100 protein-coding genes, 2 tRNA genes and 1 riboswitch (2 of these 103 running past the window's edge) are annotated in these 114,933 nt (G+C 64.2%); of the genes, 50 read left to right on the top strand and 52 right to left on the bottom strand.

Annotated features, from left to right (window positions below; genetic code table 11):
• The 4 genes from RQI43_RS10435 to RQI43_RS10420 all read left to right on the top strand — a co-directional run.
• A protein-coding gene (locus RQI43_RS10435) for a molybdopterin biosynthesis protein (RefSeq protein ID WP_311275098.1) crosses the window boundary here: on the top strand, positions 1-1,332 show its 3' portion. It extends 663 nt beyond the left edge of the window; the window shows 1,332 of its 1,995 coding nt (coding positions 664-1,995); the start codon falls outside the window, past its left edge; the stop codon is at positions 1,330-1,332.
• 11 nt (positions 1,333-1,343) lie between these two features.
• Positions 1,344-1,883 (top strand): molybdopterin-guanine dinucleotide biosynthesis protein B, encoded by a 540-nt coding sequence (mobB, locus tag RQI43_RS10430; protein ID WP_405030595.1) that lies wholly within the window; start codon positions 1,344-1,346, stop codon positions 1,881-1,883.
• On the top strand, positions 1,867-3,120 hold the full coding sequence (gene glp, locus RQI43_RS10425; protein ID WP_311275096.1) for a gephyrin-like molybdotransferase Glp: 1,254 nt from the start codon (positions 1,867-1,869) through the stop codon (positions 3,118-3,120). Before mobB ends, glp begins: the two co-directional genes overlap by 17 nt.
• Positions 3,121-3,283: 163 nt before the next feature.
• Positions 3,284-3,985, top strand: coding sequence for a TerC family protein (locus RQI43_RS10420; RefSeq protein WP_056431049.1), 702 nt, complete (start codon positions 3,284-3,286; stop codon positions 3,983-3,985).
• Between the two features lie 79 nt (positions 3,986-4,064).
• Here RQI43_RS10420 and RQI43_RS10415 read toward each other — a convergent pair whose 3' ends face one another.
• The 4 genes from RQI43_RS10415 to RQI43_RS10400 all read right to left on the bottom strand — a co-directional run bounded on the left by RQI43_RS10415 (position 4,065) and on the right by RQI43_RS10400 (position 6,985).
• Complete coding sequence (locus RQI43_RS10415; RefSeq protein WP_311275095.1) at positions 4,065-4,613, bottom strand: hypothetical protein; 549 nt, start codon at positions 4,611-4,613, stop codon at positions 4,065-4,067.
• 139 nt (positions 4,614-4,752) lie between these two features.
• Entirely contained in the window at positions 4,753-5,589 is an 837-nt protein-coding gene (locus tag RQI43_RS10410) for a substrate-binding domain-containing protein (RefSeq protein ID WP_311275094.1), read from the bottom strand.
• Positions 5,562-6,293: an ATP-binding cassette domain-containing protein gene (locus RQI43_RS10405; RefSeq protein WP_311275093.1), complete on the bottom strand. Its 732-nt coding sequence runs from the start codon at positions 6,291-6,293 to the stop codon at positions 5,562-5,564. Before RQI43_RS10405 ends, RQI43_RS10410 begins: the two co-directional genes overlap by 28 nt.
• A complete protein-coding gene (locus RQI43_RS10400) occupies positions 6,290-6,985 on the bottom strand; it encodes an ABC transporter permease (protein ID WP_207412775.1) in 696 nt (231 codons plus the stop codon). Before RQI43_RS10400 ends, RQI43_RS10405 begins: the two co-directional genes overlap by 4 nt.
• A gap of 74 nt (positions 6,986-7,059) precedes the next feature.
• Here RQI43_RS10400 and RQI43_RS10395 point away from each other — a divergent pair, with 74 nt between their 5' ends.
• The gene (locus RQI43_RS10395; RefSeq protein ID WP_311275092.1) at positions 7,060-8,040 is read left to right on the top strand and encodes a substrate-binding domain-containing protein; all 981 of its coding nucleotides are present in this window, start codon (positions 7,060-7,062) and stop codon (positions 8,038-8,040) included.
• Between the two features lie 65 nt (positions 8,041-8,105).
• Here the strand turns inward: RQI43_RS10395 and RQI43_RS10390 are convergent, their stop codons facing one another.
• The 11 genes from RQI43_RS10390 to RQI43_RS10340 all read right to left on the bottom strand — a co-directional run bounded on the left by RQI43_RS10390 (position 8,106) and on the right by RQI43_RS10340 (position 20,115).
• Positions 8,106-8,834 carry an amino acid ABC transporter ATP-binding protein gene (locus tag RQI43_RS10390; protein WP_196805484.1) on the bottom strand — a complete coding sequence of 243 codons (729 nt, stop codon included), beginning with the start codon at positions 8,832-8,834 and terminating at the stop codon, positions 8,106-8,108.
• Positions 8,835-8,887: 53 nt separating this feature from the next.
• A complete protein-coding gene (locus RQI43_RS10385) occupies positions 8,888-9,580 on the bottom strand; it encodes an amino acid ABC transporter permease (RefSeq protein WP_056431063.1) in 693 nt (230 codons plus the stop codon).
• A gap of 57 nt (positions 9,581-9,637) precedes the next feature.
• Entirely contained in the window at positions 9,638-10,360 is a 723-nt protein-coding gene (locus tag RQI43_RS10380; protein ID WP_056431064.1) for an amino acid ABC transporter permease, read from the bottom strand.
• Positions 10,361-10,388: 28 nt separating this feature from the next.
• Positions 10,389-11,267: an amino acid ABC transporter substrate-binding protein gene (locus tag RQI43_RS10375; RefSeq protein ID WP_311275136.1), complete on the bottom strand. Its 879-nt coding sequence runs from the start codon at positions 11,265-11,267 to the stop codon at positions 10,389-10,391.
• 403 nt (positions 11,268-11,670) lie between these two features.
• Entirely contained in the window at positions 11,671-13,272 is a 1,602-nt protein-coding gene (locus RQI43_RS10370; RefSeq protein WP_056431069.1) for a porin, read from the bottom strand.
• A 458-nt stretch (positions 13,273-13,730) separates the two neighbouring features.
• Positions 13,731-15,236: an aspartate ammonia-lyase gene (locus RQI43_RS10365; RefSeq protein WP_311275091.1), complete on the bottom strand. Its 1,506-nt coding sequence runs from the start codon at positions 15,234-15,236 to the stop codon at positions 13,731-13,733.
• A 563-nt stretch (positions 15,237-15,799) separates the two neighbouring features.
• Complete coding sequence (gene eda, locus RQI43_RS10360; RefSeq protein WP_311275090.1) at positions 15,800-16,417, bottom strand: bifunctional 4-hydroxy-2-oxoglutarate aldolase/2-dehydro-3-deoxy-phosphogluconate aldolase; 618 nt, start codon at positions 16,415-16,417, stop codon at positions 15,800-15,802.
• A 95-nt stretch (positions 16,418-16,512) separates the two neighbouring features.
• On the bottom strand, positions 16,513-18,336 hold the full coding sequence (edd, locus tag RQI43_RS10355; RefSeq protein ID WP_311275089.1) for a phosphogluconate dehydratase: 1,824 nt from the start codon (positions 18,334-18,336) through the stop codon (positions 16,513-16,515).
• 149 nt (positions 18,337-18,485) lie between these two features.
• Positions 18,486-18,572 (bottom strand) — tRNA-Leu (locus RQI43_RS10350).
• Positions 18,573-18,609: 37 nt separating this feature from the next.
• Positions 18,610-19,827, bottom strand: coding sequence for an FAD-dependent oxidoreductase (locus tag RQI43_RS10345; RefSeq protein ID WP_244483677.1), 1,218 nt, complete (start codon positions 19,825-19,827; stop codon positions 18,610-18,612).
• Positions 19,828-19,860: 33 nt separating this feature from the next.
• Complete coding sequence (locus tag RQI43_RS10340) at positions 19,861-20,115, bottom strand: zinc-finger domain-containing protein (RefSeq protein WP_056431078.1); 255 nt, start codon at positions 20,113-20,115, stop codon at positions 19,861-19,863.
• Between the two features lie 278 nt (positions 20,116-20,393).
• Between RQI43_RS10340 and map the strand changes: the two genes are divergently transcribed.
• The 6 genes from map (at position 20,394) to RQI43_RS10310 (ending at position 26,231) form a co-directional block, all read left to right on the top strand.
• Entirely contained in the window at positions 20,394-21,224 is an 831-nt protein-coding gene (gene map, locus RQI43_RS10335; RefSeq protein WP_311275088.1) for a type I methionyl aminopeptidase, read from the top strand.
• A gap of 25 nt (positions 21,225-21,249) precedes the next feature.
• Positions 21,250-21,969 carry a DNA repair protein RadC gene (radC, locus tag RQI43_RS10330; RefSeq protein ID WP_056431084.1) on the top strand — a complete coding sequence of 240 codons (720 nt, stop codon included), beginning with the start codon at positions 21,250-21,252 and terminating at the stop codon, positions 21,967-21,969.
• Positions 21,970-22,107: 138 nt separating this feature from the next.
• On the top strand, positions 22,108-23,547 hold the full coding sequence (locus RQI43_RS10325; RefSeq protein WP_311275087.1) for a circularly permuted type 2 ATP-grasp protein: 1,440 nt from the start codon (positions 22,108-22,110) through the stop codon (positions 23,545-23,547).
• A gap of 68 nt (positions 23,548-23,615) precedes the next feature.
• Positions 23,616-24,560, top strand: coding sequence for an alpha-E domain-containing protein (locus RQI43_RS10320; RefSeq protein ID WP_056431088.1), 945 nt, complete (start codon positions 23,616-23,618; stop codon positions 24,558-24,560).
• Between the two features lie 36 nt (positions 24,561-24,596).
• A complete protein-coding gene (locus RQI43_RS10315; protein ID WP_056431091.1) occupies positions 24,597-25,424 on the top strand; it encodes a transglutaminase family protein in 828 nt (275 codons plus the stop codon).
• 57 nt (positions 25,425-25,481) lie between these two features.
• On the top strand, positions 25,482-26,231 hold the full coding sequence (locus RQI43_RS10310; RefSeq protein WP_056431094.1) for a hypothetical protein: 750 nt from the start codon (positions 25,482-25,484) through the stop codon (positions 26,229-26,231).
• On the opposite strand, the gene RQI43_RS10305 is transcribed toward RQI43_RS10310, so the two are convergent.
• The 5 genes from RQI43_RS10305 to RQI43_RS10285 form a co-directional block, all read right to left on the bottom strand.
• Positions 26,228-26,860 (bottom strand): thiamine phosphate synthase, encoded by a 633-nt coding sequence (locus tag RQI43_RS10305; RefSeq protein WP_311275086.1) that lies wholly within the window; start codon positions 26,858-26,860, stop codon positions 26,228-26,230. The genes RQI43_RS10310 and RQI43_RS10305 overlap by 4 nt on opposite strands.
• Positions 26,857-27,651, bottom strand: a complete 795-nt coding sequence (locus RQI43_RS10300; RefSeq protein WP_056452111.1) for a thiazole synthase — start codon at positions 27,649-27,651, stop codon at positions 26,857-26,859. Before RQI43_RS10300 ends, RQI43_RS10305 begins: the two co-directional genes overlap by 4 nt.
• 16 nt (positions 27,652-27,667) lie before the next feature.
• Positions 27,668-27,880 (bottom strand): sulfur carrier protein ThiS, encoded by a 213-nt coding sequence (gene thiS, locus RQI43_RS10295; RefSeq protein WP_311275085.1) that lies wholly within the window; start codon positions 27,878-27,880, stop codon positions 27,668-27,670.
• Complete coding sequence (gene thiO / locus RQI43_RS10290) at positions 27,877-29,097, bottom strand: glycine oxidase ThiO (protein WP_405030592.1); 1,221 nt, start codon at positions 29,095-29,097, stop codon at positions 27,877-27,879. The genes thiS and thiO overlap by 4 nt, the downstream gene beginning before the upstream one ends.
• Before the next feature lie 74 nt (positions 29,098-29,171).
• A riboswitch (TPP riboswitch) is annotated at positions 29,172-29,302 on the bottom strand.
• Between the two features lie 65 nt (positions 29,303-29,367).
• Positions 29,368-30,618: an adenylate/guanylate cyclase domain-containing protein gene (locus RQI43_RS10285; RefSeq protein ID WP_311275134.1), complete on the bottom strand. Its 1,251-nt coding sequence runs from the start codon at positions 30,616-30,618 to the stop codon at positions 29,368-29,370.
• 162 nt (positions 30,619-30,780) lie between these two features.
• Here RQI43_RS10285 and RQI43_RS10280 point away from each other — a divergent pair, with 162 nt between their 5' ends.
• On the top strand, positions 30,781-31,170 hold the full coding sequence (locus tag RQI43_RS10280; protein ID WP_082469953.1) for a hypothetical protein: 390 nt from the start codon (positions 30,781-30,783) through the stop codon (positions 31,168-31,170).
• A 140-nt stretch (positions 31,171-31,310) separates the two neighbouring features.
• Here RQI43_RS10280 and rpoD read toward each other — a convergent pair whose 3' ends face one another.
• The 3 genes from rpoD to RQI43_RS10265 all read right to left on the bottom strand — a co-directional run bounded on the left by rpoD (position 31,311) and on the right by RQI43_RS10265 (position 35,988).
• On the bottom strand, positions 31,311-33,311 hold the full coding sequence (gene rpoD, locus RQI43_RS10275; protein ID WP_056431109.1) for an RNA polymerase sigma factor RpoD: 2,001 nt from the start codon (positions 33,309-33,311) through the stop codon (positions 31,311-31,313).
• Between the two features lie 197 nt (positions 33,312-33,508).
• The gene (dnaG, locus tag RQI43_RS10270) at positions 33,509-35,431 is read right to left on the bottom strand and encodes a DNA primase (protein ID WP_082469951.1); all 1,923 of its coding nucleotides are present in this window, start codon (positions 35,429-35,431) and stop codon (positions 33,509-33,511) included.
• Between the two features lie 95 nt (positions 35,432-35,526).
• The gene (locus RQI43_RS10265; protein ID WP_311275084.1) at positions 35,527-35,988 is read right to left on the bottom strand and encodes a GatB/YqeY domain-containing protein; all 462 of its coding nucleotides are present in this window, start codon (positions 35,986-35,988) and stop codon (positions 35,527-35,529) included.
• 205 nt (positions 35,989-36,193) lie between these two features.
• On the opposite strand from RQI43_RS10265, the gene carA reads away from it, so the two are divergent.
• A complete protein-coding gene (gene carA, locus RQI43_RS10260) occupies positions 36,194-37,432 on the top strand; it encodes a glutamine-hydrolyzing carbamoyl-phosphate synthase small subunit (protein ID WP_056431116.1) in 1,239 nt (412 codons plus the stop codon).
• A gap of 200 nt (positions 37,433-37,632) precedes the next feature.
• Positions 37,633-38,010, top strand: coding sequence for a hypothetical protein (locus RQI43_RS10255; RefSeq protein ID WP_056431120.1), 378 nt, complete (start codon positions 37,633-37,635; stop codon positions 38,008-38,010).
• 51 nt (positions 38,011-38,061) lie between these two features.
• Here RQI43_RS10255 and RQI43_RS10250 read toward each other — a convergent pair whose 3' ends face one another.
• Positions 38,062-38,502: a pseudoazurin gene (locus RQI43_RS10250; protein ID WP_207411616.1), complete on the bottom strand. Its 441-nt coding sequence runs from the start codon at positions 38,500-38,502 to the stop codon at positions 38,062-38,064.
• 317 nt (positions 38,503-38,819) lie between these two features.
• Here RQI43_RS10250 and carB point away from each other — a divergent pair, with 317 nt between their 5' ends.
• The 6 genes from carB to RQI43_RS10220 all read left to right on the top strand — a co-directional run bounded on the left by carB (position 38,820) and on the right by RQI43_RS10220 (position 46,627).
• A complete protein-coding gene (gene carB, locus RQI43_RS10245; protein ID WP_311275083.1) occupies positions 38,820-42,305 on the top strand; it encodes a carbamoyl-phosphate synthase large subunit in 3,486 nt (1,161 codons plus the stop codon).
• Positions 42,306-42,432: 127 nt separating this feature from the next.
• Entirely contained in the window at positions 42,433-42,909 is a 477-nt protein-coding gene (greA, locus tag RQI43_RS10240) for a transcription elongation factor GreA (RefSeq protein WP_187273304.1), read from the top strand.
• A gap of 18 nt (positions 42,910-42,927) precedes the next feature.
• On the top strand, positions 42,928-43,464 hold the full coding sequence (locus RQI43_RS10235; protein WP_200919173.1) for a hypothetical protein: 537 nt from the start codon (positions 42,928-42,930) through the stop codon (positions 43,462-43,464).
• A gap of 34 nt (positions 43,465-43,498) precedes the next feature.
• Positions 43,499-44,515, top strand: a complete 1,017-nt coding sequence (locus RQI43_RS10230) for a mitochondrial fission ELM1 family protein (protein WP_311275082.1) — start codon at positions 43,499-43,501, stop codon at positions 44,513-44,515.
• 14 nt (positions 44,516-44,529) lie between these two features.
• Positions 44,530-45,504 carry a thioredoxin-disulfide reductase gene (gene trxB / locus RQI43_RS10225; RefSeq protein ID WP_056431134.1) on the top strand — a complete coding sequence of 325 codons (975 nt, stop codon included), beginning with the start codon at positions 44,530-44,532 and terminating at the stop codon, positions 45,502-45,504.
• 232 nt (positions 45,505-45,736) lie between these two features.
• Complete coding sequence (locus RQI43_RS10220) at positions 45,737-46,627, top strand: LysR family transcriptional regulator (RefSeq protein ID WP_056431588.1); 891 nt, start codon at positions 45,737-45,739, stop codon at positions 46,625-46,627.
• 225 nt (positions 46,628-46,852) lie between these two features.
• Here RQI43_RS10220 and msrP read toward each other — a convergent pair whose 3' ends face one another.
• From msrP to RQI43_RS10200, 4 genes are all read right to left on the bottom strand, one after another.
• A complete protein-coding gene (msrP, locus tag RQI43_RS10215) occupies positions 46,853-47,809 on the bottom strand; it encodes a protein-methionine-sulfoxide reductase catalytic subunit MsrP (RefSeq protein WP_056431138.1) in 957 nt (318 codons plus the stop codon).
• Positions 47,810-47,948: 139 nt separating this feature from the next.
• A complete protein-coding gene (locus RQI43_RS10210) occupies positions 47,949-49,652 on the bottom strand; it encodes an AMP-binding protein (RefSeq protein ID WP_311275081.1) in 1,704 nt (567 codons plus the stop codon).
• Positions 49,653-49,756: 104 nt separating this feature from the next.
• Positions 49,757-50,533 (bottom strand): hypothetical protein, encoded by a 777-nt coding sequence (locus RQI43_RS10205; RefSeq protein WP_311275080.1) that lies wholly within the window; start codon positions 50,531-50,533, stop codon positions 49,757-49,759.
• Entirely contained in the window at positions 50,533-52,029 is a 1,497-nt protein-coding gene (locus RQI43_RS10200; protein WP_311275079.1) for a leucyl aminopeptidase, read from the bottom strand. The genes RQI43_RS10205 and RQI43_RS10200 overlap by 1 nt, the downstream gene beginning before the upstream one ends.
• Positions 52,030-52,268: 239 nt before the next feature.
• Between RQI43_RS10200 and lptF the strand changes: the two genes are divergently transcribed.
• The 5 genes from lptF to rsmA are packed head-to-tail and all read left to right on the top strand — an operon-like array spanning position 52,269 to position 59,134.
• On the top strand, positions 52,269-53,438 hold the full coding sequence (lptF, locus tag RQI43_RS10195) for an LPS export ABC transporter permease LptF (protein ID WP_056431151.1): 1,170 nt from the start codon (positions 52,269-52,271) through the stop codon (positions 53,436-53,438).
• 10 nt (positions 53,439-53,448) lie between these two features.
• Positions 53,449-54,537: an LPS export ABC transporter permease LptG gene (gene lptG / locus RQI43_RS10190; protein ID WP_311275078.1), complete on the top strand. Its 1,089-nt coding sequence runs from the start codon at positions 53,449-53,451 to the stop codon at positions 54,535-54,537.
• Positions 54,538-54,593: 56 nt separating this feature from the next.
• On the top strand, positions 54,594-57,233 hold the full coding sequence (locus RQI43_RS10185; RefSeq protein WP_311275077.1) for an LPS-assembly protein LptD: 2,640 nt from the start codon (positions 54,594-54,596) through the stop codon (positions 57,231-57,233).
• A gap of 48 nt (positions 57,234-57,281) precedes the next feature.
• Positions 57,282-58,301, top strand: a complete 1,020-nt coding sequence (gene pdxA / locus RQI43_RS10180; protein ID WP_056431160.1) for a 4-hydroxythreonine-4-phosphate dehydrogenase PdxA — start codon at positions 57,282-57,284, stop codon at positions 58,299-58,301.
• Positions 58,298-59,134, top strand: coding sequence for a 16S rRNA (adenine(1518)-N(6)/adenine(1519)-N(6))-dimethyltransferase RsmA (gene rsmA, locus RQI43_RS10175; protein WP_056431163.1), 837 nt, complete (start codon positions 58,298-58,300; stop codon positions 59,132-59,134). Before pdxA ends, rsmA begins: the two co-directional genes overlap by 4 nt.
• Positions 59,135-59,154: 20 nt before the next feature.
• Here the strand turns inward: rsmA and RQI43_RS10170 are convergent, their stop codons facing one another.
• Positions 59,155-59,607, bottom strand: coding sequence for a response regulator (locus RQI43_RS10170; protein ID WP_056431165.1), 453 nt, complete (start codon positions 59,605-59,607; stop codon positions 59,155-59,157).
• 55 nt (positions 59,608-59,662) lie between these two features.
• Positions 59,663-60,130, bottom strand: coding sequence for a BLUF domain-containing protein (locus tag RQI43_RS10165; protein WP_056431168.1), 468 nt, complete (start codon positions 60,128-60,130; stop codon positions 59,663-59,665).
• 242 nt (positions 60,131-60,372) lie between these two features.
• Between RQI43_RS10165 and RQI43_RS10160 the strand changes: the two genes are divergently transcribed.
• From RQI43_RS10160 to RQI43_RS10150, 3 genes are all read left to right on the top strand, one after another.
• Complete coding sequence (locus tag RQI43_RS10160; RefSeq protein WP_056431591.1) at positions 60,373-61,746, top strand: flagellar hook protein FlgE; 1,374 nt, start codon at positions 60,373-60,375, stop codon at positions 61,744-61,746.
• A gap of 37 nt (positions 61,747-61,783) precedes the next feature.
• On the top strand, positions 61,784-63,658 hold the full coding sequence (gene flgK, locus RQI43_RS10155; RefSeq protein ID WP_311275076.1) for a flagellar hook-associated protein FlgK: 1,875 nt from the start codon (positions 61,784-61,786) through the stop codon (positions 63,656-63,658).
• Positions 63,659-63,768: 110 nt separating this feature from the next.
• Positions 63,769-65,559, top strand: coding sequence for a hypothetical protein (locus RQI43_RS10150; protein ID WP_311275075.1), 1,791 nt, complete (start codon positions 63,769-63,771; stop codon positions 65,557-65,559).
• 1 nt (position 65,560) lies between these two features.
• Here the strand turns inward: RQI43_RS10150 and RQI43_RS10145 are convergent, their stop codons facing one another.
• A complete protein-coding gene (locus RQI43_RS10145; protein ID WP_311275074.1) occupies positions 65,561-67,630 on the bottom strand; it encodes a M3 family metallopeptidase in 2,070 nt (689 codons plus the stop codon).
• A 175-nt stretch (positions 67,631-67,805) separates the two neighbouring features.
• On the opposite strand from RQI43_RS10145, the gene fliP reads away from it, so the two are divergent.
• Positions 67,806-68,570, top strand: coding sequence for a flagellar type III secretion system pore protein FliP (gene fliP / locus RQI43_RS10140; protein ID WP_311275073.1), 765 nt, complete (start codon positions 67,806-67,808; stop codon positions 68,568-68,570).
• Positions 68,571-68,588: 18 nt separating this feature from the next.
• Here fliP and RQI43_RS10135 read toward each other — a convergent pair whose 3' ends face one another.
• The 4 genes from RQI43_RS10135 to RQI43_RS10120 all read right to left on the bottom strand — a co-directional run bounded on the left by RQI43_RS10135 (position 68,589) and on the right by RQI43_RS10120 (position 73,005).
• The gene (locus RQI43_RS10135; RefSeq protein WP_311275072.1) at positions 68,589-68,894 is read right to left on the bottom strand and encodes a hypothetical protein; all 306 of its coding nucleotides are present in this window, start codon (positions 68,892-68,894) and stop codon (positions 68,589-68,591) included.
• Positions 68,891-71,191 carry an FdhF/YdeP family oxidoreductase gene (locus RQI43_RS10130; protein ID WP_311275071.1) on the bottom strand — a complete coding sequence of 767 codons (2,301 nt, stop codon included), beginning with the start codon at positions 71,189-71,191 and terminating at the stop codon, positions 68,891-68,893. Before RQI43_RS10130 ends, RQI43_RS10135 begins: the two co-directional genes overlap by 4 nt.
• A 351-nt stretch (positions 71,192-71,542) precedes the next feature.
• Positions 71,543-72,631, bottom strand: coding sequence for a quinone-dependent dihydroorotate dehydrogenase (locus RQI43_RS10125; RefSeq protein WP_311275070.1), 1,089 nt, complete (start codon positions 72,629-72,631; stop codon positions 71,543-71,545).
• Positions 72,628-73,005, bottom strand: a complete 378-nt coding sequence (locus RQI43_RS10120) for a DUF952 domain-containing protein (RefSeq protein ID WP_056431194.1) — start codon at positions 73,003-73,005, stop codon at positions 72,628-72,630. The genes RQI43_RS10125 and RQI43_RS10120 overlap by 4 nt, the downstream gene beginning before the upstream one ends.
• 204 nt (positions 73,006-73,209) lie before the next feature.
• Between RQI43_RS10120 and RQI43_RS10115 the strand changes: the two genes are divergently transcribed.
• The 3 genes from RQI43_RS10115 (at position 73,210) to RQI43_RS10105 (ending at position 76,173) form a co-directional block, all read left to right on the top strand.
• Entirely contained in the window at positions 73,210-73,842 is a 633-nt protein-coding gene (locus tag RQI43_RS10115) for a helix-turn-helix transcriptional regulator (RefSeq protein ID WP_056431196.1), read from the top strand.
• Positions 73,843-73,933: 91 nt separating this feature from the next.
• Positions 73,934-75,046: an ATP-binding protein gene (locus tag RQI43_RS10110; RefSeq protein ID WP_311275069.1), complete on the top strand. Its 1,113-nt coding sequence runs from the start codon at positions 73,934-73,936 to the stop codon at positions 75,044-75,046.
• Positions 75,047-75,183: 137 nt separating this feature from the next.
• The gene (locus tag RQI43_RS10105; RefSeq protein WP_311275068.1) at positions 75,184-76,173 is read left to right on the top strand and encodes a TIM44-like domain-containing protein; all 990 of its coding nucleotides are present in this window, start codon (positions 75,184-75,186) and stop codon (positions 76,171-76,173) included.
• A gap of 85 nt (positions 76,174-76,258) precedes the next feature.
• Here RQI43_RS10105 and RQI43_RS10100 read toward each other — a convergent pair whose 3' ends face one another.
• Together RQI43_RS10100 and RQI43_RS10095 are read right to left on the bottom strand one after the other, a co-directional pair.
• A complete protein-coding gene (locus tag RQI43_RS10100; RefSeq protein WP_311275067.1) occupies positions 76,259-77,893 on the bottom strand; it encodes a peptide chain release factor 3 in 1,635 nt (544 codons plus the stop codon).
• A 105-nt stretch (positions 77,894-77,998) separates the two neighbouring features.
• A complete protein-coding gene (locus RQI43_RS10095) occupies positions 77,999-78,751 on the bottom strand; it encodes an SDR family oxidoreductase (protein WP_311275066.1) in 753 nt (250 codons plus the stop codon).
• Between the two features lie 89 nt (positions 78,752-78,840).
• On the opposite strand from RQI43_RS10095, the gene RQI43_RS10090 reads away from it, so the two are divergent.
• Positions 78,841-78,915: transfer RNA gene (locus RQI43_RS10090), tRNA-Gln, on the top strand.
• Positions 78,916-79,958: 1,043 nt separating this feature from the next.
• Here RQI43_RS10090 and RQI43_RS10085 read toward each other — a convergent pair.
• From RQI43_RS10085 to RQI43_RS10075, 3 genes are all read right to left on the bottom strand, one after another.
• Entirely contained in the window at positions 79,959-80,597 is a 639-nt protein-coding gene (locus RQI43_RS10085) for an HAD hydrolase-like protein (protein WP_311275065.1), read from the bottom strand.
• A gap of 134 nt (positions 80,598-80,731) precedes the next feature.
• On the bottom strand, positions 80,732-81,823 hold the full coding sequence (locus tag RQI43_RS10080) for an alkene reductase (RefSeq protein WP_311275064.1): 1,092 nt from the start codon (positions 81,821-81,823) through the stop codon (positions 80,732-80,734).
• A 223-nt stretch (positions 81,824-82,046) separates the two neighbouring features.
• Positions 82,047-84,194: a sodium-translocating pyrophosphatase gene (locus RQI43_RS10075; RefSeq protein WP_311275063.1), complete on the bottom strand. Its 2,148-nt coding sequence runs from the start codon at positions 84,192-84,194 to the stop codon at positions 82,047-82,049.
• Positions 84,195-84,533: 339 nt separating this feature from the next.
• Here RQI43_RS10075 and RQI43_RS10070 point away from each other — a divergent pair, with 339 nt between their 5' ends.
• The 4 genes from RQI43_RS10070 to RQI43_RS10055 are packed head-to-tail and all read left to right on the top strand — an operon-like array spanning position 84,534 to position 87,315.
• Positions 84,534-85,124, top strand: coding sequence for a DUF1285 domain-containing protein (locus RQI43_RS10070; RefSeq protein WP_311275062.1), 591 nt, complete (start codon positions 84,534-84,536; stop codon positions 85,122-85,124).
• Positions 85,121-85,759: a CoA pyrophosphatase gene (locus RQI43_RS10065; RefSeq protein ID WP_311275061.1), complete on the top strand. Its 639-nt coding sequence runs from the start codon at positions 85,121-85,123 to the stop codon at positions 85,757-85,759. The genes RQI43_RS10070 and RQI43_RS10065 overlap by 4 nt, the downstream gene beginning before the upstream one ends.
• A gap of 33 nt (positions 85,760-85,792) precedes the next feature.
• Entirely contained in the window at positions 85,793-86,050 is a 258-nt protein-coding gene (locus tag RQI43_RS10060) for a DUF6111 family protein (protein ID WP_056431227.1), read from the top strand.
• Positions 86,047-87,315, top strand: coding sequence for a CCA tRNA nucleotidyltransferase (locus RQI43_RS10055; protein WP_311275060.1), 1,269 nt, complete (start codon positions 86,047-86,049; stop codon positions 87,313-87,315). The genes RQI43_RS10060 and RQI43_RS10055 overlap by 4 nt, the downstream gene beginning before the upstream one ends.
• Before the next feature lie 15 nt (positions 87,316-87,330).
• Here RQI43_RS10055 and atpC read toward each other — a convergent pair whose 3' ends face one another.
• The 6 genes from atpC to RQI43_RS10025 form a co-directional block, all read right to left on the bottom strand.
• Positions 87,331-87,732: an ATP synthase F1 subunit epsilon gene (gene atpC / locus RQI43_RS10050; RefSeq protein ID WP_056431232.1), complete on the bottom strand. Its 402-nt coding sequence runs from the start codon at positions 87,730-87,732 to the stop codon at positions 87,331-87,333.
• Positions 87,733-87,855: 123 nt separating this feature from the next.
• Positions 87,856-89,316: a F0F1 ATP synthase subunit beta gene (gene atpD, locus RQI43_RS10045; protein WP_018044914.1), complete on the bottom strand. Its 1,461-nt coding sequence runs from the start codon at positions 89,314-89,316 to the stop codon at positions 87,856-87,858.
• Positions 89,317-89,362: 46 nt separating this feature from the next.
• A complete protein-coding gene (locus tag RQI43_RS10040) occupies positions 89,363-90,238 on the bottom strand; it encodes a F0F1 ATP synthase subunit gamma (protein WP_018044915.1) in 876 nt (291 codons plus the stop codon).
• 161 nt (positions 90,239-90,399) lie between these two features.
• Positions 90,400-91,929 (bottom strand): F0F1 ATP synthase subunit alpha, encoded by a 1,530-nt coding sequence (gene atpA / locus RQI43_RS10035; protein ID WP_056452095.1) that lies wholly within the window; start codon positions 91,927-91,929, stop codon positions 90,400-90,402.
• 72 nt (positions 91,930-92,001) lie between these two features.
• Positions 92,002-92,571 (bottom strand): F0F1 ATP synthase subunit delta, encoded by a 570-nt coding sequence (locus tag RQI43_RS10030; protein WP_056431239.1) that lies wholly within the window; start codon positions 92,569-92,571, stop codon positions 92,002-92,004.
• Between the two features lie 273 nt (positions 92,572-92,844).
• A complete protein-coding gene (locus RQI43_RS10025; RefSeq protein WP_311275059.1) occupies positions 92,845-93,540 on the bottom strand; it encodes a DsbA family protein in 696 nt (231 codons plus the stop codon).
• 495 nt (positions 93,541-94,035) lie between these two features.
• Between RQI43_RS10025 and RQI43_RS10020 the strand changes: the two genes are divergently transcribed.
• Complete coding sequence (locus RQI43_RS10020) at positions 94,036-95,514, top strand: PAS domain-containing methyl-accepting chemotaxis protein (RefSeq protein WP_311275058.1); 1,479 nt, start codon at positions 94,036-94,038, stop codon at positions 95,512-95,514.
• A 73-nt stretch (positions 95,515-95,587) separates the two neighbouring features.
• Here RQI43_RS10020 and RQI43_RS10015 read toward each other — a convergent pair whose 3' ends face one another.
• Positions 95,588-96,214, bottom strand: coding sequence for a 2-hydroxychromene-2-carboxylate isomerase (locus RQI43_RS10015; RefSeq protein WP_056431249.1), 627 nt, complete (start codon positions 96,212-96,214; stop codon positions 95,588-95,590).
• A gap of 205 nt (positions 96,215-96,419) precedes the next feature.
• Between RQI43_RS10015 and RQI43_RS10010 the strand changes: the two genes are divergently transcribed.
• Positions 96,420-97,661: an argininosuccinate synthase gene (locus tag RQI43_RS10010; RefSeq protein ID WP_207411586.1), complete on the top strand. Its 1,242-nt coding sequence runs from the start codon at positions 96,420-96,422 to the stop codon at positions 97,659-97,661.
• Positions 97,662-97,710: 49 nt separating this feature from the next.
• Here RQI43_RS10010 and RQI43_RS10005 read toward each other — a convergent pair whose 3' ends face one another.
• Together RQI43_RS10005 and mtgA are read right to left on the bottom strand one after the other, a co-directional pair.
• Positions 97,711-98,280: a hypothetical protein gene (locus RQI43_RS10005; RefSeq protein ID WP_056431255.1), complete on the bottom strand. Its 570-nt coding sequence runs from the start codon at positions 98,278-98,280 to the stop codon at positions 97,711-97,713.
• Positions 98,281-98,409: 129 nt separating this feature from the next.
• Positions 98,410-99,207: a monofunctional biosynthetic peptidoglycan transglycosylase gene (gene mtgA / locus RQI43_RS10000; RefSeq protein WP_082469949.1), complete on the bottom strand. Its 798-nt coding sequence runs from the start codon at positions 99,205-99,207 to the stop codon at positions 98,410-98,412.
• Between the two features lie 13 nt (positions 99,208-99,220).
• Here mtgA and RQI43_RS09995 point away from each other — a divergent pair, with 13 nt between their 5' ends.
• From RQI43_RS09995 to leuB, 3 genes are all read left to right on the top strand, one after another.
• On the top strand, positions 99,221-100,180 hold the full coding sequence (locus RQI43_RS09995) for a polyprenyl synthetase family protein (protein WP_056431596.1): 960 nt from the start codon (positions 99,221-99,223) through the stop codon (positions 100,178-100,180).
• Positions 100,181-100,409: 229 nt separating this feature from the next.
• A complete protein-coding gene (locus RQI43_RS09990; protein WP_311275057.1) occupies positions 100,410-101,894 on the top strand; it encodes a SulP family inorganic anion transporter in 1,485 nt (494 codons plus the stop codon).
• Between the two features lie 97 nt (positions 101,895-101,991).
• The gene (gene leuB / locus RQI43_RS09985) at positions 101,992-103,101 is read left to right on the top strand and encodes a 3-isopropylmalate dehydrogenase (RefSeq protein ID WP_311275056.1); all 1,110 of its coding nucleotides are present in this window, start codon (positions 101,992-101,994) and stop codon (positions 103,099-103,101) included.
• Positions 103,102-103,190: 89 nt separating this feature from the next.
• Here leuB and RQI43_RS09980 read toward each other — a convergent pair whose 3' ends face one another.
• Positions 103,191-103,595: a hypothetical protein gene (locus tag RQI43_RS09980; protein WP_207411581.1), complete on the bottom strand. Its 405-nt coding sequence runs from the start codon at positions 103,593-103,595 to the stop codon at positions 103,191-103,193.
• Between the two features lie 101 nt (positions 103,596-103,696).
• On the bottom strand, positions 103,697-104,590 hold the full coding sequence (locus tag RQI43_RS09975) for a hypothetical protein (protein WP_311275055.1): 894 nt from the start codon (positions 104,588-104,590) through the stop codon (positions 103,697-103,699).
• Positions 104,591-105,062: 472 nt separating this feature from the next.
• Between RQI43_RS09975 and RQI43_RS09970 the strand changes: the two genes are divergently transcribed.
• The 4 genes from RQI43_RS09970 (at position 105,063) to RQI43_RS09955 (ending at position 108,080) form a co-directional block, all read left to right on the top strand.
• Entirely contained in the window at positions 105,063-106,094 is a 1,032-nt protein-coding gene (locus RQI43_RS09970; protein WP_018044930.1) for an aspartate-semialdehyde dehydrogenase, read from the top strand.
• A gap of 178 nt (positions 106,095-106,272) precedes the next feature.
• On the top strand, positions 106,273-107,010 hold the full coding sequence (locus RQI43_RS09965; protein ID WP_311275054.1) for a hypothetical protein: 738 nt from the start codon (positions 106,273-106,275) through the stop codon (positions 107,008-107,010).
• A gap of 42 nt (positions 107,011-107,052) precedes the next feature.
• Complete coding sequence (locus tag RQI43_RS09960) at positions 107,053-107,376, top strand: hypothetical protein (protein WP_311275053.1); 324 nt, start codon at positions 107,053-107,055, stop codon at positions 107,374-107,376.
• On the top strand, positions 107,325-108,080 hold the full coding sequence (locus tag RQI43_RS09955; RefSeq protein ID WP_311275052.1) for a hypothetical protein: 756 nt from the start codon (positions 107,325-107,327) through the stop codon (positions 108,078-108,080). Before RQI43_RS09960 ends, RQI43_RS09955 begins: the two co-directional genes overlap by 52 nt.
• A 36-nt stretch (positions 108,081-108,116) precedes the next feature.
• On the opposite strand, the gene RQI43_RS09950 is transcribed toward RQI43_RS09955, so the two are convergent.
• Positions 108,117-108,764 carry a CatB-related O-acetyltransferase gene (locus RQI43_RS09950; protein WP_311275051.1) on the bottom strand — a complete coding sequence of 216 codons (648 nt, stop codon included), beginning with the start codon at positions 108,762-108,764 and terminating at the stop codon, positions 108,117-108,119.
• 237 nt (positions 108,765-109,001) lie between these two features.
• Here RQI43_RS09950 and rimP point away from each other — a divergent pair, with 237 nt between their 5' ends.
• The 4 genes from rimP to infB form a co-directional block, all read left to right on the top strand.
• Positions 109,002-109,775: a ribosome maturation factor RimP gene (gene rimP / locus RQI43_RS09945; protein WP_311275050.1), complete on the top strand. Its 774-nt coding sequence runs from the start codon at positions 109,002-109,004 to the stop codon at positions 109,773-109,775.
• 86 nt (positions 109,776-109,861) lie between these two features.
• Positions 109,862-111,463 (top strand): transcription termination factor NusA, encoded by a 1,602-nt coding sequence (nusA, locus tag RQI43_RS09940; RefSeq protein WP_056431281.1) that lies wholly within the window; start codon positions 109,862-109,864, stop codon positions 111,461-111,463.
• A 191-nt stretch (positions 111,464-111,654) separates the two neighbouring features.
• Complete coding sequence (locus tag RQI43_RS09935) at positions 111,655-112,473, top strand: RNA-binding protein (RefSeq protein ID WP_056431284.1); 819 nt, start codon at positions 111,655-111,657, stop codon at positions 112,471-112,473.
• Positions 112,474-114,933, top strand: partial view of a translation initiation factor IF-2 gene (gene infB / locus RQI43_RS09930; RefSeq protein ID WP_207411573.1) — the 5' portion only. 456 nt of this gene lie beyond the right edge of the window; the window shows 2,460 of its 2,916 coding nt (coding positions 1-2,460); it begins with the start codon at positions 112,474-112,476; the stop codon falls past the right edge of the window.

Below are 114,933 nucleotides of genomic sequence, written 5' to 3'. Positions count from 1 at the left end.
CTGTCGCCACCGGGCCAACCCCTGCCGGCAGCCGGCATTTACGATTCGAACGGCGCCATCGTCTCCGCTTCGGTCACCGAGAATGGTGGCGAACCCGTGCCCTTCGGCATCGTCGCGGACGATGAGGCCGCTCTCGAAAGCGTCATCCGCGCGGCGCTTTCGGAGTGCGACGTCGTCGTCCTTTCGGGAGGGACGTCGAAGGGGGCGGGCGACGTGTCCCACCGCATCCTCTCCCGCCTGGGCGAGCCGGGTATCCTCGTCCACGGCGTCGCGCTCAAGCCCGGCAAGCCCCTCTGCCTCGCCAAGGCACAGGGCAAGGCCATCGTCGTCCTGCCCGGCTTCCCGACCTCGGCGATATTCACCTTCCACGAATTCGTCGTGCCCCTGATCCGCTCGCTGGCCGGGCTTCCCCCGCGCGAGGAAGAGAGCGTCGAAGCTGTGCTGCCCCGGCGCATCCCCTCAGAACTCGGGCGCATGGAATTCGTGATGGCCTCCCTCGCTCATGGGCGGGACGCTCCGGTCGCCGTTCCGCTCTCCAAGGGTTCCGGCTCGGTGACGGCCTTCTCGCAGGCCGACGGCTTCTTCGCGATTCCCGCCGCGCGCGCCGGGCTGGACGCCGGCGAGCCGGTGCGCCTCTCGCGGATCGGCGCGGGCACCCGCGCCCCAGACCTCACCATCGTCGGCAGCCATTGCGTCGGGCTCGATGCCGTCGTCGGACGCCTGGCCGAGCGCGGCATCCGGGCCCGCACCATCTGGGTCGGGTCCTCAGGAGGGCTCGCCGCCCTGAAGCGGGGCGAGTGCGAGATCGCCTCGATGCATCTCTTCGATCCCAAGACCGGCCGCTACAATGCGCCCTTCCTGACCCCAGCCTTGCGCCTCGCCGAGGGCTGGACGCGGATGCAGGGATTGGTGTTCCGCCCCGGCGACAGCCGGTTCGCGGAACGCGACGCGGCGGTTGCCGTCGCGGCGCTCCTCCTCGACCCGGACGCCATCATGGTGAGCCGCAACACCGGCTCGGGGACGCGCCTCCTCATCGACGGGCTTCTGAACGGGGCGCGCCCTCCCGGCTACTGGAACCAGCCACGTTCGCACAACGCCGTGGCCGCCGCGGTCGCCCAAGGCCGGGCCGATTGGGGTGTCGCGATCGAGAGCGTCGCGAGTGCCTATGGCCTCGGCTTCCTGCCGCTGGTGAGCGAGCATTACGATTTTGCCTATTCCGAAGACCGAGGGCGGGAGTCGGCCTTGGCCGCCTTCCTCGCGCTGCTCGCCGAGCGGGAAACGGGGGCGCTTCTCGCCGAACTCGGATTTTCCTTGCCGGAGGCCCAGCCATGACGGACCGGACCATGCGGGTCATCGGCCTCGCCGGCTGGAGCGGGGCGGGCAAGACCACGCTTCTCGCCAAGCTCATTCCCGAACTGATCGCCCGCGGCTTCACGGTCTCGACGATCAAGCACGCGCACCACGCCTTCGACGTGGACCAACCGGGCAAGGATTCCCACCGGCACCGGCAGGCCGGCGCATCCGAAGTGCTGATCTCGTCGGCGGCCCGGTGGGTGCAGATGCACGAAGTGCGCGACGGCGCCGAGGCGAGCTTGGCCGACCTGCTGCGCCGCCTCAGCCCCTGCGACCTCGTGCTGGTGGAAGGATTCAAGCGCGAGGGGCATCTCAAGATCGAGATTCATCGGAACGCCAACGGCCGTCCGCCGCTTCACCCGCAAGACGAGAACATCGTCGCCGTTGCGACGGATGCGGAATTCCCCGACGCTCGGATTCCGGTGATAGACCTCGACAATGTCGGTGGAATCGCCGGTCTCGTGGCGGTCATGGCGGAGCCGATCGAGGTCGTCCTGAACAGGCTCGGAGGCCATGGCGCAGCTGACTGACGATTGCTTCGCCTTCGGCGGGCAGCTCATGAGCGTGGACGACGCCCTGGCGCTGATCGCCGAGAGGCTTCCGGTGGTCGCCGGGATCGAGACCGTACCGCTTAACGAGGCGGACGGACGCATCGCGGCGGAGGACGTCATCGCCGCTATCGACTTGCCGCCATTCGATAATTCCGCCGTTGACGGCTACGCGTTGCGCCACACTGACCTTGCTCCCAACGGCGAAACGCGGCTGCCCGTGGAAGGCCGGATCGCCGCCGGCCACGCCGGTCTGGAGATGGGAAGCGGGCCGAGCGCGGTCCGCATCTTCACTGGCGCCAGAATGCCGGACGGCGCCGACACGGTCTTCATGCAGGAGGACGTGACGGTCGAGGGCACCGAGGTGGTCCTACCCCCCGGTCTGAAGCGCGGATCGAACCGGCGGCTCGCCGGAGAGGATGTTGCCCAAGGCACCACAATCATCACGGCCGGCCGTCGACTCCGCCCGCAGGATATCGGACTCGCCGCCGCCATAGGCCGCCCGCATCTGACCGTCCGGAAAAGCCTGAAGGTGGCGGTGTTCTCTACCGGCGATGAACTGGCCGAGCCGGGGGGCGCCCTGCCGCCGGGGGCCATCCACGATTCCAACCGGGTGATGCTGGTCGCACTGCTGAAACGCTTCGGCGCCGAGGTGAGCGACCTCGGCATCCTGCGCGATGACCGAACTCTTCTCGCGGCACGCCTCACGGAGGCGGCGTCCGCCCATGATCTCCTTCTTACATCCGGCGGTGTCTCCACCGGTGAGGAGGATCACGTGAAACCGGCCGTGGAGACCGTCGGCAGCCTCGTTTTCTGGCGACTTGGGATCAAGCCGGGCAGGCCGGTGGCTATGGGCCTCGTGCAGGGGACACCCTTCGTGGGATTACCGGGCAATCCCGTCGCCGCCTACGTGACCCTGCTCTTCGTAGTACGTCGGCTCCTGGCGCGGCTCGGTGGAGAAGATTTCGTTCCGCCATTGGGCATTCCCGTCCGCTCCACCTTTGCCTATCGCAAGAAGGCTGGCCGCCTGGAATTCATACGGGTAAGCCTGCAGCGCGCCGCCGATGGACTGCTCGAAGCGGTAAAATTCCCCCGCGATGGGGCCGGTATCCTCTCGTCACTCACCGACAGTGATGCACTGGCTGGCCTCCCGGGCGAGATTACCCGAATCGAGCCTGGCGATACGATCGAGGTATATCCGCACAGGATGCTGTACTGACGCGGAATCGCCTGTCCTCATACCCGTAAGCGTGACTGAAGCTTGCATTGCACGGGCTTCGGTACGATGTGCCGGGTGCCCTTCGAGACCGCATGCTCCCCGCTTTCGAGCGGGGGGCCGCTCGTTCCGACTCCCTGCCCCTCCGACCTGATCGAAAGCGCCGATGGATTTCCTCGACTCGCACTTCCTCGTCTCGGTGCTGCAGATCGTCTGGATCGACCTGCTCCTTTCCGGCGACAATGCGGTCGTCATCGCCATGGCCTGCCGATCCCTTCCCCCGGAGCAGCGGCGCACCGGGATCCTTCTCGGGGCCGGTACGGCAGTTGGGCTTCGCATCCTCTTCGCCGTCATCATCACTCATCTTCTGGCGGTACCGTTCCTTCGGATCGGTGGCGGGCTGCTTCTCCTTTGGATCGCGGTGAAGCTCGCGCTCGGCGAGGATGACGAGGCACATGCCGTCGGCGACAGCAAAACCTTATGGAAAGCGGTACGGACCATCGCCATCGCCGATGCGGTGATGAGCCTGGACAACGTCGTCGCCATCGCAGCCGTTGCGAAGGGCGAGGTGTCGCTATTCGTCTTCGGTCTTCTGCTCTCGATCCCTCTCATCGTCGCGGGCGCATCGCTGATCACGACGTTGCTGAAGCGCTTCCCCTTGGTGATCTGGGCGGGCGCGGCGCTTCTCGGGTGGATCGCCGGGGAAATGATCGTCACCGATCCCTACATTGCCGAACACGTGGCCTCGGTGCCCCACGCCCATCAGATCGCGGCTGCGATCTGCGCCGTCATCGTCGTCGCCGCGGCCTTCATCTGGAAGCGCATCGCGGCACCGGCTCGGACAGTCGCCGGCCACGGCCATCTGTGAGATGCATCACGAACGAGAAGAGGCCCCTGTCAGGGGGCCTCTCATCTCGCAAAGCTCCTAAATTCTGTTTGGGGTGATCTCAGTTCGCTGTCTCGAGGATTTTGAGATCGAGGGCAGCGAGAGCCATTAGCGGGGGCGGCATGACGACCCCGTCGCGGCGAATCTGCCGAGCGACCCGCTGGCAACCGGCAATGTCATTGGCAGCCGCAGCGGTATTGCCCTGCTCGATGAACTCGGTGCTCGCAGCCTTGGGCGGTGGTGCGGCGGGGGCGGCAGCGGGCGCTGGGGCCGATGCGCCCGAAGGCGCAGCGGCATTCTGTGTCGCTCCCTGGGGGCCGGCCGCGCCGGGACCATTCGGGGCGGTCGGCCCGCTGAGGCCCGAATCCTTCTGTGTCTCACTGCCAGAAGGTTTCTGCGATCCGGAGCCGGGTGCGGTGACCGCTGTGCTAGTCTGGCCCGTAGCTTGACCGGATGCTGCCGCCCCAGCAGGCGCATGCAGGAAGGCTGTGAGTTCCTTGCAGATATTAGCGGGCTTGCCCGTCGGTTCAGCCAGGGCAACGACCGGCAGCAGAGACGCCATCGCCGTCCCCGCTGCGGTGGACAATGCTACGATACGGAAACTCATCATGTCACGGCCCTCCCAAGGCCAAGCCGTCGCATACGTGACGAAACACTTAGTAGGAGAAAGTGCGACGGCCGAGAGGGGTGTCAAGGGCGGGCAATGGCGGTTCGACCGATCGCACTGCGCATTTGATAGGAGCCAAGGCTCATCTGGCTCCCGCGTTAGGGAAGAAGAGTTGTTCCCCCCCGATCCGGTATGCAGCGATGGCGTTCTGCCCCGGGGTGGAAACGAGCCAGTCGATGAAGGCCTGTCCCGCCTTCGCCTTCACGTGTGGATGCTTCTCGGGGTTCACGAGCATCACGCCATATTGGTTGAAAAGACGCTTATCGCCTTCGACCAAGATCTTGAGATCACCACGATTCTTGAATGACAGCCAAGTGCCCCGGTCGGTGAGCAGATAGGCATTGGAGGCCGATGCGGTATTGAGCGCCGGCCCCATTCCCTGACCCACATCCTTGTACCAATCGCCGCGTACCGCGCCGAGATCGAGACCGGTTTCGTTCCAGTAGCGCAGCTCGGCGGTATGGGTGCCCGAGCGATCACCGCGAGAGACGAAGGGTGCCTTGGCGGCGGCGATCTTGCGCAGGGCCTCGACGACGCTGGCGCCGGCCGCGCCGGCCGGATCGTCCTTTGGGCCGACGAGGACGAAATCGTTGTACATCACGGGATAACGCTTCGTACTCCATCCCTCGCTGACGAATTTCTCCTCGGCGGTGGTGTCGTGGACGAGCGCGACGTCGGCATCACCGCGTCGGGCGGCATCGAGTGCCTGCCCGGTGCCGAGGGCGACGACCTTCACGGCAATCCCACTGGCCAGCGTGAACTTCGGCAGCAAATCCTTGAACAGGCCGGATTGCTCGGTGGACGTGGTGGACGCCACCGTGATCGTCTCCTGGGGGGTGGCCAGAACTGGGCCTGTCGCCAGACCAAGGACGGCAATGAGGAGCCCGAGGCTCAGGGCAGAGCGGCGAAGGCGGTCCATGGCATTTCTCCAGCGAGGTAAGCTCGCGCCTGCGGCGAGTGTGGGGATGAGAGAGTGCTGCGGACAGGCCCGTGCTCAACGGCGAGTCCAGCGGCAAGGACGACGACATCTTCGGCGAGACGCATGACCTGGCCGAGGTTGTGTGAAACGAGGACCACCTTCGTACCGGCTTCGGCCATCGACACGACGAGATGCTCGATGGCGTGAGAGGAGGCCGGATCGAGATTGGCGGTGGGCTCATCGAGAAGGAGGAGATCGGGCGCTGTCGCCCAAGCTCGCGCGAGGGCGAGCCGCTGCTGCTCGCCCCCCGACAACCGCGTAGCAGGTGCACCGGCCTTCTCCGCAAGTCCGACGTGATGCAGTGCCGCCCGCACACGGTCGTGTCGCTCGCGCCGGCTTAGCTTGAGTGGCGCTAGAGCCAGCGAAACGTTCGCGGCGGCGCTCGCCCTGATGAGACCGGGCCGCTGGAAGACGAATGCGGTACTTGGTCGAGGATGCGCAGATACGCCAATGCTGATCGTGCCGCTCGTGGGCGCAAGCAACCCATCAATGAGGCGCAAAAGCACGGTCTTTCCCGCACCGTTCGCGCCGATGATCGCCGTGATGCCGGGCGCTGTCACCGCCACATCGACACCGTTGAGGATCGGCATATTTCCGGCTCGGTAGCACAATCCTTCGATCACAAGAGGAAGTGCGGTGCTCATCCATAGGCCCGCATCGCGTAGGACCTGAGCAACGAGGCAACGGCACTGACGGCGATGACGACGGCGATGAGGACGACACCGAGCGCCAGCGCGAGGGGAAGGTCTCCCTTCTGCGTCTCGAGGGAGATCGCCGTGGTCATGGTACGGGTATGCCCGTCGATGTTCCCACCGACGACGAGGACGGCGCCAATTTCCGATATGGCACGGCCGAAAGCGGCAAGAAGCGCTGTCACCAGCGAGAAGCGCGTATCGAAGATCAGGATCGCGGCGCGCTGTGCTCCATTGAGGCCAAGAGAGCTGAGTTGCTCGCCAAGGTGATCTTGCGCATCCGCCACGATTTGGCGCGTGAGTGCAGCGATCAGTGGGACAACCAGGACGGTCTGTGCCGCGATCATCGCACTCGGCGTGAAGAGCAAACCGAGACCGCCGAATGGGCCGGAACGAGACAGGATGAGGTACAGGACAAGGCCGATAACTACCGGCGGTAGGCCCATGGCTGCGTTGAGCAGACCCACAACGAGCCTTCGCCCCGGGAATTGAGACACGGCGACAAGGGCACCGAGCGGCACTCCAAGCAACGTGCCAAGACCGACCGCCGAGAAGCTCACGCGGAGCGAAAGGCCGGCGATGGCGACTACGGCTGGATCAAGGGCTGCGAGCCGCGAGAGCGTCTCCTGGAGGGTTTGAAGCATGGCTCTGATGCTGTGGCGACCGAACCCCTCATGCTATCGCCGGGGAGTATAGTTCAATAGGAAACGACGTGCCTATGAAGGTCGAGTTGTTTGTCGATGGCATCATCTCGGTGGCGAAGGGGCGCATCGCGTTTGGCCCCACGCTGGCGCTCTTGGATGCGGTCGCCTCGGAAGGCTCGCTTCAAGGCGCAGCGACGCGACTGCACGTGTCCTATCGCTCCGCGTGGGGCCGTCTCACCCTCTTGGAGGATATCCTTGGGCAGCCAGTCATCAGCAAGACGAAGGGCCACGGGACCGTTCTGACATCTTTCGGCACTGTCTTTCTCGAGGCACTCGGTCGTGCGTCGCGAGCGAGCCAGGAGATCATCGGGGTGGAAGAGAGGCGATTAGAGATCGCCCTCGCCGTTCTGTCAGGCCTTGCGACCGCACCCCTGGCATTGGCAGTGAGCCACGATTCAGTGTTGTTGGATGCGCTTCACTCCATGGGCGACATAACGGTTTCGATTGCTGGGAGCACGGATGCCCTCGCACAATTGAAAAACGGTCAGGTCGATGGTGCGGGGTTTCATTTCGGCGCAGCGGTCCCAGAGCCGGGCACGATCTTCGCTGACGTTCTGGCTGATCCGAACCTGATCGCCCTTCCGGTTCTACGACGGGAACAGGGCCTCATGATGGAGGCGGGCAATCCCTTCGCAATCTCCGCGATCGTGGACCTGGCAGCGACCGGTCTCCGCTTTGTAAACAGACAGCGGGGCGCGGGCACACGGATATGGTTTGACAGATTATGCGTGGAAGCGGGCATCAATGGGCCGGACATCCAAGGCTACCAGACGGAAGAGTTCACGCATCAGGCCGTCGCGGCCTTGATCGCTTCAGGTGCAGCGGACGTTGCAATGGGCACCCGCGCCATCGCGAAACGCTTCAGTCTCGCATATCTGCCCCTCGGTGAGGAAACCTACTTCCTCGCCGTGAGGTCGTTCGTTGGCCTGCCACGCTTGGAGGCGATCAGAGCAGCAATAAGCCGTCGCGCTGCAATCACACCGGGTTATGCGTGAGCGAGATCATTCGAGTGCTCCTAGAGGGACGAGAGTCGATGTGGCCCTCGCCCTTCGTCTACAGGTCAGTGAGCCAGGATCTTCGAGAGGAAGGTCTGAGCCCGCTCCGAGCGAGGCTTGTCGAAGAAGTCGTCCTTCGTAGCGTCTTCGACGATCTCCCCACGATCCATGAAGACGACGCGGTTGGCGACTTTCCGAGCGAAGCCCATTTCGTGGGTGACGACCATCATCGTCATACCCTCGCGGGCGAGCTCGATCATCACATCCAGCACCTCTCCGACCATCTCGGGGTCGAGAGCCGAGGTCGGCTCATCGAACAGCATGACGATGGGGTTCATCGACAAGGCGCGGGCGATGGCGACGCGCTGTTGCTGACCACCGGAAAGCTGGCCCGGATATTTGTGCGAATGCGCCGAGAGACCAACACGACCGAGGAGCTTGAGGCCGCGATCGTGTGCATCGTCCTTCGACCGTCCGAGGACTTTGCACTGGCCGAGCATGAGGTTGTCGATGATCGACAGGTGTGGAAACAGCTCGAAATGCTGGAACACCATGCCGACGCGCGCACGAAGCTTGGGAAGGTTGGTTCCCTTCGCCTGAACACCGATACCATCGACGGTGATGGCCCCTTTCTGGATCGGCTCCAGGGCGTTGACGGTCTTGATCAGGGTGGATTTGCCGGAGCCTGAAGGACCGCAGACCACGACGACTTCGCCCTTGGTGACCTGGGTCGTGCACCCGTTTAGAACCTGAACCGGGCCGTACCATTTGCTGATGTTGTCGATGGCGATCATCGGCTTTGCCGAAGCCTGGGGATCGATGGCGGACATGGCGGATCCTCGAAAGCTTAGCGAATGATGGCGACACGGCGCTGCAGGCGCCGGACGAGAGTCGAGGCGGTGATGCAAATCACCAGATAGATCGCAGCCGCGAACAGATACATTTCCACGAGACGCCCATCGCGCTGAGCCACCTTGGATGCGGCACCGAGGAAATCGGTAAGCGAGATCACGTAGACGAGGGACGTATCCTGGAACAGCACGATGGTCTGGGTCAGCAGCAAGGGCAGCATGTTGCGGAAGGCTTGAGGCAGGATCACTGTCCGCATGGTCTGCCCGTAGGTGAGGCCGATGGCCTGGGCCGCGGATGTTTGCCCCTTCGGAATTGCCTGGATGCCGGCGCGCATGATCTCCGAAAAGAACGCCGCCTCGAACAAGGTGAACGTTACGAGCGCTGAGGTGAAAGCGCCGACCGAGATCGGACGCGAAGCACCCGTCATCCACTGTCCGATATAGGGAACGAGGAAGTAGAACCAGAAGATCACCAGCACGAGCGGCAGCGACCTCATGAAGTTCACGTAGATCTTGGCCGGGATCGCCAGAGCAGCGATCCCGGAAAGTCGCATCATCGCTATGACGGTGCCGAGAATGATGCCGCCCGAGGCGGCGAGTGCGGTGAGCGTCAGCGTGAACACCATTCCCGTACCGAACAGGTACGGCAAGGATGAGAGGACGACCCCGAAGTCGAAATCCGTAAACATCGGTCCTCTAGTCCCGTCTGGCGGTCGCGAAGGATGGGAAGGCGGATGGTGCGGGCATCAGCGCGATCCCGGGACAGCGATACGTGTCTCGAGCTTGCTCGACAGGGTCACCACGATCAGGCTGATGCCGAGATAGATAACCGTGGCTGCCGTAAAGGATTCGAAGACCTGAGAAGAGAATTCCTGCATCGAGCGCGCCCGCGCGGTCAGTTCGAGCAGACCGATGGTGAGCGCCACCGACGTATTCTTCAGGTTGTTCAAGAACTCCGATGTCAGCGGGGGTAGGATCACCCGGTAGGCATTGGGCAGCAGCACGTAGCGATAGGTCTGCCAAGTGGTGAGACCGATGGCGGTGCCGGCCATCCGCTGGCCACGGGGCAAGGTCTCGATGCCGGTTCGGACCTGCTCAGCGACTCGTGATGCGGTGAAGAAGCCGAGACAGATGACCGCCGTGTAGAACGATGCATTGGGCAGCTGTTTCAGCCAAGTCCCCCAGGAGCCGGGAAGGAGCTCCGGCACGACGTAGAACCAGAGGAACATCTGAACCAGCAGGGGAATGTTCCGGAAAAGCTCCACATACATGGTGCCGATCCGCTGAGCCCCCCGGCTCGGAAGGGTGCGCAGCACCCCAATGAGCGAGCCGAGGGAGAAGGCGATGATCCAGGAACAGAGCGCCGTGGCGATCGTCCAAGACAGGCCGGAGAGAAGCATGTCGGCATAAGTACCGGTGCCTTCCGGCGACGGGTCGAAGAAGACCCGCCAGTTCCAGTTGTAATTCATCGCCTGTCGTCTGCTCCCGTGCGGCGGCTTAGTAAGCGGCCGGGTCGGCGCTGTCGCTCGGCGACGCGAAGGCCTTGATCATCGGCTCGCTCATGGGCAGGTTCAAATTGATGCCGCGCGGCGGGATCGGCTTGGTGAACCAGGTCTCGTACAAGGCTTTGCCCTCGGGGCTCTTGTAGAGCTTGGACGTCGCCTCATCGACCACGGCCTTGAACGGCGCGTCATCCTTGCGGAGCATGATGCCGTAGGGCTCGGGCTTCGACAGGGCCTCGCTGGAGATGGCGTAGGCACCGGGCTCCTTGGAACTGGCGGCCAGCGAGGCAAGCAACACGTCGTCCATCACGAAGGCAGCGGCGCGGCCGGTCTCGACCATCAAGAATGCTTCAGCGTGATCCTTGGCTGGCAGAATCGTCAGGCCGAGGTTGCGCGCGGTATTGGCCTCGTTGATCTGACGGATATTGGTGGTGCCCGAGGTGGAGACGACGGTCTTACCCTTGAGATCCTCGATCGTGTCGAGTTTGGCCGACTTCTTCGCGACGTAGCGGGTCGCGGTGAGGAAGTGGGTGTTCGTAAAGGAGACCTGCTTCTGGCGATCGACGTTGTTCGTGGTCGAACCGCATTCGAGATCGACGGTGCCGTTGGCGATCAGCGGGATGCGTGTGGCGGAGGTGACGGGATTTAGCCTCACCTCGAGCTTCGTGAGCTTCAGGTTGGTCTTCACCGCTTCGGCGATCTTCTTACAGATCTCGAAGGCGTATCCGACCGGCTTCTGATCACCGTCGAGGTAAGAAAACGGAACGGAGGCGTCACGATAGCCGATCGTAATTTCACCGGTCTCTTTGATCTTTTTGAGGGTGCCGGTCAGTTCCTGGGCATTGGCGCCGGCTGCGCCGAGCGTGAAGCTCATTGCCGATGCAAGGACGACCGTCGCCTTCAGAGCGACGGACCTGTGATGACCAAAATGCATGTGAAGGCTAACTCCCGAAGGGGTTTCCGCCGACCGAATGATCGGCTCTCGAGGCTCAACGTAGCAGCGGTCGCGCCCATCGCAATCGGTGAATAAGGGACCACCGGAGATGTCAACCGCTCAGGAAGACTATAGCAATCAACGTGCCGTGCGAGCGGGCTAGATCGCTTTTCGCGAGACAATGCCCTGCGTTTGAAATCACCGGATCCAGAAGGAAGAGGCCGATTATCGATGTGCGGCAGTCATGAAAAAGGCCCGGCTTTTCAGCCGGGCCCATTTTGAACCGTTTCCTTGCATCTCCCAGGGTCGGCGCACGAAGCGCCAACCCCAAAATCGCAGAGGCTTAGAAGTCGCGCTGGACGCGCATACGCACCTGGTAGGTGTCGTCGGCGGTCACGGTGCGAACGGCGCCGGAGGCGATGTTCGCAGCGTTGACGGTGCCGCTCGACTGGGTGCGATCCACGACACGGCCGTTCTGAACGCCGACCTTGGTGTAGAAGCCCTCGACACCGATATCGAGGTCCTTCACTGGCGACCAGATCAGGCTTGCGCCGGCGACGATCTGGTAGGTGTCACGGAGAACCGGGCTCACGTCGAAGGAGACTGTGCCGGGAGTGCCAGTGAACTGAGTGGTGGCACCATTCGTCTGGAAAGCAGCGGCATTGGCGGCGCGAGCGCCACGGGCGAAGGAGAGCTCGCCGTAGCTGCCGAACACGGCCGAACGCCACTCAGGCGACCAGTAGTGCAGGAACGAGCCAACCACCGTGAAGCTGGTGGAGGTTTCGATCTTGCCGGTGAGAGGGTTCAGCGTGGCGTCGGACATGAAGGGATCGAAGGCAGCGCCGTTGATGGTGCTGGCAATCGCGGTGTAGCTGCCGTTGTAGGACGAGTAGCCCGTGTAGAGGGTCGAACCCTCACCGTAGGCTCCCTGCAGGTACAGCGTATCGCCCGGAGCGATGAACGGGGTGTTGATCTTCACGCCACCCTGGACAGCCCAGCCGTACTCGCTCGAGGGATGTCCGGTCACAGCAGTCCCACCAAGACCGGGAACCGAAGCCACAGCGAAGGTAGATCCAACGGGATTTTGGACGTTGATTTCCTTGACGGCAGCTGAGATCTGAGCCGAACCCCAGGCAGCATCGTAGCGCAGAACGCCGACGAAGTCGGGCATCCGGTTACGCTGCGACACGTCGAAGTTCTGGAACGTGTTCGTTGCGCCGAGTCCGACGAGAACCGGAGACGGAGCGCCGGTCACGCCAGTCGCCCCGAAGGTCTGCGAGTAGACGGTGTTGCGACGGAAGGTCGGGTCTTCGAGCGAGACCGTGGCGGAGAAGCCTTCGCCGAACTTAGCCGAATAGGCGAGCAGGTTGGTCGACTGAACGTCGGAGTTCAGGGTCGCGCCAGCAAACTCGAAGTCGTGAGCGTAGAAGTCGAAGAACGAGGAGGCGCGACCAGCGGTGAGGCCGGCGAACTGAATGAACGCCTTATCGGTGTTCACGAACTGCTGAGCGCGACCAGCCTGATCCTGACCGGTTGCAGCGAAGGCGGAGCCGATGCGCTCTTGGGTGCCGGAGCGGAGGCCGCCGGTGCCGCCGGTGCGCGAGGCGAACTGGATACGGGTGAAGGCGCGCAGGGTGCCGTAGGCCGTCTGGGTGCGGGCATCGACGTTGATGCGGGCGAGGCCGATATAGCCGGTCGTGTCACCATTGCCCGAGCCGGAACGGCTGTCCGTCGGCTGGTAGCCGATGTCGAGGCGGGCACGGCCCGAGAGACGGATGCAGGTGTCCGTTCCGGGGATGTAGAAGAAGCCGGCGCCGTAGGCGGAGCAGACGCGGACGTATTCGATCGGCACGGCCTTCTTCACAGGAAGATCGGCGGCATGCGCTCCAACGACCGACGCAAAACCTGCGGCGGTACCGAGGAGTGAGCTCTTCAAGAGCTTCATTGATATCTCCAAAAGCTTCGAGACCCGAGGGATAGGCAACTTCAACACGGCGTCGACCGATGTTCGTTTGCCTTTATTTGTTAGCCAGGGGAGCGTTTCATCGCCCCGTTCCGGCTGTGCCCCGGGGTTTCCCCAGTGCGTTTTCACTCTGTGCGAGCGGGTCCCGCCGGGCAACTCGGAATCGTGAATGCCACGGCGGTTGTGAACCGCTGTGGCGGCGTTGCAACGTTTGTCAGGCGGCAAACCATGTCATCGCTGAGGTCGCATGCTGTGCAGAGGTTGGCCCCGGAGAAGAAAAGCAATGCATCGCGCTGCGCTAATGGCATTACTTGTTCACGCCAGCGCACCCTTTGCTTAGTTTTTGTGCTCTGCACCGTCACTGAACCGTCATAAAGAGAGCCAGGACCCCGTTCCAGCGCCTGTACCGGAACGACGGGGCAGTCGGGACGCGTTAGCCGTCAGGCCCCCTGATTGGTCCGTCTCACACGCGAAGGACGTGTCATGGCTTCGAGCTCCAACAGATGCTCGAGCTGATTCTCCGTCAGCAATCCCTCCTCCAACACGATCTCGGCGACGGGGCGATTCTCTGCCAAGGCACGTTGGGCGACTCTGGAGCAAGCCTCGTACCCCAGGGTCGGCACAAGGGCGGTAACGAGGCCGATCGAACCATGGACGAGGGAGCGGCAGCGTTCGCGATCCGCCTCGATCCCTTCGATGCACCGTTTCGTGAGGGTATCGACCGCGGCGGTAAGCATGCGCAGGGAGCTGAGAACGCAATACCCGATCGTCGGCTCGAAGGCGTTGAGCTGAAGCTGGCCTCCCTCTGCGCAGAGGGTCACGGTGAGGTCGTGGCCAATCACCAGGAAGGCGACCTGGTTGACCACCTCAGGAATCACCGGGTTGACCTTACCCGGCATGATCGATGAACCGGCCTGGACGGCCGGCAGCCGGATCTCGCCGAACCCAGTGCGCGGGCCGCTGGAAAGCAGGCGCAGATCGTTGCAGATTTTAGAGAGCTTGACCGCCACGCGTTTCAGCACGCCGGAGAACAGAACGAACGCTCCGAGATCGGATGTCGCCTCGATCAGGTTCGATGCAAGGACCATGGGGTGCCCGGAAATGCGTGACAGCTCTTCCACCGCCAGGGATGCGTAACGAGGATCGGCATTGATTCCGGTGCCGATGGCTGTGGCACCGAGATTGACCTCGCGGAACAGCCCGACGATCTCATTCAGCCGGGCCACGTCCTCTTTCATGGTGGCGTGGAACCCATCGAATTCCTGGCCGAGGGTCATCGGTACCGCATCCATGAGTTGGGTGCGGCCCATCTTGAGGACATCGGCGAACTCAACGGCCTTGCCCTTGAAAGCGTAGGCGAGGTCGTCGAGCGCCTTAATGAGCGGCTGGGTGGCGAAAATGACCGCAAGTCTCAGCGCCGTCGGATAGGCGTCGTTGGTGGATTGCGCCATGTTGACGTCGTCATTGGGGTGGAGCGCCTCATAATGCCCTAGCGGGTGCCCCATCAGTTCCAGGGCGACATTGGCGATCACCTCGTTGGCATTCATGTTGGTCGACGTGCCAGCGCCGCCCTGAATCGCATCCACCACGAAGGATTCGGCAAAGCGCGGCTCAGTGGCGACGAGAATACAGGCGCGGTCGATGGCGTCGGCCTTGTCGGCGGCCAGGTAGCCAAGTCGCCGGTTGGCGCGCGCAGCGGCCTGCTTCACAAGAGCGAGGCTTCTTACGAATTCAGGAAAGTGCCCCACCGGAACACCCGTGATGGGGAAGTTCGCGACCGCGCGCTTGGTATGGATCCCCCAATAGGCGTCGGCGGGGACTTCGCCGTAACCGAGAAGGTCGTGCTCCGTGCGAGTCCGTGCGCCCTCCATCTCGACGGTTCGCACTGTTGCGACAGCGATGTTCTCGGTCGGTATCTCGGTGACCGTCTGCGTGTCCGTCGCCATCGATCTTCTCCCTCGCCCTGCGCTCGCAGCGGCTCTGCGGAAGGCCACACGCGGCGGCACGACCGTCAAGCGCTTTGGAGGTCCAATCCTGACATCGGCTCAGTCCTGAAGCCGCATGAATAGCCGCCGACCTCAGGTTATCGACTCATTCCGCGTCGCTGCAGACGCCGATGCAGCGATGATCGGATGAGGTGCGAGACGGCTACTCGGAGCGCGCAGAAACAATCGTCGAGCGACAAAAGCTTGTGCCGGTGGAAGGTGACGATGACCGCCGCTTCGTTGGTCGCAAGCACGGAAGAGAGCGGCGTCTTCGACCCCGTCGCCGCGTCCTCCAAGAAGACACGCTTTCACCACATCACGACGTCTTGGGGGTCAGTCCATGCTTTGCGGCGAGATATTCAAGTGAAGCTATCGAGCGCTTTAGCGCTGCTATGATTGCCTCAATCGTTGTGGCGCAGCGGTGAAGATCCTGTCCAATGACGCCTCCCGGATGCGGCGGCCTTAGCTGACCCCATGCCGCCACACCGCAGGACTGCGCATCCGAGAGTATTCCTCTTGGCGGGTCATTTCCTTCGTAGGCCTGACGCGACCCTTGCTGCCCTACGGATTGCTTCAGGCTGCGGCTCGCCGGCCGGCACGACCCAACTGCCGCCGACGCAGAGGACTTGGCCGACGGCCAACCAGTCCGGTGCCGTCGCTTCGGTGATTCCACCCGTCGGGCAAAAACAGACCTTTCCGAACGGGCCGGTGAGGGCCTTCAGCGCCTTTACGCCACCGGCGGCCTCGGCAGGGAAGAACTTGAACCGGTCGAGCCCGTGATCGAGGCCGCGCATGATGTCGGCGGCATTGGCAATCCCCGGCAGGAAGGGAATGCCGCGGTCTAGCGCGGCTTTCGTCAGCGGATCGGTGAGACCGGGGCTGACGATGAACTGCGCGCCGGCGCTCATTGCCGCATCGAGATCCCGCTCGTTGAGTACAGTGCCCGCGCCGACCACAGCACCCTCGACCTGCGCCATGATGCGGATCACCTCGAGGGCAGCGGGGGTCCGCAGGGTGACCTCCAGCGCCGTCAGGCCGCCATCGACGAGGGCCCTGGCGATCGGCTCAGCATGGGCAGCCTCTTCGATCACGAGGACGGGAATCACGGGAACGGAGCGCATCAGCGCGTCGATGGTCGTCATTGAGAACCGTCCTTGGCGAAGGGTGGAGTGTTCGGTCGGTCGTGGAAGCGTCATGCAGAGAGCCAATGCGCCCTCCCCGGACCGGACAGCGTTGGCTAGAGTCCGGCGGCGCTGAGCATCGCGGAGGCGCCCTGCTCGGCGCCATCCGCCCCATGGCGCATGAAGGCAAAAAGCTCCCGCCCGGTACCGAAAGCCGGCGGAGGCGCTGTCGCATTTCCCCGCGTCTCCCATTCGGACGGATCGACGAGCGCTTGAAGCGTACCATCCTCGGCGCTCAGGCGAACGATGTCGCCGTCGCGAAGCTTTCCCAGTGGGCCGCCTCCGAGGGCCTCCGGGCTCAGATGGATCGCGGCCGGCACCTTGCCAGACGCACCGGACATGCGCCCGTCGGTCACGAGGGCGACGCGGAAACCACGATCCTGAAGGACACCGAGTTGCGGCGTCAGCTTGTGGAGTTCGGGCATTCCGTTGGCTTTCGGTCCCTGGAACCGCACTACCACCACGACGTCCCGCTCCAGTTCACCCGCCTTGAAGGCGGCCATGACGTCGTCCTGATCGTCGAACACCCGAGCCGGAGCCTCCACCGTCCAGCGCGAAGGGTCGACGGCGCTGGTCTTGAAAGTGGCACGGCCGAGATTGCCCTTCACCAGCCGCATCCCGCCATCCGGCTGGAAGGCGTTGGCGGGGCCGCGCAGGATGCTCTCGTCATGCGAAGCCGCCGGCGCGTCCTCGAACACTAGCTCGTCCTCGATCAGCTTCGGGTCGCGGGCATGGTCGCGCAGGCGCCTGCCGGCCACGGTGAGGATGTCGTCGTGAAGCAGGCCCGCGTCGATGAGGCTGGCGATGACGTAGGACATGCCTCCAGCGGCGTGGAAGTGGTTCACGTCCCCGGAGCCGTTGGGATAGACCTTTGCCACCTGCGGAACGACGGCCGAGAGCCGGTCGAAATCCTCCCAGTCGACGATGATCCCGGCGGCCCTGGCGATTGCCGGCAGGTGGATAGCGTGGTTGGTGGAGCCGCCGGTGGCCAACAGGCCGATGATCGCGTTGACGATGGCTTTCTCGTCGACGCAGCGCCCGAGGGGCCGGTAATCGTTGCCGGAAGCACCGATCTCCGTGAGCCGGTGGACGGCTGCGCGGGTCACTGCCTGGCGCAGCTTCGTACCGGGATTGATGAAAGAGGCGCCGGGCATGTGCAGGCCCATCACGTCCATCATCATCTGGTTGGAATTGGCGGTGCCGTAGAAGGTGCAGGTTCCCGCCCCATGATAAGAGGCGGATTCCGATTCCAGAAGCTCGTCGCGGCCGACCTTGCCTTCGGCATAGAGCTGGCGGATGCGCTGCTTCTCCTTGTTGGCGAGGCCCGAGGGCATCGGCCCGGCCGGGATCAGGATCTGCGGCAGATGCCCGAAGCGCAGGGCGCCGATGAGCAGCCCCGGCACGATCTTGTCGCAGATGCCGAGCAGGGCTGCCCCGTCGAACATGCCGTGACTGAGGCCGACCGCCGTGGAAAGCGCGATGGTGTCGCGTGAGAACAGCGACAGTTCCATGCCGCGCTGCCCCTGGGTGACGCCGTCGCACATGGCGGGGACCCCGCCTGCAACTTGCGCCGTTGCCCCGACCTCGCGGGCGAACAACTTCATCTGCTCAGGGTAGCGGCCATAGGGCTGATGCGCAGAGAGCATGTCGTTATAGGCGGTGACGATGCCGATATTCATGCCCCGGCCGGCCTTGATCGCCGGCTTGTCCTCGCCGGAGGCCGCGAAGCCATGGGCGAGGTTGCCGCAATTGAGCATCGGCCGGTGCACGCCGCCGTCGCGTTCGCGGGCGATCAGGTCGAGATAGGCGCGCCGGCTCGCCTTGGAGCGCGTCACCACGCGCTCGGTGACGGCTGCGACTTCCGGGTGAAGCTCGGTCATGGCAGATCCTTCCCTCGCTGATGCGAAGCCACCTGCTGTCAGGAACGTAGAGGGCTCGTCTCGCAGGCGATAGATCGGTCGCCGCGCGGTACGATCAATGACCGGATCGGCTCAGCACGTTTCAGGCCATCGCGGTTCGAAGCGGGTGATGGTGCGGACGGCGGGACTCGAACCCGCACAGCCTTTCAGCCGCAAGATTTTAAGTCTCGTGCGTCTACCGGTTTCGCCACGTCCGCATTGCGAGATCAGCGGTAACGAGGCGAGGCTCCGAGATCAAGGCGCCCAGCCGTAGAGCCAGTCGTAGCGGCGGCCCATTCCGGTGGGACCGAGCCGGCGCATCACGGTATTGCGGGCAAAACCGAGGAGCGCCCCGGCATGATAGGTCCGGCCGTTGCCGCGTGCCGCCGCTTGCACGCGCTTGGTGCGAGGCACGCGTCGTTTCGCGTAAGCCACCATCGATCCCGCTACGTCATCGGCTCGCAGCGTCACGGCGAGGACGGCTGCGTCCTCAATGGCGAGCGCTGCGCCCTGAGCCAGGAACGGTAGGACGGGATGGGCCGCATCGCCTAGCAGGGCCACCCGCCCCCGCGCCATCGGTCGCGCAGTCGGCCGGTCGACGAGCGACCAGACCAGCCAGGAATCAGGTGCAGTCAGAAGCTCGGCAAGAACAGGGGTCGCGTCCGGAAACTGCGCTCGCAGGACCGCAGACTCGCCGAGCTGCCCCCAACCCTCGCTGCCGATGCGCTCGGGCACGACCGCCACGATGTTGATGCTCCGTCCACCCTGGATCGGGTAATGCACGACGTGCCGTCGACGCCCGAGCCAAAGACCGGTCTCGTCGCCCTGTAGTTCCGGCGGGGCGGAATCGATCGGTATCGTCGCCCGCCAGGCAGCCTCTCCGCAGGACCGCAAGGGCTTTCCGTCGAAATGGCCCCGCAGCGTGGATCGCACACCGTCGGCGCCAACCACGAGATCGACCGCCAGCGTGTCGGTTTTCGAACCTTGCCCGCTTTCCAGTGTCAGTTCGACGGAGGAGGCCGACTCGGCCAGCCCTCGCACATCCCGCCCCATAAGCAACCGGATTCCCGGCCGGCTACGGACGGCATCGAGAAGGAGCGTCTGCAGATCGGCCCGGTGGATGACATAATAGGGGGCGCCATGGCGACTGCGCAGATCGGCACCGAGTTCGACACCGCCGATCTCGCGGCCCGTCCCGAGGGCACGCACCACGACCCTTGGCGGTTCGCTCGCCGCCCTGCGAAGGGCCGCACCGAGGCCCAACCCAATGAGAACGCGGCTCGCATTCGGAGAGAGCTGCAGGCCGGCCCCGACCTCACTGAACCCCGTCCTCCGCTCGACGAGCGTCACTTCATGCCCGGCGGCATCGAGAGCGAGAGCGGCAGTCAGGCCTCCAATGCCCGCGCCGACGATAGCTACAGAAAGGCCAGTCCTGACTGAAGGGATTCGAACGCCATGAGAATCGTCGGACACCTGCGGGTCTCGTCGCTACGAAACGCTACGCGATCAGGCCGCCTTCGCCCCGTGGTCATCCCAGACGGCGGCGGCCGGATCGGCAGTCCCAGCTTTGAGGGTTGCGCGGTAGCGGTAAAGCGTCGAGCAGTACTGGCAGATGATCTCGTCATCGCTACCCATATCGAGGAACACGTGCGGATGATCGAAGGGCGGCTTGGCGCCGATGCACATGAACTCCTTCGAGCCCACTTCGATGAGGGCGACCCCGAGGTCGTTGTGGAAATGCGGCACCGCCTTGTCAGCCATCGCCCGATCCTGCCTCCGGCCCGCCGAGGTGACCCCCGACCGGGCAACATTGGTCCATCGCAGGCATTCTCTAGCCCCTCGGCGGCGTGAAGCCTAGCGCCGACGATTCCCCAGGCCCAGCAAAAAGCCGGCGGCGGATTGCCTTCACCGAACACGAAACCGGAAAAGCAGTCGCTGCCGGCAAAACCGTCTACCGTCTACCGTCTAGGGTTGGCCTCCAGCGCATGCCGCCGTAGATAGATGGTTCTCACCGCTGCTTTTACGAAACCACACTTGTCATGACCCAGAACGAACAGGCCGTTGTCGAAGGCGGACGCCGCGCGCCTCGGCCGCCGATTCACGGTCCCGAAGGGTTCGAGGGCATGCGCAAGGCCGGTCGCCTGACGGCAGAAGCCCTCGACGTGCTGATGGAAGCCACGGCGCCGGGTGTGACCACGGAAGCGCTCGACCGCCTCGCCTACGAATTCGCGATGGATAACGGCGCTTACCCGGCCTCGCTACTCTATCGAGGCTACCCGAAATCGATCTGCACATCGATCAACCACGTCGTCTGTCATGGGATCCCCAACGACAAACCCTTGCGCGAGGGCGATATCGTCAATCTCGACATCTGTTTGATCATCGACGGATGGCACGGGGATAGTAGCCGCATGGCCTATGTCGGCGAGGTGCCGCGTAAGGCGGCACGCCTGTGCGAGATCACCCACGAATGCCTCATGCGTGGCATTGCGGCGATCAAACCGGGAGGCTCGACTACGGATATCGGCCGCGCGATCCAGGCCTATGCCGAAGCGGAGCGCTGCTCGGTGGTGCGAGATTTCTGCGGGCACGGTCTGGGTCGCACCTATCACGATGCCCCGACGATCCTGCATTATGTCGAGCCGAGCTACGACGTGGCCTTCCAGCCCGGACAATTCTTCACGGTCGAACCCATGATCAATCTCGGTAGACCGGCGGTGAAGGTTCTCTCGGACGGCTGGACAGCCGTAACCCGAGATCGATCGCTCTCGGCTCAGTTCGAGCACACCGTAGCCGTGACGGAAACCGGCGTCGAAGTGTTCACCTTCTCGCCCAAAGGCCTGCATCAGCCAATCAATCCATCTGCCTGAAAGCGATCGATCCGGAGGCAACACGATGACGCGCCTCCCCGTCGCATCGGCGAGCGAGACCACAGGATCGCTGGAACCGCATTATCTCGGACATCGCGACCGGTTGAGGGCCCGATTCGCCCAAGCCGGCGCCGATGCACTGCCCGACTATGAGCTGCTCGAACTCGTTCTCTTTCGAGCGATCCCGCGCCGGGACGTAAAGCCCCTGGCAAAGGCTTTGATTCGGCGGTTCGGCAGTTTCGCGGAAGTCGTGAGCGCAGAACCGAACCGTCTCGCGGAGGTGGACGGCGTCAGCCAGGGCGTGATCGCCGATATCAAGCTGATCGAGGCGGCCGGCCATCGCCTCGCTCGGGGTGCCATCGCCGCGCGCCCCTTGCTGTCCTCCTGGGCTGCACTCCTCGAGTATTGCCGCGCGACCATGGCCTTTTCGCCGCGCGAGCAGTTCCGCGTGCTGTTCCTGGACAAACGCAACCACCTCATCGCCGACGAAGTTCAAGGTCGGGGCACCGTCGACCATACTCCAGTCTATCCACGTGAAGTCGCTCGCCGCGCCCTCGAACTCTCGGCCACCGCCATCATCCTCGCCCACAATCACCCATCCGGTGATCCGACACCGTCGGCGGCGGATATCAAGATGACGCGGGAGATTGTTGGAATCCTCGATCCATTGGGAATTATCGTCCACGACCATGTCATTCTCGGACGCGATGGACACGCGAGTCTGAAAGGGTTGAAGCTGATCTGAACGTGCTACTCTGACGTTGGGATTAGGCGGATCGTTTGGCGGACGGCGATCGGGAGACAACGTCGGCCTGATGTGACGTGCACATCGACCCGGTGGCGCGCCTCTTGCGACGATGCCGAGATAAAAGGGGAGGCGCGAATGGCGCTCGCTGCGTTCGACGAGATGAATGGGATACCCGGCGCCGTAATGGGCGATTCCGCGGTACGAGAAGCCTATGACAGTCTGAAATCCTGGCTCGACACGACTCCGCCCGAGCATTTCAATACGCGTCGTAGCCAAGCCGAAATGTTATTTCGGCGGATCGGCATCACCTTCGCCGTTTACGGTGCAAACGAATCCACTGAGCGGCTGATCCCTTTCGACATCATCCCACGGGTTATCACCAAGCCGGAATGGAGCTTCCTGGAGCGCGGGCTGAAACAGCGCGTCACCGCGATAAATGCCTTCCTCAGCGACATCTATGGCGCGCAGGAATGCATCAAAGCCGGGATCATTCCGGCTGATCTGGTCTATCGCAATCCGCACTACCGGATGGAGATGCGGGCCTTCAAAGTCCCGCACGATCTCTATGTGCACATCGCCGGTATCGATATCGTCCGTACCGGCGAGAGCGACTTCTTCGTGCTCGAGGACAATGCCCGCACGCCGTCCGGCGTCTCGTACATGCTGGAGAACCGGGAAGTGATGCTGCGGCTCTTCCCCGAATTGTTTTCGCGCCATCGCGTGGCGCCGGTGGAGAATTATCCGGATTCCCTGCTCGCGACCCTACGCAGCCTGGCCCCGCAGACTGCGACCCGAGATCCCTCCGTCGTATTGCTCACCCCCGGTCGCTACAATTCGGCTTTCTACGAACACTCCTTCCTGGCCGACAAGCTTGGCGTCGATCTGGTGGAGGCATCTGACCTCTTCACCAAGGACGACGTCGTCTACATGCGCACCACGGAAGGCCCGCGCCGAGTCGATGTCATCTACCGCCGCCTGGACGACGATTTCCTCGACCCCCTGGTGTTTCGCCCCGATTCGGTTCTCGGTGTGCCCGGCCTCATGAATGCCTATGAGCGCGGGACGGTAACCCTTGCCAACGCGGTCGGCACCGGTATCGCGGACGACAAGGCGGTCTACAGCTACATGCCGGAGATCGTGAAATTCTTCACCGGCGAGGAGCCCATCCTTCACAACGTGCCGACATACCGGTGCCGCGAAAAGGAGGCCTTCTCCTACGTGATGGATAATCTGGCCGATCTCGTCGTGAAGGAAGTCAACGGGTCGGGGGGCTACGGCATGCTGGTCGGTCCGCATGCCACGAAGCGGGAAATCGAAGATTTCGGGCGCAAGCTCCGCCACTCACCGGATGGGTTCATCGCCCAGCCGACCCTTGCTCTCTCAACGTGCCCAACATTCGTTGCATCCGGCGTCGCACCGCGCCACGTCGATCTGCGACCGTTCGTGTTATGCGGCTCCGACGAAATCAGGATCGTTCCCGGCGGTCTGACACGTGTTGCCCTCAAGGAAGGGTCGCTCGTCGTCAATTCGAGCCAGGGCGGTGGCACCAAAGACACTTGGGTACTCGACGCCTGACATCACGTTCGAACTCACCTCGCGCGAGAGGTGGATCGTTTTCTCGTCTATCGCCTTAACGGAAGCCCATGCTGTCCCGGACCGCCGACAATCTTTACTGGCTCTCGCGCTACGCCGAGCGGGCCGAATTCGTGGCTCGCATCCTCGATGCGGCTCACCGGCTCGCGGCCCTGCCGTCGAGCTACGGCGGTGGCGAGACCAACGAATGGGCGTCGGCACTGGCTTCGGCGGGAGACCCGGAAGTGTTCAAGACGCTTTATGACAGCGTCAACGAAGCGACCGTGTGCAACTTCCTGGCTTTCTCACCGCACAACCCTTCTTCGATCCGCTCCTGCATCGAGACGGCGCGAGAAAACGCGAGGTCCGTGCGTACTGCACTGACCACGGAAATGTGGGACGCGATCAACGGTGCCTGGCTCGAACTGCGCAACTACGAAGGTCGTGACCTCACTCGCGATGAGTTCAGCCGTTTCCTCGAATGGGTGAAAGGTGTGTCCCTCGCGTTCGACGGCTCAGCCTATCGTACGATGCTACGGAACGACGCCTATTGGTTCACAAGACTCGGCACCGCCATTGAGCGGGCGGATAATACCGCCCGTATCCTTGATGTGAAATACCGTATTCTTCTGCCGGCCACTGAGAAAGTCGGTGGAAGCCTTGATTATTTCCAATGGACTACGATCCTTCGTGAGGTTTCGGCTTTTAACGCTTATCATTGGGTTTACCGTGAAAGCGTCAAACCGCTTCTGGTCGCCGACCTGCTCATTCTGAACCGGCAGATGCCGCGCTCCCTGACAAATTGCTACGGCATGCTGGTGGAGCATCTCGATCTCATCGCCGACGCCTATGGCAGGCGTGGGGCTAGTCAGCGATTGGCCAGCAACACTCTCGCACGCCTTGAAAGCGAGAATATCGACCGGGTCTTCCGGTCGGGGCTACACGAGTTTGTCACCGCCTTTATCGTCGAGAACAATCGCCTCGGCGCGGCCGTCATCGAACAATATCTGGTGTAGGGTTCCGTCGAATCCTGAGCTCTGCAAGAGACGTCCATGCGCATCCGCGTTTTCCATGAGACCAACTACACTTACGAGCAGCCCGCTCGCGGCCTGATCCAACTCTTGCGTCTTCGTCCGCGTGACCATGACGGGCAATACGTCCGTCGCTGGCGGATCGAGCCGTCTGTGGATGGGCGGGTCAGCGAGCGCGAGGACGGCTTCGGTAATGTCACGCACTGGTTCACGGCGGACGAGCCTGCGGATGCCCTGACCATCCGGGTGACCGGCGAAGTCGACACCAACGAGATGCACGGGATCGTCCGCGGCACGGTGGAACGCCTTCCAGACGTTTTCTACCTGCGCGATTCCGATTTGGCGGTGGCCAATACCGAGCTTCAGGCGTTTGCCAAAAGCGTGGTCGACGAAGGGGATTCCTCAGTGCTCCCCTGCCTCCACCGTCTCCTTGCCGCTGTCTTCGACACGGTCGCGTTCGAGCCGGGTCCGGCCAGCGCCAGCACCACCGCTGCGCAATCCTTTGCCGCCGGAAAGGGCGTCTGCCAGGATCTCGCCCATATTTTCATCGCGGCCGCGCGACATCTCGAGATTCCTGCTCGCTACGTCTCGGGCTATTTCTTCCACGCCGAAGGCGGGGAGGACCAGGGAGCGGGGCATGCTTGGGCGGAAGCCCTGGTGCCCGGCCTTGGATGGGTAGGTTTCGACCCTGCAAATGGTATCGCTACGACCGAGGCGCATATCCGTGTCGCCATCGGGCTGGATTATTTGGGTGCGGCCCCGATCAGAGGCAGCCGGATGGGTGGCGGGACTGAAACGCTCGAAGTAAAGCTTCGCGTCGAACAGGTCCAAGCCGCCGTCCAGGTTTAATCTGTCGCATCGTGAGGCATGGCTCGAGATTCTCGGGCCATCGGGGGTATCGGTATCATGACCTATTGCGTCGGGCTCCTCGTCGAGGAAGGACTCGTGATGGTTGCCGATACCCGCACGAATGCGGGACTCGACGACATCTCGACCTATCGCAAGCTGCATCATTTCAACGTGCCGGGCGAACGGGTGATGATGCTGGCCTCGGCTGGCAATCTATCTGTGACGCAGTCGGTACTCAGCATGTTGGCCGAGGGCGTCTCTGGCGATGACGGCGAACCTACACTGAAGATCACCGAAACCACGACGATGTTTCAGGCGGCCCAGCTCATCGGCAAGGCGATCCGCCGTGTGCGTGCCATCGAGAAGGCCGGGTTCGAGGCAGCGAACCTGCGATTCTCCATCTCGCTGCTGTTCGGCGGTCAGATCGGCAATGAGCCGATGCGCCTGTTTCTCATCTACTCGGCCGGAAACTTCATCGAGTGCAGCACCGACGCACCGTTCCTTCAGATTGGTGAGCATAAATACGGCAAGCCCATCCTCGATCGGGCCGTGAAGTTCGAGACGGACCTCTATGACGCCCTGAAGGTGGGCCTCGTTTCCATGGATTCGACGATGCGTTCGAATCTGGGTGTGGGTTTGCCGATCGATATCGCCGTGTGCCGACGCGATGCCCTCGACCTTGAGGTGAGCCATCGGATCGAGGCAGGAGAGTCATATTTCCACGATTTACGGGAGCGGTGGTCGGCTGCTCTGCGCGCGGCGCACCGGGCTATCCCACGTCCTCCCTACGGGCCTGCCCCGCGCTAGCCCGGAGCCTCCCAGGCTTCGCGATAGGCACGTACCGCCCCCTCCGGATCCTTGGCCCTCATGACCCCGCCCATGATCGCAATTCCGGCAAAGCCGGCATTGCGGCAGGCGCGGGTATTCAGCGGGCTGATTCCCCCTAGGGCAAGGACCGGTATCTCACGCCTACGAGCAGATTGGAGCGCAGCCGGCCTCAGTGCGGGCCCGTATCCCGGCTTGCTTTGCGTCGCGAAAATTGGGCTAAGGGTCGCGTAGTCCACGCCCAGTTCAGCGGCCCTGTCGATCTCGGCTGGAGAATGGGCCGAGATGCCAACCAGGCATACGGATGGAAGTTGTTGCTTTGCCGAAAGGATATCCTCTCGCTTAGCGCCACCACCGAGATGGACACCGTCTGCTCCGATCGCACAGGCGAGCGCCACGTCTCCCCCCACAATGAAAGCGGCACCCATCCTACGCACCGGAATGATCAGGTCTCCGGCAAGGGATTGGCGAGAGGCCGCGTCGAGATCGCGGTCCCTGAACCAGATCCAGCGGACACCGCCGGTGAGGGCCGCCTCGACCCTTTCAACCAACGGGATGTCACTCCCCGTCCGGTCCGTTACGACGAGTAGACCGGATGGTTTCGGCGTCACGAGCCCACGAGACCGAGCTGCGGGCTCGACGGATCAGCGCGGCCTCGCTTAGGGATTCGCCCAGCAAGATGGGCAAGGCGACCGGCCTCGACCGCATGACGCATGGCGCGAGCCATGCGAACCGGATCGTCCGCTTTGGCCACAGCGGTATTGAGAAGACAGCCCGCCGCGCCGAGCTCCATGGCGACCACAGCATCGGAAGCGGTGCCGATTCCGGCATCGACAATGACCGGCACACTGGCCCGCCGACAGATCAACTCAAGATTAGCTGGGTTGGCGACCCCCATACCAGACCCGATCAGGGAGCCCATCGGCATCACCGCCGCGCAGCCGATATCAGCAAGCCGCTGACATACGACGGGGTCGTCATTGCAATAGGGCAGGACAACGAACCCATCATCGACGAGATGGCGACAAGCGGCCAGCAATTCGGACACGTCCGGGTAAAGCGTTTCCCGATCACCGATGACTTCGACCTTTATCCAGTTCGTATCGAGGGCTTCACGGGCGAGATCGGCGGTCATGATCGCATCGCGAGCAGTCTCGCAGCCAGCAGTATTGGGCAGGAAACGATAGCCCTTCAGGCGTCGCACGGTATCCGAACCATGGCCTTGCAGCGAGACGCGGCGAATCGAGGCGGTGACGACCTCTGCACCGGATGCTTCGACCGCATCGACCATGATGCTCTGCGTTGGATAACCAGCAGTGCCGATGAAAAGGCGGGAGCTCAAGGCCACGCCGGCGATGACCAATGCATCGTCCGCAGCAGTTTCGATCGTACGTCCGTTCATGATGATTGTCCTCCGGCTATCCGCCCTGCATGGCACGCACGATCTCGACCTTGTCGCCTTCCGTGATGTCGGTCGTCTCCCAATCCCGCCGGCGAACGACCGTGCCGTTCACCGCGATGGCAATGCCCTGCGGGCTCTCAATACCGGTCAGCTCCGCCTCGAGCCGGAAGAGCGCCGACACATCTCCGGCCTCGATCTCGCGAGGCTGTCCGTTGATGCTGATCTTCATGCGAAGGCCCTCCTCTCGCGCTGCTCAGATCGTTGGAATCGAGCGAGACCGAAACTGCTTGCGATATCGGGCAACGCGCCGGAGGTAACGAGCTCGGCCACGCAATCGGCCGTGGCTGGAGCGAGAAGATATCCGTTGCGGTGATGCCCGGTGGCGACCACGAGGCCAGGAGCCAGAGTATCGATGATCGGCGCATCGTCGTCGGAGGTTGGCCGAAAACCACTCCAGACCGCCTCGACCTCCATCTCCTCAATGCCGGGTAGAACCCGACGCGCTCCCTCTAACAACGCATAAAGACCACCGGCGGTGACGCCGGGGACGAAGCCGCAATCCTCGACCGTGGCGCCTATGATGAGATGGCCATCTGCCTTCGGGGCCATATGGACCTGCTCGGTCCAGACCATGTGCGAGAGATTGCCCGTCCGTGTTGTAGTCTTCAGCGCCAGAGATTGACCCCGCAACGGTCTCACCGGCAAAGCGAGTTCATCGGGAAGAAGGCTGGCGTCGCCGCTCCAGGCACCGGTTGCAAGGATCAGGGTCGCCGCCGAGATATGCCCGCGAGACGTGGCAGCACCGCAGACCCGGTCGCCTACCCAATCGAGCGCCCCCACTGCGCAGTGCTCGACGATTGTGACACCGGCAGCCTGATTGGCGCGGGTGAGCCCGGCCATCACGAGACGTGGATCGACCTGATGGTCGTCAGGGCAGAACAGACCAGCCGTCACGGAGGGGCGTAGGGTAGGCTCCAAAGCACGAACCTCCGACCCCGGCAACCAGCGGGCGGAAAGTCCGGACCGGATCTGCAGGTCGTGCCGAAATCGAAGGCGGTCGACCTCATCGCGACCGATGGCTACGACGAGAGTCCCCTCCTCCCGGTAGTCGATGCTGATACCCGAGGCGGCCTGGAGTTCGTCGCGAAAGCCCGGCCAGCGTGCCAGGCTCTCAAGCGCTAGAGGCAGTAGAGGATCCGAACCCGGCTCATGCTCCGCAGCCGGAGCCAGCATCCCCGTTGCGGCGAGGCTCGCGCCGACGCCGACGGTGTCGCGCTCGATGACCGTGACGCTCAGCCCGGCTTGAGCCAGACGCCACGCACAAGAGAGACCGATCAATCCGGCGCCCACAACGACGACATCGCTTCGGGTTGGCAACGCGTTGCTATCAATGACGATACCCGTCGCTCTCCGGGAACCAATGGTCGGGTTAGCTGAGACGTCCAAAAGGAACCTCCGCGATGCTTCGCAAAGATTGGTGTCCTTCAGCTCCGATCCGAAGCGTGCCGAGCTCCCTTCGAGAGAAACCCGCGGTCCAATCCCTACGCCGGTATGAGCCGGTTCAGGTTCAAAGGATTTCCGCGCCGCCCGGGCTCATGGCCCAAGCTCATCGGTTTCTCAGCCCCTTGACGGGGATCTCCCTGGAACGCCTATGATGTGGGTAACGATCGCGCCTCGGTCAATCCCCAGGGACGCCTTAGGATACAAGAACGTGTGTCAGACGAGCACAGGTGTTCTCCCGGGTCGATAGACGCCCATTGGTTCGGCGAATCCATCGAGGTCGTGTTCTCCGAGAGCTTCCGACTCGTCCCAGAGGAAATCGACGAACGGTTTCGACATGAGAAGCGGCTCTCCAAGCGTCTTGTTCAGGCGCGCGAGGCGGCTTGCAAGGTTCACATCGCGGCCGATGACGGTGAAGTCGAGCCGGGCGCCCGATCCGACATTCCCATAGGCCGCCTCACCATGGTGGAGGGCGATACCCGCAACGACGGGTTGAGCGAACCGACCAATGGCATTTGCTTCGTCGAGTGCGGCTAGGGCAGTTCGCGCTGCGATGAGTGCGCCTTTAGCGGCTCCGCCAAGGTCGTCGCCGCGTTCGCGGAAGATCGCCAGCAGCCCATCGCCGAGGTATTTCAACACTTCGCCACCCTCGCGCTCGACGGCCGGCACAAGGCAATCGAAGAAGATATTGAGGAGGTCCACAGCCTCTTCCGGTGTCATATTTGCCGAAATTTGGGTGTAGTCTCGCATATCTGCGAAAAAAATCGCAGATCGAATACGCTTTACTTGCCCCCGGCGGATATCACCGGAGAGAATCGCTCGGTGAGGCTCGTCACCGACATAAATTCGAAGAACCTGATCCAACGTCTTGTTGACGATCCGCATCTCCATCACTGCCGCCAGCGTGGGCATGACGAAACGGAGGATCGCGATGTCTTCGTCTCGAAAGCCGCCGACCGCGCGAGTTGCGAAGGTGATGCCGTTACGCGTGCCATTGGTAAAGAACAACGGCGCAACGATATAGTGAGTGTAACCTTCGGCCTTGAGTTCGGGAATGATCGAGTACCGTAGATCCTTCGTGTCATTCAGATCGACGATGAGCCATTCACCGGTCTCGTGGACGGTGAAGAACGGACTATCTCGATAGGCACGGTCGGATGCATCGCCGTGCGGGAACAAGCGGACCGTCGAGCCAGTCTCGCGCGTCCAAAAACGACCCACGCCTGAATACTCGGAGTGCAACGTGTCTATGGCGGTCGATGCGCGATCGACAGGGACACCGAGAGCGATCAACCGCTCAGACATCCCGGCCAGAAGATCATCCGCCTGCGGCAGACGAGCCCCCTCGCTCAAAAGCCAATCCCTGAGGGCGACACTCTCCTGCAGCGACCCGAACGGTACGTCATTCGCCTCCGACCCGTCTGCATCGGCAGTCGGCGGAGGATGGGGCGGACTAAGATCGAGCATGATGCCAAAGTGGGTCGGAGTGGGCGGGGCGACAACAGGTGCCGTCAAGTTCGTCACGAGTTCCCACGAAAATGTCGTCCTATTGGTGCCACGGTAATATGGAATTGGCCATCACCGGCCGATCGTGACGCCGATTTTCTATCTCTACCATCGGATCAGCCCATGCCTTTCGCACATCGCGTTGTCGCCCTCGTGATCGCCATGACGTGTACCGGGGTGGCAAAGGCCGAGCCTGTATCGCTTCCGGCCGCGAACACGCCATCCCGCGCGCAGGCTGCAGCAGGCGACGAGGCTCATGCTCGGACAACATCGAGCTTCTCCGAATCGAACGAAACCAGCAGCCGGCGCCAGGCAACCTTCAATGAACGGATCGCCCGGCGCGGTGAACGGGCTATCGCGTCCTTGTGCAATGGCTGTGGAACGGACGCATCTCGGCAAAAGCCCAGGGCCACCAATCCCGTAAATCCTATGGCGGGAGCCATCATGCCGGATGCAGAAAGTATCTATTCGCGCAAGCGCGGCTTCGACCCATCGCGTGCGGCAAGCTATTGACGCGTAGGTGGCCAAGGCCGACGAGCCGTCGCGTCCCTTATTTACGGGTCATAGGCCCTGAACGAGAATGGCGCACCGAGGGATGCGCCATTCTAGATTCTGAAAGATGATCGTCGCCTGAAACGCGGAACGATCCGACCTCAGTTGTCCAAGAAGCTTCGCAACTTCCTGGAGCGGCTCGGGTGCTTCAGCTTCCGCAGCGCCTTGGCTTCGATCTGACGGATACGCTCACGCGTGACAGAGAATTGCTGACCGACCTCTTCGAGGGTGTGGTCGGTATTCATACCGATGCCGAAGCGCATGCGCAGCACACGCTCCTCGCGCGGCGTCAGCGAGGCCAGCACGCGAGTGGTGGTCTCGCGCAGGTTCGACTGGATCGCCGCATCGATCGGCAGAACGACGTTCTTGTCCTCGATGAAATCGCCGAGATGCGAATCCTCCTCGTCGCCGATAGGCGTTTCGAGGGAGATCGGCTCCTTGGCGATCTTCAGGACTTTCCGGACTTTCTCCAAAGGCATGGCCAGCTTCTCGGCCAGCTCCTCGGGAGTCGGTTCGCGGCCAATCTCGTGCAGCATCTGGCGCGAGGTCCGGACGATCTTGTTGATCGTCTCGATCATGTGCACCGGAATGCGGATGGTGCGCGCTTGATCGGCGATCGAGCGAGTGATCGCCTGCCTGATCCACCACGTGGCATAGGTCGAGAACTTGTAGCCACGACGATACTCGAACTTATCGACAGCCTTCATCAAACCGATATTGCCTTCCTGGATCAGATCAAGGAACTGCAGGCCACGGTTCGTGTACTTCTTGGCGATCGAGATCACGAGGCGGAGGTTGGCCTCGATCATCTCCTTCTTGGCCTGACGGGCTTCGCGCTCGCCCTTCTGAACCATGTTGACGATCTTGCGGTATTCGCCGATCTCCAAGCCGGTCTCCGACGCGAGCGTAAGGATCTGCTCACGCAGATCGGCAACTTGCTTGGCGCCCTTCTCGACAAGGTTCTTCCAGCCCTTGCCACCGAGCTTGCCGACACGCTCCATCCAATTCGGATCGAGCTCCCAGCCCTGGTAGTGGCGCAGGAACTCGTCGCGGGCGACGCCGTGGCTCTCGGCATAGCGCATGAGGCGCCCCTCATGGCTGATGAGGCGCTTATTGATGTCGTAAAGCTGCTCGACCAGCGCTTCGATGCGGTTCGAGTTGAGTGACAGCGACTTCACGTCGGCGACGACGGTATCCTTGAGGTCGGACTGCTTTTGACTCTGAGCGGAGGTCTGCGTTCCGCCACCCGCCTTGAGATCGGCATGCTCGTTCTGGAGCTTGCGCAGCTTCTTATAGTTGTTGGCGATGTTGTCGAATGTCTCGAGAACGCGCGGCTTGATCTCAGCTTCCATCGCCGCGAGCGAAACGTTGTTCTCCATGTCGTCTTCGTCGTCGCCGCCCTCAGAGGGTATCGGCGCCTCGGCCTCGGCCTCGTCCGCATCCTCGCCCTCGGTGAGCTGAGGAGCGTTCTTCGCGTCCGGCCCGGCATAGGTCGCCTCCAGGTCGATGATGTCGCGCAGCAGCACGCGTCCGTCGACGAGCTCATCGCGCCAGATGATGATGGCCTGGAAGGTAAGCGGACTCTCGCAAAGGCCCGCGATCATCGCCTCGCGGCCGGCCTCGATGCGCTTTGCAATGGCGATTTCGCCCTCACGGGAGAGTAGCTCCACCGAGCCCATCTCGCGCAGGTACATGCGAACCGGATCGTCGGTACGATCGGTTGGTTCCTTCGCCGTCGTCTCGCGAACGGCGAGTGGCTTAGTCGGGGCGATCTCGGCGACTTCCGTGCCTTCGGCGGCGTCATCGTCGTCGGACGCTTCACCGTTGGCGGGCTTGTCGCCCCCAGCATCCTCGGTCTCTTCGGCCTCGACGACGTTGATGCCCATCTCGGACAGCTGCGACAGCACGTCCTCGAGTTGATCCGGATCGGACTGCCCCTCAGGCAGCACCTCGTTGATCTCCTCATAGGTGATGTAGCCGCGCTTCTTAGCGAGCTTCACCATCCGCTTTACCGAGGCATCGGTCAGATCGAGGAGCGGTCCGTCGGTCTGTTGCTCAGGAGCAGCATCCGCATCGTCCCGTTCCGTTGCCTTCGTCGCCATGTTCCGCCTATTGTTGCCCTGGTCGCGTTGAGCGGGAGCGTTCGGCTCACTCCGCGTCGTCCACGCCACCATTCTGTGATGTGCGGCGCGCACGAGGCGACCGCGTCGATATCTCATATTTCGGTGTACAAGCACGACGCTTGACCGATTGTTAACCATGCGCCGCAAGCGGCACCCTAAATCCTGTTTCGTCGTGGTTACGCGGCCGCCGTATCGTCTGATTCTGGCACGTCGGCGTCTGCCTCTGCCCCTGCGACTACGGCCATACGTTCCTTGACGTCGCAAAGCCAAGCGAAGTTGGCCTCGGATTCATCCTCGACCAGTGCGCGCTCGGCAGAGCGAAGCTCGCTATTTAGCGCGCCAGACTTCCGGTGCAAGATCACGGCCTGACGCAATGCGTCTTCCAGCCGCATCCGGTCTGCATGCGGATCGAGCGTCCAGCGGTCACCAGGCCGGACATGGGAGGCGAGCCGTATCGCTGCCTCGCCGAGCCCAGCCCTGCGCAAACGAGTTTCCAGCACCTCCACATCCGGCTGATCGGCGTCCGCGGCCTGGTCCAGCAGCAGGGACCGTAGCGCCTGTGCGTCGGGATCGTCGAGTTCCAGCGCTGCCAGATCCTCGGCTTCTATCCCCAATAATTCCGGGTGAGCCAGCAAGCTCGAGACGATCATAGCCTCACGATCGCGAAACATTGCCGTCCCGCCGGAATTAGTCGATCCAGCAAAGAGCGGGTTGAACTTCGTAGTGATTCGCGGTGATGGCGGCGGATCACCAGGTCGCGGTTTGCGCTGAAACGTCGATACACCACCGTTCCGGGGCTCATAACCGGTCCGACGCTGGCCACCGCTACTAGCGGGTGAGAGGCCACGAAGGCGCCCCTCTATCTCATCCTTATAGAACCGTCTCACTGTCTCGTCGCGGATCGAAGCGACCATCTCGCGAAGCCCTTTGGCGAGACCAGCCTTGCGTTCGGGCGTATCCGCTGGCGTGGATTCCGTAGCGCGCGACCATAGAACGTCGACAAGGGGGCGGGCGCCTTCGAGAACGCGATCGATGGCCGAAGCGCCGGCCGAGCGGAGCAGGTCATCGGGGTCCTGCCCCTCCGGCAGAAGCGCGAAGCGCAGCGACTTTCCAGGCGTCAATCCCGGCAGGGCCACATCGAGTGCCTTGAACGCCGCGCGCTGGCCGGCGCCGTCACCGTCGAAACACAGGATCGGCTCGTCGGCATGGCGCCAGAGCAGCGCCAGCTGTTCCTCCGTTAAGGCCGTGCCGAGGCCGGCGACAGCGTTCGGGTGTCCGGCCATGGTCATGGCGATAACGTCGACATAGCCTTCCACCGCGATGATCGTCCCGCGATCATGGGCCGCCTTGCGGGCGCCGTGCAGGTTGTAGAGCACCTGCCCCTTGTGGAAGAGCGGGGTCTCCGGCGAATTCATGTACTTCGCCTTGGCGTCGGCCTGCATCGCCCGGCCCCCGAAGGCGATGACCCGGCCCCGGCTGTCGGTGATGGGAAACATCACCCGGTCGCGGAACTTGTCGAAGGGGACGGCGATGTCGTCGCCGCTGACGAGCAGGCCCAGTTCGGCCATCAGCTCCTTGTCCACGTCCTTCGCGGCCAGATGATCGCGCAGGCCGTAGCGCTCCGACGTGGCGTAGCCGAGCCGGAAACGCGAGCGGATCTCGGGGCCGAGTTCGCGCCGGTCGAGATAGGCGCGGGCGCCGGTACCGAGGCGGCCCTTGAGCTGGTCCTCGTAATAGGCGGCCGCCAGTTCCATGACCTCGAAAGCGCCGGTGCGCTTGGTTTCCATCTCCCGCGTGTCGGCGCTGGGCGCGGGCAGGGTCACCCCCGCCTCCCCGGCCAGGCGCTCCACCGCCTCGGGAAAGCTGAGGCCCTCGGTCTCCATCAGGAACGTGAAGACGTCGCCGTGCTTACCGCTCGAAAAACAGTGGTAGAACTGCTTCTGGTCGTTCACATAGAAGGACGGTGTCTTCTCCGAGTTGAAGGGCGATAGGCCGCGCCACTCGCGGCCCGCCTTCTTCAGCCTAACCCGCCGCCCGACCACGTCGGAGGCGGGAAGCCGCGCTCTGATCTCTTCGAGGATGTGGGGCGGGTAACGCACTGGGGCACCGAACCTTTGCAGAGGTTCATTCTAGCCCAGTGCGTTTAAAGAGTCCCGAACGCTTCGACGCGCGCTCCCCCCAGAAACCCCATCAGTCAGGATTTGGCGTTCAGCACGTCCTTCACCAGACCGCTAGCCTTGCCGAAATCCATCCGGCCCGCGAAATTTCCTTTCAACACGGCAATGACCTTGCCCATGTCCTTAGGACGAGCCGCACCGGTTTCCGCGACAGCCGCCTCGATCGCAGCTCTCGTCTCGGCCTCATCCATCTGTTGGGGCAGATAACCCGCGATGATCGCAGCCTCGGCCCGCTCATTCTCGGCGAGTTCGGGGCGGCCACCCTGATCATAGACGCCAGCGGATTCGTTGCGCTGTTTGATCATTTTCTGCAGTAGCGCGAGAATTTCTTCCTCTGTGGCTGGCTCTTTGCCGAGACCGCGGGCCTCGATGTCTTTGTCCTTCAAAGCGGCTTGAATCATCCGCACAGTGGCGAGCTTGGCCTTGTCGCCGGCCTTCATGGCCTCTTTCATGTCGCTGGTAAGGCAGGCGCGCAGCATGGTTGTCTCCTGAAAGTAGTCCCGATAACGGGAATGGTGTGCGAATTGCGAAATTCTGCGAATCGAAGTGGTTGAGCCGGTCGAACGCCGAGGCCACATTGACCCCATCACGGCCCGCTCGTTATGAGCGCCGCACAATGCGCCACCCGCACGCGCCGTCGTACCGGCGTCGATGGGTCGGCCGGACATAAGCGAGATCGCGACGATGCTGCAAGACGAAGGCGCCCCAGCGCAATCATCCTCCACGCCCGCACCGTGGGCCGAGCCCGTCGCGACAGCCCTCCTCGTGCTGGCCGACGGCACCGTCCTCGAAGGATTCGGCATCGGTCAGACCGGGGCCGCCGATGGCGAGGTCTGTTTCAATACGGCGATGACCGGCTACCAGGAAATCCTCACCGACCCCTCTTATGCCGGCCAGATCGTCACCTTCACCTTTCCGCATATCGGCAATACCGGCACCAACGACGAAGACCTGGAGAGCCTCGACGCGGCCCCCGCGTCCGGCGTCCGCGGCGCGGTCATCGCCTCGGCCGTCACCAACCCGTCGAGCTGGCGCTCGTCGAGCCATCTCGACGCCTGGCTGAAGGCGCGCGGCATCGTCGGCATCACAGGGATCGACACGCGGGCGCTCACCGCCCTCATCCGCGACCACGGCATGCCCAACGCCGTCATCGCCAACGATCCGGAGGGCCGGTTTGACCGCGAGGCACTGAAGGCGCGCGCGGCCGCCCTCGCCCCGATGGAGGGTCTCGACCTCGTTCCGCCGGTCACGAGCCGCGAGACTTCCGATTGGTCGCAGACGACCTGGGCGGTGAAGAGCGGCTACGGCAGCCGCCAGATCGGCGAGGGCCTCAAGGTCGTGGCCATCGATTACGGGGTGAAGCGCAACATCCTGCGCCTGCTCGCCGAGGCCGGCTGCGATGTCACGGTCGTGCCTGCCACCACTTCCGCCGCCGCGATCATGGCGATGAAGCCCGACGGTGTCTTCCTCTCGAACGGTCCAGGCGATCCGGCCGCCACCGGCGAATACGCGGTCCCGGTGATCCGCGAGCTTCTGGACGAGAAGGTGCCGACCTTCGGCATCTGCCTGGGACACCAACTCATGGGCCTCGCGCTCGGCGGACGCACCGTGAAGATGGCTCAGGGCCATCACGGGGCCAACCACCCGGTGAAGGACAAGACCACGGGGAAGGTCGAGATCGTCTCCATGAACCACGGCTTCGCTGTCGATCCGGCCAGCCTGCCCGAGACGGCGGTGGAGACGCATATCTCGCTGTTCGACGGCTCGAATTGCGGACTCACCCTCACCGACCGCCCGGCCTTCTCGGTTCAGCACCACCCGGAAGCCTCGCCGGGCCCACGCGACAGCCACTACCTGTTCGAGCGGTTCGTGGCGCTAATGCGCAGCGGCAAGGCGGAGACGGCTCCCACCGGCGCCGCGTAGGGCCGTTTCGTTCGCCGCGTCAGGCGCGTTCGCGCCCGTCCCCTAAGCTCCGGCGGATCGCCGCCGGGGCATTCGCGAAATGGTTCCCTCCCTGTCACAAAAAACCCGGCTTTGACCGGCACTCCCCGAAGCCAATGACGATCGGCACGGTGACGCCGCCGCGACGATCGTCCTACTGCCTTGAGCACGGGGTTTTCCACATGACGTTCGACGACGCGCGCGATGATTTCTCGCGCCTGCATCGGGTCTTCACGTTCCATCTCGGCGTGGCCGTCGCTCTCGCCTGGATGACCGCCCTGTATTCGGCCTGCTACGCCCCCTGGGTCCGCAACATCCGCGCGCTCATCGACCCGGCCGGCGGCACCCAGACCATCGAGAGCACCTGGTCCTTCCTCTTCGTCCTGCCAGTCGTCCTCACGATCGCCTGGCTCAGCCTGTTCTTCGGCCGCGAGATCCTGCGCCGCTCGCAGACCCTGCCCAACGTCGCCCTCGAATTCGCCGCGGCCGCCGCCGTGGCCTTCGGCGTGTTCTATCTTTCCATCGATCGCGCGGTGGCCGCCCTCTATATTGGCCTTTGACGACGCCGCGCGGGAAGTTGGAGGCGGCTTGGCGCCGCCTCCTTCGTCACGTCACTGAACCTGGGCGAGCAGAGGCTCGAACCGCTTCGCGGCAAGCTTGTTGTGCGTCACCGCCTTCGCCGCTTCGAGGTTCTCCGGCTTGTCGCCGACCACCACCACGGCGATCATGCCCATGAGGTAATGCGGCGAGCACTTGATGCCGTAGACCCCGGGCTTGTCGAACTTGACGACCTCCTCCTTGCCCAGGACGGTCTTGAAGGTTTCTGCTCCCTCGGGCGCCATGCCCTTGATCAGTTCGGCATTGTGCCCCTTGTCCTGGGGGACGAACTTGATGCTGTCGCCCGGCGCCAACTTCACGAAGGCAGGGTCGAAGACCATCAGACCACCCGGCCCGCTGTTGAGGGTCTTCACGGCGATCTCGGCGGCGAAAGCGGCTGGGCCGGAGGCGATGCACAGGGCCAGCGTGCCCACGAGCGTTCCTAGCTTTATCATTCTTATCCTCGAATTAGTCTTGTTCGAGATCGACAATGCGTCGATCACCTCAATTACACAGCTCCGTCGAGGGCGCAATATTTTGCATCTTCTTAGATTTATAGTTATTATAGTTTAATTATTCTTGGCGGCGATCGAGCGGTCATTCGGGGCGGGCACAATCGCCGCCAAGCCTCTCGACGCTCTTCCAAAACCCTCCCGCCGCGTGTAGACGCGAACCCTAACGATCATTCACGCCGCTCGCGTCCATATCCGGCCCGCTCCAGATTGTGGCGCCGCGCTTGACGGATGCGCGCGTCCGCAAGCCAAGGCGCCCGATGCCGAAACGCACCGACCTCTCCACGATCCTCATCATCGGTGCCGGTCCGATCGTGATCGGGCAGGCCTGCGAGTTCGACTATTCCGGGACGCAGGCCTGCAAGGCCCTCCGCGAGGAGGGTTACCGGATCGTGCTGGTCAATTCGAACCCGGCGACCATCATGACCGACCCGGACATGGCGGATGCGACCTATGTCGAGCCGATCACGCCGGAGATCGTTGCCAAGATCATCGAGAAGGAGCGTCACGTCCTTCCCGGCGGCTTCGCCCTGCTGCCGACCATGGGCGGCCAGACGGCCTTGAACTGCGCCCTCTCGCTCAAGAAGCTGGGCATACTCGAAAAATTCGACGTCCAGATGATCGGCGCAACGGCCGAGGCCATCGACAAGGCCGAGGATCGGCAGTTGTTTCGCGACGCGATGACCAAGATCGGCCTGGAAACGCCGAAATCGGCCGTCGCCAACGCATCCGCCGCCAAGAAGGTGGATCGCGAAAAGTACCTCGCCGAGATCGCCCGGATCGAGACCTCCACCGGCGAGGCCACTCGCCCGGCCGCCCTCGCCGCATTCGAGAAGAAGTGGCACGCAGGCGAGTCCGACCGGCGCAAGCGCTACGGCGAGCATGCCATCGGACAGGCGCTGATCGCGCTGGCCGAAGTCGGCCTCCCGGCCATCATCCGCCCCTCCTTCACCATGGGCGGCACCGGCGGCGGCATCGCCTACAACCGGGAAGAATTCCTCGACATCGTGGAGCGCGGCATCGACGCTTCGCCGACAAACGAGGTCCTGATCGAGGAGAGCGTCCTCGGTTGGAAGGAATACGAGATGGAGGTCGTTCGTGATAAGAACGACAACTGCATCATCGTCTGCTCCATCGAGAACATCGATCCGATGGGCGTCCATACCGGCGATTCCATCACCGTGGCCCCGGCCCTGACGCTCACGGACAAAGAGTATCAGGTGATGCGCGATGCATCGCTCGCGGTGCTGCGTGAGATCGGCGTGGAGACCGGCGGCTCGAACGTGCAGTTCGCCATCGACCCGGCCACCGGACGGATGATCGTCATCGAGATGAACCCGCGCGTGTCGCGCTCGTCCGCGCTCGCCTCCAAGGCCACGGGCTTCCCCATCGCCAAGGTCGCGGCCAAGCTCGCGGTGGGATACACCCTCGACGAGATCGCCAACGACATCACCGGCGGCGCGACCCCGGCCTCGTTCGAGCCGACCATCGACTACGTCGTCACCAAGATCCCGCGCTTCGCCTTCGAGAAATTCCCGGGCGCCGAGCCGACGCTGACCACGGCGATGAAATCGGTGGGCGAGGCCATGGCCATCGGCCGTTGCTTTGCCGAATCGCTGCAGAAGGCGCTTCGCTCCCTGGAGACCGGCCTGACCGGCCTCGATGAGATCGAGATCGAGGGGCTCGGCAAGGGCGACGACCACAACGCCATCAAGGCGGCCCTGGGCACGCCGACCCCGGACCGTCTGCTGAAGGTGGGTCAGGCGCTCCGCCTCGGCGTCAGCCACGAGGAGGTCCACGCCTCGTGCAAGATCGATCCGTGGTTCCTAGAGCAACTCCAGGCGATCATCGACCTGGAGAACCGGGTCAAGGCCCACGGCATCCCCACCACACCCGGCGCGCTGCGCCAACTCAAGGCGGCGGGCTTCTCGGATGCCCGTCTCGCCGTGCTCGCCAAGACCGACGAGGACAGCGTCCGTGCCGCCCGCCGGGCGCTGGGCGTTCGCCCGGTCTTCAAGCGCATCGACACCTGCGCGGCCGAGTTCAAGGCGCCCACCGCCTACATGTACTCCACCTACGTGGCGCCCTTCGCCGGCACCGTGGTCGACGAGGCGCAGCCCACCGACGCCAAGAAGGTCATCATCCTCGGCGGCGGGCCCAACCGTATCGGCCAGGGCATCGAGTTCGACTATTGCTGTTGTCACGCCTGCTTCGCCCTCACCGAGGCCGGCTACGAGACCATCATGGTCAACTGCAACCCGGAGACGGTCTCCACCGACTACGACACCTCCGACCGGCTCTATTTCGAGCCGCTGACGCAGGAGGACGTGCTCGAGATCATCGAGACCGAGCGGCAGGCCGGCACACTGCACGGCGTCATCGTCCAGTTCGGCGGCCAGACCCCGCTGAAGCTCGCCCGCGCGCTCGAAGCGGCCGGCGTGCCGATCCTCGGCACCTCACCGGACGCTATCGACCTCGCCGAGGACCGCGACCAGTTCAAGCGCCTCCTCGACAAGCTCGGGATGAAGCAGCCGAAGAACGGCATCGCCTATTCCGTCGAGCAGAGCCGTCTCGTGGCCTCGGATCTCGGCCTGCCCTTCGTGGTGCGGCCGAGCTATGTGCTGGGCGGCCGCGCCATGGCGATCATTCGCGACGAGGTCCAGTTCGCCGACTATCTCCTCGACACTCTGCCGAGCCTGATCCCGTCGGACGTGAAATCGCGCTACCCCAACGACAAGACCGGCCAGATCAACACGGTGCTGGGTAAGAACCCGCTCCTGTTCGACCGCTATCTTTCGGATGCCACCGAGATCGATGTGGATGCCATCTGCGACGGCAAGGACGTCTATATCGCCGGCATCATGGAGCACATCGAGGAGGCTGGCATCCATTCGGGCGATTCCGCCTGCTCGCTGCCCTCGCGCTCGCTCTCGCCCGAGACCATCGCCGAACTGGAGCGCCAGACCAGAGCGATGGCGCTGGCCCTACAGGTCGGCGGCCTGATGAACGTGCAATACGCCATCAAGGACGGCGCGATCTACGTGCTGGAGGTGAACCCGCGGGCATCCCGCACGGTACCCTTCGTCGCCAAGGTTATCGGCGAGCCCATCGCCAAGATCGCGGCGCGTGTCATGGCCGGCGAGCCGCTCGCGAGTTTCGGGCTCAAGCCCAAGGTCCTCGACCACATCGCCGTCAAGGAAGCCGTGTTCCCCTTCGCCCGTTTCCCTGGCGTCGATGTCCTGCTCGGACCGGAGATGCGCTCCACCGGTGAGGTCATCGGCCTCGATTCGAGTTTCGGCGTCGCCTTCGCCAAGAGCCAGCTCGGCTCGGGCACCCTCGTGCCGAAAAGCGGCGCGGTGTTCGTTTCGGTCCGTGATGCCGACAAGGCCCGCATCCTGCCGGCCATCCGGGAGTTGTCGGAGGCAGGTTTCGTCATCGTCGCCACCAGCGGGACGCAGCGCTACCTCTTGGAGAACGGCGTCCCCACGGAGCGGGTGAACAAGGTGCTGGAGGGCCGGCCGCACGTGGTCGATTCGATCAAGAACGGCGACATCCAGCTGGTGTTCAACACGACGGAAGGCGCAGGCGCACTCTCGGACTCGCGCTCCCTGCGCAGGGCGGCCCTCTTGCATAAAGTCCCGTACTACACCACTCTAGCCGGAGCGATGGCAGCGGCCGAGGGGATCAAGGCCTATCTCGAAGGTGATCTCCAAGTCCGCGCTTTGCAGGAATACTTCGCGGCCTAACATTTGATGCTGCGTCCGACTTGATTGGACGTAGCAGGTGCCAAGGCTTCAAGACCATCTTACTCTGGCCCGGAGGGAGCATTCCGCTCCCGACCGGGCCTATTCATTGTGGCGCGAGACGATGACGATAGACAAGGTTCCGATGACGGTGCGCGGGTTCGCTGCGCTGGAAGCCGAGCTGAAGCATCGCCAGCAGGTGGAGCGTCAGCGCATCATCCAGGCCATCTCTGAAGCGCGCGCGCTCGGCGACCTCTCGGAAAATGCTGAGTATCATGCCGCCAAGGAAGCGCAGTCCCACAACGAGGGCCGCGTCATGGAGCTCGAGAGCATGATCGCCCGGGCCGAGGTGATTGACGTGACCAAGCTGTCCGGCACCAAGATCAAGTTCGGCGCCACCGTGAAACTGGTGGACGAGGATACCGAGGAAGAGAAGACCTACCAGCTCGTTGGTGAGCCCGAGGCAGATGTCCGTTCGGGTCTCGTCTCGATCACCTCCCCGATCGCTCGCGCTCTCATCGGTAAGGGCGTTGGCGACACCGTAGAGGTGACGACGCCGGGTGGCGGCAAGTCCTACGAAGTGGTCGCGGTCCAGTACGGCGTCTGACGTCGGAGAGATCTCATCATGAAGCCGGCGGCATGCCGCCTTTCAGTCAGGATCTTGCAGAGAGCGGCGATCGCTATCGCCGCTCTTCTCGCTATGGCCGCGCCGACCCTCGCCCAAGGGCTTTCGTCCTTCGGTAGTTCGAAACTGTCGGCCATCCGTGTGGATGTGGGGCCTTTGCTGGTTCAGGGCGGCGGTGCCCCCGCGGAGGCGCTTCGCGGGGATCTCCTGACTGCGTTGAATCAGGAATTTGCCGACAGGCTCGGCGGGACCGGACCGGTTCTGGTGGTGAGGATCAAGAGCCTTTCGCTACGTCCCTATACCGGCAGCGAAGGCGGCCGCAGCGGCTTTGGTGGCGGCTCGCAATCCGACTATCTCGATGGCGAAGCCCTGCTCGTCGGGCGTCGGGGCGAGGTGCTTGCCCGGCATCCGCAGCTTTCAGCCCTGCCATCGAGCTCGGGCGGGGCATGGTATGACATGGATTCGGAACGCCGCCGCGTAGCCGCGATAGCCCGGCACTATGCCGGCTGGTTGCGCCGAGCATTCCCGTCGAACTGACGCAGCCATGTCGATCTTGGGAGCAGCCGGTGTGATGCGACCTGCTGGTGAACTCGTGTCCGCAAAACTCGCTCATCTCGGCGCCTGGATCGTTACGGACGGCAAGGCCGGGGATGAGAACCAGTGCATCGGTCTGGCAGAAACGCTCGGTCTGGACTACGAGATCCGCCGCGTCTCGCCGCGCCCTCCCTTCGGCTGGCTCGCCCCGTGGGGACCGATCGACCCGCGCGACCGCCCGGGCCAGCGCGGCGGTGCCTTGGCCGGTCCCTTTCCCGAGATCGTGATCGCCTCGGGCCGCCGCGCCGTTCCCTACCTTCGCGCGATCCGAAAAGCGTCGAAAGGCCAGACCTTTACGGCCTTCCTGAAGGATCCGCGGACAGGCCACGACACTGCGAATTTCATCTGGGTACCGGATTACGACGATCTTCGCGGGCCGAACGTGCTCACCACGCTGACGGCGCCGCACCAGGTGACGGCGGCACGTTTGGCGGCTGCGCGCCGCTCATCCGACCCCCGTCTGACCCATCTTTCGAAGCCTCGCGTAGCGGTATTGATCGGGGGTGACAGCCGCCATCTGAGCTACCGTACGACCGACATGAAGCGGCTTCTCGCCCATCTGACGAAGCTGGCCGATGGCGGTGCGTCGCTCATGCTCACGGTGTCCCGCCGCACGCCGTCGCCCCTGCGTTCGGCCTTGCAGCGCCTCGTTGAAGAGAAACAGGGATTCTTCTGGGACGGTACGGGGGCGAACCCCTACGTGTCGCTGCTGGCGCTCGCCGACGCCATCGTGGTCACGTCGGATTCGGCCAATATGGTGGGGGAAGCGGTGAGCACCGGCGCGCCGGTGCTTCTCTTCGATCTCCCGAAAACCTACATCCGGCACAGGCGGCTCTTCGCCGGCCTGGCCATGGCGGGCGCGCTGAAGCCCTTCACCGGCCGTCTGGAAGAGTTGCATTACACCCCCCTCGACGCGACGCCGACCATCGCAGAAGCTATGGCCCGCGCCTATATCGAGCACCGCGCCGGGTTCGCACCTGCGTCGCGGCCGTAGGAGACGTCCGAACCATGGCCCCCCACCATTCCAAGCTCATCATCATCGGCTCAGGCCCGGCCGGCTACACCGCCGCCATCTATGCGGCCCGCGCCATGGTCGAGCCGCTCCTGATCTCCGGCTTCCAGCCGGGCGGCCAGCTGATGATCACGACCGATGTCGAGAATTATCCGGGCTTCGCCGATCCGATTCAGGGACCGTGGCTGATGGAGCAGATGAAGCTCCAGGCCGAGCATGTCGGCACGAAGATCGTGTCCGAGTACATCACCAAGGTCGATCTGCAGGCGCGGCCGTTCCATCTGGAAGCCGATTCCGGCGAAACCTACACCTGCGACGCGCTCATCATCGCCACAGGGGCGCAGGCGAAATGGCTCGGCCTGCCGTCCGAAGCGAAGTTCCAGGGCTTCGGCGTGTCGGCCTGCGCTACCTGCGACGGGTTCTTCTTTCGCGGCAAGGAGGTCGTGGTGGTCGGCGGCGGCAACACGGCCGTCGAGGAGGCGCTCTATCTCGCCAACCTCGCCTCGAAGGTCACGGTCGTCCATCGCCGGGGCGAGTTCCGTGCGGAGCGCATCCTGCAGGAGCGCCTGTTCAAGCATCCCAACGTCGAAGTGGTCTGGCATCACGCGATCGAGGAGATCTGCGGCAGCCAGTCACCGCCCTCGGTCACTCATCTGCGCCTGAAGGACGTGCGCTCGGGCGCGATCACCGAGCGGAAGGCCGACGGCGTCTTCGTCGCCATCGGGCATCAGCCGGCGACCGGGATCTTCGAGGGACAGCTCGCCATGCGCCATGGCGGCTACATCGAGACGAAGGCGGGCACGACCGAGACGGCGATCCCCGGTGTCTATGCCGCCGGCGACGTGACGGACGATGTCTACCGGCAGGCGATCACCGCGGCCGGCATGGGCTGCATGGCGGCGCTGGAGGCTGAAAAGTACCTCGCGGCCCTCGAACTGGGTGAAACCCCACAGCAGGCTGCCGCCGAATAGGGAAATTTTCGTTCGGCGCCTTGCGTCGGGCGTCAACCTAATCGCAAGATCGTTGTCCTAAAACCAGCACGAGCCGAGTTCCATCGGCTCGGCGTCCCGTGTTGTTTGGCCGAACCGTAGGAAACGGCGGCCGGGCACACCGAGACACGGCAAAGACCGATCCCAGACCGAACCGGGTCCGGCATCGGGAGTCCGGTCGTCGGAACGGGGCTGCGTGAGGGGGTTGGACGCCGTGGACTGGGACAAGATCCGGATCTTCCTCAACGTTGCCGAGGCTGGCAGCTTCACCCGCGCGGGCGACGATATCGGCCTGAGCCAGTCGGCGGTCAGTCGCCAGATCAGCGCCCTCGAACGCGAGTTGAAGGCTCCCCTCTTTCACCGCCACGCCCGGGGCCTCATCCTGACCGAGCAGGGCGACCTGCTGTTCCGGGCCGCGCGGGACATGAAGCTGCGACTGGAGAACACCCGGGCGCGCCTCGTTGAGACGAGCGAGCGTCCGAGCGGCGACCTCAAGGTGACGACCACGACGGGTCTCGGCACCTCCTGGCTCGCCCAGCGTGTCGCGGAATTCCTGGACCTCTATCCCGACGTCCGCGTCGAGCTCATCCTCACCAACGAGGAACTCGATCTGGCCATGCGCGAGGCCGACGTCGCGGTTCGGATGCGGCGACCCGCCCAACCGGACCTGATCCAGCGCAGGCTGTTCACGGTGCATTACCATGCCTTCGCCTCGGCCGATTACGTGAAGCGGTTCGGCGAGCCGAAATCCATCGCGGACCTAGACAATCACCGCCTCGTCTCATTCGGCGGCAACGAACCCTCCTACCTGCTGGCGACCCATTGGCTGTCCACCGTCGGCCGTGAAGGCCAGGAGCGGAGAACGATCCACTTCACCGTCAACAATATCGCCGCCCTGCAGAAGGCGATGGAAACCGGCGCCGGCATCGGTATCCTCCCGGATTACGCGGTCGAGGGGCAGACCGGCCTTATGCAGGTGCTGCGCGACGTCGAGATGCCGCATATGGAGAGCTACCTCGTCTATGCCGAGGAAATGCGCTCCGTGGCGCGCGTGCAGGCCTTCAGGGACTTCCTCGTGGCGAAGGCCCAGCGCTGGACCTACTGACCGGAAGAAGTCTCTCAAGGCCTGTTTGCGTTGTTAATCCAGGGCTTTACCTCATCCTGAGGTGTCGCGTAGCAGCCTCGAAGGAGGCTACCAGGGATAGCACGACAGCTGGAGCTCTCCTTCGAGGCCCTTTGCTCAAGCAAAGGGCTCCTCAGGATGAGGTGATCTGCTGGGATGATCGGCTTCGGCATAAGCTTCCACCGAAAAAGCCGATCAAACCGGGCCTCAAACGAACAGGCGCTCGTTTTCGAGACCCTTGTAGAGCCCGGCCACCTGCTCGCCGTAGCCGTTGTAGATCAGCGTCGGAACACGCTGGTCGGTGCCGAGTACGCGCTCCGATGCCTGGCTCCAGCGCGGATGCGACACTGCCGGGTTCACATTGGCCCAGAAACCGTATTCCGAGGCCTGGAGGCCTTCCCAGAACGTCTTCGGCCGCTCGGCGACGAAGGACAGCTTCACGATCGACTTCACCGATTTGAAGCCATACTTCCACGGCACCGCGAGGCGGATCGGCGCGCCGAACTGGTTGGCGAGCGGCTTGCCGTAGATGCCCGTGGCGATGAAGGCGAGGTCGTTGTTGGCCTCCTCCATCGTCAGACCCTCGACATAGGGCCACGGATAGAGGAACGAGCGCTGGCCCGGCGCCATGGCCTTGTCCATGAACGTCTCCATGCGAACGTATTTCGCACCGGATGCGGGCTTTGCCAGGGCGACGAGCTTGGAGAGCGGGAAACCCGTCCAGGGCACCGACATCGACCAAGCCTCGACACAGCGATGGCGGTACAGCCGCTCCTCGAGGGTCATCTTGCGGACCAGATCGTCGATCCCGATCTCGAACGGCTTTTCGACCAATCCGTCGATCTTGATGGTCCAGGGGCGGGTCTTTAGCGCATTAGCAGCCGGCAGCACGGTCTTCGACGTACCGAACTCGTAGAAGTTGTTGTAATCGGCCGAGAACTTCTCGGCCGTCAGCGGACGGTCGAGCGTATAGGCATCGTTACGCGCCGCCGGATAGAGACCGCTCGTCGGATCGGCGGCAGCGAATGCGTGCTCGACGCCGACGAGAGACGTCGCGGCGAGGCCCGCAGCCCCGCCCAGCAAGGCGCGGCGGTTGAGGAAGACGCTCTCGGGCGTCGCGAGGCGCTCAGGCATTTCCCAGCCGCGACTGCGCTTGATGTACATGTGCCGTCCTCGAAAATGGTGGGATCGCCGCTTGCGGCGGCTGTATCCCGCGAAGATCGTCCCCGCCGCGCATCAGTGCAAGCGAGGCCTATCGTCACCATTCGATGAGAGGCCGCCACCGGTTACGTCGACGCGCCGCTCAGGGGCGCGCCGCGTCGTCGCGCAGGGCCCGGCGAAGCACCTTGCCGACATTGGTCTTCGGCAGCGCGTCGTGGAAGACGATGCGCCTCGGCACCTTGTAGCCGGTCAGCTGCGAACGCGCGTAGCTCCGCAGCGCCTCGACATCGATGCTCTTATTCTTGAGCACCACATGCGCCACCACCATCTCGCCGGTCTCCTCGGATCGGGTGCCGACCACCGCGCATTCGAGCACGCCGGGATGGCCGACGAGAATTTCCTCCACCTCGTTCGGATAGACGTTGAAGCCCGAGACCAGGATCATGTCCTTCATCCGGTCGACGATGCGTACCTGTCCGTCTGCCTGAAGCACCGCCACGTCCCCGGTGCGGAAATAGCCATCGCTGGTCGTTGCCAGCGCAGTCTCGTCCGGCCGCTTCCAATAGCCCGCCATGACCTGTGGACCACGCACGCAGAGTTCGCCCGGCTCGCCGGGAAGGACGTCTCTCCCCTCGGCATCACGGATCGCCACATCGGTCGAGGGAACCGGAAAGCCGATCGTACCGGTCCAATCCGCCCTCGGGTCGTTCACGCAGACCACGGGGGAAGTTTCCGACAATCCGTAGCCCTCGACGATGGACTTGCCCGTGATCGCCTTCCACTTGGCCGCCACAGGAGCCTGCACGGCCATGCCACCGGCGATGACGAAGTGGATTGCGGAGAAATCCACCTCGGTGATCTTCGGGTGGTTGTTGAGCATGTTGAAGAGCGTGTTCACCCCGGAAATATGCGTGAAGCGATTGCCCTTCAGGGTCTTCACGAACCCGTCCACGTCGCGTGGATTGGGGATGAGCAGGCAGCATCCGCCGATGCTCATGAACAGGAAGAAGCAGCCGGTCAGGGCGAAGATGTGATAGAGCGGCAGAGCCGTGACCATCACCCGGTCGACCCCATCGGTCTCCGACACGCAGAACCAGACCCGGCACTGAGCCACGTTGGCGACGACGTTGGCATGGGTCAGCATCGCCGCCTTGGCCGCGCCCGTCGTACCCCCGGTATATTGCAGGAAGGCGAGATCCTGCGGTCCGACCGGGACGGACACTTTCGGCAGGCTTCGCCCGCGGCGCACGACCGCGTCGAAGCGCAACGTCTTCCCCGTGGGCAGTCGATAGGGAGGCACCGCCTTCTTGATATGGCGCGCGGCGAGATCGATGATCCGGCCCTTGAGGCCAAGCCCGTCACCCGGGCCGGCGACGACGATCCGATCGAGGTCGAGGTCGGCGCCCGCGCCGGCGACCGTATGGGCGAAATTCTCGAGGACGAAGAGTGCCTTCGCGCCTGAATCGTTGATCTGCACCGCTAGTTCACGGGGCGTGTAAAGCGGGTTCACGTTGACCACGACGCAGCCGGCCAGAAGGATTCCATAGATCGTCGCCGGATAGGCCGGCACGTTCGGCATCATGATGGCGATCCGGTCGCCCTTGCCGAACCCCTCGGCGACCAGCCAGGCCGCAATGGCATCGGCGGAGGCACCGAGTTCGGCATAGGTGACGGATGTGCCGAAACATCGGATGGCCGGACGAGCGGCGCATTGCGTCGTGCTGAGCCGCAGGATGTCGACGAGGGTGCGCGGGCTGGTGACGTCGATCTCGGCGGGTATGCCGGGCGGATACATGGAAAGCCATGGGCGCACGGAAACCGGCCCGGGGGCCGTGCCTTGGACCATCTCGATCCTCCCTCTGATGTGCGCGGCGGCTTGTTATCCGCGCAGCGGCTTGGTGCCGCCTTCGTTCATATGTAAACTATCTTTTCGACGTCCCTGTCATCGGATCAAACCGCAATCGACGGGGCGCCGGGTTTCTTCCGCCGCGATCTGTCACGAAGTGCCAGCCACACGAGTATGGCATGAGGCAGAAACGCGGCGAGAACGAGGGACGCTCCCAAACCCGCCTCGCCAGTCGATAGAGCGCGCCTGGGCCAGGGGCCGAAGCCCGCCATATGAGCCTGCCCGATCACTGCGAAAGCGAACCATAACGCGAGAAAGCCCGCGCCGCTGCGGAGAAGGCCGGTGGCGAGGCGTCGACCCCAGGATGCCGCCGAGGTTCGGCCGCCGATCAGGAGTGCGCCCACCGCCAGGGCCGAGCCGAACACGAAGGCCGACGAAGCGGAACCGAGGGCGAAGGCAACGCTCATCGGCTGATAGGTGAGGAAGGTCATGCCACCGGTGGCAAAGCCTGCGCGAAGCACGAAACCGCCGAAGGTCGGATAGAGGCTGAGGGCGAGAAGTAGCGTGGCCCCCAACAGGACACCGACGATGCGCCGGGGAAGGGACGCGGTGCTTGTCGCCGCCATCGCGACGAGCCTCGCCAAGCCATAGACGATGGCGAAGGTGAAGAGCGGGTATTGCTGCAGGAAGAAGCCGTAGAACCGCGCCGCCAGCTCGGGCGGAAGCGGCGAGGCTTGGCTCAGCCCGGTCACGGCCGTGGCGCACAGCGCGAGGAACGCGGCCATCAGCGGGAATGCCGCAGGCACGAGCGGTGAGATCGCGCCTACGGGAGAAGTGGCGGCGGCCGGGACGAGCACCGCCGACGCGCCGCCGGATGGCATCACGCTTCGTAATTGTCGCGGACGAGCCGGTCGAGGAGGCGCACGCCCCAGCCCGCACCCCAGCTCCGGTTGATCTCACTGGGGCTCGACGACATCGCCACGCCGGCGATGTCGAGATGGGCCCAGGGAACGTCGTTGACGTAGCGCTTGATGAACGAGGCGGCGGTGGCCGCGCCGCCATGGCGGCCGCCGGTGTTCTTCATGTCGGCGAACTTCGAATCGATGGCCTTGTCGTAGGCCGGGATCAGCGGCATCCGCCACACCGCCTCGCCGGTCGCCTCGCTGGCGGCGGCGATCTTGGCGGCGAGTCCGTCGTCGTTCGAGAACATGCCGGCGATGTCCTGGCCGAGGGCGACGATGATCGCGCCGGTGAGCGTCGCCAGATCGATCATGAATTTCGGCTTGTAGGCGCTCTGCACGTGCCAGATCACGTCGGCGAGGACGAGACGTCCCTCGGCGTCGGTGTTGATGATCTCGATGGTCTGGCCGGACATCGAGGTGACGATGTCGGCGGGGCGCATCGCGCCGCCATCCGGCATGTTCTCGACGATGCCGATCGCCCCGATGGCGTTGACCTTCGCCTTGCGCGAGGCGAGCGCGAACATCGTGCCGACGACGCAGGCGGCCCCGCCCATATCGCCCTTCATGTCTTCCATGCCACCGGCGGACTTGATGGAGATGCCGCCGGAATCGAAGCACACGCCCTTGCCGATGAAGGCGATGGGCGCCTCGGACGCATCGGCGCCGCCGTTCCACCGCATCACGACCACGCGCGCTTCGCGGGTGGAGCCCTGCGCGACGGCGAGGAGCGCGCCCATGCCGAGGGCTTCGAGCTTACCGGGGCCGAGAACCTCGACCTCGACGCCGAGCTTGGTCAACTCCTCCGCACGCCGGGCGAATTCCCCCGGGTAGAGCACGTTCGGCGGCTCGTTGATGAGTTCGCGGGCGAGCAGGACGCCGCCGGCCACGGCCTCGGACTGCTTGGCCGCCGCCTCGGCTCCCGAAGGATCGCCGACCATGAGCGTGAGCGCGGTGACGCGGCCTTCTTCGCCCTCGGGCTTCTTCTTCGTCTTGTAGCGGTCGAAACTGTAGACGCGCAGGCGCGCTCCGAGAGTGAAATCGGCGGCATTGGCCGGGCTCACCGACGCGCCGGGCCAATCGAGGGCGACATGGGCCTGGCGGCCGCTGAGCTTGCTCGCGGCATAACCGCCGAGCGCCGGCCAATCGATCTTGGCGCGATCCTTCTCCGAACCGAGGCCGATGACCAGCAACCGGTCGGCATCGAGCCCGGCGGGCGCGGGCAGCGCCAGGGAGGTGAGCGACTTGCCCTTGAACCGCTCGCTCGCGGCGGCGCGCGCCACCAGATCGGACGCGCCGCGGCCGACGGCCTGTGCGACAGCGGGGGAGAGAGCCAGATCATCGCCGACGAAGAGAACGATGTCGCCGTGGCCGACCGGGCCGAGCGGCCCGAATGCGATCGTGATACCGTCCGCCATAAGTCACGCTTTCCGAAGGTCAGGATTGGTGCGTGCGGCGGAACACGCGCCGCCGCGACACTCCCTGTGTACCCATTGATGCGGAGAACGCAACGCGATCCGCCCGCCGCGAAACCGCCCGAATTGAAGTGCCCCAGAGTGATCGACATCGGTGGACGGGCACGATGCCGGGGGGCATGAGGAAGGCCCGTGGGACGCGTCCCACGGACGCCATGCGCTAGGGCCCGCCGCGAGATCCGATGACGCAAATCGAGCGCTACATATTCAGGATCGCGGCCGGGGCCTTTCTCGCCTGCCTGATCGGCCTCACGAGCACGATCTGGGTGACGCAGGCCCTGCGTGAGCTCGACCTCATCACGGCCAAGGGCCAGACCCTCGTCATCTTCTTCCTGATCACCGGGCTTTCGGTGCCGACGCTGATCACCGTCATCGCGCCCGTGGCGCTGTTCATCGCCGTCGTCTACGCCCTGAACCGGCTGAACGGCGATTCCGAACTCATCGTCATGTCGGCCGCCGGCATGCAGCCGCGCCGGATCCTGCGTCCCTTCCTCACCCTGGGACTCATCGTGAGCGCGGGCGTCGCCTTTCTGACGATCCAGGTGATGCCGTCCTCGTTCCAGGAACTGCGCGACGTGTTGACCCGCGTGCGCGGCGACTTCATCGCCAATGTGGTGAAGGAGGGCCAGTTCACCGAGCTCGACAGCGGCATCACCTTCCATTTCCGCGAGCGCGGCCCCGGCGGCACGCTCCAAGGCATCTTCATCCAGGACAAGCGCGAGGCCGGGAAGACGGTGGTCTATCTCGCCGAGCAGGGACAGGCGGTGGATTACGAGGGGCAGAGCTATCTCGCCCTCGAGAAGGGCAGCATTCACCGGCAGCAGAAGGATTCACGGGATTCCTCGATCATCACCTTCGAGCGCTACACGGTGGATCTCGCGGCCTTCACGCCGCCGGACGGCGAGACCGTCTACAAGCCGCGCGAACGGTCGACCGCGCAACTCCTCTTCCCCGATACCAGCGAATCCTACTACCAGACGCAGAAGGGCCGTTTCCGCGCCGAAGTGCATGACCGGCTCTCGGCCTGGCTCTATCCTCTCGCCCTGACCCTCATCGCCTTCGCGGCTTTGGGCGATCCGCGCACGACGCGCCAGGGTCGCGGTCTGGCAATGGCGGGTGCGGTCATCGCCGTCATCGTGCTGCGCATCGCGGGCTTCGCCGCCAGCAGCGCGGCCGTGCGAAGCCAGGGCGCCGTCTTCGCCATCTACGCCGCCCCGATTCTGGCGTTGGCGATCTCCTGCCTCGTCGTGTTCAACGGGGCCGCCGTGCGGGACTGGAACGCGCGCGTCTCCATGACCCTGACGAATTTCGGCCGCGCCATCCTGCGCCGGCCGCGCCTCGGCGACAGGTGAGGCCGCCGCGATGATGATCGGCTTCACCCTCGGCCGCTACTTCGCCCTGCGCTTCCTGCGCACGGTGCTCGGCGTGTTCATCACCGTCTTCGCCCTGGTCTACACCCTGGATTTCGTCGAATTGCTGCGGCGCGCCGGCGACACCGAGGGCGCGTCCACAAGTTTGATGGCCCAGCTCTCGCTCTACCGGACCCCGGCCGTCGCCGAGGGCGTCCTGCCTTTCGCGATCCTGTTCGGCTCCATGGCGGCCCTGCTGCAGCTGTCGCGCAAGCTCGAACTCGTCGTCGCGCGCGCCGCCGGAATCTCCGCCTGGCAGTTCCTCCAGCCCGGCATCCTGGTGGCGCTGGCCATCGGGGCTTTCACGGTGGGGGTCTACAATCCCCTCTCGGCGGCGATGAAGCAGCGCTCGACCGAGATCGAGGCCAGGATCTTCGCGAAATCCACGAAGGCCAATTCCGGCAAGGATTTATGGATCCGCCAGAACAGTCTCGACGGACAGGCGATCCTCCGTGCCGGGACGGCGATCGAGGGTAGCACCACCCTGGCGGGGGTATCGGTCTACACGTTCGACGAGAACGGGGTGTTCCTGTCGCAGATCGAAGCCGCGCGTGCGACGCTGCACGACGGTTACTGGTCCCTTCAGGACGCGCGGCTCCTCACCAAGGGCCAGCCGCCCGAGGGCTACGACACCTATATCCTCGCCTCCAATCTCGATCCCGGTCAGGTGAAGCAGCGCTTCACGCCTCCGGAATCTGTGCCTTTCTGGCAACTGAACGAGACCATCGCACGGACGGAGCGGGCCGGGTTGGATGCGACGCGCTACCGACTCCAGTATGATGTCCTCATGGCGAGGCCCATTCTCTTCGTTGCCATGGTGCTCGTGGCAGCCAGCGTTTCCTTAAGGTTCTTCCGCTTTGGTGGAGTGGGCAAGCTTGTGCTTGGCGGCGTGGCGGCGGGGTTCATCCTTTACGTCGCGCGGCAGGTCATGGAAGGCCTCGGCGCATCAGGCATCGTGTCGCCCCCGGTGGCGGCATGGTTCCCGGCCGTGGTAGGGAGTCTTCTCGGTACGCTCACGCTTCTCTATCAGGAGGACGGCTGATGCCGTTGTCGGTGACGGGATGCGAAACGAGGCCGAGGCAGAGGTTGGGACACGGGTTGCGTAAAGTCTCCGACATCGCAAAGCTCGCCGGCTTGCTGGCGTTCGTCTCCGGCGCCGCGCTCACGCTCGGCACCGATGGAGCGAGCGCGCAGGCGACCGGTCGAAGCGACAAGGGCCAGGCCCGCAAGGCTACTCCGCCCAAGGCTGCCGCGCAGCCCGCGCCTGCCCCCACGGGTAAGCCGGCCGAGCGGCTTCTCGTCGAAGCCGCCGAGCTGATCTACGACAACGACAACAACACCGTCACGGCGCGCGGCAATGCCGAGCTTCATTACGGCCCGCGTACCCTTCAGGCCGACCGTGTCCGCTACGACCGGGCCAGCAGTCGCGTCTTCGCCGAAGGCAATGTCCGTCTCACCGACGAGACCGGTGCCGTCGTGACCGGCGATACGATGGAGCTGACGGACGATTTCCGGAACGGGTTCGTCGATGCCCTGCGCATCCAGCAGACCGTCGAAATGCGGGGCCAGCCGGTGCGGACGCGCTTCTCCGCGCCGCGCGGCGAGCGGGTGGACGGCGAGCAGACGACCTTCGAATCCGGCACCTACACGGCCTGCGAGCCGTGCAAGAACAACCCGGAGACGCCGCCGCTGTGGCAGGTGCGCGCCGCCAAGATCATCCACAACAACGAGACCCACATCATCGGGTTCGAGGAATCGACCCTCGAGATCGCCGGTATCCCCGTCGGTTACCTGCCTTATTTCGAGGCGCCGGACCCGACGGTGAAGCGCAAGACCGGCTTCCTCACGCCGCGTTTCATCAACTCCACCGCGCTCGGCACTGGCATCTCGACGCCGTTCTTCATCAACGTCGCGCCGAATTTCGATATCACCCTGTCGCCCTCCTTCCTGAGCGAGCAGGGGATTCTCGGCCAGGGCGAACTGCGTCACCGGCTCGAGACCGGTTCCTATACCATTCGCGCCACCGGCATCTTCCAGACGACGCCCAGCGCCTTCCTTCCGGGCCCGCTCGGCGCGGGGGACCGCGACTTCCGTGGTTCGATCGAGTCCAAGGGTAATTTCTACATCAACGACCGTTGGCGCACCGGCTGGGACGTCGTCGGCGTCACCGACAAATGGTTCCTCGACAATTACCGCGTTCGCAATTCGAGCATCACCACGGATTACTTCCGTGAAGCAGTGTCGACGGCCTACCTGATCGGTCAGGGTGACCGCTCGTGGTTCGAGGCGCGCGCATATTATTTCAAGGGCCTGTCGAGCTACGATTGGCAGAAGGAGCAGCCGATCGTCGCTCCGGTGATCGACTACGATAAGCGGATCAACGGTCCCGGCTTCCTCGGCGGCGAAGTGCGCTTCGAGGCAAACATCACGCATCTCGACCGCGAGGCCACGGATTTCCAGGCGATCCCGCGCACGGGCTCCTACTACTTCAACCCCACGGTCAACGGGACGACCTATTCGCTCTACGAGACCTGCACCACCTTCACGCGCAGCACCTGCATCATCCGCGGCCTGGCGGGCAGCAACACGCGCGCATCGGCGCAGTTGTCATGGCGCCGGACCTTCATCGACGATGCCGGCCAGGTGTTCACGCCCTTCGCCTATCTGCGCACCGACGCCTTCTTCGTCGACCCCCGTAATTCCGGCTATCAGAACGCCCTGGCGCAGACGATCAGCACCACGGATTCGGATTTCTCAGGGAGGGTCATGCCGGCGGTGGGCCTCGATTACCGCTATCCCTTCGTGAGCAATTTCGGCCCCCTCGGCGTTCATACGCTCGAACCCATCGCGCAGGTCGTGATCCGTCCGAGCGAGACCCATATCGGGCGCCTACCCAACGAGGACGCGCAGAGCCTCGTCTTCGACGACACGTCGCTGTTCGAATGGGACAAGTTCTCCGGCTACGACCGCGTCGAGGGCGGCGTCCGTACCAATCTCGGCGCGCAATACTCGGTGGTGACGCCGTCGGGCTGGTACGCGAACGTGATGTTCGGCGAATCCATCCAGGTCGCCGGGGTCAACTCGTTCCGTCGCGGCGACCTCGCCAATGTCGGCCTCGATTCCGGCCTCGAGCGTCGGGAATCCGATTATGTCGGACGGTTCCAGCTGTCGCCGAACCAGAATATCAGCTTCGTCAGCCGTGCGCGCTTCGAACAGCGGGACTTCTCCGTCAACCGCATGGAGACGGGCGTCATCGCGCGCCTCGCGCCTTTCGCGCCCATCGACCTGTCGATGTTCTACTCCTACTACGCTGCCCAGCCCCTGCTTGGTTTCAACAACCGCAGAGAGGGCCTGACCGCGTCGGCGACCTACCACATCACCCCGAACTGGTTCGTCACCGGCTCGGCCCTCGTCGATCTCACGCACTATCTCGACGTGCGCGATAATTTCGCCAACGCCTACACGTCCTATCTCGCCAATCCCGTCGGCGCGGCGCCCGTCTATACCAATCCCGGCCGCGCCAACCTCGCCGGATTGAGCATCGGCGGCGGTTATCAGGACGAGTGCACCACCTTCTCGCTCAACTACATCGTCTCTCCGACGGCTGCGGCCCTCGGCGTCACGGAGCGCAACCGCACCGTGCTGCTGCGCGTCGAGTTGAAGACCCTCGGCGAAGTCGACCTGCGCCAGAACGTCAACATCGCGAGCACGGCCGACGGCATCGCGGCGACCCGGTGAGATTGGGCGAGAGCCCGGTCTCGCCTTCATTCGGCGACGAAACAGGCCATGACGGTGCATAGACCCATTGCGCTCACGATGGGCGATCCGGCCGGTATCGGTCCGGAGATCGCTCTCATGGCCTGGCTGGCCCGGGACGAAGGGGCCGGGCTTCCGCCGTTCTTCCTCATCGGCGATCCCGATTTCATCGAGGGGCGGGCGAGCAGCCTCGGCTTTCAGGTTCCGGTGGCGGAGGTCGGACCCGATCTCGCAGTCGAGGTCTTTCCCCGCGCACTCCCGGTGATGCCCTTGCCGAGCGGCACCCGGGTCGGCGCCGTGGCCGGACGGCCGAGTGCGGCGGATGCCGGCGCGACCCTCGAATCGATCATGACGGCGGTCGGTCTGGTCCGGTCTGGCGAGGCGATCGCCCTCGTGACCAATCCGATCGCGAAATACGTCCTGACCAGCGTCGGCTTCGCCTATCCCGGTCATACGGAGTTCCTCGCGGCCCTCGCGGTGGAGCCCGGCAAAGCCGCGCCCCTTCCGGTGATGATGCTGTGGAGCGAAACGCTCGCCGTGGTCCCGGTGACGATTCACGTCGCCCTGCGCCGGGTGCCGGACCTGTTGACCCAGGACCTCGTGGTCCAGACGGCGCGGATCGTGGCGCGCGACCTCACCGATCGGTTCGGAATCGCCCATCCGCGCCTTGTCCTGTCGGGGCTGAACCCGCATGCGGGCGAGGCCGGCACGATGGGAACGGAGGACCGCGACGTGCTCGAACCCGCCGTGGCGCAACTCCAGAACGAGGGGATCGATATCAGGGGTCCGCTTCCGGCGGACACGCTGTTTCATCCCCGCGCCCGGGCGAACTACGACGTCGCGCTGACACCGACCCATGACCAGGCGCTGATCCCGATCAAGACCATCGCTTTCGACGACGGCGTGAACGTCACCCTCGGCCTGCCCTTCATTCGGACCTCCCCCGACCACGGCACGGCCTTCGATATCGCCGGCAAGGGCATCGCGCGGCCGGACAGTCTCATCGGCGCCCTGCGCCTTGCCGCCAGACTTGCAGGTCAGCACTCTTGAGCGACGACGGTCTCCCGCCCCTGCGCGATGTCGTGCTGAAACACGACCTCGCGCCGAAGAAGGCGCTCGGACAGAACTTCCTGTTCGACCTCAACCTTACCGGGCGGATCGCACGCGCGGCCGGCCCGCTCGAGGGCGTCACGGTGGTGGAGGTGGGACCCGGCCCCGGCGGCCTGACGCGGGCCCTCCTATCGGCGGGCGCCGCCCGCGTGGTGGCGATCGAGCGCGATCCGCGCGCCCTCCCCGCCCTCGCAGAGATCGCCGCGCATTACCCCGGTCGTCTCGATGTCGTCGATGCCGACGCGCTTCGGTTCGACCCGCGCCCCCTCGTCGGCGACGGGCCGGTGCGGATCGTCGCAAACCTTCCCTACAATGTCGGGACACCGCTGCTGACCGGGTGGCTGACCGAAGCGTCATGGCCACCCTGGTGGGAATCCCTGACGTTGATGTTCCAGCGCGAGGTGGCTGAACGGATCGTCGCGGACGAATCCGACCGTGCGAATTACGGACGCCTGGGCGTTCTCTGCGGCTGGCGCACCGAGGCGCATATCCTGTTCGACGTGGCGCCCTCGGCCTTCGTACCGCCACCGAAGGTGACATCGAGCGTGGTCCATTTGAGGCCAAGGCACACGCCCCTCCCCTGTTCGGTGACGGCGCTCGAACGAGTGACGCGCGCGGCGTTCGGTCAGCGTCGCAAGATGCTGCGCCAGAGTCTGAAGGCCGCCACACCCGATCCGGCGCGCCTGCTCGACGCGGCGGGAATTGTGGAGACGGCCAGAGCGGAAGAAGTACCGGTGGCGGGCTTCGTCGCGATGGCGCGCGCGCTGGACTGATCGCGCCGACGCTCGGCCGCTCAGAACTTTCCCAGCATCGGGAAATCGACGTTCAAGGCGGATTCGGCTGCAAGCGGCGCCTCGCGGCGGCGCGGCTTGCGGTTGATGACCTGCTTCAGCTTCGATTTCAGCACCGACATATCGAACGGCTTCAGGATGAAGGCGTCTGCGCCGGCCTGGTGAGCGAGGTTGATGTCCTCGAAATCGAAGGAGGCTTCGGTGAGGATGAAAGGCGTGTTCATCAGAGCATCGTCGCCGCGGATTTCGCGCAGCAATGTCAGCCCGTCCATCGGCTCCATGGCCAGATCCGAGATGACCAGGGCGTATTTGCGCTCGCGCAGCCGCTCCAACGCGTCGGGACCGCTGGTCACGCCATCGACGTCGGGGAAACCGATCCGCGTCATCAGAAGGATGACCAGCTTCAACAGTTTCTCCTGATCGTCGACAATCAGGATCGGTGGCGTCTCGCTCATGGGCTTTCGAAGCTCAGGGTCGGATATCCGACGTCAGGAAGGCTGAGATGGAATATCAGACGAAAAGATGGTCGATACCCTGTTTGGCCATGGATTCGGCCTGGAGTGCAACCGCGAGAGAATGGATGACCCCGGCTTTCGGCGTGCCGCGCTGAAACATCGGCAGCAAGCCGGCCTTCTGGAAGACCGCGTCGTTCGCTGGGTTGCGGATGACGGTCACGAACGAGTTGACGAATTCCCGCTTCACGATCTCGCGCCACTCGACGATCTGGACGTCGCGATGCCGGGTGTCGTTGCTGATCCGGCCGAACGTGTCGTTCACGGAGGTGCGCTCGCCCTCGATGATCTGGGCGGCGAAATTCTGTTCCACCAGCAGGAAACTGGTGATCACCGAAAACTCGTTCTTCTTCTGAGCCTGACGGGTGATCTCGCCGAGCTGACGCGTCCGGCCTGCCGCGTCCGCCGCGAGATTCAGGCGGGAGAAGTAGATGAGGTGGACAAGGGTCGTCCGCTTGCTCTTCATGATCCCCGCCCGTTGCGCTCACGGCTGGATGATAATCGGCACAGGCATAACGCTGGGTAAACGACGCGCCAAGCTTTTACGGAACCGGCAAAAGCTGCCGGGTGCCTCGGGAAAAGGCCATTCTTGCCGGCCCTCCGTAAATATTATCCTGTGATTTCAATGACTTAGATTTGGCATCCCGCTTGCGGATGATGGAATGAACCAGTTTCGGTCCACGTCATTTTCAACAAAGGTTGCCGGTCATGGATGTGTTTTCCGCGCTGCAGACGGCGGTCTCGGGCATGAAGGCTCAGGGCTTTTCCCTCGAGAACATCTCCGGCAACATCGCCAACTCGCAGACAACGGGCTTCAAGCGCGTCGATACCAGCTTCGTCGACCTCGTCGCCGAGCAGGCGCCCGATCGTCAGGTCTCCGGCAGCGTCAGGGCGAATTCCGTTCTGACCAACTCGATTCAAGGCAACATTATCGCCACCGAGATCCCGACCAACATCGCCTTGAACGGGCCGGGTTTCTTCGCCGTGCAGACGAAGACCAGCGACGTCAACGGTCAGACTTCGTTCTCGGCAGGAAACCTCTACACGCGCCGCGGCGATTTCACGAACGATGCTGAAGGCTTTCTTCGTAATGGCGGCGGTGCCTACCTGACCGGAACTAGTCTCGATCCAGCAACTGGTCTCGCTACGGGCGAAGGTCCGATCCAGATTTCAAGATTGCCGGTGCCTGCAAAGCCAACGACCAAGATTGAATACACAGCGAATCTTCCAGAAACTCCTTCTGTTTCTTTAGTTGGAAAGACTTTTACTCAATCCTCAACGAATCCAGTGGTTTTAAGTGGTACTAATCAAACAGGGATCGTTAGTGCGGCCGACGCTGGTGTCCTTATTGCCGGTAGCCTTCCTGGCCCTTTGTTGACGGCTTATTCCGACAGTGGAGCACCAGCCACCTTGAACATGCGATGGGCCAAAGTTCAGGATGCCTCGCCTGCGGCAGGCACTGTCCCTGCCAAGGAGGATGTGTGGAACCTGTTTTACGCCAACAGCAGCACGAATGGCGGAATTGACTCGACCTGGACGAATGTCGGCACCGCGTTTCAGTTTGATGGGGGCGGTAAACTCACAAATCCTGCTGGTGATTCCATCGCCCTCTCTGGCCTTACCATCGACAATGTTGCCCTTGGACCGGTGTCATTTGACTATGGCGCCAGTGGTTTGACTGCTCACAGTCAAGCGGGTCTCGTGACCACTGCTCTCCGGCAGGATGGTTTTAGCTCGGGTACGCTGAATAGCCTTTCAGTGAGCGAAACCGGAGATGTGGTCGGCAGCTATAGCAACGGGAATACGGTCTCATTGGCCAAAATAAAGGTTGTGCAATTCACGAATCCTGACGGGCTGCAGGCCGATTCGTCAGGCAACTATCGTCAGACCCTCGATTCTGGAGCCCCAGTCACGGGCCTCAACGGAACCACGATCGAAGGCCAGAACATCGAGCAGTCGAATACGGACATTGCGAGTGAATTCTCGAAGATGATCGTAACCCAACAGGCCTATTCTGCGAACACGAAGGTCATTTCGACCGCGCAGGATATGATGTCCGCGTTGATCAACATCATCCGCTGAGGTCCGATTTTTCCGGTGACGTAGAAGGAGGGCAAGCGTGTCGTTATCAGCCCTGAACACGGCCGCGGCCGGCCTGAAGACCACTCAGGCCGCCATCGGCATCGTCTCGCAGAACATCGCGAATGTCGGCACCACCGGTTATGTCAAGCGCTCGCTCGACACCGTCGCCCAGGGGCCCGGTAATTCCGGCGTCGCCCTCGGCACGATCAACCGGGTCTTCGACGAGAATTCGGTGAAGCAGCTGCGGCTCGAGACGTCTGGCGCGGCCTATACGGGCATGATGGCGGACGTCCAGACCCAGCTCGACAAGCTCTACGGCACGCCCGGCACGACGAGCGCCCTCGACGGGGTGATGAACAGCTTCACCCTGTCGCTGCAGACCCTCGGCGCGGACCCGTCTTCCGCGCCCGCCCGCTCCTCCGTCGTCGCAGCGGCCTCGAACCTCGCGACGAAGATCGGGAGCATCGCGGAGGGAGTCCAATCCCTGCGCACCGCGACCGAGAGCCAGCTCTCCAACGATACGTCGGCGGCGAGCGGCCTGCTGTCGTCCATCGCCCAACTCAACGTCAAGATCGCGGCCACCAGCGACGATGGGTCCAAGGTCGCCCTACTCGATCAGCGCGACCAGGCCCTCAATTCCCTCTCCGGCTATCTCGATGTGCAGGCCTCGGTGCAGCGCGACGGGACCGTCACGGTCATGACCAATTCAGGCATGACCCTGGTCGACCGGGCCAGCGCAGCGACTTTGAGCTTCGACGGCCGGGGCACGCTCGGCCCGGAGGACAGCTATTCCGCGGACCCGGCTCAGCGCGGCGTCGGAACCATCACGGCGACCACGCCGGGCGGCGGAACGATCGATCTGGTGGCCTCGAACGCGATCCGTTCGGGCTCGCTGGCGGCCGGAATCGAACTGCGCGATACGGTTCTGCCCCAGGCCCAGCGCCAGCTCGACGATCTCGCGGCCGGCCTGTCGCGGTCGCTGTCCGATAGCTCGGCGGTGGGCACGCCTGCGACGGCGACGGGCGGGGCGGGATTCGACATCGACCTGACCGGCCTGAGCGCCGGCAATGCCATCACGATCAGCCTCAAGGACGCCAACGGCGCCCAGCGCAACCTGATCCTGGTTCCGTCCAACCTGACTCCGCCCGCCGCCGTGAACCGGACCGATGTCACCGACCCGCTGGCGACCATCGTCCCGTTCACGGTGGGAAGCGACCCGGCGAAGTTTGGCACCGAGATCGCAGCCGCCCTCGGCTCGCCCTTCAGTGTCTCCTCCAACCCCACGGTCGGCAAAGGCGGCGTCAGGATCCTAGCCCCGGCGAACGGGACCACGATGATCCAAGGGATCAGCGCGAGCGTCACCCAGTCGAAAACAGTCGATGAGGTGACGAACGGCAAGCCGCAGATCCCGCTTTTCGTCGATGGCGGCGGCCAAGCCCGCCTCTTCACCGGCTCGTTCGATGGCGGCTCACAGTTGACGGGCTTTGCCCAACGGATCGCCGTGAACCCTGCGGTTGCGGCAAAGACCGAATCGCTGGTGAAGATCGCGTCCTCGACCACCGAATCGGACAAGACGCGGCCGCAGTTCCTTTACGACGCGCTCACGACCGCCAGCCGGACCTTCTCGGCGGCCAGCGGGATCGGAGGCATAAGCGCCCCCTTCACGACCTCGGTTCAGGACTTCACCCAGAAGATCATCGACGCCCAGGGCGCCGCTACCGCGACCGCGCAGTTTCTCGACGAAGGGCAGAGCATTGCCCTTGCCACAGCGCAGGGCCGGTTCGCGGGCACATCCGGCGTCAAGATCGACGAGGAGATGTCGAAGCTCGTCGGATTGCAGACGGCCTATACCGCCAATGCCCGCGTCCTCACGGCCGCGCGCGACATGTTGGACACGCTCCTCCGGATCTAGAGCCTCGTTCCGGCATCCGGTTCTTCCGAAACGTGGTTTCCACGGTTCGGGTCAATTCTCCGGCGTCTTTCATCGGTCAAACCCGTGAAGACCCTTTCGCCGAGGTCACGATGACGATCAGCGCCTTCACGGCAGGCACCTATTTCCAGGACCGCAACACGGCGAATCTGGTCAGCCAGAAGGCGCGACTCGAAACATTGACGGCCCAGCTCACAACCGGACGCAGTGCGGAGACGTATGGCGGCATCGGTGCTGCGCGAACTACCAGCCTCTCTGCCCACGCCTCGCTGAGCGCGCTCGATGGCTACGATGCCGCGATCAACGCGAACACGACGCGGGTGACCGTCGCCAGTTCGGCGGTGACACAGCTCTCCAACCTCAGCGGCATCGTCCAGAGTTCGTTGAATAGTGGGTCGATCGCGTCCGGTTCGAACGCCGTGCAGGTAGCCAAGACTAGCCTAGACGCTGCCGTGGACGCCTTGAACCAGGACGTCGCCGGCAATTACATTTTCGGCGGTCGCGATTCGGACGCTCCGCCCGTCGCTTCGTCGGATGCGATCCTCAACGGCGTGCCGAGCCGCAACCTCGACGGCCTCAAGACCGTGGTAAGCGACCAGATCACCGCCGATCTCGGCCCGAATGGCAATGGCCGCATCTCCACGAACGTGTCGGGCTCCACCGTGACGGTCAGCGAAGAAGGTACCGGCGCGGGAGGCACGGAAGCACGCGCGAATTTCGGCTTCAGCCTCGTCTCCGCAGCGAGCTCGAACCCGGCGGCCATCACGGCGGGGCCGATGGCGCCCCGCACGAATCCGGACGTCACCTTCTCCGTGGCCAATGCGCCGGCGGAAGGCGACCGCATCCGCGTGGCAATCAACCAGCCCGATGGAACTCAGAGTTTCACCGACCTGATCGTCACCGCCAATCCTCCGGCGGATTCCACCAATACGATTCCGCTCGGCACTGCCGCCGAGACCGCCGCCGCCCTCACCAAGAGATTCGAGAACCAGCCCGTTGCCAGTATCCAAGGCAAGGCCTCCCTGGGGCTCGCCGCGAATTTCGGCACCGGCACGCCGGCCTCTGTGGAGCTGGCCGTAAAAGCCCCTCCGGCAGCGGGGGACACGCTGACCTTCAAGCTAGCGCTTCGCGACGGCACCACACAGTCGATCACGCTGACCGCGAAGGCGAACGCGGATGCGAAGTCCACCACCGAGTTCTCGTTGACCGGTGACGTCGCGGCCAACATCTCCACCGCCCTGTCGAACGCGCTGAAGGAGACGGCCGGGACGACCCTCTCGGCGAGTTCGGCGTCGCGCGCCTCTCAGGATTTCTTCGCCGGGTCAAAGACGGAGGGTTTTGCACCGCGCCGCGTATCGGCGGACGGGAACGGATACGCGGAAGGGGCCAGCACTACGACCGTCATCTGGTACACCGGCGACGATACCTCGACCGATCCGCGGGCGACGGCATCGGTGCAGATCGGTTCGGACCGGACGATCGGCATCGGGGCCCAGGCCAACGAGGCGCCGATCCGCGCGGTCCTCGCCGGGATCGCGCAGGTCGCGGTGCAAAGTTTCACCACCACGCAGACTGGAACGTCCGAGGCGGCACGCTACCTCGCCGTCTCGGAACGTTCACGCTCGCTCCTCACATCCACCGCCGGGCGCGAGGGAATACAGTCCATCGCCAGCGATCTGAGCCTGGCGGCCAAGACCATGACTGAGACGAAGACCGACAACCGCGCCGCCAGGGCCACTCTTCAGGACAGTCTCGACGGCGTCGATACGGTCTCCCTCGAGGAAGTCACCGCGAAGCTCCTGGCACTTCAGAACCAGCTTCAGGCGAGCTACCAGGTGACCTCGATGCTCTCGAAACTGACGCTGACGAATTACCTTTCCTGAATCAGGCGGCTAAGCCGCGCTTGCGTAGAAGCGGATCGATGCTCGGCAGGCGGCCGCGGAAGGAGATGTAGGCCTCGCCGGGATCGCGCAAGTTTCCGGCGCCGTAGACGAACTTGCGCAGGCGTGCCGCCGTTTCGGGGTGGAAGATGTCACCGGCCTCGCGGAACGCGTCGAAAGCGTCGGCATCGAGCACCTCGGACCAGAGGTAGCTGTAATACCCAGCCGCATAGCCGTCGCCGGAGAAGATATGGGCGAAGTGCGGTGAGCGGTGCCGCATGGAAATCTCCGCGGGCATGCCGATGCGCTGGAGCGCGTCAGCCTCAAAGGCCAGGACATCGAGACCGTCCTCGCCGCCGCTCGACAGGTGCAGCGTCATGTCGACGATGGCCGAGGCGGTATATTCTATGGTGGAGAAGCCTTGGTTGAAGGCCCGCGCCGCCAGGAGGCGCTTCAGCAACTCCTCCGGCATCGGCTCGCCGGTGCGGTGATGCCTGGCATGGGCCCGTAGGACCTGAGGCTGTTCGAGCCAGTGCTCATAGAGCTGCGAGGGCAGTTCCACGAAATCTCCGGCCACCGCCGTGCCCGAGAGGAGCGGATAGGTGACGTCCGAGAGAAGGCCGTGGAGCGCATGGCCGAACTCGTGGAACAGGGTGCGCGCGTCGTCGAAGGAGAGCAGCGGTGTCTCGCCCTCCGGCGCCTTGGCGAAGTTCATCACGTTGATGATGATCGGCGTGATTGTGCCGTTGAGCCGCTCCTGTGAGCGGAAGGCGCTCATCCAGGCACCGCTGCGCTTCGACGACCTGGCGAAATAATCGCCGAGGAAGATGCCGACCTCGGACCCGTCGGCATTGCGCACCGTCCAGGCCCGCACATCGGGGTGGTAGCGGGGAAAGTCGGTGAGTTCCTCGAAGCGCAGGTCGAACAAGCGCGAAGCCGTGTCGAAGGAGGCCGCGATGACACCGTCGAGGGGCAGGTAGGGCTTGATCTCGCCCTCGTCGAGATCGTGCTCGGCCCGCCGCAGCTTCTCGGCATAGTGGCGCCAATCATGCGGCCCCAGGGCGATGTTGGCCCCTTCGGACGTGGCAAGGGCCTGCAGGCGGTCGCGCTCGGTGGCGGCACGGGCATGGGCCGGCGTCCAGACGTTGCGCAGCAATTCCATCGCGGCGTCGGGCGAGCCCGCCATGGTGTCTGACAGTTTGAAATGGGCGAAGCTGTCGAAGCCGAGCAGGCGGGCCCGCTCCGCGCGCAGGGCGATGATCTCGGCGATGATGGCCCGGTTGTCCGTGGCGCCGCCGCTCTCGCCACGCCGGATCCAGGCCTGATAAGCCTTCTCGCGTAGGTCCCGCCGGGTCGAGAACACCAGGAACGGCTCGATCAGTGAGCGCGACAGGGTGATGATGTGCGCATGCTCGCCGCCCCGATCCTTGGCGGCGCTGGCGGCAGCGGAGCGAAGGAACTCGGGGAGCCCGGCGAGATCCTCCTCACCGTCGAGGGGGAGGATGAACGCGCCCTCATCGGCCAGCAGGTTCTGGCTGAACGTGGTCCCGAGTTCGGCCATCCGCCCCGCGATCTCCGCCATCCGGGTTTTCGCCTCAGCGGCAAGATCGGCACCGGCGCGGCGAAAGCGCGTGCGGTAGCGGTCGAGCGCGCGGCGCTCCTCGTCGCCGAGGGCCTCCGCATCCGGATCGACGGCGGAGATCCGCGCCCAGAGCAGCGGGTCGAGATAGATCGCGCTGCCATGGCGCGCGAGGCGTGGGGTGATCGCCCGCTCCACCGCCTGGAGTTCGGGGCTGGTGTTGCTGCCGCTGAGGTTGAAGAAGACGGAGGCGACGCGGTCGAGATCGAGGCCGGCGCGCTCCAGTGCCTCGACGGTGTTGGCGAAACGTGCCGGCTCGGTGTTGCCGGCAATGGCGGCGATCTCGGTATCGTGGGCGTCGAGTGCGGCTTCGAAGGCGGGCAGATAATGTTCCGGCCGGATCCGCTCGAAGGGCGGAATGCCGAACGGCGTGTCCCATACGGCCTCGGCGAACGGTCCGATGTCCCGGGTCTCGGTGGCGGTTGCGCTCGTCATGGTCGTCCTTCGGTGTCGTCCGGGCCTATGCGGGGGAACCTAGTCATCCCGGCAAGCGAGCGCAAAGAGTCCCGTCGGCATTTTCGCCACGGTGTCACTCGGGTTTTCAACGAAGGGGCTTCCAGGCCTTGGGCGCTTGCACCCAAGCTCAGGCCGACGCAGGTTGCGCCCCGCCATGGCACCCCTGACCCGAACCACCTCCGTTTCCCTCCGTTCCGCCGGACTCGTGCTGGCGGCGGGCGGCTTCCTGGCCGCCGGCATCGGCGCGGCCACGGCACAGAGCCTTTCGGTCGATCTCGGTCAGGGCGGCTTCACCGAGCGGGCGCTCCAGCTCGTCGCCCTCATCACCGTCCTGGCGCTGGCGCCCTCGGTGCTGGTGATGGCGACCTCGTTCACGCGAATCGTCGTGGTGCTGTCGATCCTGCGTTCGGCGCTGGGGACGCAAAGCGCTCCGCCGAACGCCGTAATTACCAGCCTCGCGCTGTTCCTCACCGCCTTCGTCATGGCACCGACGGCGCGCGAGGCCTATCGCACCGGGATCGAGCCGCTCATCGCGGGCCAGATCACCCAGGGCGTGGCGTTCGATAGGGCCTCGGCTCCGTTCAAGACCTTCATGCTGCGCAACGTGCGCGAGAAGGACCTGAAGCTGTTCCTCGACATGGCGAAGGCCCCCGCCCCCGCCGGGCCGGAAGCCATCGGCCTGGAGATCGTCACGCCGGCCTTCATGATTTCGGAGTTGCGCCGCGCCTTCGAAATCGGCTTCCTGCTCTTCATCCCCTTCCTCGTCATCGATCTGGTCGTCGCCTCGATCCTGATGGCGGTGGGCATGATGATGGTGCCGCCGGCGACGGTGGCCCTGCCGTTCAAGCTGATCTTCTTCGTGCTGGTCGACGGCTGGACCCTCGTGGCCGGATCGCTGATCCAGAGCTACGGAAGCTGACGGCGGCAACCCAGAGAATCAGCCGTGCAGGTGATCCAGGATAGCGAGACCCGCCGGGGTCGCCTCGTAGCGCGCCCGCTGGGTTTTCTGATTGCGCTCGGTGACCGCCAGAAGCTCGGCCTCCCCGGACAGGGTCTCCACCGCACGCAGGACGAGCGCGTGCTCGACGCCGAAGACGCGGGCGAAGCTTCGGCTATCGGCGGCGAGCTTCAGATGAAGGCCCGCGAGTAGCCCGGCCTCCAGGGTCGAGAGGCCGGGCTGGAGGTCGGCGATGGAATCGGTGACGGCGAGAAAGGTCTCGGCATCGGCAGGAGGCTCGTTCACGCGGCCTCCGCCGGACGGCGAAGCGACACCATGACCGATTTCGACGTCGGCGTGTCGCTCTCCTTGCCGAAGGACGACAGGGGAACGAGCACGTTGAGTTCGGGATAATAGCCCGCGAGACTGCCGCGCGGCATGTCGAAGGGCACGAGACGGAAGCCTTCGGCCACCCGCACCACGCCGTCGTCATGGGTGCCGACGATATCGACCCGGTCGCCTGCGATGGCACGGATCTCGGCCAGGTCGTCGGGATGCGCGAACAGCACCTGACGCTCGCCGTAGACCCCGCGATAGCGGTCGTCGAGGCCATAGACGGTGGTGTTGTACTGATCGTGGCTACGGAAGGTCTGGAGCACGAAGGTGCCGGCCTTCGTCCGCGCCTGCTGGTGCTCCGTCGCCTCCGGGAGGGCATCGGCCGAGAAGTTCGCTTTCCCGTTCACCGTCTCGAAGTTGCGCTCGGCAGCGAGGTTGCGCAGCATGAAGCCGCGCGGACGGCGGACGCGGGCGTTGTAACCGGCGAACCCCGGAATGGTCCGCTCGATCAACGCGCGGATGCCATCGTAATCGTCGGCGAGGGCCGCCCAATCGACCTTGTCCGACCCGACGGTGGCCGCGGCCATGCCGGCGATGATGGCGATCTCGGAGCGCAGCTCCGGCGAGGCGGGCTTGTTGATGCCGCCCGAGCCGTGGACCATGCTCATGGAATCCTCGACCGTGACGATCTGGATCTTGCCCTTCGAATTCCGGTCGATCTCGGTGCGGCCGATACAAGGCAGCAGGTAGGCTACCCGGCCCGGCACCAGATGCGAGTGGTTGAGCTTGGTGGCGATATGGACGGTGAGCTCGCAAGAGGCGAGCGCCTTGGCTACCAGCGCCGTATCCGGCGTGGCGCGGGCGAAATTGCCGCCGAGCCCGATGAAGGCCTTGGACGATCCGTCGAGCATGGCGCCGATGGCGCCGATGACGTTGTGGCCGTGCTTGCGCGGGGCGACGAAGCCGATCTCACGCTCGAGGGCGTCGAGCAGGGCGGCGGGCGGCTTCTCGTTGATGCCCACCGTGCGGTCGCCCTGCACGTTGGAATGGCCGCGCACGGGACAGAGGCCAGCGCCGGGACGGCCGATATTGCCGCGCAGGAGCATGACGTTGGTCATCTCCCGGATGGTGGCCACCGAGTGTTTGTGCTGGGTCACGCCCATGGCCCAGGTGCAGATGACCTTGTCGGCACCGAGATAGACGTCGGCCGCGACCTCGATATCGGCGCGGGACAGGCCGCACTGGTCCTCGATCGCCTCCCAGGTGGTCGCCTCCACGACGGCGCGATAGGCCTCATGCCCCTCGGCATGGTGGCTCAGGAAGGCGCGATCGAGGACGGAAGGCCGGCCGGCGGCGAGCGCCGCGTCGTCGGCGGCGAAAACCGCCTTGGCGATGCCGCGGAACACCGCCATGTCGCCGCCCGGACGCGGCTGGTAATAATGGCTCGCCACCGGGGCGCTGGCGCCGCGCAGCATCTCTACGGTGTTCTGCGGATCGGCGAAACGCTCCAGACCGCGCTCGCGCACAGGGTTGTAGACCACGACGCGGGCGCCGCGGGTCGCCGCCTTGCGAAGGTCACCGAGCATGCGCGGATGGTTGGTGCCGGGGTTCTGGCCGACCACGAAGATCGCGTCCGCCTTCTCGAAATCCTCGAGCAGGACGGTGCCCTTGCCGATGCCGATGGCCGCCTGAAGGGCGATGCCGCTGGCCTCGTGGCACATGTTGGAGCAATCGGGGAAATTGTTGGTGCCGTAGAGCCGGGCGAACAGCTGGTAGATGTAAGCCGCCTCGTTGGAGGCGCGGCCGGAGGTGTAGAACTCGGCCCGGTCGGGGCTGTCGAGACCACGCAAAGTGGCGCCGATCTCGGTGAAGGCCGCATCCCAGCTGACCGGCAGGTAGCGGTCGCTCGCTGCGTCGTAGCGCATGGGATGCGTCAGGCGGCCCTCGCCTTCCAGGGCGTAATCCGTCCATGTCCGCAGCGACGTCACCGTGTGCTTCGCGAAGAACTTCGGCGGCGTACGCTTGTCGGTCGCCTCCCATGAGACGGCCTTCACGCCGTTCTCACAGAACTCGAACGAGGAACCGTGCGCCGGGTCACCCCAGGCGCAGCCGGGACAATCGAACCCGTCGGGCTGGTTGGCCTTGAGCATGGCGCGGGCCCCGGAGAGCGGGGCGCGGCTGCTCAGCAGGTGCTTGCCGCAGCTCTTTAGCGCGCCCCAACCGCCAGCGGCGGAGGAACGCTTGGGGGACGCGACCGGGTGATCCATGTACGATCCTGGCTCGGCAAAAAATGGCCTGGACGGCGGAATCGCCATGCGAAACCACGTCCTCTACCACCAGCGATATCGCACCGCACACGGGTCACTCAAACACGGATAAACGCGGGCCAGTCATGCGCTTACGACGATGCATTGGCGCGAAACCGAGCAGTCTTTCGAAGTTCTAAACTCGACCCCGCGTCAGACGCATGAACCGCATGCGACAAAAGCCGGGTTAGATCTCGCGCGTCTTGAGTAGCACCCGGCCGACACAGGTTCGTGCCGCGATGCGGAAGACGGTCCTGCCGCGTCATCACCCTTTTGGAGTGAGACGCCGGGGATCCGGGCTTTCTCGAAAGACTAAGCGGCAGCTGTCCCGAGTTTGGCCAGCGTCGCCGCGTCCCGGCCGACGATCGTCGACAGGTCGCGAGCACCTTCCGCGGCGAGTTTTCTGAGCAAGCCGGCTTTGATCGATCCGACGAGCCCAGGACCGGCATAGACCAGCGCAGAGTAGAGCTGCAGCAGGCTCGCCCCTGCGAGGATCTTGGTCCAGGCCGCCTCGGCCGAGTCGATGCCGCCCACGCCGATGAGCGGGATGGTGCCGCCCACGCGCAGGTAGGTCTCCGCCAGGAGGCGGGTCGCCGGCTCGAAAAGCGGACGCCCGGAGAGGCCTCCGGTCTCCCTGGCCAGGGAGGCGTCGGCGAGACCGGCGGGCCGCGCGATGGTGGTGTTGGAGACCACGAGCCCCTGCACCTTCCTCCGCAAAGCGGTGGCGACGATGGAATCGAGCGCTTCGAGCGAGATATCGGGGGCGATCTTCAGCAGAATCGCAGTCCCGGCGGAGGCCTTGTCGCGAGCCTCGACCACGCGTCCGAGCAGATCATCCAGGAACGCTTCGCCCTGAAGGTCACGCAGGCCGGGCGTGTTCGGCGAAGAGACGTTGACGGTGACGAAGGCGACATGCGGCGCCAGTGCCGAGGTGCAGGCCACGTAATCGGCGATCCTGTCGCTCGACTCCTTATTGGCGCCGATATTGATTCCGACCAATCCGGGTCGACTGCTTCTCGCCGCGAGGCGGCCGCGCACGATGTCGAGCCCTTCGCTGTTGAGGCCGAAGCGGTTGATGACGGCGCCGTCGGCGCTGAGACGGAACACGCGCGGGCGTGGGTTGCCACCCTGAGGCTTCGGCACGACGCCGCCGACCTCCACGAAGCCGAAGCCCAGGCCGAGCAGCGCATCGGGCACCTGCGCGCCCTTGTCGAATCCTGCCGCCAGTCCGACCGGGTTGGGGAACCGACGGCCGAAGGCATCAACCGCGAGCCTCGGATCGTCCGGGGCCGGCTTGCGGGGTGGCAGAAGAGCCAGCCCACGTAAGGTGAGGTTGTGCGCCGTCTCGGCGTCGAGGCCATGCAGGATCGGCTTTGCGAGGGGAAAGAGCGCGCCGATCATGCCGATGCTCCGGTCGAGGGAGGAGTGGGCGAAACCAGATCGGCGGGAAACAGATGCCGGCCGTCCGGCCCAATCGGAAGATCGGTGACGGACCTGACCGCATCGAGCCGGAGGTCGCCGTAGAGATGCGGGAACAGCGCCCCGCCGCGCGAGGGCTCGTAGCGAAGGGCATCTCCCAACGCATCGGCGTCAATCCCGACGAGGACGAGATCGGGAACACCGGCGAAATGCCGAGATGCAGTTTCAGCCACTTGGTCGGCGGTGGAGAAATGAATGAACCCATCGGCATGGTCGACCGGAGCACCGGTGAACCGGCCCGCTTCCTCGGCCTCGCGCCACAAGGCACGCGGGCATATCTTGTAGATCATTGACATCGCGCGTTGCCTTCCGGTTCGACCGCGACCGCGATAGAACGGGCAGGCATCCGTCGCAACCAGCGGCTATTTCTACCTTTGGTCGTGAGTTTGTAATTTCTCCATCTCGAAGATAGTGGCGGCGCGCCGTTGCTTCCGCCGCTTTTTAGTTCTACTTTCCTAAAGCTAGGCTGGATGTCTTAGCCATTCTGATCGAGTCTCGCCATGCTGTCCCACGAGCAGATCTGGACCGCGATCGACCGTCTCGCGGAACGCCATGGATTCTCCGCTTCGGGTCTCGCGCGCCGTGCGGGGCTCGACGCCACGAGCTTCAACCGCTCGAAGCGGATCGGGCCGGACGGGCGCAAGCGCTGGCCCTCCACCGAATCCGTGTCGAAGGTGCTCGCGGCCACCAATGCGACGCTGGACGATTTCCTTCGCCTCATCGAAGCTCGGGAAGGCATGCCGCGCACCATGGTGCCGCTGATCGGCATGACCCAGGCGGGCGCGGGCAGGCTCTTCACTGAGGAAGGCATGCCCACCGGCGGGCCGGGCTGGGAAGAAATCGAGTTTCCCGATCTCGGTGAGGATCGCGCTTTCGCCCTCGAAGTGCAGGGCGATTCCATGGAACCGCTCTACCGCGATGGCGACGTGCTGATCGTGTCTCCCACCGCCAGCGTCCGCAAAGGCGACCGCGTGGTGGTGCGGCTGGCTAGCGGCGAAGTGCTGGCCAAGGAATTGCGCCGCAAGACCGCCCGGACGATCGAGTTGCTGTCGCTCAACCCGAGCCACCCGGAACGCATCGTCCAAGTGGCGGAGATCGCCTGGATCGCGCGGGTGATGTGGGTCCGGCAGTAGACATCGTGGGGAGGCTCCGTGACGTCTTGGCGCTTCCGTCCGATGCGACTAACGCTGGAGCCCGTTCCGCTCCGACAGGCCTGGATACAGCATGGCGTTGCACGATCTGGACGGCGAACGGGATGAGGCTCCGAGCCCGCCTATCGATCTTCGCTCGGCCCTGGATGCCAGCGCCCTTCCCACGCTGCTGATCGACCAATCCAAGACGACGATCGTTGCGGCCAATCCCGCTTTTGCCCGGTTGACCGGCCACGATACCGGGGATCTCGTCGGACGCGATGCCCATCTGCTTCTCGGCGCCAATACCGACAAGGACGCTCGCGCCGCTTTCGCCGCCGCGTTGGCGGGAAAGCGTCCGGAGGGAATCGAGGTGCTGGCCTGGCGCAGGAACGGCTCGACCTTCTGGGCCGAGATCTTCGCAGCCCGCCTGCCCGATACCGACCTTCTCCTCGTCCAGGTGATCGACGTGACCAGGCGGAGGGATGCGGAGGGTGCGCTGGCTTTATCGCGGCAACGCGAGGCGCTGGGCCTGCTCACGAACAGCGTCGCTCACGAGTTCAACAACTTCCTGCAGATTCTCATCGGCTATATCGACGGGCTGAAGCGACGTCTCGGCGACCGCGAGGAACCCTTCATCCAACGGGCGGTGATACGCTCCACCGACGCGGTGGAGCGGGCGACGATCCTGACGCGCCAGCTTCTGACCTTCTCGCGGCGGATCGCGCCGGATGTCCGCCCGGTCGATATGAATGCTCTCATCACCGCCTTCGCCGCGCGCATGCAAGCGACGCTTCCCCCGGGGGTCGCCCTGACGATCCGCGCGGCGCCGGACCTGCCCAACGGGCTCACCAACCCGACCCAGGTGGATCTGGCCCTGTCTCACATCGTCGCCAATGCCTGCGAGGCGATGCCGTCCGGCGGAAGCATCGAGATCGCGAGTTTCGTGGTGCCGCCGAGCGACCCGGCGATCCGCCGTCCGGGCGATGGCGCGGTCGGTCTTTCCGTCCGCGATACCGGGCACGGGATGACACCGGAGATGGCGGCACGGGCGCTCGCGCCCTTCATCACGACGCGCGAGGCCGGACGGGGAGCGGGGCTCGCCATCGTCCACGGCCTGGTGAAGCGTCAGAACGGGACCGTGTCTCTCGACAGCAAGCCCGGCGAGGGAACGACGGTACGGATGATCTTTCCGGCCGCTCTCTGAAATGCACCGGCTTTCTCAAGTCTCGCCGTCATCACAAAAGCAGGGCGCGGCCGGACTAAAACTTGTCGTCGAACGTCACCATATAAGATCCGGCATTCCCGCCGGGACTCTCTCAGACTTCGTTCAGAGGCGTATTCATGTTCATCCCCTCCACGCGTCGCACCCGCGCCGCGACCCTCTTCGCGCTCGCCGCGATGCTGGCCGTTGCTGCGCCCGTTGCCGAGGCCCGTCCAGGCGGCGGCGGTGGCATGGGCTCGCGCGGCTCGAAGACCTTCAACGCGCCCTCGTCCACGAACACGGCGCCGAGCGCTGCGCCGATCCAGCGCTCGCAGACGCAGCCCGGTTCGACCATGGGTAATCCCGGCATGACGAGCGCTGCTACGCAGCGTCCTCGCTTCGGTGGCGGCTTCATGGCCGGCCTTCTCGGCGCCGGCCTCCTCGGAGCGCTCCTGGGTGGTGGCTTCTTCGGTGGTCTCGGCGGCATCGCCTCGATGATCGGCCTGCTGTTGCAGGTCGGCCTCATCGTGATGGTCGTCGCCTTCGCGGTGCGTTGGTTCCGCCGCCGTCAGGGAAATCCGGCTCCCGCCGGCATGGCCCGCTCCAGCATGTCGGGCAATTCGAACCCGGCGGGCTACGGCTCGACGCCCGGCGCGGGTGCTGGTCCCGCCATGGGCGCCGGTTCGGCCATGGGTGCTGCTTCGCGCGGCGCGCCGCAGCCGACCGTCGGCAAGGTCGATATCGGCCCGGGCGACTTCCAGAGCTTCGAGATCGCCCTCAACGACGTGCAGGCGGCCTATGGCCGTGGCGACGTCGCTGCGTTGCGCAACCTCGCGACACCGGAAATGGCGGGCTACTTCGCCGATGAGCTGCGCGGCAACGAATCCCGCGGGGTCGTCAATCGGATCTCGAACGTGAAGCTTCTGCAGGGCGACCTGTCGGAATCATGGAGCGAGGGCCGGATGGAATACGCCACGGTGGCGATGCGCTACGCCATCACCGACGTAACGATCGACCTTCGGACCAACCAGACCGTCGAGACCGGCGAGCCGGAGGCCCTGGAGCTGTGGACCTTCGTGCGCGAGCGCGGCGGGCGCTGGATCCTCTCGGCGATCCAGCAGGGTCGCTGATCGCCTCAACGGCATCGGTCGAAACCAAGAAAGGGCCGCGCGGTATAAACCGCGCGGCCCTTTCTCATGAAGCCTGCGCCCAGGATCAGGCGGCGCGCTTCTGATAATCCTTGATGTCGGTGAAGCGGACCTTCGGCGCGCGCTCTTCCTCGTAGCGGAGGGAGAAGGCGGTGGTCGCCATGAAGACGGGCGCACCGTCGAGGTCGCTCGCCATGGCCGAGCCATGGGTACCGATGAAGGAATCGAGATCGGTTTCCACATCCGATTCGATCCAGCGGCAGATCGAGAAGCGTGTCGGCTCATAATCGATGGGGAGGCCATACTCGGCCTGGAGCCGCTCCTTCAACACATCGAGCTGCAGCGCACCGACGACGCCGACGATGGCCTGCGAGCCGTCATGCGGGCGGAACACCTGGACGACGCCTTCCTCGCCCATCTGCTGAAGCGCTTCCCGCAGCTTCTTCGCCTTCATCGCATCGGTGAGCTTGATCCGGCGCAGAATTTCCGGCGCGAAGCTCGGCACGCCGCGGAACACGATCTCCTCACCCTCGGTGAGCGTATCGCCGATGCGCAGGGTGCCGTGGTTGGGAATGCCGACCACGTCGCCGGCAAAGGCCTCGTCGGCGATGGCTCGGTCCTGCGCGAAGAAGAATTGCGGCGCGGACAGCGACATCGGCTTTCCGGTGCGCACGAGCTTCGCCTTCATGCCGCGGCTGAGCCTGCCCGAGCAGACCCGCATGAAGGCGATGCGGTCGCGATGGTTGGGATCCATGTTCGCCTGGATCTTGAAGACGAACCCCGTCATTTTCGGCTCGGTCGGCTCCACCAGGCGCTTGTCGCAATCCTGGCCGCGCGGCGGCGGCGCGAAGCGGGCGAGCCCGTCGATGAGGTCGCGCACGCCGAAATTGCGCAGGGCCGAGCCGAAGAAGACCGGCGTGAGGTGCCCTTCGCGAAACGCCTCGAGATCGAACCGCTTGAGGCCGGATTCGGCGAGCTCCGCCTCCTCCCGCCACGTGGCCACCTCGCCCTCCTCGGTGAGCAACTGGTCGAAGAGCGGATCGTTCACTCCAGACACGGCCACGGTGCCGGCGTCGTCCGCCGCGTCGAGCCGGCGAACACGACCATTGCCGAGGTCGTAGGTGCCGGCAAAGCTCCGCCCCCGGCCGATGGGCCAAGTGACCGGAGCTACATCGAGCGCCAGGGTCTTCTCGATTTCGTCGAGAAGTTCGAACGGATCGCGCGCCTCACGGTCGAGCTTGTTGATGAAGGTGACGATGGGGATGTCGCGCAGGCGGCAGACCTCGAACAGCTTACGCGTGCGCGCCTCGATGCCCTTGGCGGCGTCGATCACCATCACCGCCGAATCGACGGCCGTCAGGGTGCGGTAGGTATCCTCCGAGAAGTCCTCGTGGCCCGGCGTGTCGAGCAGGTTGAAGACGCAGTCGCCATACTCGAAGGTCATCACCGAGGTGACGACCGAGATGCCGCGCTCCTTCTCGATTCCCATCCAGTCGGACCGAGTCGAGACGCGGTTGCGCTTCGCCTTGACCTCGCCGGCGAGCTGGATCGCGCCGCCGAATAGGAGCAGCTTCTCGGTGAGCGTAGTCTTGCCCGCATCAGGGTGGGAGATGATCGCGAAGGTACGGCGGCGGGCGACGGGATCCTTCGCCCTGTCGGCATCCTTGCCGGTCGCGTCCTTGGGTTCTGTCTGCATCAACATCGCGGGCGGTTGCTTCTCTGGTCCGCCGGGGCGGGCTTGTCTGTACAAGGTCGGGGGCGTGCCCCGTCTGTAATGCGAACGGGGACCGGGCGAAAGCGCGGGGCCTCAACCCCTCCCGATATAGGGCATCTTCGTCGCCATCACGGTCATGAACTGCACGTTGGCGTCGAGGGGCAGGCCGGCCATATAGACCACCGCATCCGCCACGTGACGGGCATCCATGACCGGCTCGACTTTCAGCGACCCGTCGGGCTGCCGGATGCCGGCTGCCATCGGCTTGGTCATGTCGGTCTCGGCATTGCCGATATCGATCTGCCCACAGGCGATGTCATGGTCGCGTCCATCGAGTGAGGTGGACCGCGTGAGGCCGGTGATCGCGTGTTTCGTCGCCGTATAGGGCGCCGAATTCGGACGCGGCACCTGGGCCGAGATCGACCCGTTGTTGATGATGCGGCCGCCGCGCGGGTTCTGCGCCTTCATCATCCGGAACGCGCCCTGCGTGCACAGGAAAGCGCCGGTGAGGTTCGCATCCACGACGGCCTGCCATTGCGCCAGGCTGAGTTCGTCCAGCGGAACGGAAGGTGCGAACAGGCCGGCATTGTTGAACAGGAGATCGAGGCGACCGAACCGCGTCTTCACCTCGGCGAAAAGATGCCCGACTGCTGCGGCATCGCCGACATCGGTCTCCACTGCCATGGCCTCGGCCCCAAGCGCACGCACGGCATCCGCGACCTCATCGATCGGCCCCCGTCGACGCCCGGCCAAAGCCAGATCGAACCCGGCTCGTGCGAGCCCGAGCGAGACCGCTCGGCCGATCCCGGACCCCGCCCCTGTGACGATCGCGATCTGCTTCGACATGCGCGCTCTCCATTTCCTGGTCGGCCGGAGCGAACAGGCTGTTGCAACGGGCCGACGCGGCGTCTAGACAACGCGCGGCCTTGCGTCGATGGGGCGTCGCCAAGTGGTAAGGCAGCGGTTTTTGGTACCGCCATTCGGAGGTTCGAATCCTCCCGCCCCAGCCATCCACGCAAATGGGCCGGCTCGTGAGCGCCTGATGGGCGCCGCTTGAGCGTAGGTGATACGTCCTCCACGTCGAAGGACGACATCTACTCAACAAAACCAAGACCCATGGGAAGCCGAGCCGGTCGAACAGGTGATTCAAGGCGGAATGCTTTGGCCATCAGCGGCCAAGACTGACTGCTGTCGCCGGCAACCATCCTTTCGGTCCGCTGACTCCAATTGAGTTTCGAGCCAGATCAAGTGGTTACTCGATCATGGAAAGCCGAGAGTGTGCATGGGGCACAGCAGCCCTGGGCTCAAGTCCTATGAGAGACTTTAATCCTGTATGCAGGATATTTCGTATTAATCAACATTAACACTGGCATTTTTCTGCTTTGAATAGCATTTTAATGCGGCTAGGGATGAATTGCTTCGCCAGCCAACGAAACCGATTTGTGAGTTCACCATGGTACCAGCTGCTTTCACAGCCGGCCTCGGAGTCGGCCTTTCCTTTCTTTTGGGGCCGAATATCGGAGCCATCGCTCTGATTCCCGTCCTCGTTCTCTGCGTCGTCCGCCTCTTCGGGGAAAAGGTTCTGCGGATGATGGAGGACTGAGAGAGCGACGGGATCTCATCTCGTCGTCATTCGGAAATACTGAGATCGCCAGCACTTCGCGAGTAGACGCTGTGTGACACGTCTAGTCTTTGAAGGCCGAACACGTCACCCCCGTGCGTCCTCGGCGTGTCGAAGACGAGTAATGACTTCCGCGACGATCATGGACGCCGCGTACTGATCCTTGATGCGAGAGGCGTTTCTCAGCCCGTCGATCAGACCGTTGATCGTTCGCCCACCGGTCAAAGTACACAGCCGCATGGTTTTGCCCGCCTGCACCGAAATCGTCGCGATTCGACGGATGAGCTGGTTGCTCAGCGGCCATTGCCGAGATCCGTGGCAACAGAGGGTGTCGGTTTCTCGGGTGTTGCTCCGGCTTTGGGCTATGCATCGGGACGACCTCCCTGAAGACATCCTAACGCCCAGCAAGTTCGATGCCGGCGAGGGGTATCGTCAGGCTGGCGCCGTTCCTATCGTCTCCACGATATCGGCGGGGTGTCGAAAAACCATGTCGGGGCGAGCGGTTACCAGCGCGTCTCCTCGCGTATACCCCCAGGTCACGGCTCCAAAATCGCACGATGCCGCCTTGGCCGCATCGTGATCCCGCAATTCGTCGCCAATATAGATGGCACCGCCAAGCGATCCCTCCTTTCGCATCACTGCGTTCAGGCGCTTGGCCTTACCGAACATCGAGGTGCCGCAGGCGTAATGCCGGAAGCGTAGGGCGCAGGGTCCGAGGACATGCCGGACATTGGCTTCGCTGTTCGAACTGACGATGGCGAGGGTGACGCCTGCTTCGTCGAGGTTGCAGAGCATGTCCCGTATCCCGGGGAACAGCGAGATCGTGGCGATGTCGCGCGACGCAAGTCCGTGCATGTGCCGCGTGATGAACGGCAACTTCCAGGGCGATACGCCGAGCTCACGAATGAGGGCGCGGGCCGAAAGACCCCGTAGCGCATCGGTCTCGGCCGGATCGATCTGCCGGAAACGATAGCGAACAGCGACGTCGTTGATAACGCTGCAGAACCACGGGAACGTGTCGGCAAGCGTCCCGTCGAAGTCGAAGATGGCAAGCTTGTAGGATGTGCGCATCACGCCGGTGGGTCGCCCGTTATGGTTCAGCTCCCCTGAGGAAAAGGAACCTCAAGCGGCCCCGAAGCCGGCGCAACGCAGTAACGAGGACAGACCTCGATGAGTCGAACCCATCGAGGTCTGGAAGGACCGCGTCAGGCCGCCTTCGACGCGGTGCGCGTCGGGTAGTCGATATACCCTTCCGGTCCCTGGCTGTACCAGGTCGATTGCTCGTCCTTGTTGAGCGGCACATGCTCCGCGATCCGCTCGACGAGATCCGGGTTGGCGATGAACGGCCGGCCGAACGCGATGGCGTCGGCCTTGCCCTCGGCGAGGGCGGCCTCGGCGGCGGCCGGATCGTAATCCGAATTGAGGATCAGCGGGCCGCCGAAAGCCTTCCGCATCACGGGCGCGACCGGCGGATGGTTCGGCTTGCCGAAGGTCCCGTTCGGGCCGGGTTCGCGCAGTTCGAGGAAAGCGATACCGATCTTGCCGAGCGCGGCGGCAGCAGCCCCGAACAGAGCGTCCGGATTCGAATCGTCCACGCCTTGGATCTCGCCGTTCGGTGACAGGCGCACGCCCGTGCGGTCCTTCCCGATGGCGTCGGCCACGGTCTGGGTGACCTCCGTCAGCAGGCGGATGCGGTTCTCGACAGAGCCGCCATAGCGGTCATCGCGGTGATTGCTGTTGTCACGTAGGAACTGGTCGATGAGGTAGCCATTCGCTGCGTGGATCTGCACACCGTCGAACCCGGCCGCGATGGCATTGCGCGCGGCGCGGTCATAATCGGCGAGGAGACGCGGAATCTCCTCGATCGGCAGGGCACGCGCCTGGGCGTAGGGCTTCTTGCCCTCGTAGGTATGGGCGTGGTCCGGCGCAGTAGTGGCGGAAGACGAGATCGGCGCCTTCCCGCCATTGAAGCTCGGATGGACGATGCGGCCCATGTGCCAGAGCTGGCAGACGATCCGGCCTCCGGCCTCGTGAACTGCCTTCACGACGGGCTTCCAGGCTTCGACCTGCTCGTCAGACCAGATACCCGGCGCGAAGGGCCAACCGAGCCCTTCTTGGCTAATGCCCGTCGCCTCGGTGAGGATCACGCCCGCGCTCGCCCGCTGCCTGTAATAATCGACCATGATCGGGGTCGGTACATGCTCCCTCGTGGCGCGGGCACGGGTGAGCGGCGCCATGAAGATGCGGTTCTTCGAGTCGATCGCGCCGATGCGGATCGGATCGTGCAGTGAGGGCATGAAGATCTCTCGTCAGACTACGACAATGAAGGCGCGACCGTTCGGCCGCGCCTTCGTTGCCCGTAGGTATGGCGCTGACGGGAGACCGTCAGGGGGACGGCTGGAGCATCGGACACCGCCTGTGCGCCGCCGCACGCCACCACGCCCGGGATCATCACCCCGGCAATCACCTTTCCGGCATCTGACTGAGCTTTGGCTCCGCGAACGCCCTTCCGATAGAGACTCAGAGGTGGGCCAGCACTGCGAGTAGCAGCAGGGCAATGATGTTCGTAATCTTGATCGCGGGATTCACGGCAGGGCCGGCCGTGTCCTTGTAGGGGTCGCCTACGGTGTCGCCGGTCACCGCCGCCTTGTGCGCATCGGAGCCTTTGCCACCGTGATGACCGTCTTCGATGTACTTCTTGGCGTTGTCCCAAGCGCCGCCGCCGGATGTCATTGAGATCGCTACGTAGAGCCCGGTCAGGATCACACCCAGCAGGGATGCGCCCACCGTGGCGAAGGCCTGGTCCTTGCCGGCAATCGCCTGGATCACGAAGAAGATGACGATGGGCGAGAGAACCGGCAGGAGCGACGGAAGGATCATCTCCTTGATCGCCGCGCGGGTGAGCATGTCGACGGCCCGCCCGTAATCCGGACGGTCGGTGCCCGCCATGATGCCGGGCTTCTCGCGGAACTGGCGCCGCACCTCCTCGACCACGGCACCGGCCGCACGGCCGACCGCCGTCATCGCCATGCCGCCGAACAGGAACGGGATGAGCCCGCCGAGCAGGAGGCCGACGACGACGTAGGGGTTCGACAGGGAGAAATCGACGCTCACGCCCTGGAAGAAGCGGTACTGGGTCGGGCTCGCATTGGCGATGAAGTAGTTGAGGTCGCTGGTATAGGCGGCGAACAAGACGAGGGCGCCGAGACCGGCCGAGCCGATGGCATAGCCCTTGGTGACAGCCTTCGTGGTGTTGCCGACGGCATCGAGCGCGTCGGTAGACTTGCGGACCTCCGGCGGCAGACCGGCCATCTCGGCGATACCGCCGGCATTGTCGGTGACGGGACCGAACGCGTCGAGGGCGACGATGAACCCGGCCAGCGCGAGCATGGCCGTGACCGCGATGGCGATGCCGAAGAGGCCTGCCAGCGAATAGGTGGCAATGATGCCCGCCACGATGACGAGCGCCGGCAGCGCCGTCGATTCGAGCGAGATCGCGAGCCCCTGGATCACGTTGGTGCCGTGACCCGTGACGGAAGCGTCGGCGATTGACTTCACCGGGCGGAAGTTCGTGCCGGTGTAGTATTCGGTGATGACGACGATGAGCGCCGTGATGATGAGGCCGATCACCGCGCAGCCGAACAATCCGCCTGAGGTGAAGGTGACCCCGGCATTCGTCTTGAACTCGGTGGCGAATCCACCGAACAGCGCAAAATTCACTAGCGCGATGGCGACGATGGAGAGTGCGCCGGCGGTGATGAGACCCTTGTAGAGCGCACCCATGATCGACTGGTTGGCGCCGAGCCGAACGGCGTAAGTGCCGGCGATCGAGGTGAGGATGCAGGCCGAACCAATGGCCAACGGATAGAGCAGCATCGCCTCCAGCACGTTGCGTCCGGCGATATCGGTCTGGCCGGCGAAGAAGATCGCGGCGAGCACCATGGTGGCGACGACGGTCACCGCATAGGTCTCGAACAGGTCGGCCGCCATGCCGGCGCAATCGCCGACATTGTCACCGACATTGTCGGCGATTGTGGCCGGGTTGCGCGGATCGTCTTCCGGAATCCCGGCTTCGACCTTGCCGACGAGGTCGCCGCCGACATCGGCGCCCTTAGTGAAGATACCGCCTCCCAGACGGGCGAAGATCGAGATCAGCGAGGCGCCGAAGCCGAGCGCCACCAGGGAATCGATGACTTCACGGCTGGCGGGCGCGAGGCCCGAAACGCGGGTGAGGAAGGTGTAGTAGAGCGCGACCCCAAGGAGCGCGAGACCCGCCACGAACATGCCGGTGACGGCACCGGACTTGAATGCGACGTCGAGCCCAGCCCCCAGGGAGGTCGAGGCCGCCTGCGCCGTCCGGACATTGGCGCGCACCGACACGTTCATGCCGATGAAGCCGGCCGCTCCGGAGAGGACCGCGCCGATGAGGAAGCCGATGGCGACCTTCAGTCCGAGAAAATAGGCGAGCGCCACGAACAGAACCACGCCGACGATGCCGATGGTAGCGTATTGCCGGCGCAGGTAGGCCTGTGCCCCTTCCGCAATCGCCCCGGCGATCTCTTGCATCCGCTGGGTGCCGGCGTCGCGTTTCATCACGTCGTTGATCGTGATGATTCCGTAGGCGACGGCGCATAGTCCGCCCAAGATGATAAGCAACAATGCGGTCATTCTACCGTCCTTGCGTTGTTATCGTGATGACGTAGCTCGGCTGGTTATGGGACGAGACGCTTGAAGCGTTTTAGGCATTCCCTCCCTGGGATGCCTGCTCTGATTGCCAAACTTCCGCGGCAAGAGCAAATCCTGCTTAGCTCTTTCACTTGCGATTATTGCTGCGTTGCACAATTCACTAAGCGCTTGATTGAAATCACTCGCATTCGAACCTCTTCGTCTCTTACCGAACTCGTAACGCGGCGCAGCGAAACTTTGCGCATTGATTCACGCTAGGGCATCGATTCCCATGGATTGGGACGGTTTCAAAAATGTGGGAACACGTTATTTCCTGAAGCCATGACCCAGTCGGAACAACCGCCACCGGACCCGGCCCTGACCCGGCTCAGCCTCGCCCTTGACGGGGTACCCCAACGGGGTTTGCCGCCCGTCGAGCGATGGAACCCACCCTATTGCGGTGAGATCGACATGCGGATCGCCGCGGATGGAACGTGGTTCCATAACGGCTCACCGATCCGCCGCCCGGCCCTCGTCAAGCTGTTCTCCTCTATCCTCCGGCGAGAGCCCGATGGCCGCATCGTGCTGGTGACGCCGGTGGAGAGCGTGGGAATCGTGGTGGACGATGCGCCCTTCGCCGCAGTGGAGATGGCGGTGGATGGTGAGGGCGAGACCCGGCGCATCGCGTTCCGCACGAATGTCGACGATCTCGTGACCGTCGATGCCGATCATGCTCTGCGGTTCGAGGAGGGCGGGGATGGCGGTCTGCGCCCCTATATCCATATCCGCCGTGGCCTCTGGGCACTGCTTACCCGCGCAACGACCTACGACCTGCTGGCGCTGGGTGAGGAACGCCTGGTCGATGGGGTGTCGTGGTTCGGCATCGCCGGCGGCGGCGGGTTTCATCCTATCGCTCGCAGCGAAGGCGCATGAGCTTCGACGCGCTGTCGGACCTGCTCGAAAGGGCCGGGCGGGGCCTATCCCCTACTCCCCCCAAAGCCGACGACCCCGTTTCGAACCCACGCGGCGACCACGACCTCGACCCAGCCGGCATCGCGACCCCTCCGGTAAAACCGCACCGGTCAGCAGCGGTCCTGGTGCCTATCGTCGTCAGGAACGAGGAACTGGCGGTGCTCTTCACCGTGCGGGCGTCGCACCTGCGCGACCATTCCGGTCAGATCGCCTTTCCCGGTGGCAAGATCGAACCCTCGGACCGGGACCCGGCGGATGCCGCCCTGCGAGAAGCCCGAGAGGAGATCGGCCTTCGGCCTGACGACATCCGCATCCTCGGCTATCTCGACCCCTATCTGTCGGCGACGGGATTCCTCGTGGTCCCGGTGGTGGGGCTCTGCACCGAAGAAGTCCGGCTCGCCCCAGATCCGGCGGAGGTGGCGGAGGTATTCGAAGTCCCGCTGGGACGCCTGATGGACCCGGTCCGTCGGCGCCTCGGCGTCGGGCTATGGCAGGATCGCCCGAGACGCTACTACGCCATCCCCTTCGGTGACCGCATGATCTGGGGTGTGACGGCGGGGATCGTGAACAATCTCCACGAACGCCTGTTTCCGTGACATGACGGCCTTCCCTCGCCCAGCGAAAGCTCCATGATCCGCCGCCTCGTCGAAGAAGTCCTGATCTTCCTGTTGCCCTTCATTTTGTTCGGCCTCTATCTCACGATCAGAGGCCGCAACCCGAGCCACGGCGCCCATTGGGAAGGGTTCGTGTTTCGACTGACCATGGGAGGGCTTGCTCTGGTGATCCTGTCCTTCATCATTGCCGGTCTGGCGGGCGAGAAGCATCGCGGCGGCTACGTCCCACCCAGGATCGAAAACGGACAGGTCGTTCCGGGCCATTTCCAATGACTGGTCGCGATCTCCGGCGGGAGGGGCTCAATGCCCTTCTCGTGGATCCAGCCGTCTCGCACGTGCTTTCCGTGCTGAAGGCGGATGGGGAGGAAACACGGATCGTCGGGGGCTCAGTGCGCGATGCCCTGCTCGGCCAGGTGGGATCGGACATCGATCTCGCCACCACTCTTCTGCCGCAGGAGACGATTCGGCGCGCGGCGGCTGGTTCCCTCCGGGCGATCCCAACGGGCATCGAGCATGGAACGATCACCCTGCTCCATGCCGGACGGGCCTTCGAGGTGACCACCCTGCGGGAGGATGTCGAGACCGACGGCCGGCACGCGGTGGTCAGGTTCGGACGGAACTTCACCCGTGACGCGGAGCGTCGCGACTTCACCATCAACGCCCTGTCCCTGAGCGCGGATGGCGAACTCCACGACACGATCGGAGGCGAAGAGGATCTCCGGGCGGGCCGTGTCCGCTTCATCGGTGAAGCGGCGACCCGCATCCGCGAGGACGCCCTGCGCATCCTGCGCTTCTTCCGCTTCCACGCCCGTTACGGGATCGGAGTGCCGGACGTGGACGGCCTACAGGCCGCGCGCGATGCGGCGGAGGCCCTCGATACCCTCTCGCGGGAACGGGTCCGTGCGGAATTTCTGAAACTCCTGGAAGCGCCAGGCGCCCTCGAGGCGGTCGCGACGATGAAGAAGGCCGGGCTGCTCGCGCGCATCATCGGCACCGAGGGTCACGTCGATCGCCTGGAACGCGCCATCGCATCGACGTTGGATCATGGCGGCACGGAGAGGGCGGTGAACTCGCTCGCCGCCTTGGCCGTCGACAACGACGACGATGCGGACCGTCTGCGACAGAAGCTGCGATTATCGAACGAGGAGCATGCCCGTTTGTGCGCCTACGCGGCTGCACGACGGGCCATCGCGCGCCTGCAGCACGTCGGAGCCATCGAGATGCGTCGGCTCGCGGCGACAGAGGATCTACCTGGCTTGGCGCTGGTGATCGCCGTCATGGATGAGACGAACGTGAACCGAATCGACACGGAGGCTCGCCGCGAACTGAGTGGCCTGCTCGATGGCACGTCGACCGCGCCGACCTTTCCCCTCAGCGGGGGCGACCTCATCACGGCAGGCATCCCGCCGGGCCGTTCGGTGGGTCGGGGTCTCTCCGCGAGCCGCTCTCTCTGGCTCGATCGGGGATGTCTTACCGGGGAGGAGGAGCGCGCCCTCCTCCTCGACCATGCGGTGACTCACGCCCGCTCGGGTGACTGAGCGTAGCGAAGGACGTTAGAAGTTGAGGGCGACCTTGGCGTCCTGAAGCTGGACGATCTGGCCGGTGATCTCGTCCTTCTTGGCGAAATCCTCGGTGGCATCGCGCTGCAATTCGAGGGCGGCGATGTCCTTGTCGAGCGAATCGGGCGTGATCTCCTCGAACGGGTTGGCACGCTCAGCGATCACGGTGACCATGGTCGGTCCGATATCGGCGAAGCCACCGCGCACGAGAACGCGCTTACCGGCATGGCCCGCCTCGTTGATCACGATCACGCCCACCTTGAGCGCCGTCAGGACGGGGGCATGGCCCGGAAGAACGGTCATCTCCCCTTCGATGCCGGGAAGCTGCACGGCCTCGATCTGGCCGGAATAGACCGTCCGCTCGGGACCGACGAAATCGAACTGGAAGGTGGCCATGGCGAGGGAGGTCCCGCTTCGGGTTGTCGTGTTGGAAAAGCGGCGCGGTCCCGAGAAGGCCGCGCCGTGATTGTCGGGTCAGGCCGTCCGCCATTTCGGCGGAAGGCCTTGGCGTTCGATGGATCAGGCCGCAGCCGCGATCTTCTTCGCCTTCTCCTTGGCGTCCTCGATCGTGCCGACCATGTAGAACGCCGCCTCCGGCAGGTCGTCGTAATCGCCGTTCACGAGGCCCTTGAAGCCCTTGATCGTATCGGCCAGCGGGACCTGGATGCCGGGCGAGCCGGTGAAGATCTCGGCCACCGAGAAGGGCTGCGAGAAGAAGCGCTCGATCTTGCGGGCGCGGGCAACGGTGAGCTTGTCCTCTTCCGAGAGCTCATCCATGCCCAGGATCGCGATGATGTCCTGCAGGGCCTTGTAGCGCTGCAGGGTCTGCTGGACGCGGCGGGCGACGTCGTAATGCTCCTCACCGAGGACGGCGGGGTTGAGCATGCGCGACGTTGAGTCCAGCGGATCCACGGCTGGGTAGATGCCCTTCTCGGCGATGGAGCGCGAGAGCACAGTGGTGGCGTCCAAGTGGGCGAACGAGGCGGCGGGCGCCGGATCGGTTAGATCGTCGGCCGGCACGTAGATGGCCTGCACCGAGGTGATCGAGCCCTTGGTCGTGGTGGTGATGCGCTCCTGCAGGGCACCCATGTCCGTGGCCAGCGTCGGCTGGTAGCCAACGGCGGAGGGGATGCGGCCGAGAAGAGCCGACACTTCCGAACCGGCCTGGGTGAAGCGGAAGATGTTGTCCACGAAGAACAGCACGTCCTGGCCCTGGTCGCGGAAATCCTCGGCGATGGTGAGGCCGGTGAGCGCGACACGCGAGCGGGCACCGGGGGACTCGTTCATCTGACCGTAGACGAGCGCGCACTTGGAGCCTTCGGCCGAGCCGTTGTTCTCCTTCGGGTCCATGTTGACCTTGGACTCGATCATCTCGTGGTAGAGATCGTTGCCCTCGCGGGTGCGCTCACCGACGCCGGCGAACACCGAGTAGCCCGAGTGCACCTTGGCGATGTTGTTGATGAGCTCCATGATCAGCACGGTTTTGCCGACGCCGGCGCCGCCGAACAGGCCGATCTTGCCGCCCTTGGCGTAGGGGGCGAGGAGATCGACCACCTTGATGCCGGTGACCAGGATCTGCGACTCGGTGGACTGCTCGGCGTAGGACGGCGCGGGCTGGTGGATGGCGCGCAGGGTGTCCGACTGGATCGGGCCGGCTTCGTCGATCGGCTCGCCGATGACGTTCATGATGCGGCCGAGGGTGTTGAAGCCGACCGGCACCTTGATGGCCTCGCCGGTGTCGGTGACTTCCTGGCCACGAACGAGGCCTTCCGACGTGTCCATGGCGACGCAGCGCACGGTGCTCTCACCGAGCTGCATGGCCACTTCGAGGACGAGGCGGTTGCCGTTGTTCTTGGTCTCGAGGGCGTTGAGGATCTCCGGCAGGTGGCCGTCGAAGTGAACGTCGACCACGGGGCCGATGACCTGGGTGATCTTGCCGACCTTGTTGGAGCCGGCGCCGGGGAGAGCGGTGTTCGCCATGTTACGGGTCCTTCGAATATGTTGCGGTCAGGGCGACGGGGAGCGCTTAGAGCGCTTCGGCACCCGAGATGATTTCGATGAGTTCCTTGGTGATCATGGCCTGACGCGTGCGGTTGTAGATCTGCGTCTGCTTCTTGATCATCTCGCCCGCGTTGCGCGTGGCGGAATCCATGGCACCGGTACGTGCGCCCTGCTCGGAGGCCGCGTTTTCGAGGAGCGCGCGGAACACCTGGACGGTGAGGTTGCGCGGCAGGAGCGTGTCGAGGATCGCTTCCTCGCTCGGCTCGAACTCCAGAGCGGCATCCGGAGCGGTACCGCCGGCTGCGGGCAGCTCGGCTGGGATGAGTTTCTGGGCGGTCGGCACCTGGGCGATGACGGAGCGGAAGCGCGAGTAGAACAGCGTCGCCACGTCGAACTCGCCGTCGTCGAAACGCGAGATGATGCTCTGCGCGATCTCGGCAGCAAACTCGTAATCCACCGGCTTGTTGCCGCGCAGATCACGACTCTCGATGATCTGGTCGCGATACTGGCGACGCAGGAGATCGTAGCCCTTCTTGCCGACCGTGACGATCTTCACCGTCTTGCCTTCGGCCGTCAGCGTGCGGATGTGCTCGCGGGCCAGACGCACGATCGACGAGTTGAAGCCGCCGCAGAGGCCGCGGTCAGCCGTGCAGACGACCAGCAGGTGAACCTTGTCGGCGCCCGTGCCGGACAGGAGCTTCGGTCCCTGGACACCGCCGACGAGGTTCGCGGCGAGGTTGCCGAGCACCTGGGACATCTTCTCGGCATAGGGACGGGCATTCTCAGCGGCATTCTGGGCGCGCCGCAACTTGGCGGCGGCGACCATCTGCATCGCTTTGGTGATCTTCTGCGTGCCCTTCACCGAAGCGATGCGGTTACGCAGATCCTTCAAACTCGCCATGGGGTGACTTCCAGATCCGTTCGGTGCGGTTCGACGCCATCTCTCTTCCCCTTGAGTGGGGAAGAGCCGGAGGTGGGGGTGGTGTCGAAGAGGTCTCGGCCGGTCCGGCACACCTCCACCCCAGTCCCCTCCCCGCTAAGGGAGGGGATCATCGACTGGCTTTAGGCCAGCGACTTGGCGACGCTCTCGACGACGCCCTTCAGCGTCTTCGCGCTGTCGTCGGACAGATCCTTCGAGTCCCGGATCTTGGTGAGCAGATCGGCGTGCTTGGTGCGCAGGGTCGAGAGCAGCGCGTCCTCGAACGGACGGACCTTCGACACGGGCAGAGCATCGAGATAGCCGTTCACGCCAGCATAGATCACCGCGACCTGCTCTTCCATCTTCAGCGGCGAGAATTGCGGCTGCTTCAGGAGCTCGGTGAGGCGCGAGCCACGGTTCAGGAGCTTCTGGGTCGACGCATCGAGATCGGAGCCGAACTGTGCGAAGGCGGCCATCTCGCGGTACTGGGCGAGTTCACCCTTGATCTTACCGGCGACCTTCTTCATCGCCTTCGTCTGGGCCGACGAGCCCACGCGGGACACCGAGAGGCCGACGTTCACCGCCGGACGGATGCCCTGGTAGAACAGGTCGGTCTCGAGGAAGATCTGACCGTCGGTGATCGAGATCACGTTGGTCGGGATGTAGGCCGAGACGTCGTTGGCCTGGGTCTCGATGACAGGAAGCGCGGTCAGTGATCCGTTACCGGCGGCATCGCCCATCTTGGCGGCGCGCTCGAGCAGGCGCGAGTGCAGGTAGAACACGTCGCCGGGATAAGCTTCGCGGCCCGGCGGGCGGCGCAGCAGCAGCGACATCTGGCGGTAGGCGACGGCCTGCTTGGAGAGATCGTCATACACGATCACGGCGTGCATGGCGTTGTCGCGGAAATACTCGCCCATGGCGCAGCCGGCGAAGGGGGCGATGAACTGCATCGGCGCAGCGTCCGAAGCGGTCGCGGCGATGACGATGGAGTATTCGAGCGCGCCGTTGTCTTCGAGCGACTTCACGAACTGTGCGACGGTGGAGCGCTTCTGACCGATGGCAACGTAGACGCAATAGAGCTTGGCGTTCTCGTCGGTGCCGGCATGAGCCGGCTTCTGGTTCAGGATCGTATCGAGGGCGATGGCGGTCTTGCCGGTCTGGCGATCGCCGATGATCAGCTCGCGCTGGCCGCGGCCGACGGGGATCAGGGCGTCGATGGCCTTGAGGCCAGTGGCCATCGGCTCGTGAACCGACTTGCGCGGAATGATGCCGGGAGCCTTCACGTCGACGCGGCGACGCTCGGTGGTGGCGATGGGGCCCTTGCCGTCGATCGGGTTGCCGAGAGCGTCGACGACGCGGCCGAGCAGCGCCTTGCCGACCGGAACGTCCACGATAGCGCCGGTGCGCTTGACGGTCTGGCCTTCCTTGATGTCGCGATCCGACCCGAAGATCACGATGCCGACATTGTCCTGCTCGAGGTTGAGGGCCATGCCGCGCACGCCCGACTCGAACTCGACCATCTCACCGGCCTGGACGCTGTCGAGCCCGTAGGCGCGGGCGATACCGTCACCGACGGAGAGCACTTGGCCCACCTCGGTTACCTCGGCTTCCTGGCCGAAATTCTTGATCTGCTCTTTCAGGATCGCGGAGATCTCGGCAGCGCGGATGTCCATCGTCTGGCCTCTTTAAATCGAAACGAAGTTGCTGTGGAGAAACGGGAGCGGGCCTGCGCCGAAGCGCCTACCTCAGGCTTCCCGCATCGCGAGTCGAATACCGTTGAGCTTGGTACGCAGGGATGCATCCACCATCCGGCTGCCGATCTTGACGATGAGACCGCCGATCAGGGCCGGGTCGACGCGCAGATCGAGGTCGATCTCCGAGCGAGCCACGTCGCGCAGGGACGCCTTGATCTCTTCGAGAACGGCATCCGACGGGCGTTCGGCCACGGTCACCTCGGCGCGTACGATCCCCTTCGATTCCGCCACCAAACGGCGGAAGGCGCGGATCATGTCGGGCAGCGCGAAAAGACGGCGGTTGGAGGCCGCGAGCCGGATGAAGTTTGCGCCGAGGCCGGTGAGACCGGCCTTGTCGAGGATGGCGCCGATGGCGGCTTCCTGCTGCTCACCGGTGAAAACCGGGCTGCGAACGAGGCGAGCCAGATCGGGGCTCTCCTTGAGAAGGGAATCAAAGCTCTGGAGGGTCGCCGCGACCGCATCGATCTGGCGCTCGTCGCGGGCCAGCTCGAACAGTGCGGAGGCATAGCGACCTGCTACGCCTGCAACCGGGGAACCCGCCTCGGAACTGGTCTGCGCCACGCGCCACTCTCTCTTTTAATCCGGCCCGAGGTTCCGGCCCGTGACACCGTTCTCGGCGTCGGCTCTGAAACCGTCAGGAATGGGAACCGCCTCGAAATACAGGTCTGAAACCCGTCCTCCCGGCGCGGCGAGGGCCTAGCATGCGTGTTGGGGAGGCGCAAGACGAAGACGGGCCTGCATAAGCTTGTGCGGCGCGCGGTCGTGCACTCATGTCCAATCCGCGAGAACGATGGCGAAGGTGAGGCGTCAGGCCGCCGGCGAAAGTTCAGGCCGTCAGCAGGCGATCTGATCGCAGCGACGCATGGCCCCGATCATCCGAGCGAGGGACTTCGCACCCGGATGTCCGAGAAGGCCGGTATTGCCGAGCACGTAGGAGGGAGTCGCCACGAGACCGAGATCGGCCGCCATGCGCATCTGCGCCTTCAACGCGAGACGCACCTCGTCGCTATCGGCGATCGTCTCGAGCTCCGAGGCGGGCACGCCCAAGGTGGCGGCGACCTGAAGCGCGCCGGTGCCGTCGATCCGGCCGGGTCTGGCGAGCAGCTTCTGATAGAGCGTCCAGGCGGCGGCCGACCCCATCTTGCGCTGGATCGCCAATGCGACCTTCGCCGCCTGAGCCGATTGAGGCGAGAGAATCGGATTGTTGATAAGCCCGATTCGCAAAGCGGTATCGCTTGCGGCGAGAGACGTCATGTCGATCGCCGCCTTTCGGCAATACGGACAATTGTAGTCGAAGAACTCGTAGAGCGTGATCTCCGCCTCGCGGCCCCCCACATAGGTCACGCCCTTCAGAGCAGGGATTTCCCCGACGATTTCACCCGGGAGCCGGGTGTTCGCGATTGGCCGGCCATCGTCGTTATCGACCTTGAAGGTCTGGCCGTAGCCCTGGGCATTGCCGCCGCGTAGTGACGCGACAAGGAAAGCCAGGCTCGCGGAACCGGCCATGAATTTTCGACGGTCGATGGACATGCGAACGGGGCCTCGAAGGTGCGGGATCACCGATCATTCGGCGTCGCGCCTCTTACATCCTGATTCGTGATCGTATCCAGTCGATCCATCCCCACGAATGCCATCAGCCTGGCGGAACCCATCAACCGGACAGATGCGCTATCGGTAAGTCCAAAACCTCGCTTGCCACATAGCCGCCCCCTCATCTTATGGTAACATCAATATATTCATATGAAAATCTATCGTCCAATATATCTATAGGTAATAATGATAGGCAAAATTTTGTTTCCTTCATATTTCTGGGGAATATACATGAAATATACGTTCGAAATTCTTGACTGATTTCAAATGCAAAAAGCCGCCCGCCTCCTTCGATAGCATGAAAGTGATCAGTCGTTTCCAATTTTTGCAAGACAACAATAGTTTCGTTAACTCAATTTACAGAGGAGACGGCGTATCCGACGATGCAGGGTCGAGCGCGGCGATCCACCTTAACCCTTACGCGTCGATAGGGTGATGAATCTATTTATGAACAACGATCTTCGTTCCAAGATCGAAGCGTTGGATCGTTCGCAAGCGGTCATCGAATTCGATACCGATGGCGCCGTACTGACTGCAAACCGGAATTTTCTCGCCGCGCTCGGCTACGAATTGTCCGAGATTCAGGGCAAGCATCACAGCCTTTTTGTCGAGCCGGCTTTCCGGGAGAGCCAGGATTACAAAGCCTTCTGGAGCGCGTTGGCGGCCGGAACCTTTCAGTCAGGCGAGTTCAAGCGCATCGGCAAGGGCGGGCGCGAGATTTGGCTACAAGCCACCTATAATCCCATCCTAGGCCGCAACGGGAAGATCGATAAGATCGTCAAGTTCTCGTCGGACATCACCGAACGGGTGATGCGCTCGATCAACAACGAGGGCCAGATCAAGGCCCTCGACCGCTCGCAGGCGGTGATAGAGTTCGCTCTCGATGGCGCCGTCCTCACTGCCAATCGGAACTTCCTCGATGTGGTGGGTTACGACCTGTCCGAGATCCAGGGTCGGCACCATAGCATGTTCGTGGACCCCGACCTGCGCACCACTGCCGAGTACCGGCGCTTCTGGGACGATCTCGGCCGGGGCGAGTATCAGGCCGATGAGTATCGGCGGATCGCCAAGGGAGGCCGCGAGGTCTTCATCCAGGGGACCTACAATCCGATCCTCGACCGAGACGGACGCCCGCTGAAGGTCGTCAAATTCGCCATCGACGTGACGCGGCAGGTGCTGGAGCGCCAGCGCCGCGCTGCTCTCCAGATTTCCATCGCCACCGACCTCAACGCCATCGCTGGAGCCGCTTCGGGCGCATCGCTACAGGCCGGCCAGGCCGCCCAAGCCTCGACCCAGGTCTCCTCCGACATTCAGACCGTGGCGTCCGGCGCTGAAGAGCTCGCAGCCTCGGTGTCCGAGATCAGCATGCAGGTGACCCACGCCTCGGAGATTTCCAGTCAGGCGGTCAAGCAGGCGGAGAAAACCGGCACCATCATCGCCGGTCTCTCGGGCGCGGCGACACGGATCGGTGAAGTCGTCGCCTTGATCCAGGGGATCGCCGCGCAGACCAATTTGCTCGCCCTCAATGCAACGATCGAGGCGGCACGGGCAGGAGAAGCAGGCCGGGGCTTCGCGGTGGTCGCCACCGAGGTGAAGGCTTTGGCCGCCCAAACCTCCAAGGCAACCGAGCAGATCAGCGCTCAGATCATGTCGACCCAGCAAGCGACTCAGGATGCGGTGGGTGCCATCACCTCGATCCAGGACACGATCATGACCCTGAACGAAGTCGCGAGCGCGATCTCGGCGGCGGTCGAAGAGCAGAGCGCGGTGACCCGCGAGATGTCGGCGAGCATGCAGACCGCCTCCAACGGCGTGGGCCAGATCACTAGCAGCCTCAGTGAGATTGCCCGCTCCACCGAAGAGGTCGATTCGGCCACTCAGAAGGTGAGGGTCGCCTCCCAGGAAGCCGCCTAGGGTCCCCTCTGCCGGTCCCTCGACGCTTCGCTCCAACGACGTCCGCGCCCTCCTTTGGCTGGGGGCGAAGCGCCTAACGCATTGCTCCCGGCCGGTCGCCTATCGCCCAGGCAAGCGCCTGTTCCAGCCGATCGTTACCCCAGAACAGCTCGCCATCGCCGGTCAGGAAGGTCGGGGCGCCGAAGATGCCGCGCGAGCGTGCCTCTTCGCCATTGACGCGCAGACGTCCCTTGTTGCCCTCTAGGGCCGCAGCCTTGAGGATCACGGTGCCATCGAGACCGAGCCCGTTGAGGACCCCCACGATGGCCGGCGGTTCGGCGATGGAGCGCCCCAGAGAGAACTGGGTCTCGTAGACGGCTTTCGAGAACGGAACGAGCCAGTCGTGATCCATGCCGTAGGTGGCTGCACGGGTCGCGCTCAAGCTGTTCTGCGGGAACGGGTCGGGCCGCTTCAACGGAGGCAGGCCTTGCCTCGCCGCCTCGCGCTCCACATCCCGCCACATATGCCGTCCCTTGGCCGGAAAGAGATTGAAGGGCGAGGAATTCCAGCCCTGGCTGGCGAAAATCGGGCCAAGGAGGAAGGGCCGCCAGCGCACTTCGACGCCGGCGGCTTCCGCCATCTCGTCGATCCGCATGGCCGCCAGGTAGGAATACGTGGAAGAGAACTCGTACCAGAATTCGAGGGTCGGCCGTCGCGGCATTCGTCGAATCTCCGGCGTGGGGTGACAAGCGGGGTTGAATTACGCAGTTTCGGCCGTCGGGGCCAGGGCAGCAACGGGCTCCGCTGACGCGGTGGTGGAAAGCGGGAGCGAACACCTCTGCAACGTCTCCTGCGGCATGCCGGTTGCACGACGCGGCTGTCGGCTGATAAGTCGCCCCGACTCCACGAGAACCGAAGCGAGCCCGATGTCAGACGTGAATCCGAAGCCCGTCAACAAGGTCGTGCTCGCCTATTCCGGTGGCCTCGACACCTCGATCATCCTGAAATGGCTGCAGACCACCTATGGCTGTGAGGTCATCACCTTCACGGCCGATCTGGGACAGGGCGAGGAGCTTGAGCCGGCGCGCAAGAAGGCTGAGCTGCTCGGCATCAAGCCGGAAAACATCTTCATTGAAGATCTGCGCGAGGAATTCGTGCGCGACTACGTCTTCCCGATGTTCCGCGCCAACGCGGTCTACGAGGGCGTCTATCTCCTCGGCACCTCCATCGCCCGCCCGCTCATCGCCAAGAAGCAGATCGAGATCGCCGAACGTCTCGGCGCCGATGCGGTCTGTCACGGCGCCACCGGCAAGGGCAACGATCAGGTCCGGTTCGAGCTCGGGTATTATGCCTTGAAGCCCGATGTGACCGTCATCGCCCCCTGGCGCGAATGGGATCTCAAGAGCCGCGAACAGCTGATCGCTTTCGCCGAGCAGCACCAGATTCCGATCTCCAAGGACAAGCGCGGCGAGAGCCCGTTCTCCGTGGACGCGAACCTTCTTCACGCCTCCTCCGAGGGTAAGGTTCTGGAGGACCCGGCCGATGAGGTGCCGGATTACGTCTATTCCCGTACGCTTTCGCCGGAAGAGGCCCCCGACACTCCGACCATCGTCACGATCGGCTTCGAGAAGGGCGACGCGGTCTCCATCGACGGCGAGCGCCTCACCCCTGCCACTCTCCTGGCCAAACTCAATCAGCTCGGCCATGACAACGGCATCGGCCGCCTCGATCTCGTGGAGAACCGCTTCGTCGGCATGAAGAGCCGGGGCATGTACGAGACGCCGGGCGGCACGATCCTGCTGCCGGCCCACAGGGCCATCGAGTCGATCACGCTGGATCGCGGCGCGGCGCACCTCAAGGACCAGATCATGCCGCAATATTCGGAGCTGATCTATAATGGCTTCTGGTTCTCGCCGGAGCGCGAGATGCTCCAGGCCCTCATCGACAAGAGCCAGGAGATGGTCACCGGCGAGGTTCGGCTGAAGCTCTACAAGGGCGGCATCCACGTCATCGGCCGCACCAGCCCGAACTCGCTCTACGACCAGGACCTCGTCACCTTCGAGGAGGGCGCCGTGGCCTACGACCACCGCGACGCGGCGGGCTTCATCAAGCTCAACGCCCTGCGCCTGCGCACCTTGGCTCAGCGCAAGAAGAAGCTCGGGGCATAGGCCTCGGGATCCACCCCTCCCCCGTCGCGGGGAGGGGTTTACGCAGCGCTTAGACGGCGGACCAGCGGTTGCCCGCCTTACCGAAGGGGCCGGGGCCGAGATCGCCGTAGCGCAGGAAGATCTGCAGGGCCGGCTGCATCTCGTGATGCACCGCCGGTATTTCGGTCCCCGCTCCATAAGGCTCGGCCGTGTCGAAGGCAGGCACGTCGCGGCCGTCGTCCCAGACGATGTTCAGCTTCCTCACCAGCGCCAGATGCTCGTCCGTCACATCGAAGGTGACGTGCTCGGGCGTCTCTCCCGTCCCTTCGTCACGAAACACGTCGCCGACATCCTCCGACGAAAGCTTGGCCAGGGTGTTGTGATACGCGTAGCGGCCCGGCTTCAACACGGCATTGTGGATGAAGACCGCGAGCGCGTCGCCGAGCGCCCGGTGTTCCTCGTCCGCCCCATCATCGTCGCCGGTGACGTTGAAGATGTCGCCGTCACGGTCGGTGCTGCCATAGGGTGCGTCGGGATGCACGATGGGCGCGCCTTGCCCAGCCGGGTTCCAGGCCACCACCATCCGGCGGATCAGGGCGATCCGCTCGAGGGTGAGGTCGAAGGTTGTGCTGTCGGCCATGTCGCGTCCGCTATCGGTGTTGTGTGCGTCGTGTCTCGCATCCGCCCCATCACGGGCCGGCCCCGGCCGCCTGCCGGAGAATGGACGGCTCTATGACACGTGTTGCGGCAAGCCTCCACGTGTCTGGATTCAGCGAAGGCAGCCCATCAATCCACCGACCCCATTCATCCGCCCCTGGATGCGTGTGGCGACCGCACGCACTCCGCGAGATGGCAGGGCCGCATTGCGTTGGATCGGGTTCGGCAGAACGGCGGCGAGCAGGCTCGCCTCGCTGCGGTTGAGGTTCCGCGCGCTCTTTCCGAACCAGCGCTGCGCCGCCGCCTCGGCGCCGTACACACCGTCCCCCCATTCGGCGATATTCAGATAGATCTCCATCATGCGCCGCTTGCCCCATAGGGTATCGGCGATAACGGCAAGAGGAATCTCCATTCCTTTACGGATGACCGAACGCCCGGGCCAGAGGAACACGTTCTTCACCGTCTGCATGGAGATCGTCGAGGCGCCGCGGCTCGGCCCCTCGTCGTCATCCACCACGTCGCGCAGGGCGCCCCAATCGACGCCGTTATGTAGGCAGAAGCGCTGATCCTCCGAAGCGATCACGGCCTGGACCAGGAGCGGGGAGATCGCGTCCAGGGTGACCGCTTCGCGGCTCACGGGTTTGCCGGTCAACCATCGCGCCAGCATCAGGGTTGAGGGCGGCGTCAGCGCACTATAGACGAGCCCCAGAACAAGAATCAGGGCCAGCAACATGACGGGGAGCAGCATGAAGAGGCCGACCAGCCGCCTCACCCAATGCTTCCTTCGTCCTTGGCGGATGGAATCGAGATCGCGCGCATGGCGTGATCGCGAATCGCTGTCATCTGCCGCACCGTCGCGCCGTTCCTGAATCCGTACCTCCCGCACAACGACGCGCCCATTCTTGACCAAGGCCCTTCTTACGATGACCTCACCAAAAGCATCCCACGCTTCGGTCAAGGCGGACGCATCTCAAGCGTTTTCCCACAAGCTTTCGAGCGTGGCCGACGCCGTCGAGGCGTTTCTGGCCGAACGCCTCGGTCCCGAGACGCAGACGGGCGAGATCACGCGTCCCACGCGGCTGATGGAGGCCATGCGCCATGCCGTGCTCGGCGGCGGCAAGCGTCTGCGCCCGTTCCTGGCGGTGGAGACGGCGCGGATGCTGGGCGGCTCCGAGGCCGGGGCGCTGGCCGCCGGTTCGGCCATTGAGCTCGTCCATTGCTACTCCCTCGTCCACGACGACATGCCGGCCATGGACGACGACGACATGCGCCGGGGCAAGCCTACGGTCCACAAGGCCTATGACGAGGCGACCGCCATCCTCGTCGGCGACGCGCTGCAGACGCTGGCCTTCGAGATTCTGGCAGATGCGACCTGGCAGCCGGATCCGTCGATCCGTGCCGACCTCGTTCTCGGCCTTGCAAAGGCGTCCGGCCTCGGCGGCATGGTCGGCGGCCAGATCCTCGATCTCGGGGCGGAAGGTCGCTTCGGCGACGTCTCCCTCGATGTCGAGGACACGCTGCAGCTTCAGGCGATGAAGACCGGCGCCATCCTGGCCTTCTCGGTGGATGCGGGTGCCCTTGTGGGCGGTGCGACGTCGGATCAGCGTGCCTCCCTATGGCGCTACGGCCTCGCCTTGGGCCAAGCTTTTCAGATCGCCGACGATATCCTCGACCGCGAAGCCTCTCCCGAAGCGATGGGCAAAGCCACCGGCAAGGATAAGGATGCCGGAAAGGCGACACTCGTCGATCGTCTCGGCATCGACGGCGCCCGGGCGGAATGCGACCGCCTCGTCGGCATGTGCGAAGAGGCCGTTTCTTCCTGGGGCGACAAAGCCCAGACACTGCGCGAAGCGGCACGCTTCACGGTCGCCCGCAAAGTGTGATGCGATCGCCCCACTGAACTCTGCCGCGATGTTGCATTGCGGCAGGTCCGTGATATCAGGCCTTCATGCATCTCAAGCGGTTCATCGATTTTCTCGGCCTGACGCCGCCGTAGGCTTAAGCCTACCGAATCGTGTTCCGTCCGTGACCGGAGAGCGCTTGAGCGCCCGGTCATCAAGATGCCTGTCCCTGCTGACGCTTCGCGCGCGGGGACGATGAAAGCCATTCCCCATGAACCGTCAGTCCTTCCGGAGCGAGTGGGCTCCCGACGTCACGCGTGAAATCCTGGCCGGCACGGTGGTCGCCCTGGCGCTGATCCCGGAGGCCATCGCCTTCTCGATCATCGCGGGCGTCGACCCGAAAGTCGGGCTCTACGCTTCGTTCTGTATCGCCGTCATTTCCGCTTTCGCCGGTGGCCGTCCTGCCATGATTTCGGCTGCCACCGGCGCCATGTCCCTCGTCATGGTCACGCTCGTGAAGGAGCATGGACTCGGCTACCTGTTCGCGGCCACCATTCTCACCGGGTTGCTCCAGATCGTCGCCAGTGCCGTGCGCCTCGGCAACCTCATGCGCTTCGTCTCGCGCTCGGTGGTCACAGGCTTCGTCAACGCCCTGGCGATCCTCATCTTCCTCGCGCAGATGCCGGAGTTGATCGGCCGCGGGCCGGTCGTCTACGCCATAACCGCCATCGGCCTCGCGATGATCTACGGCCTCCCCTACCTGACGAAGGCCGTCCCCTCACCGTTGATCACGATCCTCGCTCTCACCGGAATCTCGGTCTGGTTCGGGTTCGACATCAGGACCGTGGGCGACATGGGTGCCCTGCCGAGCGAATTACCGGTCTTCGCCCTCCCCCAGGTGCCGTTCACTCTGGAGACACTGCAGATCATTCTGCCCTACGCCCTCACCCTGGCGATGGTCGGCCTGCTCGAGAGCATGATGACGGCGGCCATCCTCGATGAGATGACCGACACGACCTCCAACAAGAACCGCGAGTGCGCCGGCCAGGGCCTCGCCAACGTCACCTCCGGTCTCTTCGGCGGCATGGCCGGCTGCGCCATGATCGGGCAATCGGTCATCAACGTCTCGTCCGGCGGGCGGGGCCGTCTCTCGACGCTGTGGGCGGGCGCGTTCCTGCTGTTCCTCATCGTGGTTCTCGGCCCCTATGTGGCGCAAATCCCGATGGCGGCCCTCGTCGCGGTAATGATCATGGTCTCGATCAACACCTTCCAGTGGAACTCCGTGCGGACGCTGCTGACCCACCCGAAGAGTTCGAGCGCGGTGATGCTCGGAACGGTGGCCGTCGTCGTGACGACGCATGACCTCGCCAAGGGTGTGCTGTTCGGGGTCGTTCTCTCGGGGTTGTTCTTCGCCCACAAGGTGACGCGGTTCTTCGGTATGTCGTCGGTACGCGACGAGGCCAGCCGCATCCGTACCTACCGGGTGACGGGCCAGATCTTCTTCGCCACGGCGGAGGCGTTCCATTCAGCCTTCGATTTCCGCGAGGACGACCTGACCGGGGTGGTGATCGATCTCTCCGCCTCGCATTTCTGGGACATCACCAGCATCAGTGCCCTCGACAGGGTGGTGCTGAAATTCCGGCACCACGGCATACCCGTCGAGATCGTCGGAATGAACACGGCGACGACCACCCTCGTCGACCGGGTCGGCACTCATCAGAAGCCTGGGGCGGCCCTCGCGGGGCCGGGTCACTGAGCGACGGGAAGAGTGGGATCGAGCGGGAGACTTGCCAAGCGCCCGAGCCCGTCGCTACAGCCGCGCGACGCATCACCCCTTGCCCGCGAGTGCTCCCATGACCGCCTACAAGCTCCTCCTCCTCCCCGGTGACGGCATCGGCCCGGAGGTGATGGCCCAGGTGAAGACCGTGATCGGTGCACTCGCCGAGACCGGTCTCGCCACGTTCGAGACCGAGACCGACCTCGTCGGCGGCTCGTCCATCGACGCTCACGGCGTGCCCCTCACCGACGAGGCCCTCGCGCGGGCGGACGCGGCGGATGCGATCCTGCTCGGCGCGGTGGGCGGCCCAAAATGGTCCGGCGTCGCCTATGACATCCGCCCCGAGGCGGGGCTCTTGCGTCTGCGCAAGGATCTCGGCCTGTTCGCGAATCTGCGGCCGGCGATCTGCTACCCGGCGCTGGCGGATGCGTCCGCGCTGAAGCGCGAGCTCGTCGAGGGTCTCGACATCATGATCGTGCGCGAACTCACCGGCGGCGTCTATTTCGGTGAGCCGAAGGAAATCACCACCCTCCCCGACGGCACCAAGCGCGCCGTGGATACCCAGGTCTACACCACGGGCGAGATCGAGCGGATCGCCCATGTGGCCTTCGATCTGGCGCGCAAGCGCTCGGGCCGCGTGGCCTCGGCCGAGAAGCACAACGTGATGAAATCCGGCGTCCTGTGGAAGGAGGTCGTCACCAAGGTCCATTCCGAGCATTATAGCGATGTCGAGTTGGAGCATGTGCTCGCCGACAATTGCGCCATGCAGCTGGTGCGCCGCCCGAAGCAGTTCGACGTCCTCGTGACCGACAACCTCTTCGGCGACGTGCTCTCGGATGTAGCGGCGATGCTCACCGGCTCCCTCGGCATGCTGCCCTCTGCTTCGCTCGGAGCAGTGGATTCGAAGGGAAGCCGCAAGGCATTGTACGAGCCGGTCCATGGCTCGGCGCCCGATATCGCGGGCCAGGATCTCGCCAACCCCATCGCCATGATCGGCTCGCTCGCCATGGCGTTGCGCTACTCGTTCGGCCTCGGCGAGGCGGCGGACCTACTCGACGGCGCCATCACCGATGCACTCGCGGCGGGTGCCCGCACGAAGGATATCGCTGGAGAGGGCGTGACGCCGCTGGGGACCGCCGGAATGGGCGAGGCCGTCGTGGCGGCTCTCAAGTCGCGGGTGCGCTGAAGCGAGAACCGCGGTCTCGTCCGGACATGAAAAAGGCGCCGACCCAACCGGGTCGGCGCCTTTTTCCGTCCATCGTCCGACGACTGCCCTTAGTAGGGGTTGCCGTTGCGAGAGACGTAGGAGGTGGGGTCGATCGCATCGACACCGGAGAAGTCGATGTTGTGGATCGCGCTGGAACGGGCGCCCACGAACGGGCCGTTGGTGATCGGATCGGGCAAGATCGCACCGCCAAAGCGATCGTTGCGGCCGTAGGGCGGCGAATTCAGGTAGCTGGCCGTGATGAAGTGCGGGTTGGTCGCCGGGTTGCTGATCGAACCGTTATTCGCCTCGACGACGTTGCCGGCATCGAGCCAGCTGCGCGGACGGATGCGGATCGGCAGCGGCTGGCTAACGCGGATACCGGGGGCGTAACGACCCTGCGCCTCGACAGCGGTGTTCGCGCCGACAGCGGTGAGGGTGAGTGCGCCCATCAGGGCAATCGTGGCAGTGCGCATGACGGACCTTCGTTGAACCTGTGTGAGATTAGGCCCGATTTCCTTAAGAAACTCGGCCATTCATGGTGAGTAGACGTGCCAGCGGCGCTGTTGTTCCCGGCCTAAGGCCGCGCTTGGTCGCTTCGCCGCAGTTTCGCCTCATTATGTCGGATGCGGCGTTTCGAGATCGATCCGGTTTCTCCGGTGGCCTCTCGGTTGGGGACGGCCGCGACACGCGGCGCGCAGCCCTCCACCCGCCGTTCCTCGAACACGCGATACGCCGCTTCGAGGCCTGCGGAAGCTTGGCCATTCAGAACGATCTTGTCCAGGGCGCAGACGATGGCCCGCGGCTCCGGTGGCTGGCTCAACGGAGCGCAGAGCCAGCCATCGATGCGCGGGGTCAGTGGAATCAGCCCGCTCTGCCCCGCATTGGAAAAACCGGTACAGATCCGCGTCACCGGACCGCTCAACGTGGCTTCCAAGGTCTCGAGCGGACCGAACTTGGTGGCGATCAACCCTCGTTCGCCGGATCGTACGACGGCGAGTCCCTGCCCGTCCGCGGCACGTCGGGCGATGGTGACGAACAGGCTCACGGGAGGTGTGGAGCCCTCTGTGACAGTGAGGCTGAGATAGGGTGCATCCGCCGCGTCGAATTTACCCTGTGAAAGACGGTCCTCCCGCTGGCCCGTGGCAGGGTTGATCCGTGCCGGCTCGATCTTCGCCTGATCGAGGGCGTCAGGATCGTCGAGCCGATAACGCGGGGCCGTTTCGCCAATGGGCAGAGCCTGGCGAACATTCACGGCGGCGGTGGGGACGAACGGCTGGGCATTCGTGTCGGTCGAGACAATCGCCCCCGACTTCATCTCTTCGTGTTTCGGCTCACCACCGACGAACTGCCCGGCTGCGCCGACACAAGCGAGCGCCGCGACGCAAGGCACGGCAAGCCGCAACGATGAGCGAGCCTTGCGCTTGGGGAGCCGATGGTTGGTTTCGTCCTGTACGGCGATGCGATGCATGAAACCCTGAAACCGGTGACTCTTCTGGAGGCTTTCGCCGCGTGCGAGCGACCATGCTCTCGAGGCTCCGTAGGCCGGGTTTCATACCGGGTGACCGGACGAGGGTTTTCGATTTTGCGGTGAATCAATCGTTGCCCGGTACACCTTGCGTCTATCGGCAGGTCCTGTTTGTGCCGCGACGAAAGTCTCGCGTGCAGCGCAACTCTTGACAGTCGCGGAGACGAGGCGTCTTGCTCCGCCGCTTGAAGTCAAAGTGGTCCTATCGAAGGGTCGAACGGGACGGGGCGTGCCGGCAAGTCCGCGGGACGACGCGTTTTCGCAGTCGGCCGGTTAATCAGGTCGTGACCGGGAAACCCTGCGGATTCTCATGGGACCGGTACACGGAGACTTGCCAACGACCCTGCCGGCGGTGCCGAGGCGATGAGCCCGGCCCTGGCGGGGAACCAGGGCATCACGAAGCGGAGTTGGAGAGATGGGTTACAAGGTCGCCGTCGTCGGTGCCACGGGCAATGTTGGCCGTGAGATGCTCGACATCCTGTCGGAGCGGGCGTTCCCCGCCGATGAGGTCGTGGCTATCGCCTCGCGCCGCAGCGCCGGGCAGGAAGTCTCTTTCGGTGACAAGATCCTGAAGGTGAAGGCGCTCGACACCTACGATTTCTCCGACACCGATATTTGCCTGATGTCCGCTGGCGGCGAGACGTCGAAGGAATGGTCGCCGCGCATCGGCCAGACCGGCTGCGTCGTCATCGATAATTCGTCGGCCTTTCGCTACCATCCCGACGTGCCGCTGATCGTTCCGGAAGTGAATCCGGAAGCCATCACCGGCTTCTCGAAGATGAACATCATCGCCAACCCGAACTGCTCCACGGCGCAGCTCGTCGTCGCCTTGAAGCCCCTGCACGACGTAGCCAAGATCACCCGCGTGGTGGTGGCGACCTATCAGTCGGTCTCCGGCGCCGGCAAGGAAGCCATGGACGAGCTGTTCCAACAGACCCGTTCGGTCTTCACCGCTGGCCAGATGACCATGGAGAAGTTCCCAAAGCGCATCGCCTTCAACGTCATCCCGCAAATCGACGTGTTCCTCGACGACGGATCCACCAAGGAAGAGTGGAAGATGGTCGCCGAGACCAAGAAGATGCTCGATCCCAAGATCAAGCTGACGGCGACCTGCGTGCGCGTGCCGGTGTTCATCGGCCATGCCGAGGCGGTGAACGTCGAATTCGAGCATCCGATCTCGCCCGAGGAGGCGACTGCCCTCCTGCGTTCGGCACCGGGCATCCTGGTCGTCGATAAGCGTGAGCCCGGCGGCTACATGACCCCGCACGAGGCGGCCGGCGAGGACGCGACCTATGTCTCGCGCATCCGCGCGGATTCGACGGTCGATAACGGCCTCTCGTTCTGGTGCGTCGCCGATAACCTGCGCAAGGGCGCGGCCCTGAACACGGTGCAGATCGCCGAGATGCTGATCAACCGGAAGCTGCTGAAGGAGCGGGCGGCGGCCTGATCACTCCACTTCCAGTCCTCGGGCCGAAACCCATCGACCGGCCATTGTCATTGACGCCGTCCCGTTCACGGGGCGGCGTTTTTTTATGGCCAATCCCCCTAACGAAGCAGGAGGAGATGCATTTCAATTGAAAATGTTCCTATTTTAGGATAGCCAGGATTAGAACAGAACACGAACATTGGTGATCGCGATGTGGGGCACTTCCAAACGCGGGCATGAAGCCGAAACCCTCCGTCGCCAACTCGCCATACTGGCGACGGAGACAAAACTGATCCGACTCCAACAGAGCCTGGACCGGAAGTACGATCAAGCCCAGCCCCGCGCGCCCGCCGGCCAAAGCGATGGTGGGCGGTGGGTCTCCGACGGAGGCGTCGGAGGCAGTCGCCTGACCGATCGTCCATCAACCGGTCAGACACTCCGATCCTCCATCGATAACGGAAGCACGTCAGGCAGGTCCACGCGAGAGGAAACCGTCACCAATAACGGGGCTCGGATTCTATCGCTGCGTATTCGCTCGGGACGCGGAGAGTGGGACGACCAGCACGCCGTCGTCACACCGGATGGCGAAAGCAGGATTTTCGAGAATTCGGGCGACGTTCAGACCATCCGCGACGGGGCATCGGGAGAGGTTCTCTCGCGTGGCGCGTTCGCGTTATCCGAATCGCAATCCCAGCCCACAATACAACAGGTCTTTCTGCCGGCTTTCGTCGTCGCTCCGGCCGTCAAGGTCACTCTTGAAGCGGCGGCGCTTCTCTTCACCTATCTGGAAGCTCGGAGGCCGGGATTCGGCAAGGCACCGGGCAGAACGGCACTGCGCTACGACTTCGACCCAGATCCGGAGAAAAAACTTCCCCTCATTTGGGTTGGTCCGGTCGATCAGACGACACTCGACCAAGCTTGTCCACGCAACGCCTAAGTGCAAGCCGTAACGGACGAGGCGACGAAACGGCTGACAGCCTTGAATCCCCTTCTGACGAGACAGCAACTCGGCACCATGATCCATGTCGATATCGCACACACATTCATTGCAAGGGCTTATCCCGATGTGCGCGTCGAATTTTCGATAAGCAGTACCGGCGATGAAGCAGATTATGGAGAAAAGGGTTCAGCACGCCTCGATCTTTTCGAACTCTCACCAAATCAAACAGTCTGCGTCTATGATTATAAAACTGGATCGGCGGGGCTAAGCTCAAAAAGAGCGTTGTTTCTAGCCAGATACGCCAAGAAATTTTGGCCGCAATCAAATGGTATAATTATCATTCAAGTGAGGCCGATAAAATGACGACCATTAAACAAATTAAAGGCCTTGCCAATAATTTGCTCGACAAAAATATTGATCTTGCCGCTGCTGGTAGAAACTCCTTCTGGCTTCTCCCCATCGAATCTATAGGACGATTGATCCACCTCGATCGGACGAGCAATCCGGCCTATTGCGTTGCAAGCTGGTACCTCGTCGAGTTCTTCATGCCCGGAGTTCGTTCATCGTCCTCACTCGGGCGATGCAGCGAAAGGATTGCCCGTTCTGAAGGCTTCGAGGGTGGCCAGGGCTGGTTCTGGTCCGACCCGACGATCTACGACGATTTCCTCACCCGCGTCGAAGCGGATGCCCTGGCGATCCTTCGCCCCCTGGACACGACGCGAAAGTGTCTCGACTTCGCCCGCACCCGTCCCGCCACGGTCGGACGTCTCGGTCTGGACTGGCATCTCGTCGCCTGCATTGCGCTCGGCGAACTCGATGAGGCTCGGACGATCTGGTCCAAGATAGGTAAGCATTACCGCAACGGGGCCGTGATGGAGGATGCGCACTGGCAGTTGATCAACGACCGGACCTGCCTCATCGGCGAGCCGCTCATGGCCGACGATCGGGACGCTCTCGCCACCCTGTTGCATCGCTGGGAAGCCGAGACCATCGTCGGAAGTCCCCTCGAACCATTTTGGAGACCGAGCCTGTTTCCCCTGGAGGAGGATGCATCGGCCGCCCCGTAAGTGGGCGAGAAGACTAGGGCGACAGGCAAGCCGGCATTAGACCGATGCCTCCAACGTCGCCACATCCCCACCACTGATCGCCGGCAGGCACCGGGTGATCCGCTCGGCATCCCAGTCCCACCACGCCACGGCCTGGAGCCGCGCGGCGATATCGGGCGGTACGCGCATCCGCACGAGCGTGGCCGGGTTGCCGGCGACGATGGCGTAGGGAGGTACGTCGCGGGTGACCACGGATTTGGCGGCGACCACGGCTCCGTCGCCGATGCGGATTCCCGGTAGGATCGTGCTGTCGTAACCGAGCCAGACATCGTTGCCGATCACCGTGTCGCCCCGGTTGGGAAAGGCCATCTCTTCGGGGAAGCGTCCGGCCCAGGCGCTGCCGAAGATAACGAACGGGTAGGTGGAGGGCGCGTCGAGGCGGTGGTTGCCCCCGTTCATGAGGAAGCGCGTGCCCGCCGCAAACGCGCAGAAGCGACCGATTCGCAAGCGGTCGCCCAGGAAGGCGAAGTGGTAAAGGATGTTGTCGAGGAAGGCCTCCGGGCCGGCAGGGTCGTCGTAATAGGTGTAGGCGCCGACCTCGACATTCGGCGGCAGTTCAAGATTGCGAATGAAGGTGATGCGGCTGTGTCCCGGGACGGGGTGGAGGCAGTCTGGATCGGGTCCGAATGACGAATCGGCAGTCATAGTCGGAGCTTCCTGAAAAGGGTTTGGGGAAGAAGCGGGAGGGGCGCGCTCTACCGAGGAACGCCACGTGAAATAGCTTGAAACGAGGCGACGATCGGATTAGCTATAGAGCATCAGTTCTGGTTGCAGTCTTGAGGCTGCGGTTCGGGAGTGGGCCCCACCGGGTCCGCTCTTTTTTATTGCCGCAATGCCTCTCGCACCGGATCGCTTCACGCAAGGCCGGACATACAGCGCAGCATGGCGGACACTTCCGAAAAACGTCTGATCACTGAGACCGGCGTCGCCGCACGGGTCGTGCAGGTCATCGAGGCATCGATCGAGGGCCTCGGCTATCGCGTGGTCCGGGTGCGGGTGTCGAGCGCCAATGGCTGCACCGTGCAGATCATGGCCGAGCGGCCCGACGGCACCATGACGGTGGACGATTGCGAGACCGTGAGCCGGGCGATCTCTCCCCTCCTCGATCTCGATGACCCGGTGGGCAAGGCCTATTATCTGGAGATCTCCTCCCCCGGCATCGACCGGCCGCTGGTACGGGCCGTCGATTTCGAGCGTTGGGCCGGCTACGAAGCCAAGATCGAGCTGGCGATACCCCTCGACGGCCGGAAGCGGTTTCGCGGGATCATCCGAGCCCCCAACCCGGATGGCCTCACGGTGCCGATCGATCTGCCCGACGTGAAGGAGGGCCTGCCGAGCCGCATCGACCTTCCCCTCCGCGATCTCGGCGACGCCTACCTCGTCCTCACCGACGATCTCGTGCGTGAATCGCTCCGACGTGGCGGCGGGCCGCCGCCGATGCTGGACGATGAGGACGAAGACGAGAGCGAGGAGGGTGACGAGGCTGAAGTCGCGCCTCCCGTCCCTCTCAAGAAAAAGGTCGAGCGGCCGCTGAAGCCCAAGGCGTCGGCCAAGCCCAAGCCGGAAAAGATCGAGACCGAGGCAAGTCGGGCCAACAAGGCCAAGCCAGTCCGCACCAAGGCGGTACGGGTCAAGGACGACGGCAAGCTTCATTAGAGCATTCGTTCGGAACTCCGGCGGGCGCCCAATGGTGCGCTGAGGGTTCCGAGAAGAACATACGACGAAAAGAAGGACGAAATCCGATGGCTGTCGTCAGCGCCAACAGACTCGAACTCCTGCAGATTGCCGAAGCGGTCGCCCGCGAGAAGGTGATCGACCGCTCCATCGTCATCGACGCCATGGAGGAGGCCATCGCCAAGGCCGCTCGCTCCCGTTACGGCGCGGAGACGGATGTCCATGCAGAGATCGACCCCAAGACCGGCGCGCTCCGCCTGTCCCGCCATCTCGTGGTGGTGGACGAGGTCGAGAACGACGCCCGCGAGGTCACACTGGATCAGGCTCGGCGCTACAATCCGGGCGCGCTCGTGGGGGACGTGATCTCCGACACGCTGCCGCCCTTCGATTTCGGCCGCGTCGCCGCTCAATCAGCCAAGCAGGTCATCGTTCAGAAGGTGCGTGACGCCGAGCGCGACCGTCAGTTCGACGAGTACAAGGACCGCATCGGCGAGATCGTCAACGGCCTGGTCAAGCGGGTCGAGTACGGCAACGTCATCGTCGATCTGGGACGCGGCGAGGGCATCGTGCGCCGTGACGAGATGATCCCGCGCGAGACCTTCCGCCCCGGCGACCGTATCCGCTCCTACCTGTTCGACGTGCGCCGCGAAGTGCGTGGACCGCAGATCTTTCTGTCGCGCTCCCACCCGCAATTCATGGCCAAGCTGTTCGGCCAGGAAGTGCCCGAAATCTATGACGGCATCGTCGAAGTGAAGGCGGTCGCCCGCGATCCGGGCTCGCGCGCCAAGATCGCCGTCATCTCGCGGGACGGCTCCATCGACCCCGTCGGTGCCTGTGTCGGCATGCGCGGCTCCCGCGTCCAGGCGGTTGTGGGCGAATTGCAGGGCGAGAAGGTCGACATCATCCCGTGGTCGGAAGACCAGGCGACCTTCATCGTCAATGCGCTCCAGCCCGCTGAAGTGGTCAAGGTGGTCCTCGACGAGGAGGCCGACCGCATCGAGGTGGTGGTGCCCGACGACCAGCTCTCGCTGGCGATCGGCCGTCGCGGCCAGAATGTGCGCCTCGCCTCACAGCTCACCGGGTGGGACATCGACATCCTCACCGAGGCCGAGGAATCCGAGCGGCGCCAGAAGGAATTCGCCGAGCGCACTGCTGTCTTCATGGCGGCCCTCGACGTCGACGAGACGGTAGGTCAGCTCCTCGCGGCGGAGGGTTTCCGGAACGTCGAGGAAATCGCCTATGTCGAGCCGGGCGAGCTCGCCAACATTCAGGGCCTCGACGAGGAAAGCGGCACGGAGATCCAGGCTCGCGCCCAGGATCACCTCGCCCGCGTCGAATCCGAATTCGATGCCAAGCGCCAGGAACTCGGCGTCGCTGACGACTTACGCGAGATCGATGGCGTGACCACGCCCATGCTCGTGGCCTTCGGCGAGAACGACGTGAAGTCGATAGAGGATCTCGCCGGCTGCGCCACGGATGACCTTGTCGGCTACACCGAAGGTCGCGGCCCCGAGGCCACCAAACATGCGGGCTATCTCGACGGGTTCGAAATCTCCCGTGCCGAGGCTGAGGCCATGATCATGGCGGCTCGCGTCAAGGCTGGTTGGATCGAAGCACCCGTTGAGGCTGACGAGGGCGAACAGACCGACGGGGAACCCGAGGCAGTCTGATCCCAGGCGACTTCACCGCCTTCTCCCTCAACGATCGTCGGAGACGAAATCGAGGGAGAAGGTGACGACAACGTCCAAGCGCAGAACGACCGGGTCAATGCTCGGGCCTCGAATCGCTACCCTGCCATAACGTGACTTGGCAGGTCCGGCACGGCCGAACAGCCCAAGACGTAGAAGGGTCCAACTGCCATATGACGGGCGAATACGCAGATGCAGCGCAAGATGCCGCTGAGCCGGAGCCGAGCACTTTGCTCGATTCCGGCTTCGGGCGCGGTCGGCGCAATGCAATGCGCACATGCCTTGTCACCCGAATGTCGCAGAATCCGGAAGGCATGATCCGCTTCGTTCTGTCTCCCGACGGGGAAGTGGTGACGGATCTGAAGGCGAAACTGCCAGGACGCGGCGCATGGCTCACTGCCAGTCGCGTCACGGTCGAGGCCGCGCTGAAGAAGCGGCTGTTCCAACGCGCCTTCAAGACCAAGGATGCGGCCGCACCGGCGGACCTCGGTGACAGGATCGCAGCGATCCTGCGGGAAGACCTGCGCCAATCCCTGTCGCTCGCCAACAAGGCAGGCTGCCTGGTCGCCGGTTTCGCCAAGGTCGAGTCCGCCATTGCGGACAAGGCCGGTGTCGCAGCGGTGATTCAAGCCTCCGACGGTAGCGCGGACGGTAGAAGGAAGATCGCCGCGGCATTGCACCGGAGGCATGGCGATGCCATATCCCGTGTCCCGGTCATCGATGATTTGTCCAATGCAGAATTGGACATGGCCTTGGGTCGGGATCATGTGATACATGCGGCGCTTGTCGCAGGAGTCGGGAGCACCGGCTGCCTTGCGCGTTGGCGTCGGCTACGCTCTTTCGAGGGCAGGCCTACGACAGCCGAGGAGGCCGGTTACGCCCGAGCAGGGCAAACCGCTTCGACTCTGCAGGACGACGACGAGACGGATTTACCCGGCGCACAGCAGTTTGCCGGTTCACGGGACGATGGAAACCCTCAGGGTTTGGACTGAATGAGCGATACGAATAATCCGGGCGACAAGACGCAGGCACGACCCCCCTCGAAGCCGCTGTCCTTGAAGCGCCCGATCGAGCAGGGAACGGTGCGTCAGAGCTTCTCCCATGGCCGCTCCAAGCAGGTCGTGGTCGAGACTGTGAAGCGCCGTGTCATCGGGGCGGCACCGGCCGCTCCTGTTCGCGAAACGCAACCGGTCGCTCCGGCGTCCCGTGTGGCGCCGCCCGCTCCCGCGGTCCCGCGTCCCGCCCAGCGGGCGGCGTCCGGCGTCGTGCTTCGGACATTGAGCGAGCAGGAGCGCGATGCACGCGCCGCTGCCCTCGCCGATGCCCAGCGACGTGAGCAGGAAGCCCGCCGCAAGGTCGAGGAAGAGGCTGCAGCGCAGCGTGCTCGCGAGGCTGAGGAAGCCCGCCAGCGCGAGGCCGAGGAGCGTCGCCGCCAGGAAGAGGAGCGTCAGCGCGCCGAGGAGCAGGCTCGCCTGCGTGCCGAGGAAGAGGCTGCTCGCGAGGCGGCTCGCGCTGCCGAAGCCGCAGCCAAGGAAGCCGCCGCGGCGGCTCCTGCCGCAGCTGCTCCGTCTGCGCCCGCACGGCCGGTTTCCAAGACCGTGCCGATGGCTCCTGTCTCGGCTCCGATCTCGTCGGCTCCGAAGCCCGCTCCGGCAGCACCCGCTCCCGCACCGCAGGCTGCGGCGCCCGCGCGTCCGGCAGCTCCCGCTGCCCGTCCCCCTCTGACGGCTCGCCCGACGCCTGCAGAGCCGCGCAAGACCATCACGGCCGACGTGCGCAAGCCGCGCGATTTGAACTTCATGGCCCGCCCGGCTCCCGCACCCGAGCCTGAGGCGGCTCCCACCGCTGCCACGGCCGCACGTCCGGCCGGTGCGACGCCTGCCGCCCGCGCGCCGGGTCGGCCTCAGGCTGCCGAGGAGGAGAGCGAGCAGAAGCGCGTCATCCGCCGCCCTGGCATGCCGCTTAAGATCATCACGCCGCCCAAGACACCCAAGCAGCCGGGCGGCGACCGTAATCGTGGGCGCCTGACCATCGCCACCGCCACGTCGGGCGAGGACGAGCGTACACGCTCCGTTGCTTCGTTCCGTCGCCGCCAGCAGCGCATGAGCGGCAACCGGCAGGTGGAGCAGAAAGAGAAGCTCTCCCGCGAGGTGACGATCCCCGAGACGATCACCATCCAGGAACTCGCCAACCGCATGTCGGAGCGGGCAGTGGACGTGATTCGCCTGCTCATGAAGCAGGGTGAGATCCACAAGATCACCGACGTGATCGATTCGGATTCTGCCCAGCTCATCGCCGAGGAACTCGGCCACACCGTACGCCGCGTCGCCGAGTCCGATGTCGAAGAGGGCTTGTTCAACGACGAGCCGGATCTCGAAGAGGATCTCGATCCGCGTCCGCCCGTCGTGACCATCATGGGCCATGTCGATCACGGCAAGACCTCGCTGCTCGACGCCATCCGCAAGACGGCCGTCGTCTCCGGCGAAGCCGGTGGCATCACGCAGCATATCGGCGCGTATCAGGTCGCATCGCCATCCGGTGACATGGTCACCTTCATCGACACCCCCGGCCACGCGGCGTTCACCTCCATGCGCGCCCGTGGCGCCAAGGTGACAGATATCGTCGTGCTCGTGGTGGCGGCCGATGACGGTGTCATGCCCCAGACGGTGGAGGCGATCAGCCACGCGAAGGCGGCCGGCGTGCCGCTCATCGTGGCGATCAACAAGATCGACAAGCCCGATGCGAACCCGCAGCGGGTGCGTACCGAGCTTCTGCAGCATGACATCCAGGTCGAGTCCATGGGCGGCGAGACCCTGGAATTCGAAGTCTCCGCCAAGACCGGCGACGGTCTGCCGGATCTCCTCGAAGGTCTGCAGCTGCAGGCCGAAATCTTGAACCTGCGTGCCAACGAGGCACGCGACGGCGAGGGTACGGTCATCGAGGCCAAGCTCGATCGCGGTCGCGGTCCCGTTGCCACGGTGCTCGTGCAGCGCGGCACCCTCTTCACCGGCGACATCGTCGTTGCTGGTGCCGAGTGGGGGCGTGTCCGCGCCCTCATCGACGACAAGGGCGAGAGCATCCCTTATGCCGGCCCGTCGGTGCCGGTGGAGGTACTCGGCTTCAACGGAACTCCGGATGCGGGCGACCGCGTGGCGGTGGTACCGAACGAAGCCCGTGCCCGCGAAGTCACCGAGTATCGCGCCCGTCAGAAGCGTGAGCGGATTGCCGCACGAACCGGCGGTGCGAACCGCTCGCTCGTGGACATGATGCGCGACCTGAAGGAAGGCCTCGGCCGCAAGGAACTGGCTCTCGTCATCAAGGGCGACGTGCAGGGTTCGGTGGAAGCCATCATCGGCGCGTTGGAGAAACTCGGCAACGACGAGGTGTCAGCGCGCATTCTGCTCGCGGGCGTCGGCGGCATCACCGAGTCGGACGTGACCTTGGCGGAGGCT

The sequence above is a fragment of the Methylobacterium sp. WCS2018Hpa-22 genome, assembly GCF_031843785.1.
GTDB lineage: Bacteria > Pseudomonadota > Alphaproteobacteria > Rhizobiales > Beijerinckiaceae > Methylobacterium.
The sequence above is the reverse complement of the archived record's forward strand: the minus strand, read 5'-3'. Positions and strand labels throughout refer to the sequence as shown.

What these genes read in the sequence shown, in the direction of transcription:
- map (WP_311275088.1), top strand. Translation starts at nt 20,394, where the DNA reads ATGACCCAGAACGAACAGGCCGTTGTCGAAGGCGGACGCCGCGCGCCT.
- msrP (WP_056431138.1), bottom strand. Translation starts at nt 47,809, where the DNA reads ATGTACATCAAGCGCAGTCGCGGCTGGGAAATGCCTGAGCGCCTCGCG.
- glp (WP_311275096.1), top strand. Translation starts at nt 1,867, where the DNA reads ATGGCGCAGCTGACTGACGATTGCTTCGCCTTCGGCGGGCAGCTCATG.
- carB (WP_311275083.1), top strand. Translation starts at nt 38,820, where the DNA reads ATGCCGAAACGCACCGACCTCTCCACGATCCTCATCATCGGTGCCGGT.
- RQI43_RS10060 (WP_056431227.1), top strand. Translation starts at nt 85,793, where the DNA reads ATGATCCGCCGCCTCGTCGAAGAAGTCCTGATCTTCCTGTTGCCCTTC.
- radC (WP_056431084.1), top strand. Translation starts at nt 21,250, where the DNA reads ATGACGCGCCTCCCCGTCGCATCGGCGAGCGAGACCACAGGATCGCTG.
- RQI43_RS09990 (WP_311275057.1), top strand. Translation starts at nt 100,410, where the DNA reads ATGAACCGTCAGTCCTTCCGGAGCGAGTGGGCTCCCGACGTCACGCGT.
- RQI43_RS10340 (WP_056431078.1), bottom strand. Translation starts at nt 20,115, where the DNA reads ATGGCTGACAAGGCGGTGCCGCATTTCCACAACGACCTCGGGGTCGCC.
- RQI43_RS10205 (WP_311275080.1), bottom strand. Translation starts at nt 50,533, where the DNA reads ATGCCATCCGGCGGCGCGTCGGCGGTGCTCGTCCCGGCCGCCGCCACT.
- RQI43_RS10420 (WP_056431049.1), top strand. Translation starts at nt 3,284, where the DNA reads ATGGATTTCCTCGACTCGCACTTCCTCGTCTCGGTGCTGCAGATCGTC.
- RQI43_RS10375 (WP_311275136.1), bottom strand. Translation starts at nt 11,267, where the DNA reads ATGAGCTTCACGCTCGGCGCAGCCGGCGCCAATGCCCAGGAACTGACC.
- RQI43_RS10170 (WP_056431165.1), bottom strand. Translation starts at nt 59,607, where the DNA reads ATGAGCGAGACGCCACCGATCCTGATTGTCGACGATCAGGAGAAACTG.
- RQI43_RS10100 (WP_311275067.1), bottom strand. Translation starts at nt 77,893, where the DNA reads ATGTTGATGCAGACAGAACCCAAGGACGCGACCGGCAAGGATGCCGAC.
- RQI43_RS10075 (WP_311275063.1), bottom strand. Translation starts at nt 84,194, where the DNA reads ATGACCGCATTGTTGCTTATCATCTTGGGCGGACTATGCGCCGTCGCC.
- rpoD (WP_056431109.1), bottom strand. Translation starts at nt 33,311, where the DNA reads ATGGCGACGAAGGCAACGGAACGGGACGATGCGGATGCTGCTCCTGAG.
- RQI43_RS10055 (WP_311275060.1), top strand. Translation starts at nt 86,047, where the DNA reads ATGACTGGTCGCGATCTCCGGCGGGAGGGGCTCAATGCCCTTCTCGTG.
- RQI43_RS10160 (WP_056431591.1), top strand. Translation starts at nt 60,373, where the DNA reads ATGGATGTGTTTTCCGCGCTGCAGACGGCGGTCTCGGGCATGAAGGCT.
- RQI43_RS10020 (WP_311275058.1), top strand. Translation starts at nt 94,036, where the DNA reads ATGAATCTATTTATGAACAACGATCTTCGTTCCAAGATCGAAGCGTTG.
- thiS (WP_311275085.1), bottom strand. Translation starts at nt 27,880, where the DNA reads ATGAAGATCAGCATCAACGGACAGCCTCGCGAGATCGAGGCCGGAGAT.
- RQI43_RS10015 (WP_056431249.1), bottom strand. Translation starts at nt 96,214, where the DNA reads ATGCCGCGACGGCCGACCCTCGAATTCTGGTACGAGTTCTCTTCCACG.
- RQI43_RS10325 (WP_311275087.1), top strand. Translation starts at nt 22,108, where the DNA reads ATGGCGCTCGCTGCGTTCGACGAGATGAATGGGATACCCGGCGCCGTA.
- RQI43_RS10025 (WP_311275059.1), bottom strand. Translation starts at nt 93,540, where the DNA reads ATGTCCATCGACCGTCGAAAATTCATGGCCGGTTCCGCGAGCCTGGCT.
- RQI43_RS10010 (WP_207411586.1), top strand. Translation starts at nt 96,420, where the DNA reads ATGTCAGACGTGAATCCGAAGCCCGTCAACAAGGTCGTGCTCGCCTAT.
- RQI43_RS10150 (WP_311275075.1), top strand. Translation starts at nt 63,769, where the DNA reads ATGACGATCAGCGCCTTCACGGCAGGCACCTATTTCCAGGACCGCAAC.
- RQI43_RS10400 (WP_207412775.1), bottom strand. Translation starts at nt 6,985, where the DNA reads ATGCTTCAAACCCTCCAGGAGACGCTCTCGCGGCTCGCAGCCCTTGAT.
- RQI43_RS10320 (WP_056431088.1), top strand. Translation starts at nt 23,616, where the DNA reads ATGCTGTCCCGGACCGCCGACAATCTTTACTGGCTCTCGCGCTACGCC.
- RQI43_RS09995 (WP_056431596.1), top strand. Translation starts at nt 99,221, where the DNA reads ATGACCTCACCAAAAGCATCCCACGCTTCGGTCAAGGCGGACGCATCT.
- rimP (WP_311275050.1), top strand. Translation starts at nt 109,002, where the DNA reads ATGGCGGACACTTCCGAAAAACGTCTGATCACTGAGACCGGCGTCGCC.
- RQI43_RS10300 (WP_056452111.1), bottom strand. Translation starts at nt 27,651, where the DNA reads ATGAACGGACGTACGATCGAAACTGCTGCGGACGATGCATTGGTCATC.
- mobB (WP_405030595.1), top strand. Translation starts at nt 1,344, where the DNA reads ATGCGGGTCATCGGCCTCGCCGGCTGGAGCGGGGCGGGCAAGACCACG.
- RQI43_RS10410 (WP_311275094.1), bottom strand. Translation starts at nt 5,589, where the DNA reads ATGGACCGCCTTCGCCGCTCTGCCCTGAGCCTCGGGCTCCTCATTGCC.
- RQI43_RS10370 (WP_056431069.1), bottom strand. Translation starts at nt 13,272, where the DNA reads ATGAAGCTCTTGAAGAGCTCACTCCTCGGTACCGCCGCAGGTTTTGCG.
- RQI43_RS09950 (WP_311275051.1), bottom strand. Translation starts at nt 108,764, where the DNA reads ATGACTGCCGATTCGTCATTCGGACCCGATCCAGACTGCCTCCACCCC.
- RQI43_RS10365 (WP_311275091.1), bottom strand. Translation starts at nt 15,236, where the DNA reads ATGGCGACGGACACGCAGACGGTCACCGAGATACCGACCGAGAACATC.
- RQI43_RS10310 (WP_056431094.1), top strand. Translation starts at nt 25,482, where the DNA reads ATGACCTATTGCGTCGGGCTCCTCGTCGAGGAAGGACTCGTGATGGTT.
- RQI43_RS09935 (WP_056431284.1), top strand. Translation starts at nt 111,655, where the DNA reads ATGACGGGCGAATACGCAGATGCAGCGCAAGATGCCGCTGAGCCGGAG.
- RQI43_RS10390 (WP_196805484.1), bottom strand. Translation starts at nt 8,834, where the DNA reads ATGATCGCCATCGACAACATCAGCAAATGGTACGGCCCGGTTCAGGTT.
- nusA (WP_056431281.1), top strand. Translation starts at nt 109,862, where the DNA reads ATGGCTGTCGTCAGCGCCAACAGACTCGAACTCCTGCAGATTGCCGAA.
- RQI43_RS10250 (WP_207411616.1), bottom strand. Translation starts at nt 38,502, where the DNA reads ATGATAAAGCTAGGAACGCTCGTGGGCACGCTGGCCCTGTGCATCGCC.
- RQI43_RS10105 (WP_311275068.1), top strand. Translation starts at nt 75,184, where the DNA reads ATGTTCATCCCCTCCACGCGTCGCACCCGCGCCGCGACCCTCTTCGCG.
- RQI43_RS10200 (WP_311275079.1), bottom strand. Translation starts at nt 52,029, where the DNA reads ATGGCGGACGGTATCACGATCGCATTCGGGCCGCTCGGCCCGGTCGGC.
- RQI43_RS10125 (WP_311275070.1), bottom strand. Translation starts at nt 72,631, where the DNA reads ATGATCGGCGCGCTCTTTCCCCTCGCAAAGCCGATCCTGCATGGCCTC.
- RQI43_RS10130 (WP_311275071.1), bottom strand. Translation starts at nt 71,191, where the DNA reads ATGGATCACCCGGTCGCGTCCCCCAAGCGTTCCTCCGCCGCTGGCGGT.
- RQI43_RS10265 (WP_311275084.1), bottom strand. Translation starts at nt 35,988, where the DNA reads ATGCTGCGCGCCTGCCTTACCAGCGACATGAAAGAGGCCATGAAGGCC.
- RQI43_RS10065 (WP_311275061.1), top strand. Translation starts at nt 85,121, where the DNA reads ATGAGCTTCGACGCGCTGTCGGACCTGCTCGAAAGGGCCGGGCGGGGC.
- RQI43_RS10085 (WP_311275065.1), bottom strand. Translation starts at nt 80,597, where the DNA reads ATGCGCACATCCTACAAGCTTGCCATCTTCGACTTCGACGGGACGCTT.
- RQI43_RS10385 (WP_056431063.1), bottom strand. Translation starts at nt 9,580, where the DNA reads ATGTTTACGGATTTCGACTTCGGGGTCGTCCTCTCATCCTTGCCGTAC.
- RQI43_RS10415 (WP_311275095.1), bottom strand. Translation starts at nt 4,613, where the DNA reads ATGATGAGTTTCCGTATCGTAGCATTGTCCACCGCAGCGGGGACGGCG.
- RQI43_RS09980 (WP_207411581.1), bottom strand. Translation starts at nt 103,595, where the DNA reads ATGCGCACTGCCACGATTGCCCTGATGGGCGCACTCACCCTCACCGCT.
- trxB (WP_056431134.1), top strand. Translation starts at nt 44,530, where the DNA reads ATGGCCCCCCACCATTCCAAGCTCATCATCATCGGCTCAGGCCCGGCC.
- RQI43_RS10380 (WP_056431064.1), bottom strand. Translation starts at nt 10,360, where the DNA reads ATGAATTACAACTGGAACTGGCGGGTCTTCTTCGACCCGTCGCCGGAA.
- atpC (WP_056431232.1), bottom strand. Translation starts at nt 87,732, where the DNA reads ATGGCCACCTTCCAGTTCGATTTCGTCGGTCCCGAGCGGACGGTCTAT.
- RQI43_RS10405 (WP_311275093.1), bottom strand. Translation starts at nt 6,293, where the DNA reads ATGAGCACCGCACTTCCTCTTGTGATCGAAGGATTGTGCTACCGAGCC.
- lptG (WP_311275078.1), top strand. Translation starts at nt 53,449, where the DNA reads ATGATGATCGGCTTCACCCTCGGCCGCTACTTCGCCCTGCGCTTCCTG.
- RQI43_RS09975 (WP_311275055.1), bottom strand. Translation starts at nt 104,590, where the DNA reads ATGCATCGCATCGCCGTACAGGACGAAACCAACCATCGGCTCCCCAAG.
- RQI43_RS10230 (WP_311275082.1), top strand. Translation starts at nt 43,499, where the DNA reads ATGCGACCTGCTGGTGAACTCGTGTCCGCAAAACTCGCTCATCTCGGC.
- RQI43_RS10095 (WP_311275066.1), bottom strand. Translation starts at nt 78,751, where the DNA reads ATGTCGAAGCAGATCGCGATCGTCACAGGGGCGGGGTCCGGGATCGGC.
- RQI43_RS10235 (WP_200919173.1), top strand. Translation starts at nt 42,928, where the DNA reads ATGAAGCCGGCGGCATGCCGCCTTTCAGTCAGGATCTTGCAGAGAGCG.
- RQI43_RS10315 (WP_056431091.1), top strand. Translation starts at nt 24,597, where the DNA reads ATGCGCATCCGCGTTTTCCATGAGACCAACTACACTTACGAGCAGCCC.
- lptF (WP_056431151.1), top strand. Translation starts at nt 52,269, where the DNA reads ATGACGCAAATCGAGCGCTACATATTCAGGATCGCGGCCGGGGCCTTT.
- atpD (WP_018044914.1), bottom strand. Translation starts at nt 89,316, where the DNA reads ATGGCGAACACCGCTCTCCCCGGCGCCGGCTCCAACAAGGTCGGCAAG.
- carA (WP_056431116.1), top strand. Translation starts at nt 36,194, where the DNA reads ATGCTGCAAGACGAAGGCGCCCCAGCGCAATCATCCTCCACGCCCGCA.
- RQI43_RS09970 (WP_018044930.1), top strand. Translation starts at nt 105,063, where the DNA reads ATGGGTTACAAGGTCGCCGTCGTCGGTGCCACGGGCAATGTTGGCCGT.
- RQI43_RS10210 (WP_311275081.1), bottom strand. Translation starts at nt 49,652, where the DNA reads ATGGTCCAAGGCACGGCCCCCGGGCCGGTTTCCGTGCGCCCATGGCTT.
- RQI43_RS10280 (WP_082469953.1), top strand. Translation starts at nt 30,781, where the DNA reads ATGCCTTTCGCACATCGCGTTGTCGCCCTCGTGATCGCCATGACGTGT.
- RQI43_RS10080 (WP_311275064.1), bottom strand. Translation starts at nt 81,823, where the DNA reads ATGCCCTCACTGCACGATCCGATCCGCATCGGCGCGATCGACTCGAAG.
- RQI43_RS10115 (WP_056431196.1), top strand. Translation starts at nt 73,210, where the DNA reads ATGCTGTCCCACGAGCAGATCTGGACCGCGATCGACCGTCTCGCGGAA.
- RQI43_RS10255 (WP_056431120.1), top strand. Translation starts at nt 37,633, where the DNA reads ATGACGTTCGACGACGCGCGCGATGATTTCTCGCGCCTGCATCGGGTC.
- fliP (WP_311275073.1), top strand. Translation starts at nt 67,806, where the DNA reads ATGGCACCCCTGACCCGAACCACCTCCGTTTCCCTCCGTTCCGCCGGA.
- RQI43_RS10395 (WP_311275092.1), top strand. Translation starts at nt 7,060, where the DNA reads ATGAAGGTCGAGTTGTTTGTCGATGGCATCATCTCGGTGGCGAAGGGG.
- RQI43_RS10005 (WP_056431255.1), bottom strand. Translation starts at nt 98,280, where the DNA reads ATGGCCGACAGCACAACCTTCGACCTCACCCTCGAGCGGATCGCCCTG.
- RQI43_RS10165 (WP_056431168.1), bottom strand. Translation starts at nt 60,130, where the DNA reads ATGAAGAGCAAGCGGACGACCCTTGTCCACCTCATCTACTTCTCCCGC.
- eda (WP_311275090.1), bottom strand. Translation starts at nt 16,417, where the DNA reads ATGACGACCATCGACGCGCTGATGCGCTCCGTTCCCGTGATTCCCGTC.
- RQI43_RS10120 (WP_056431194.1), bottom strand. Translation starts at nt 73,005, where the DNA reads ATGTCAATGATCTACAAGATATGCCCGCGTGCCTTGTGGCGCGAGGCC.
- RQI43_RS10070 (WP_311275062.1), top strand. Translation starts at nt 84,534, where the DNA reads ATGACCCAGTCGGAACAACCGCCACCGGACCCGGCCCTGACCCGGCTC.
- RQI43_RS10285 (WP_311275134.1), bottom strand. Translation starts at nt 30,618, where the DNA reads ATGCTCGATCTTAGTCCGCCCCATCCTCCGCCGACTGCCGATGCAGAC.
- leuB (WP_311275056.1), top strand. Translation starts at nt 101,992, where the DNA reads ATGACCGCCTACAAGCTCCTCCTCCTCCCCGGTGACGGCATCGGCCCG.
- pdxA (WP_056431160.1), top strand. Translation starts at nt 57,282, where the DNA reads ATGACGGTGCATAGACCCATTGCGCTCACGATGGGCGATCCGGCCGGT.
- atpA (WP_056452095.1), bottom strand. Translation starts at nt 91,929, where the DNA reads ATGGACATCCGCGCTGCCGAGATCTCCGCGATCCTGAAAGAGCAGATC.
- RQI43_RS10040 (WP_018044915.1), bottom strand. Translation starts at nt 90,238, where the DNA reads ATGGCGAGTTTGAAGGATCTGCGTAACCGCATCGCTTCGGTGAAGGGC.
- RQI43_RS10145 (WP_311275074.1), bottom strand. Translation starts at nt 67,630, where the DNA reads ATGACGAGCGCAACCGCCACCGAGACCCGGGACATCGGACCGTTCGCC.
- edd (WP_311275089.1), bottom strand. Translation starts at nt 18,336, where the DNA reads ATGACCGAGCTTCACCCGGAAGTCGCAGCCGTCACCGAGCGCGTGGTG.
- RQI43_RS10110 (WP_311275069.1), top strand. Translation starts at nt 73,934, where the DNA reads ATGGCGTTGCACGATCTGGACGGCGAACGGGATGAGGCTCCGAGCCCG.